Origin of the sequence: Sphingopyxis sp., assembly GCF_016704835.1 — a bacterium.
Classification (GTDB): domain Bacteria; phylum Pseudomonadota; class Alphaproteobacteria; order Sphingomonadales; family Sphingomonadaceae; genus Sphingopyxis.
This window is the reverse complement of the sequence record NZ_JADIZJ010000005.1, coordinates 284,484-380,447: the sequence shown is the minus strand read 5'-3', so window position 1 is coordinate 380,447 and position 95,964 is coordinate 284,484. Positions and strand designations below refer to the sequence as shown.

General features: G+C 63.6%; 94 protein-coding genes, 1 tRNA gene and 4 pseudogenes (1 of these 99 cut by a window edge). 49 read left to right on the top strand and 50 right to left on the bottom strand.

The window, feature by feature from the left end; genetic code table 11:
- A partial coding sequence (locus IPF76_RS11430) for a hypothetical protein (RefSeq protein ID WP_293843806.1) occupies positions 1-238 on the top strand: 238 nt, incomplete at its 5' end.
- Between the two features lie 59 nt (positions 239-297).
- On the opposite strand, the gene IPF76_RS11425 is transcribed toward IPF76_RS11430, so the two are convergent.
- The 11 genes and pseudogenes from IPF76_RS11425 to IPF76_RS11375 form a co-directional block, all read right to left on the bottom strand.
- Entirely contained in the window at positions 298-972 is a 675-nt protein-coding gene (locus IPF76_RS11425; protein ID WP_293843804.1) for a TetR/AcrR family transcriptional regulator, read from the bottom strand.
- Positions 973-1,139: 167 nt separating this feature from the next.
- On the bottom strand, positions 1,140-1,448 hold the full coding sequence (locus tag IPF76_RS11420; RefSeq protein ID WP_293843802.1) for a hypothetical protein: 309 nt from the start codon (positions 1,446-1,448) through the stop codon (positions 1,140-1,142).
- A 17-nt stretch (positions 1,449-1,465) separates the two neighbouring features.
- Positions 1,466-2,491: an AMP-binding protein gene (locus IPF76_RS11415; RefSeq protein WP_293843800.1), complete on the bottom strand. Its 1,026-nt coding sequence runs from the start codon at positions 2,489-2,491 to the stop codon at positions 1,466-1,468.
- A gap of 477 nt (positions 2,492-2,968) precedes the next feature.
- The gene (locus IPF76_RS11410) at positions 2,969-3,580 is read right to left on the bottom strand and encodes a hypothetical protein (RefSeq protein WP_293843798.1); all 612 of its coding nucleotides are present in this window, start codon (positions 3,578-3,580) and stop codon (positions 2,969-2,971) included.
- Positions 3,581-3,596: 16 nt separating this feature from the next.
- Positions 3,597-4,907, bottom strand: coding sequence for a tyrosine-type recombinase/integrase (locus tag IPF76_RS11405; RefSeq protein WP_293843797.1), 1,311 nt, complete (start codon positions 4,905-4,907; stop codon positions 3,597-3,599).
- 45 nt (positions 4,908-4,952) lie between these two features.
- On the bottom strand, positions 4,953-5,666 hold the full coding sequence (locus tag IPF76_RS11400) for a tRNA (guanine(46)-N(7))-methyltransferase TrmB (RefSeq protein WP_293843795.1): 714 nt from the start codon (positions 5,664-5,666) through the stop codon (positions 4,953-4,955).
- 48 nt (positions 5,667-5,714) lie between these two features.
- Positions 5,715-6,806, bottom strand: a complete 1,092-nt coding sequence (locus IPF76_RS11395; protein WP_293843793.1) for a hypothetical protein — start codon at positions 6,804-6,806, stop codon at positions 5,715-5,717.
- Positions 6,807-6,876: 70 nt separating this feature from the next.
- Complete coding sequence (gene metK / locus IPF76_RS11390) at positions 6,877-8,100, bottom strand: methionine adenosyltransferase (protein WP_293843791.1); 1,224 nt, start codon at positions 8,098-8,100, stop codon at positions 6,877-6,879.
- 51 nt (positions 8,101-8,151) lie between these two features.
- The gene (lnt, locus tag IPF76_RS11385) at positions 8,152-9,753 is read right to left on the bottom strand and encodes an apolipoprotein N-acyltransferase (RefSeq protein ID WP_293843849.1); all 1,602 of its coding nucleotides are present in this window, start codon (positions 9,751-9,753) and stop codon (positions 8,152-8,154) included.
- Positions 9,754-9,840: 87 nt separating this feature from the next.
- Entirely contained in the window at positions 9,841-10,248 is a 408-nt protein-coding gene (locus IPF76_RS11380; RefSeq protein ID WP_293843789.1) for a DUF2141 domain-containing protein, read from the bottom strand.
- Positions 10,196-10,944: pseudogene (locus IPF76_RS11375) on the bottom strand (sterol desaturase family protein). The gene IPF76_RS11380 and the pseudogene IPF76_RS11375 overlap by 53 nt, the downstream one beginning before the upstream one ends.
- A gap of 45 nt (positions 10,945-10,989) precedes the next feature.
- Between IPF76_RS11375 and crtY the strand changes: the two are divergent.
- From crtY to IPF76_RS11345, 6 genes are all read left to right on the top strand, one after another.
- Entirely contained in the window at positions 10,990-12,147 is a 1,158-nt protein-coding gene (crtY, locus tag IPF76_RS11370) for a lycopene beta-cyclase CrtY (RefSeq protein WP_293843787.1), read from the top strand.
- Positions 12,144-13,628, top strand: a complete 1,485-nt coding sequence (locus tag IPF76_RS11365) for a phytoene desaturase (protein WP_293843786.1) — start codon at positions 12,144-12,146, stop codon at positions 13,626-13,628. The genes crtY and IPF76_RS11365 overlap by 4 nt, the downstream gene beginning before the upstream one ends.
- A gap of 97 nt (positions 13,629-13,725) precedes the next feature.
- Positions 13,726-14,307 carry a TIGR00730 family Rossman fold protein gene (locus tag IPF76_RS11360; RefSeq protein WP_293843784.1) on the top strand — a complete coding sequence of 194 codons (582 nt, stop codon included), beginning with the start codon at positions 13,726-13,728 and terminating at the stop codon, positions 14,305-14,307.
- Entirely contained in the window at positions 14,307-15,281 is a 975-nt protein-coding gene (locus IPF76_RS11355) for a phytoene/squalene synthase family protein (RefSeq protein ID WP_293843782.1), read from the top strand. The genes IPF76_RS11360 and IPF76_RS11355 overlap by 1 nt, the downstream gene beginning before the upstream one ends.
- Entirely contained in the window at positions 15,278-15,847 is a 570-nt protein-coding gene (pnuC, locus tag IPF76_RS11350) for a nicotinamide riboside transporter PnuC (protein WP_293843780.1), read from the top strand. The genes IPF76_RS11355 and pnuC overlap by 4 nt, the downstream gene beginning before the upstream one ends.
- Positions 15,844-16,362: an ATP-binding protein gene (locus tag IPF76_RS11345; RefSeq protein WP_293843778.1), complete on the top strand. Its 519-nt coding sequence runs from the start codon at positions 15,844-15,846 to the stop codon at positions 16,360-16,362. Before pnuC ends, IPF76_RS11345 begins: the two co-directional genes overlap by 4 nt.
- Positions 16,363-16,494: 132 nt before the next feature.
- Here the strand turns inward: IPF76_RS11345 and IPF76_RS11340 are convergent, their stop codons facing one another.
- The gene (locus tag IPF76_RS11340) at positions 16,495-18,027 is read right to left on the bottom strand and encodes a class I adenylate-forming enzyme family protein (protein WP_293843776.1); all 1,533 of its coding nucleotides are present in this window, start codon (positions 18,025-18,027) and stop codon (positions 16,495-16,497) included.
- A gap of 80 nt (positions 18,028-18,107) precedes the next feature.
- Between IPF76_RS11340 and IPF76_RS11335 the strand changes: the two genes are divergently transcribed.
- The 6 genes from IPF76_RS11335 (at position 18,108) to IPF76_RS11310 (ending at position 21,870) form a co-directional block, all read left to right on the top strand.
- Positions 18,108-18,242 carry a hypothetical protein gene (locus IPF76_RS11335; protein WP_293843773.1) on the top strand — a complete coding sequence of 45 codons (135 nt, stop codon included), beginning with the start codon at positions 18,108-18,110 and terminating at the stop codon, positions 18,240-18,242.
- On the top strand, positions 18,239-18,421 hold the full coding sequence (locus IPF76_RS11330; RefSeq protein WP_293843770.1) for a hypothetical protein: 183 nt from the start codon (positions 18,239-18,241) through the stop codon (positions 18,419-18,421). The genes IPF76_RS11335 and IPF76_RS11330 overlap by 4 nt, the downstream gene beginning before the upstream one ends.
- A 101-nt stretch (positions 18,422-18,522) precedes the next feature.
- The gene (locus tag IPF76_RS11325; protein WP_293843767.1) at positions 18,523-18,840 is read left to right on the top strand and encodes a winged helix-turn-helix domain-containing protein; all 318 of its coding nucleotides are present in this window, start codon (positions 18,523-18,525) and stop codon (positions 18,838-18,840) included.
- A 67-nt stretch (positions 18,841-18,907) separates the two neighbouring features.
- Positions 18,908-20,440 carry an acyl-CoA synthetase gene (locus IPF76_RS11320; protein WP_293843764.1) on the top strand — a complete coding sequence of 511 codons (1,533 nt, stop codon included), beginning with the start codon at positions 18,908-18,910 and terminating at the stop codon, positions 20,438-20,440.
- A gap of 4 nt (positions 20,441-20,444) precedes the next feature.
- Positions 20,445-21,053, top strand: a complete 609-nt coding sequence (locus IPF76_RS11315) for a 2-hydroxychromene-2-carboxylate isomerase (RefSeq protein ID WP_293843761.1) — start codon at positions 20,445-20,447, stop codon at positions 21,051-21,053.
- Positions 21,054-21,066: 13 nt separating this feature from the next.
- Positions 21,067-21,870, top strand: a complete 804-nt coding sequence (locus IPF76_RS11310; protein WP_293843758.1) for a crotonase/enoyl-CoA hydratase family protein — start codon at positions 21,067-21,069, stop codon at positions 21,868-21,870.
- Positions 21,871-21,967: 97 nt separating this feature from the next.
- Here the strand turns inward: IPF76_RS11310 and IPF76_RS11305 are convergent, their stop codons facing one another.
- The 5 genes and pseudogenes from IPF76_RS11305 to crcB all read right to left on the bottom strand — a co-directional run bounded on the left by IPF76_RS11305 (position 21,968) and on the right by crcB (position 25,125).
- Positions 21,968-22,657 (bottom strand): ATP12 family protein, encoded by a 690-nt coding sequence (locus IPF76_RS11305; RefSeq protein WP_293843755.1) that lies wholly within the window; start codon positions 22,655-22,657, stop codon positions 21,968-21,970.
- A gap of 7 nt (positions 22,658-22,664) precedes the next feature.
- Complete coding sequence (locus tag IPF76_RS11300) at positions 22,665-22,901, bottom strand: hypothetical protein (RefSeq protein WP_293843752.1); 237 nt, start codon at positions 22,899-22,901, stop codon at positions 22,665-22,667.
- On the bottom strand, positions 22,898-23,518 hold the full coding sequence (locus tag IPF76_RS11295; protein WP_293843749.1) for an FMN-binding negative transcriptional regulator: 621 nt from the start codon (positions 23,516-23,518) through the stop codon (positions 22,898-22,900). Before IPF76_RS11295 ends, IPF76_RS11300 begins: the two co-directional genes overlap by 4 nt.
- Positions 23,518-24,748: pseudogene (locus IPF76_RS11290) on the bottom strand (RluA family pseudouridine synthase). Before IPF76_RS11290 ends, IPF76_RS11295 begins: the two are co-directional and overlap by 1 nt.
- Positions 24,745-25,125: a fluoride efflux transporter CrcB gene (crcB, locus tag IPF76_RS11285; protein WP_293843746.1), complete on the bottom strand. Its 381-nt coding sequence runs from the start codon at positions 25,123-25,125 to the stop codon at positions 24,745-24,747. Before crcB ends, IPF76_RS11290 begins: the two are co-directional and overlap by 4 nt.
- 72 nt (positions 25,126-25,197) lie before the next feature.
- Between crcB and IPF76_RS11280 the strand changes: the two genes are divergently transcribed.
- Entirely contained in the window at positions 25,198-25,446 is a 249-nt protein-coding gene (locus IPF76_RS11280; RefSeq protein ID WP_293843743.1) for a hypothetical protein, read from the top strand.
- An 88-nt stretch (positions 25,447-25,534) separates the two neighbouring features.
- Positions 25,535-25,610, top strand: a tRNA-Val gene (locus IPF76_RS11275).
- Between the two features lie 11 nt (positions 25,611-25,621).
- On the opposite strand, the gene IPF76_RS11270 is transcribed toward IPF76_RS11275, so the two are convergent.
- The 3 genes and pseudogenes from IPF76_RS11270 to acnA form a co-directional block, all read right to left on the bottom strand.
- Complete coding sequence (locus IPF76_RS11270; RefSeq protein WP_293843740.1) at positions 25,622-25,891, bottom strand: hypothetical protein; 270 nt, start codon at positions 25,889-25,891, stop codon at positions 25,622-25,624.
- A 46-nt stretch (positions 25,892-25,937) separates the two neighbouring features.
- On the bottom strand, positions 25,938-26,099 hold the full coding sequence (locus IPF76_RS11265; protein ID WP_293843737.1) for a ribosomal protein L7/L12: 162 nt from the start codon (positions 26,097-26,099) through the stop codon (positions 25,938-25,940).
- A 155-nt stretch (positions 26,100-26,254) separates the two neighbouring features.
- Positions 26,255-28,901 (bottom strand): annotated as a pseudogene (gene acnA / locus IPF76_RS11260) (aconitate hydratase AcnA); the annotation flags it as partial.
- Between the two features lie 252 nt (positions 28,902-29,153).
- On the opposite strand from acnA, the gene IPF76_RS11255 reads away from it, so the two are divergent.
- Complete coding sequence (locus tag IPF76_RS11255) at positions 29,154-29,318, top strand: hypothetical protein (RefSeq protein WP_293843734.1); 165 nt, start codon at positions 29,154-29,156, stop codon at positions 29,316-29,318.
- Between the two features lie 76 nt (positions 29,319-29,394).
- The gene (locus tag IPF76_RS11250) at positions 29,395-29,865 is read left to right on the top strand and encodes a RidA family protein (protein WP_293843731.1); all 471 of its coding nucleotides are present in this window, start codon (positions 29,395-29,397) and stop codon (positions 29,863-29,865) included.
- Between the two features lie 148 nt (positions 29,866-30,013).
- On the opposite strand, the gene IPF76_RS11245 is transcribed toward IPF76_RS11250, so the two are convergent.
- The 4 genes from IPF76_RS11245 to IPF76_RS11230 form a co-directional block, all read right to left on the bottom strand.
- The gene (locus IPF76_RS11245; RefSeq protein ID WP_293843728.1) at positions 30,014-30,172 is read right to left on the bottom strand and encodes a Flp family type IVb pilin; all 159 of its coding nucleotides are present in this window, start codon (positions 30,170-30,172) and stop codon (positions 30,014-30,016) included.
- 528 nt (positions 30,173-30,700) lie between these two features.
- Positions 30,701-31,882: a GGDEF domain-containing protein gene (locus IPF76_RS11240; RefSeq protein WP_293843725.1), complete on the bottom strand. Its 1,182-nt coding sequence runs from the start codon at positions 31,880-31,882 to the stop codon at positions 30,701-30,703.
- Between the two features lie 97 nt (positions 31,883-31,979).
- Complete coding sequence (locus tag IPF76_RS11235; RefSeq protein ID WP_293843722.1) at positions 31,980-32,996, bottom strand: LacI family DNA-binding transcriptional regulator; 1,017 nt, start codon at positions 32,994-32,996, stop codon at positions 31,980-31,982.
- A gap of 79 nt (positions 32,997-33,075) precedes the next feature.
- On the bottom strand, positions 33,076-34,695 hold the full coding sequence (locus tag IPF76_RS11230; protein WP_293843719.1) for a CHASE domain-containing protein: 1,620 nt from the start codon (positions 34,693-34,695) through the stop codon (positions 33,076-33,078).
- A gap of 173 nt (positions 34,696-34,868) precedes the next feature.
- Here IPF76_RS11230 and IPF76_RS11225 point away from each other — a divergent pair, with 173 nt between their 5' ends.
- A complete protein-coding gene (locus IPF76_RS11225) occupies positions 34,869-35,519 on the top strand; it encodes a glutathione S-transferase family protein (RefSeq protein WP_293843716.1) in 651 nt (216 codons plus the stop codon).
- Between the two features lie 174 nt (positions 35,520-35,693).
- Here IPF76_RS11225 and IPF76_RS11215 read toward each other — a convergent pair whose 3' ends face one another.
- Positions 35,694-36,671: a magnesium and cobalt transport protein CorA gene (locus IPF76_RS11215; RefSeq protein ID WP_293843710.1), complete on the bottom strand. Its 978-nt coding sequence runs from the start codon at positions 36,669-36,671 to the stop codon at positions 35,694-35,696.
- Positions 36,672-37,049: 378 nt separating this feature from the next.
- Between IPF76_RS11215 and IPF76_RS11210 the strand changes: the two genes are divergently transcribed.
- From IPF76_RS11210 to IPF76_RS11200, 3 genes are all read left to right on the top strand, one after another.
- Entirely contained in the window at positions 37,050-37,499 is a 450-nt protein-coding gene (locus tag IPF76_RS11210) for a reverse transcriptase-like protein (RefSeq protein ID WP_366499543.1), read from the top strand.
- A gap of 93 nt (positions 37,500-37,592) precedes the next feature.
- Entirely contained in the window at positions 37,593-38,069 is a 477-nt protein-coding gene (locus IPF76_RS11205; RefSeq protein ID WP_293843707.1) for a hypothetical protein, read from the top strand.
- Between the two features lie 224 nt (positions 38,070-38,293).
- The gene (locus tag IPF76_RS11200) at positions 38,294-39,334 is read left to right on the top strand and encodes a rod shape-determining protein (protein ID WP_293843704.1); all 1,041 of its coding nucleotides are present in this window, start codon (positions 38,294-38,296) and stop codon (positions 39,332-39,334) included.
- 65 nt (positions 39,335-39,399) lie between these two features.
- Here IPF76_RS11200 and IPF76_RS11195 read toward each other — a convergent pair whose 3' ends face one another.
- Positions 39,400-40,431 (bottom strand): adenosine deaminase, encoded by a 1,032-nt coding sequence (locus IPF76_RS11195; RefSeq protein WP_293843701.1) that lies wholly within the window; start codon positions 40,429-40,431, stop codon positions 39,400-39,402.
- The gene (locus IPF76_RS11190) at positions 40,424-40,999 is read right to left on the bottom strand and encodes a phosphoribosyltransferase family protein (RefSeq protein WP_293843698.1); all 576 of its coding nucleotides are present in this window, start codon (positions 40,997-40,999) and stop codon (positions 40,424-40,426) included. Before IPF76_RS11190 ends, IPF76_RS11195 begins: the two co-directional genes overlap by 8 nt.
- Positions 41,000-41,117: 118 nt before the next feature.
- On the opposite strand from IPF76_RS11190, the gene IPF76_RS11185 reads away from it, so the two are divergent.
- The 12 genes from IPF76_RS11185 (at position 41,118) to phhA (ending at position 54,536) form a co-directional block, all read left to right on the top strand.
- Complete coding sequence (locus IPF76_RS11185) at positions 41,118-41,834, top strand: peptidylprolyl isomerase (protein WP_293843695.1); 717 nt, start codon at positions 41,118-41,120, stop codon at positions 41,832-41,834.
- Positions 41,835-41,896: 62 nt separating this feature from the next.
- On the top strand, positions 41,897-42,688 hold the full coding sequence (locus tag IPF76_RS11180) for an outer membrane protein assembly factor BamD (RefSeq protein WP_293843692.1): 792 nt from the start codon (positions 41,897-41,899) through the stop codon (positions 42,686-42,688).
- Positions 42,689-42,735: 47 nt separating this feature from the next.
- Entirely contained in the window at positions 42,736-44,403 is a 1,668-nt protein-coding gene (gene recN, locus IPF76_RS11175) for a DNA repair protein RecN (protein ID WP_293843689.1), read from the top strand.
- Positions 44,400-45,059, top strand: a complete 660-nt coding sequence (locus tag IPF76_RS11170; protein WP_293843686.1) for a hypothetical protein — start codon at positions 44,400-44,402, stop codon at positions 45,057-45,059. The genes recN and IPF76_RS11170 overlap by 4 nt, the downstream gene beginning before the upstream one ends.
- A gap of 4 nt (positions 45,060-45,063) precedes the next feature.
- Entirely contained in the window at positions 45,064-45,750 is a 687-nt protein-coding gene (locus IPF76_RS11165; protein WP_293843683.1) for a GNAT family N-acetyltransferase, read from the top strand.
- Positions 45,750-46,145 carry an antibiotic biosynthesis monooxygenase gene (locus IPF76_RS11160; RefSeq protein WP_293843843.1) on the top strand — a complete coding sequence of 132 codons (396 nt, stop codon included), beginning with the start codon at positions 45,750-45,752 and terminating at the stop codon, positions 46,143-46,145. The genes IPF76_RS11165 and IPF76_RS11160 overlap by 1 nt, the downstream gene beginning before the upstream one ends.
- Positions 46,142-48,271 carry an NAD-dependent DNA ligase LigA gene (gene ligA / locus IPF76_RS11155; protein WP_293843680.1) on the top strand — a complete coding sequence of 710 codons (2,130 nt, stop codon included), beginning with the start codon at positions 46,142-46,144 and terminating at the stop codon, positions 48,269-48,271. The genes IPF76_RS11160 and ligA overlap by 4 nt, the downstream gene beginning before the upstream one ends.
- 184 nt (positions 48,272-48,455) lie before the next feature.
- Positions 48,456-49,622, top strand: a complete 1,167-nt coding sequence (locus IPF76_RS11150; protein WP_293843677.1) for a sterol desaturase family protein — start codon at positions 48,456-48,458, stop codon at positions 49,620-49,622.
- Between the two features lie 141 nt (positions 49,623-49,763).
- Complete coding sequence (locus IPF76_RS11145; protein WP_293843674.1) at positions 49,764-50,156, top strand: hypothetical protein; 393 nt, start codon at positions 49,764-49,766, stop codon at positions 50,154-50,156.
- Between the two features lie 71 nt (positions 50,157-50,227).
- Entirely contained in the window at positions 50,228-52,258 is a 2,031-nt protein-coding gene (locus tag IPF76_RS11140) for a TonB-dependent receptor (protein WP_293843671.1), read from the top strand.
- Positions 52,259-52,273: 15 nt separating this feature from the next.
- A complete protein-coding gene (locus IPF76_RS11135; RefSeq protein ID WP_293843668.1) occupies positions 52,274-53,626 on the top strand; it encodes a PepSY domain-containing protein in 1,353 nt (450 codons plus the stop codon).
- Between the two features lie 40 nt (positions 53,627-53,666).
- A complete protein-coding gene (gene phhA / locus IPF76_RS11130) occupies positions 53,667-54,536 on the top strand; it encodes a phenylalanine 4-monooxygenase (RefSeq protein WP_293843665.1) in 870 nt (289 codons plus the stop codon).
- A 108-nt stretch (positions 54,537-54,644) separates the two neighbouring features.
- Here phhA and IPF76_RS11125 read toward each other — a convergent pair whose 3' ends face one another.
- The 4 genes from IPF76_RS11125 to IPF76_RS11110 form a co-directional block, all read right to left on the bottom strand.
- On the bottom strand, positions 54,645-55,616 hold the full coding sequence (locus IPF76_RS11125; protein ID WP_293843662.1) for a 50S ribosomal protein L11 methyltransferase: 972 nt from the start codon (positions 55,614-55,616) through the stop codon (positions 54,645-54,647).
- 3 nt (positions 55,617-55,619) lie between these two features.
- Complete coding sequence (locus IPF76_RS11120) at positions 55,620-56,312, bottom strand: SDR family oxidoreductase (RefSeq protein WP_293843659.1); 693 nt, start codon at positions 56,310-56,312, stop codon at positions 55,620-55,622.
- Positions 56,313-56,473: 161 nt separating this feature from the next.
- Positions 56,474-57,826 carry a methyl-accepting chemotaxis protein gene (locus IPF76_RS11115; protein WP_293843656.1) on the bottom strand — a complete coding sequence of 451 codons (1,353 nt, stop codon included), beginning with the start codon at positions 57,824-57,826 and terminating at the stop codon, positions 56,474-56,476.
- A 126-nt stretch (positions 57,827-57,952) separates the two neighbouring features.
- Positions 57,953-58,426 (bottom strand): Lrp/AsnC family transcriptional regulator, encoded by a 474-nt coding sequence (locus IPF76_RS11110; protein WP_293843653.1) that lies wholly within the window; start codon positions 58,424-58,426, stop codon positions 57,953-57,955.
- 158 nt (positions 58,427-58,584) lie between these two features.
- Here IPF76_RS11110 and ald point away from each other — a divergent pair, with 158 nt between their 5' ends.
- The 4 genes from ald (at position 58,585) to IPF76_RS11090 (ending at position 62,205) form a co-directional block, all read left to right on the top strand.
- Positions 58,585-59,700 (top strand): alanine dehydrogenase, encoded by a 1,116-nt coding sequence (ald, locus tag IPF76_RS11105; RefSeq protein WP_293843650.1) that lies wholly within the window; start codon positions 58,585-58,587, stop codon positions 59,698-59,700.
- Positions 59,701-59,722: 22 nt separating this feature from the next.
- Positions 59,723-59,965, top strand: coding sequence for a hypothetical protein (locus IPF76_RS11100; RefSeq protein WP_293843647.1), 243 nt, complete (start codon positions 59,723-59,725; stop codon positions 59,963-59,965).
- Positions 59,966-60,743: 778 nt separating this feature from the next.
- Positions 60,744-61,250: an rRNA maturation RNase YbeY gene (ybeY, locus tag IPF76_RS11095; RefSeq protein ID WP_293843644.1), complete on the top strand. Its 507-nt coding sequence runs from the start codon at positions 60,744-60,746 to the stop codon at positions 61,248-61,250.
- Positions 61,251-61,269: 19 nt separating this feature from the next.
- The gene (locus IPF76_RS11090) at positions 61,270-62,205 is read left to right on the top strand and encodes a hemolysin family protein (RefSeq protein WP_293843641.1); all 936 of its coding nucleotides are present in this window, start codon (positions 61,270-61,272) and stop codon (positions 62,203-62,205) included.
- Here IPF76_RS11090 and IPF76_RS11085 read toward each other — a convergent pair.
- Complete coding sequence (locus tag IPF76_RS11085) at positions 62,202-62,918, bottom strand: hypothetical protein (RefSeq protein WP_293843638.1); 717 nt, start codon at positions 62,916-62,918, stop codon at positions 62,202-62,204. The genes IPF76_RS11090 and IPF76_RS11085 overlap by 4 nt on opposite strands.
- Before the next feature lie 158 nt (positions 62,919-63,076).
- Between IPF76_RS11085 and IPF76_RS11080 the strand changes: the two genes are divergently transcribed.
- The 4 genes from IPF76_RS11080 to IPF76_RS11065 are packed head-to-tail and all read left to right on the top strand — an operon-like array spanning position 63,077 to position 68,073.
- The gene (locus IPF76_RS11080; RefSeq protein ID WP_293843635.1) at positions 63,077-64,138 is read left to right on the top strand and encodes a hypothetical protein; all 1,062 of its coding nucleotides are present in this window, start codon (positions 63,077-63,079) and stop codon (positions 64,136-64,138) included.
- Positions 64,139-64,182: 44 nt separating this feature from the next.
- Positions 64,183-65,340, top strand: a complete 1,158-nt coding sequence (locus IPF76_RS11075) for a glycosyltransferase family 1 protein (protein ID WP_293843632.1) — start codon at positions 64,183-64,185, stop codon at positions 65,338-65,340.
- A 19-nt stretch (positions 65,341-65,359) separates the two neighbouring features.
- Positions 65,360-66,673: a replication-associated recombination protein A gene (locus IPF76_RS11070; RefSeq protein WP_293843840.1), complete on the top strand. Its 1,314-nt coding sequence runs from the start codon at positions 65,360-65,362 to the stop codon at positions 66,671-66,673.
- Positions 66,670-68,073 carry a serine hydrolase gene (locus IPF76_RS11065; RefSeq protein ID WP_293843630.1) on the top strand — a complete coding sequence of 468 codons (1,404 nt, stop codon included), beginning with the start codon at positions 66,670-66,672 and terminating at the stop codon, positions 68,071-68,073. Before IPF76_RS11070 ends, IPF76_RS11065 begins: the two co-directional genes overlap by 4 nt.
- Here the strand turns inward: IPF76_RS11065 and IPF76_RS11060 are convergent.
- Positions 68,055-68,471: a GFA family protein gene (locus IPF76_RS11060; RefSeq protein ID WP_293843627.1), complete on the bottom strand. Its 417-nt coding sequence runs from the start codon at positions 68,469-68,471 to the stop codon at positions 68,055-68,057. The genes IPF76_RS11065 and IPF76_RS11060 overlap by 19 nt on opposite strands.
- 198 nt (positions 68,472-68,669) lie before the next feature.
- Between IPF76_RS11060 and IPF76_RS11055 the strand changes: the two genes are divergently transcribed.
- Positions 68,670-70,373, top strand: a complete 1,704-nt coding sequence (locus IPF76_RS11055; protein ID WP_293843624.1) for a hypothetical protein — start codon at positions 68,670-68,672, stop codon at positions 70,371-70,373.
- Here the strand turns inward: IPF76_RS11055 and IPF76_RS11050 are convergent.
- The 7 genes from IPF76_RS11050 to IPF76_RS11020 all read right to left on the bottom strand — a co-directional run bounded on the left by IPF76_RS11050 (position 70,363) and on the right by IPF76_RS11020 (position 77,892).
- On the bottom strand, positions 70,363-71,487 hold the full coding sequence (locus IPF76_RS11050) for a glycosyltransferase (protein WP_293843621.1): 1,125 nt from the start codon (positions 71,485-71,487) through the stop codon (positions 70,363-70,365). The genes IPF76_RS11055 and IPF76_RS11050 overlap by 11 nt on opposite strands.
- A gap of 21 nt (positions 71,488-71,508) precedes the next feature.
- Entirely contained in the window at positions 71,509-72,171 is a 663-nt protein-coding gene (locus tag IPF76_RS11045) for a class I SAM-dependent methyltransferase (protein WP_293843618.1), read from the bottom strand.
- Between the two features lies 1 nt (position 72,172).
- Entirely contained in the window at positions 72,173-72,550 is a 378-nt protein-coding gene (locus IPF76_RS11040; protein WP_293843615.1) for a GtrA family protein, read from the bottom strand.
- A 69-nt stretch (positions 72,551-72,619) separates the two neighbouring features.
- A complete protein-coding gene (locus tag IPF76_RS11035; protein WP_293843613.1) occupies positions 72,620-73,618 on the bottom strand; it encodes a glycosyltransferase family 2 protein in 999 nt (332 codons plus the stop codon).
- Between the two features lie 96 nt (positions 73,619-73,714).
- On the bottom strand, positions 73,715-76,012 hold the full coding sequence (gene ptsP, locus IPF76_RS11030; protein WP_293843610.1) for a phosphoenolpyruvate--protein phosphotransferase: 2,298 nt from the start codon (positions 76,010-76,012) through the stop codon (positions 73,715-73,717).
- 90 nt (positions 76,013-76,102) lie between these two features.
- Positions 76,103-76,855 carry a hypothetical protein gene (locus tag IPF76_RS11025; RefSeq protein WP_293843607.1) on the bottom strand — a complete coding sequence of 251 codons (753 nt, stop codon included), beginning with the start codon at positions 76,853-76,855 and terminating at the stop codon, positions 76,103-76,105.
- Positions 76,856-76,887: 32 nt separating this feature from the next.
- Positions 76,888-77,892, bottom strand: a complete 1,005-nt coding sequence (locus IPF76_RS11020) for a nitronate monooxygenase (protein WP_293843604.1) — start codon at positions 77,890-77,892, stop codon at positions 76,888-76,890.
- A gap of 190 nt (positions 77,893-78,082) precedes the next feature.
- On the opposite strand from IPF76_RS11020, the gene IPF76_RS11015 reads away from it, so the two are divergent.
- Entirely contained in the window at positions 78,083-78,253 is a 171-nt protein-coding gene (locus tag IPF76_RS11015; RefSeq protein WP_293843601.1) for a YezD family protein, read from the top strand.
- Positions 78,254-78,358: 105 nt separating this feature from the next.
- Entirely contained in the window at positions 78,359-80,899 is a 2,541-nt protein-coding gene (locus IPF76_RS11010) for a TonB-dependent receptor (RefSeq protein ID WP_293843598.1), read from the top strand.
- A 70-nt stretch (positions 80,900-80,969) separates the two neighbouring features.
- On the opposite strand, the gene IPF76_RS11005 is transcribed toward IPF76_RS11010, so the two are convergent.
- The gene (locus IPF76_RS11005; RefSeq protein ID WP_293843595.1) at positions 80,970-81,116 is read right to left on the bottom strand and encodes a hypothetical protein; all 147 of its coding nucleotides are present in this window, start codon (positions 81,114-81,116) and stop codon (positions 80,970-80,972) included.
- Positions 81,117-81,483: 367 nt separating this feature from the next.
- On the opposite strand from IPF76_RS11005, the gene katG reads away from it, so the two are divergent.
- Entirely contained in the window at positions 81,484-83,676 is a 2,193-nt protein-coding gene (katG, locus tag IPF76_RS11000) for a catalase/peroxidase HPI (protein WP_293843592.1), read from the top strand.
- Positions 83,677-84,168: 492 nt separating this feature from the next.
- On the opposite strand, the gene IPF76_RS10995 is transcribed toward katG, so the two are convergent.
- The 3 genes from IPF76_RS10995 to IPF76_RS10985 form a co-directional block, all read right to left on the bottom strand.
- Positions 84,169-84,657 carry a GAF domain-containing protein gene (locus IPF76_RS10995; protein ID WP_293843589.1) on the bottom strand — a complete coding sequence of 163 codons (489 nt, stop codon included), beginning with the start codon at positions 84,655-84,657 and terminating at the stop codon, positions 84,169-84,171.
- Positions 84,658-84,666: 9 nt separating this feature from the next.
- Positions 84,667-85,785 carry a hypothetical protein gene (locus IPF76_RS10990; RefSeq protein ID WP_293843587.1) on the bottom strand — a complete coding sequence of 373 codons (1,119 nt, stop codon included), beginning with the start codon at positions 85,783-85,785 and terminating at the stop codon, positions 84,667-84,669.
- 219 nt (positions 85,786-86,004) lie between these two features.
- Positions 86,005-86,319 carry a helix-turn-helix domain-containing protein gene (locus IPF76_RS10985; RefSeq protein WP_000349485.1) on the bottom strand — a complete coding sequence of 105 codons (315 nt, stop codon included), beginning with the start codon at positions 86,317-86,319 and terminating at the stop codon, positions 86,005-86,007.
- 111 nt (positions 86,320-86,430) lie between these two features.
- Here IPF76_RS10985 and IPF76_RS10980 point away from each other — a divergent pair, with 111 nt between their 5' ends.
- Together IPF76_RS10980 and IPF76_RS10975 are read left to right on the top strand one after the other, a co-directional pair.
- Positions 86,431-87,465 carry a permease gene (locus IPF76_RS10980; protein WP_000098298.1) on the top strand — a complete coding sequence of 345 codons (1,035 nt, stop codon included), beginning with the start codon at positions 86,431-86,433 and terminating at the stop codon, positions 87,463-87,465.
- A 12-nt stretch (positions 87,466-87,477) separates the two neighbouring features.
- Positions 87,478-88,755, top strand: a pseudogene (locus tag IPF76_RS10975) (ISL3 family transposase).
- 35 nt (positions 88,756-88,790) lie between these two features.
- On the opposite strand, the gene IPF76_RS10970 reads toward IPF76_RS10975, so the two are convergent.
- Entirely contained in the window at positions 88,791-90,911 is a 2,121-nt protein-coding gene (locus IPF76_RS10970; protein WP_293843436.1) for a prolyl oligopeptidase family serine peptidase, read from the bottom strand.
- A gap of 316 nt (positions 90,912-91,227) precedes the next feature.
- On the opposite strand from IPF76_RS10970, the gene IPF76_RS10965 reads away from it, so the two are divergent.
- Both IPF76_RS10965 and IPF76_RS10960 read left to right on the top strand, forming a co-directional pair.
- Positions 91,228-91,536, top strand: a complete 309-nt coding sequence (locus tag IPF76_RS10965; RefSeq protein WP_293843433.1) for a hypothetical protein — start codon at positions 91,228-91,230, stop codon at positions 91,534-91,536.
- Between the two features lie 18 nt (positions 91,537-91,554).
- Entirely contained in the window at positions 91,555-92,553 is a 999-nt protein-coding gene (locus IPF76_RS10960) for a radical SAM protein (protein WP_293843430.1), read from the top strand.
- Here the strand turns inward: IPF76_RS10960 and IPF76_RS10955 are convergent.
- From IPF76_RS10955 to rplQ, 5 genes are all read right to left on the bottom strand, one after another.
- Positions 92,536-93,660, bottom strand: a complete 1,125-nt coding sequence (locus tag IPF76_RS10955; RefSeq protein ID WP_293843427.1) for a saccharopine dehydrogenase NADP-binding domain-containing protein — start codon at positions 93,658-93,660, stop codon at positions 92,536-92,538. The genes IPF76_RS10960 and IPF76_RS10955 overlap by 18 nt on opposite strands.
- Positions 93,653-94,291: a DUF4166 domain-containing protein gene (locus IPF76_RS10950; protein ID WP_293843424.1), complete on the bottom strand. Its 639-nt coding sequence runs from the start codon at positions 94,289-94,291 to the stop codon at positions 93,653-93,655. Before IPF76_RS10950 ends, IPF76_RS10955 begins: the two co-directional genes overlap by 8 nt.
- Positions 94,292-94,388: 97 nt before the next feature.
- Complete coding sequence (locus IPF76_RS10945; RefSeq protein WP_293843421.1) at positions 94,389-94,964, bottom strand: MarR family transcriptional regulator; 576 nt, start codon at positions 94,962-94,964, stop codon at positions 94,389-94,391.
- A gap of 60 nt (positions 94,965-95,024) precedes the next feature.
- Positions 95,025-95,381: a helix-turn-helix transcriptional regulator gene (locus IPF76_RS10940; RefSeq protein ID WP_293843418.1), complete on the bottom strand. Its 357-nt coding sequence runs from the start codon at positions 95,379-95,381 to the stop codon at positions 95,025-95,027.
- Between the two features lie 193 nt (positions 95,382-95,574).
- On the bottom strand, positions 95,575-95,964 hold the 3' portion of the coding sequence (gene rplQ, locus IPF76_RS10935; protein ID WP_293843415.1) for a 50S ribosomal protein L17. The gene runs 33 nt beyond the window's last position; 390 of the gene's 423 nt are visible here — the last part of the coding sequence; the start codon falls outside the window, past its right edge; the stop codon is at positions 95,575-95,577.

Sequence of the window (95,964 nt, the reverse complement as noted above, 5' to 3'; positions counted from 1 at the left end):
CGGCTTTCTTCTTTGCAGCCTATTACGACCAGGGCCCGACGCGGCCCCGATCATTCGCATCGCCGCGCAAGTGGAACTAAGCCGATCCAAAGAATCGGAACCACTGGCAGTCACGCGCATCGTCCTTGATAGGTCAGCAAGTGCAAATAGCGTTTCGAGTATCGTCGAAGCCTTTGATCGCGCGAGCCTTGAAATGGCCGACGAAATCGCGAGTTGGACGGCTGCGGCGATCAACTAGCGTGAAGCCAATGGAAACTTAGTCGGGACAACGGCCCAGCCCAAGATGAAGCGGGAATGTTATGGGTGGCTCCCCTTCAGGGAGGGGCGGCAGCCGTACACAAATAGATCGACAGCTTGCCTCATTCGGGCTGAAGAGGTTTCATTGTGACTGGTCACTCCCACTCCAAGAGCGGCCCGACGAAAAGGTGACAAAATGACGCTGGAGATAAACTGCTCCGCAGCAAAATTCGCGTCTGACACCCTGATTTCCCCCTCCTCGGCTTTGCGCAAGACCTCTGCCACCAATCTCGTCGTGCGTCCTACGCCGAATTCGTAAAGGTTTCGCGCTAAAGCGGGAAAACGTGCAGCCTCAGCCATTACAACGCGTTCCAACGCGACGTGAATGTCGGTAAGCATCCAGGATAGCAGTTCATCGGACAGCTCTTCAAGCTCGAGCCGAACGTCGCCATGTTCGGGAACGTGCTGTTCGAGGAAGGAGAGCCGATCCTCGATTTCCATGAGTATTGCCGCTTCGAAAAGCAGCTTTTTGTTCCCGTAACGGGCGTACAACGTGCGCTTGGAGATGCCTGCTTTTGCAGCAATCCGTTCAGCCGTTGAACGACCGAATCCGTCGGCAAAGAAGACATCGCGGGCGACACGGAGAATTTTCCTCGAAAGTGCTTGCGAGGCTTGTCGAGTGGGCCTCCCTGTTCGTCCGGAAGCTGGTTCTTTGGTTTTTTGGGTCGACGCCATGCCTCATCTTGGCCATACCTTGACCGCGCTGCAAGCGTAGAGCGCTTTGCCTTGGACAGCCCGACCGAGATTGCCCGGGCTTATGCAAGACTCACGAGGCCCGCTGAAATTATCCCGCCTGAAAGGATCGCTGCCATTCGCACGGAATGGACGCAGTGTGATCTCATCTAGGCGAGTTGGTTACGATACGCTTCGCGTAAGGCCTTTTTGTCGATCTTTCCCGTTGCAGTGAGCGGTACTGTCGCGAACAGGATGTCGTCCGGCAGCCACCAACGAACAACCTTCGTCTCCAGATGCGCGCGAATTGCGTCGGCTGTGACGGCTTGACCTTCATGCGTTTCGATCACGAGAAGGGGGCGCTCTTCCCATTTTGGATGATATACGCCAACGACCGCCGGGACCCGGACGCCGGGGTACCCAACCGCCGCATTCTCGATATCAATCGAGCTGATCCATTCGCCCCCGGACTTGATCACATCTTTCTCGCGGTCGGTCAGCCGGAGAAAGCCGAAGCGATCGATCGTACCGATGTCCCCGGTGTCGTACCAGCCATCGCTCCCGGCGCCCTCAATATCGGGGAAATAGCGATCGACGACCACGGTCCGCGGACCTGGAGCGCACCCGCCTGCTCACCGTCCCAGGGGAGCGGCGTGCCATCGCCGTCGATAATGCGCAGTTCGATGCCAAATTGCATGCGACCCTGCTTCGTCAGCGGGAGGTCGTTCGCGAAATCCTCGCCTTCGGCCATCAGGAGCGGGGAGGGCGTCGAAATCACGCCGAGCGGATTGGTTTCGGTCATGCCCCAGAGCTGCAGCACAGTGACACCATATTTTGCTCGGAATGTCTCGGCCATCGCCCGGGGGACGGCTGAGCCCCCAATAACGAGGCGCTTGAGATTGCCGACCCCCGTCCCCGTGGTGTCGAGATGAGCGAGGTACATGGTCCAGATCGTGGGCACACCACCCGAAAAGGTGACGCCCTCTTCGTTGATCAGGTCGGCAAGACTGGCACCGTCCATCCTGTCACAAGGAAGCACTAGCTTGCAGCCGTTGATCGCTGCCGTGAAGGGAAGTCCCCATGCCGTTGCATGATACATGGACGAGCAGGGCATGATGACATCAAAAGCGCTGAACCCGAAGGCACTGCTTAGACCGGCCGCCATCCCGTGAAGAACGATTGAGCGGTGGCTGTATAGGACGCCCTTGGGGTCGCCCGTCGTCCCCGAAGTGTAGCAAAGAAATGCGGCTGCCTTTTCATCGAAGCTCATCCAGGTGAGGGCTCCGTCCTCGCTTGCCAGCAACGCTTCGTAGTTCAACGTGTCGGCAACATCTGGCGCGATCGTTCCGCGCTCCGCGAGAAGGACATAGCGCTCGATACCCGGAAGGAGAGGACGCAGCCGTGCGACGAGCTCGGCTAGATTGGGCTCGAAGAAGAGAATGCGGCTCCCTGCATGAGCGATAGTGAAGGCGATCTGCTTGTCGCTGAGACGCGGGTTGGCGGTGTGCAATACGGCGCCCATGCCCGGCGCCGCATAGAAGAGTTCGAGGTGGCGGTGGGAGTGTTCCAGGCGAGCGAGGAGACGCCGTCGCCCGTCGCAATCCCGAGGACGCCAAGGGCCTGCGCAGCCTGACGCGCACGCTGATCGCAGCGGTGCCAGTCATACCGCCAAACCGGCTCCACGACAGCCTTCGAGACGATCTCCCTCTTGCCGTGCGCGCGCGCTGCATATTCCAATATTCCGCCGATCAGCAGCGGCGCGTCCTGCATCAATCCCCGCAACATGCTGCATCCTTCTTCGCCCCACTGCGCCGTCGCGCGCACGGTTCCGCCTCTCGGTTCCGATCGCCGCGCTGGCTGTCAATGACCGTCATCATGCTGGCCCATGGGCAAACTCCACGGGCCGCGATTGCATTCAGCCAGCAATTCTCAATGATCATATTGCAGCGGCACGGCTTAGGTTCGATCGCCCCCGAGATGTTCTCGCCCGCGTTTCAAATTATTCACTCGCTGGTTTCAGCAACAGCGACAGGAACCGCCAATCGGACCAATCACCTTTTTTCCCCGCCGCTAAGGCGGCAATGTCGAGTTTCGCCTGCCTCACGATCGTAAGCCGAAGCGACGGAATGATATAGAGGCGTTGATCGCCCGCGCCGGCGGCGACGACCATATCCGCCGGTAGTTCGGCGGCATGACTGGTGATATCGGTGGACCGAGTAACAATATCGACAGCCGGCGTGCTACGGGGTAGCCACCAAGTGAGACCGTAGGCAGGATTGACCTGGCTACCCTGGAACATCTCGCCGAATGTCGCTTCGTCGACAAGTGGCCTGCCTTCGAGCTTTCCGCCCCCGCGGACGAACTCGCCGATCTTCGCCCACTCGGATGCGGCCAGCACTAGGCCCTGCGGCATGAGCGGTGCGCCATCGGGGCCGCTGCGCCAATCGCCGACCGTTACGCCTAGCGGCATTAGAATGCGACGCTCGATATAATGGCGAGGGTTGCCGTCCTCGCCTTTGGCGACGAGCTTTCGGCGCAAGAGCTGTTCGCAACGGAAATCGACAGATTCACTCTGCATATTTTGTTCGGCGCAATCGATCGTGGACAGCAAGTCTTTTTATAAGCGCTTACCATGCGCGATCACGCGCCATATTCGCCAAACGAATGATCGCCGCCAGATGATCGTTCCAACTCTTCATTGCTTCGCGCTTCTCGTCCTTCCAGTCGTGGCGCTGGTAGATACCGGCGACGCCCGCGCGGGAACCTCCGACGTGATTGAGCACAGCTTCGGTCACTTCAAATCGAACGCCTAGCCGTTGAAACCCGGTTGCAAGAGTTCGTCTCAAGTCATGCAGTCGCCAGTCCGGTAACGGTTCGCGGCCGTCTTGCGACATAAGCAGGTCGAGCTTGATCTTGCCTTTGCTATATCCGGTGAACCTTCCGCCCCTGGAGGTCGTGAACATCCTGCCGCTACGCGGCCAGATAGCCGACCCGGCAACCTCGTCGAGGATCGCAACTGCAAGTTCGTTGAGCGGAATTCGGTTGGGCTCGCCATTCTTTGCCCGTTCGCCGGGCAGGGTCCATAGGAGATCTTTACGGTTGAGTTCCTCCCAACGCAGCGACGAAACCTCCTCTCGTCGCTGACCGGTGACGATCAGAAGGCGGATGATGGGTCCGAAACAGGAATGCGTGTTTGGCGCCGCCATCCAGATGCGGCCAAGCTCCTCGTCTGAAAGCCAGCGATCGCGAGGTTTGACCGGGGGCGGGGTTTCCATGCCTTCCATCGGACTCCGATCGATATCTCCCCGGCTGACGGCCCAGCGCAAAAGGCGGCGCAAAACAGCGAAGACGTTACGGATATTTGCGATCTGCGCGCGCGGCATGCGGTCGAAGACGGCAACGATGTCGATTCGCGTAAGATTGGGAAGGGGCTTTGATCCCAAGACCGGCTTTACATGCAGCTCGAGGCTGCGCTTGACGAGGCGCCTCCAGCCTTCTCCAACGCAGGCCTCAGCGAAGCGATCAGAGTAATTATCGAAGGCTAGATCGACCGACTCGCCGTCGTTGCCGCTCTGCTTCGCCTGGATCGATCCCTGGGCGATCAGAATAGCCAGTCGCTCCGCTTCGGCTCTGGCGGTGGCTGGCGTCCATGGCGAGCCATGGCTGCCTATCGTGTAGCGACGCGTCTTAGATTCGCGACCGCCCATTCGGAATTGCAACACGTAAGACACGGCGCCAGCTTTGGTTCGCTTTGCGCCAAAACCCTTTATGCTATCATCCCAAAGAATGTCATGTTGCCCGCTCGAAATGAGAGCATCGACCGACCGTTTTGTGATCTTTCCGCTTGCCATAAATTGGTCTCCCAATACGGCGTTTCCAGCAATCACCCGGCAATCACCGTGGCGGAAATTGCCGCGTAATTGGGGAAAAGATAGCATAGGGAGTGGCTATAAAAAACTAGCCTTTTCAACCCTATAGCACTCCTATATACGCCTCCAGCGAAAATACCAGACTTCGTGTCCCAGCCTGCGCGCCTTGGCTTCATAGCGGGTTTCGGGCCAGCCGCCGGGGCGGACCTGGAAATCCTTCGAATCCTTGGCCAGCCATTCGAACTGGTGGCGGTGGCGCCGCATGACCATCAGCGCGTGTTGCAAATAGATTGGGTGGTCGGTGCCGAAGCGGAACTCGCCGCCGGGCTTCAGCTTCGCCGCGATCAGGTCGAGCGGGCCGTCGTTCATCATCCGCCGCTTCGCATGGCGCGCCTTTGGCCACGGGTCGGGGTGGAGCAGATAGGCAAAGCTCAGCGCGCCGTCGGGAATGCGCTGCAACACCTCCAGCGCGTCGCCATGGTGGATGCGGACGTTGCCGATCGGCAACGTCGCGCCATGATCCCCCGCAACATGGACAAGCGCCTGCGCGACCCCGTTGATGAACGGCTCGGCGCCGATAAAGCCATGGTCGGGCAGCATATCGGCGCGCCCCGCCATATGCTCGCCGCCGCCAAAACCGATTTCAAAATGTAACGGGCATTCGGATCCGAACACACGCTGCGCGGAAACTTCGCCAACTTCCGGCACCGCAATCTGCGGCAACAACGTATCGACCAGCTCCTGCTGCCCCGCGCGCAGGGGCTTGCCCTTGGAACGGCCGTAAAGGCGGTTGATCGTGGTCGGATCGCCAGGTTTGTGCGCAGTCATTGCGCGCGCGTTAGCGCCGCGACGACGCCGCCGCAAGGCAGCCCACGGTTAAAGCGCGTCGCTGTTGATGCTGATCGTCTTGTTCTTGCCCCAGGTCGGAACCGCCGTGACGCGGCGGTTGGCGGCGACGATCTCCATCACCCGCTGGGGAGAGGGCAGCCGGTCCTGCGCAGCAAACCCAATATTCTGCGTTGCCGTCAACGCAGTGATGGCAAAACGCAGTTCCGCCGGTTTGTCCTTTTCGGTCAGCGCGATCACCTTCGCGCCCGGGTCGGGCCCGACCCAGATTCCGTTGCCATTGTCGCCAACCGCCAGCAGGTAATTTTCGCTATCGGCGTTCTGACGATAAATTGTGGTATTGCCGCCCAGATCCGGGTCGCGGCACCAGCGCACCGCGGCTAGCGCCGCCACCGTCGCGGGCGTCTGTGTGGTTTTGCTTTGCGCCGCGGCCATGCTCAAAAGACCGGACATCATATCCGCACCGCCATTTTTAGGGGCGTCCTTCGCAGCGATAGGAAAGCTGAGCGGCGCAGGACAATCGCTGATCGGAACGGCTTCAGGTGCGACAGCTATTTCCCGCGGCCACTGGATTTGTGCCAACGCGGCGTCCATCCACTGCGAAAGCCCGGCAGGCGAGCGCGTCTGCGACGAGGCGCGCAGCTTTACATACCAGTCTCCCACCTGAAGCATCGCCACGCCCGTGCTGCGATAGGCGCCGCCCCTCGGTTCGTAGACCGCCTTCAACCCCGATGCGGTCGATTGGTTCGGCGGGGTAAAGGCTTGCGCGGCAATGGCGATCGCGGGGTGACCGAAGGTGTCGCGATTCTCGATTCCCCATTGTGCCTGCGCGAACCACACCGGCACCGCGCCGTTGGTTTTGCGGAACACATAGAATGACATGGATTCGGCGGCGTCGCCCACGACGTAAGACAGGCCCACGTCGAGCTCGTCAGCAGCATAAGCCATGCCCTGGACACGCGCTGCGCCGCCCAGGATCGCGGGGACGGCGATGCCGCTGTGCTTATGCCTCCACGCCTTGCCACCCTTGAGCGGAAGTGGTTGTTGTGCCGCTGCTGGCAAGCTCGCGATGGCCATAGCGCACAAGGTGGCCAAAAGGATTTTCAACCAATAGCTTGGCATGCGCAACCTCCCCGATCCGACGCGATTGCTGTCAGATCGGGGAGGTGATGGCAAGTGCAGTAGCGCGGTTTCAGGCGGCCAGCGCAGCTTTCAGCTTCTCGGTCAGATCGGTGCGTTCCCACGGGAAGGCGTCGCCGGTCGCGGTGCGGCCGAAATGGCCGTAGGCTGCGGTCTGCTTGTAGATTGGCTTGTTGAGGCCGAGGTGGGTGCGGATGCCCTTGGGCGTCAGGCGCACGAGCTGCGGAATCGCGGCCTCGATGCGGCTTTCCTCGACGGTGCCGGTGCCGTGCAGGTCGACATAGATCGACAGCGGTTCGGCGACGCCGATCGCGTAGCTGAGCTGGATCGTGCAGCGGCGCGCGAGCCCAGCGGCGACGATGTTCTTCGCCAGATAGCGCGTGACATAGGCGGCTGAGCGATCGACCTTGGTCGGGTCCTTGCCGCTGAACGCGCCGCCGCCGTGCGGTGCTGCGCCGCCATAGGTGTCGACGATGATCTTGCGGCCGGTCAGCCCGGCGTCGCCGTCGGGACCACCGATCTCGAAACACCCGGTTGGGTTGATATGATAGACGGTGTTGGCGGTCAGCAGCTCGGCGGGCAGCACGTCGGCGATTACGCCGAGCACATATTTGCGCAGCTCGGTATATTTCGCTTCGTCGCCTTCGCCATTGTGGAAGAAATAACCCGGCGCGTGCTGGGTCGACACGACGATCGCGGTCGCCTCGACCGGACGTTCGTTGGCGTAGCGCAGCGTGACCTGGCTCTTGGCATCGGGCTCGAGGAACGGCGCGATGCCGGCCTTGCGGTCGGCGGCCATGCGCTCGAGGATCTTGTGGCTGTAATCGAGCGTTGCTGGCATCAGGTCGGGGGTCTCGTCCGATGCGTAACCGAACATGATGCCCTGGTCGCCGGCGCCCTCGTCCTTGTTTTCGCCGGCATCGACGCCCTGCGCGATATGCGCCGACTGCGGATGCAGGTTATTCTCGAAACGGAAGGTCTGCCAGTGGAAACCCGACTGCTCATAGCCGATTTCGCGGACGGTCGCGCGCACCGCGGCCTCGACTTCCTCGGGCACCCCTGGCGCCCAATTGCCATCTTCGTCCATGATTCCTTTGCCGCGAATTTCACCCGCCAGCACAACAAGCTGCGTGGTGGTCAGCGTTTCGCAGGCGACGCGTGCTTCGGGATCCTTCGACAGGAACAGGTCGACGATCGAATCGCTGATCTGATCGGCCACCTTGTCGGGATGTCCTTCGGACACGCTTTCGGAGGTGAAAAGGAAACTGTTGCGCATGGGAGACCTTCTGTGAATCGGATATAAAGGAAGCTTTATGTGTCGGTGCTGTTAGCGGCCGCGGCGACGAAAGGCAATGGCCGCTGCGAGCAGCAGCAGCGCAAATCCGACCGGCAACATGTTGCCATGGCGCGCGAACAGCGTTGGCGCGTGCGCGGCCGGGATGACGGTATCGATCCGTCCCGCGACGTGCATCGGCAGCGATTCGCGCATACGCCCATCTGCGTCGATCACGGCACTGATCCCGGTCGGCGTCGCGCGCACCACGGACAGCCCTTCCTCGATCGCGCGCAGCCGCGCCTGCGCCAGATGCTGCGGCGGCCCCCAACTCCCGAACCAGGCGTCGTTCGACGGGTTGAAGATGAAATCGGGACGGTGCTCGCGGTCGACGACCTGGCCAGAGAAAATGATCTCGTAACAGATTTGCAGCCCCGCCCGGCCGAAACCACCAAGGTCAAGCGTGCGCGGTCCAGGGCCGGGCCAGAAATCGATGTCCCCGGGGGCAAGTCGCGACAGGCCGAGCGCCGACAGGATCGGACGCATCGGCAGATATTCGCCATAAGGCACCAGATGCGCCTTGTCGTACCGCGGGCCGAGGGTGCCGTCGGCATGGACGGTCATCACCGCATTGCGCGCGCCGACGACGTCGCCCGACTTGTCGAGCTCGAGCTTCAGCGCGCCGAGCAGCATCAGGTCTCCGGGGTTCATCAGCGCGGTCAACCGCGCGCGCGCCGCGGCGGGCGAGCGGTCGTAATAGGGCAGCGGATAGCCGGCCTCGAGATAATCGGGCACCGCCGCCTCGGGCCACAGGATCAGGCGCGGGGTTTCATCCTTTGGCGCGGTCAGCCGCGCGAGTTTTGCGAAATTGGCATCGGCTTTGGCACCGACCCATTTGTCGGCCTGACCGACATTGGGCTGGACGACGGTGATGGGGATGGTCGTCGATGGGGTTGCAGTCGGGGCGGGGGCATCAGGAAGGAAGACGGCGAGACTCCACCCCGCCACGATTAGGATACCGACACTCACTTGCTCTTTGAACTGTTGCCGTTCGGTGAGGGGCGCCGCGACCGAGGCGTCGCGCCATGACGACCGGATCGTTGCCCACGAACGAAGAATATAGCCCGCTACGAGCAGGATCAGCGACGACAGGCCATATGTACCGATCCATTTTGCAGGTTCGGCCATCCCGACGATGGTGGCGCTCAGCGGATTCCATGCAAAGCCGGTGAACACCCAGCTGCGCAGCCATTCGGTGAGCGTCCACAGCGCGGCAAAGGAGAGGATGAAGGACAGCGTCGCCCCCGAGAAGGCGGGGGCGACTGTCGTTTTGGCGGAGACGACGTATCGCTGTATCGCCCACGCGCTCCACGCCGCCAGCGCCGGATACAGCGCCAGATAAAGCGACAGCAGCAGCACCGCGATCCACCCGAGCCACGCGGGCATCGCCGCCTGATAGGTGAAGGCGGTCGCGATCCAGTTCAGCCCGACGACGAAATGCCCGACGCCGAACGCCCAGCCGATCCTGAACGTGCGCCAGCCCTTGGGACTGCGTGCCACGAGCGCCATCCAGCCCGCGAGCGCGAGTAGCGTCAGCGGCCAGAAATTCAGGGGCGCAAATCCGGTCGCCGAAATGGCGCCCAGCGTCAGGGCCATCAGCTTGGGCCAGCGGTCGGCAAAAGCGGCGATGCGGGGGGATAGCACGATCACGGGCGCTGCTTTAGCGGGGCGCTGCTGCGCCCACTAGAGCATATATTTCATCTTGATCGCCTGATGCGTCTCGCCGGTGACCACGAAGCTCGCCGATTTGAACTTCGGCGCGCCCATGCCGATTGCGGGATTGCGTGAAAAGCCGAAGCCTTCCTTGGGCATGAACAGCGCCATATCCATCTTGTTGTTGCTGTTTTCGTCGTGGACGACGGCGACGGCATAGGTGCCGTCGGCGGGGGCGGCGATGTTGAAATGCCCTGCGTTCACCGCCTTTACCGCCAGGCGCACCGAGGCCTTGTCCTTGCTGCAATCGGGAAAAGCCTTGGGATTGGCGGTCAGGCACACCAGCACCTGCCCCTTGGCGCTGCGCAGACCCGTTATGCTGACGTCAACCGTTGGCGGCGGTGCGCTCGCCGCGGTGAGCAGCAGCAAAGCGGCCAAGCCCGATATCGGTGCCGCAAATCTTGTCCCAGAAACGGAAATACAGGCCATAATTCCCCCGGTAAGCGGCATGATGCTGCTCGTGATGCGTTGCGGTTATCAGCCACCGCCCGACTGGTCCATGAACAAGCGCGCGCGGAAACATTTCCCACCCCATGTGGTTGCCGACCCCATGACCGTCATGATCGTCAGCACCAGCCCGAGCACCGCGACATGGATCGGGATCAGGAACACCAGCGCCGGGATGACAACCGCACCGGTGATCGCCTCAACCGGATGAAAACTCATCGCCGCCCACGCCGTCGGCGGGCGGCTGGCGTGATGCACCGCATGCGCGATCCGGAACGGCCGCGGCCGGTGCATCCAGCGGTGCGTCCAGTAAAACCATGTATCGTGCGCGAGCAGATAGGCGAGCAGGCTGGCCGGCAGATACCAGAGCGGCCAAGCATCGACGTCGGTGTAGATGCGCGTCCAGCCGTGCGTCTGCCACCCCCACGCGACCACGCCCGCGGGGATGCCGTAAATCGCGGCGCTGGCGAGGCTCCAGCCGATCTCGCGCCGCATCTGCGGCTCGAGCCCGCGATAAAGACCGGGATGTTTGAGCCGCGTCGCCAGCGCAAAGCCGCCGCTACTGAGCAGATAGCGGACCCCGACGATCGCGGTCATTGCCAAAGCGGAGAAAATCATCGCGGTCATGCGTCCGCCCTAGCCGCCCGCGCGCGCGGCGGCTAGGGCGGACGCATGACCGCGTCCGAACCCGATTATTGCGACATTGCCATTGTCGGCGGCGGGCTGGCGGGCGGGCTCGCGGTGCTGGCGCTCGCGGCCAAGCGTCCCGCGCTCGATGTGCGGCTGATCGAACCTGACGCGATCGGCGGCAATCATATCTGGTCTTTCTTCGACAGCGACATTGCGAAGCGTGACCGCTGGCTCGTTGCGCCGCTCGTCCGTTACCATTGGGACAGCTATGATGTCGCCTTTCCTGACCGCGAGCGCCGGGTGCGGATGGGGTACAAGAGCATCACCGGTGAGGCGCTGGCCGAAGCGGTCGCCGCCGCTCTGCCACCGGGGCGGATCATCGCCGACAGGGCGAAGCATGTCGCGCCCGATCATGTGCTGCTGGCGCGCGGCGGGCGGCTGTCGGCGAAGCATGTCATCGATGCTCGCGGCACCGGAAAAGCGTCGATGCTCGATTGCGGCTGGCAGAAATTCGTCGGGCAGGCGCTGACCGTCGAGGGCGGGCATGGCATCGACCGCCCCCTCGTAATGGACGCGACGATCGAGCAGCTCGACGGCTATCGCTTCGTATACCTGCTCCCCTTCGATGCCGAAACGGTCTTTATCGAGGACACTTATTATAGTGACACCCCCGACCTGGACGTTGCAGCCATACGCGACCGCATCGCCGCCTATGCGGCGCGGCGGCAATGGAATGTCACCGCGGTCACGCGCGAGGAAACCGGGGTGCTGCCCGTCGTCGTCGCGGGCGATTTCGACCGGCTGTGGCCGGTCATTGATCGCACCGCGCGCATAGGGGTGCGCGCCGGGGTGTTCCACGCGATGACCGGCTATTCGCTGCCCGATGCTGTGCGGACCGCGGCGGCGCTGCCTGCGCTGGTTGATCGCGGCGATCTTGGCGTGCGGCTCCGCGCCCGCGCCGCGGCGTCCTGGCGGCGCCAGCGTTTCTATCGCATGCTCGGTGCGATGCTGTTCCGCGCCGCCGATCCGGGTGAGCGTTATCGGATCTTCCAGCGCTTTTATGGCCTTGCACCAGGCCTGATCGCGCGCTTCTATGCCGGGCGCTCGAACACCGCCGACAAACTGCGCATCCTGGCGGGCAAGCCGCCCGTATCTGTACGCCGCGCGATTGCGGCGCTTGCGAAACTGGACTGGAAATGACGCGTAGCGCTATTGTTATCGGCGCCGGTTTTGGTGGCCTTGCACTTGCCATTCGGCTGCAATCGGCTGGGGTCGCGACGACGATCGTCGAGGCGCGCGACAAGGCGGGCGGGCGCGGCTATCACTGGCAGCGGCAGGGCTTCACCTTCGATGCCGGACCGACCGTGATCACCGATCCGCCGTGTCTTGCGGAATTGTGGGCGCTCAGCGGTCAGGATATGGCGACCGATGTGACGCTCGACCCGGTGATGCCGTTCTATCGGCTCAACTGGCCCGATGGCACCAATTTCGATTATTCGAACGACGAAGCAGCGCTCAACGCCGAAATCGCGAAGCTCAATCCCGCCGACGTCGCGGGGTATGAGAAGTTCCTGACCTATTCGAAAGGTGTGTATGAGGAGGGCTATGTCAAGCTCGGCTCGGCCGCCTTCCTCGACTTCGCGTCGATGATCAAGGCGGCGCCGGCGCTGATGAAATATCAGGCATGGCGCAGCGTCTATTCGATCGTGTCATCCTATGTGCAGGACGAGCGGCTGCGGCAGGCGCTGTCGTTCCACACGCTGTTGGTCGGCGGCAATCCGATGAACACCAGCTCGATCTACGCGCTGATCCACACGATCGAAAAAGAAGGCGGCGTGTGGTTCGCGCGCGGCGGCACGAACAAGCTGGTCGCGGGGATGGTGGCGCTGTTCGAGCGGCTGGGCGGAACGCTCCGCCTTGCCGACCCGGTGACCAAGATCGATACGCAGGGCGACCGCGCAATCGCGGTGCAGACCGCGAGCGGCTGGCGCGGCGAAGCCGACATGATCGCCTCGAACGGCGACATGATGCACAATTATGCCGCGCTGCTGGGCGATCATCCGCGCGGCAAAAAGGCGGCGAAATCGCTGGCGCGCAAACGCTGGTCACCGTCGCTGTTCGTTGTCCATTTCGGGGTGAAGGGCGAGTATCCGGACATCGCACACCACAGCATATTGTTCGGTCCGCGCTACAAGGGGCTGCTCGACGACATCTACAAGCATGGCGTCGTCCCCGAGGACTTTTCGCTGTACCTCCATCACCCGACCGCGACCGACAAGGCGATGGCGCCCGATGGCTATTCGACCTTCTACGTCCTCGCCCCGGTCGCGCATCTGGGCAAGGCGAAGGTCGATTGGGACGGCGAATTTGGCCAGCAATTCGCCGACGCGATCCTCGACGAGGTCGAGGCGCGGGTGCTGCCGGGTCTGAAGGCGAACCTGGCGACGAGCTTCCACTACACCCCTGCCGATTTCGGCCGCGACCTGTCGGCGCATCTCGGCAGCGCGTTCAGCCTGGAGCCGGTGCTGTGGCAAAGCGCCTGGTTCCGCGCGCACAACCGCGACGATGTGATTTCGAACCTGTATTTCGTCGGCGCGGGAACGCATCCGGGCGCGGGGATTCCGGGAGTGGTGGGAAGCGCCAAGGCCACCGCGAAGCTGATGCTGGAAGACGCAATTTAGTTTCCGTTCGCGTACGGTGCCGTCGAGACACCCCTCGGTCAGGAAATGACGCCGGGACCCTCGACTTCGCTCGACACGAACGGGTAAGGGGAAGCTTATGAAACGTCTTGCCGTCTATTGCGGGTCCGCGACCCCTGCCGATCCTATCTATATCGAAACCGCGCGCCGTGTCGGGCGCACGCTGGCCCAGCGCGGCATCGGCGTCGTTTATGGCGGCGGCCGGCTTGGGCTGATGGGCGCGGTCGCCGATAGCGCGCTCGAAGCCGGCGGCGAGGTGATCGGGGTGATCCCCGACGCGCTGGTCGGCACCGAGGTTGCGCACCGCGGCTGCACCGAATTGCACGTCGTCAGCGGCATGCACGAACGCAAACGCATGTTCACCGACCTCAGCGACGGCTTCCTTACCATCCCCGGCGGGGTCGGCACGATGGACGAATTGTGGGAAGCGATCAGTTGGGCGCAGCTTGGCTATCACGGCAAGCCGGTCGGCCTGCTCAACGCCGCAGGCTTCTACAACGACCTGATCGCGTTCAACCAGAATATGATCGACGTCGGTTTCATCCGCCCCGCGCACGCCGGGATCATGATCGTCGACGCCGGGCTCGACGATCTGCTCGACAAGATGGCGACCTATGAACCCCATGCGCCAATCTTTGCGATGAAGGCCGACGATCTGTAATGGATGTGGCGGGGGTCTATGACGCGCACGCCCTCCACGGTTTCGCGCACGACAGCATCGCGCGTGGTTCGAAAAGCTTTGCGCTTGCCAGCCAGTTGTTCGACCGCGAAACGCGCGAACGCGTTTGGCTGCTCTACGCCTGGTGCCGCGCCGCCGACGATCTGACCGACGGCCAGGACCATGGCGGTGCAATGTCGCAGGATCATGATGCGCAGGCTGCAGTTGCCCGCATCCGTACCCTCACCGACGCCGCCTTTGCCGAACGGCCGACCGCCGACCAGGCGTTCGATGCGCTCGGCTTTCTGCTCACCGAGGTGGCGATTCCGCGCGGCGTGATCGACGACATCATTGCCGGCTTCGCGCTCGACGCGGATGACTGGCGCCCGCGCAGCGAGGCCGATCTCTTGCGCTATTGCTATCATGTCGCGGGTGCTGTCGGGGTGGCGATGGCGTTGGTCATGGGGGTCGATCCCGCCGACGAGGCGACGCTCGACCGCGCGTCGGATCTCGGCATCGCCTTTCAGCTCGCCAATATCGCGCGCGACGTGGCGGAAGATGCCGCCGCCGACCGCTGTTATCTGCCGATGGAATGGATGGTCGAACTCGATATTCCGCCCGGCCAGCACATGCACCCCGCCTTTCGCGGTCGTCTGTCGGTGATGGCCAAATGGCTCGCTGAAATGGCCGAGGAATATGAGGCGTCGGCGCGCTGGGGCGCGCGCAAATTGCCGCCGCGCAGCCGCTGGGCAGTGCTCGCCGCGGCGGGCATCTACGGCGACATCGCGCGTGAGGTGCGCGCGCGCGGCGACCATGCGTGGGATCATCGCGCCAGTACAACGCGGCTCGCCAAACTCGGCTGGATCGCGCGCGCCGGCTGGTCGGTGCTGCGCCGTCCGCCGCAGCACCGGATCAGCCGTGACGGCCTGTGGACGCGCCCGCGCGGGAATGTCGCGCGGCTGGAGCCGTCCGCGTGACGCAGATCGAATGGCTGGCCGCTGCGCTTGTCCTGATCAACGTCGCGCTCGTCGCGCTGCGCAGCGTCTGGAACTATCCCTTCGCGCTCGTCGCGGTCAGCCTCTACGCCGTCGTTTTCTATGACGCGCGGCTGTACAGCGACATGGTTTTGCAGGGTTTTTTCCTGGCGCTTAATCTCTACGGCTGGGCCAGCTGGATGCGCGCTCGCGAAGACAGCGGCATCCCGGTCGGCTGGATGACCGATCGGATGCGGCGGCAATGGGTTATCATCACGATTCTTGCGTGGATCGGATGGAGCTTTGCGATGGATCGCTACACCGACGCGGTGGCGCCGTGGATCGACGGCGCGATCGCGATGCTCAGCATCACCGCGCAATGGCTGCTTGCACGGCGCCGCGTTGAAAGCTGGTATCTGTGGATCGTCGTCGACCTGATCGCGATCCCGCTCTTTGCCTGGCGCGGGCTGTACGCGACCAGCGCGGTCTATGTCGTGCTGCTCGGCCTGTCGATCGACGGGCTGATCCAGTGGCGCCGCGCCGCGGCAACGGGCAGGGTGGCACTATGACGCACCATATCTGTTTCCATGGCGCTGAAAGCACCGGCAAATCGACGCTGGCCCCGCGCCTCGCGCTGCGGCTCGGCGGACTCGTCGTCCCCGAATATGGCCGCACCTATGCCGAAGCGAATGGCACCGACCTCGATGACATCGACCTGTTGGCTATTTTTGACGGCCATATCGCCGCGACCCGGGAAGCACTGGCGCAAAATCCCGAGTGGCTGGTCTCCGATACCGATGCGCTGATGACACAGGCGTGGGCGATCATGCTGCTCGGTCGCCGCCTGCCCGAAATCGACCAGTGGAAAGACACAGCCGACCTCTATCTCGTCCCGGCGATGGATCTGGAGTGGCAGGAGGACGGCACTCGGCTGTTCGGCAGCGACCTGGCGCGGCGGCAGTTCATGGACGTTGCGATCGGCGAGCTCGAACGGCGCAAGCTCAAATGGGCATGGGTCCGCGGCGAAGGCGATGCGCGCCTGCAAAGCGCGTTCGACGCGATCGAGGCGGCGGGGCTGGTCTGATCAATCCTCCCTATGGCGCAGCTATGGGGCGGGGGACCGTTCGCAAAGCGAATGGTGGCCGCTACGTCGAACAATTGCCCCTCGGACAGCGCTTTGCGCTGCCAACTCCCCATCGCTACGCCACAAGGAGCGTCAGGCGGCGTAGGCGTCGCGCAATTCCCGCTTCAACACCTTGCCGATCGGGCTGCGCGGCAGTTCGTCCACGACGGCGATGCTGCTGATCCGCTGCGTCTTGCCGACCTTGGCGTTGCAATCGGCGCGCACGCTCTCGGCATCGGCGCCGGGCTTCAGCACGACGAACGCCACCGGCGTCTCGCCCCATTCCTCGCTCGGCATGCCGACGACGGCGGCTTCGATAACGCGTTCGTCGGCAAGCAATATGCCCTCGAGGTCGCTGGGGAAGATGTTGAAGCCGCCCGAGATGATCATGTCCTTTGCGCGGTCCATCAGCGTCAGGAAGCCGTCCTCGTCGATCCGCCCGATGTCGCCGTGGCGGTAAAACAGATTCCCGTCGCTGTCGTACCAGTGCATCGCCTTGGTCGCGTCTGGCCGGTTGTTGTAACCAGTCATCATCGCCGGGGATCGGCCGACGACTTCGCCGACCGAACCCTGCGGAAGTTCGTGGCCCTCTTCGTCGATCACTTTCGCGATATGCCCGGGCGCCGGCCGGCCGACGGTGTGGAGCTTGTCGGGGAACTGGTGCGCCTCGAGGATGAAGGCGGCGCCGCCCTCAGTCATGCCGTAAATTTCGACGAGCCCGCCGGGCCAGCGCTGGAGCACATCGGCCTTCAGCGCTGCGGCGAAGGGGGCCGAGGTGCAATATTTGACGACGAAGCTCGTCAGGTCGAAGTCGCCGAAATCCTCGAGCGCCATGATCCGCCGATATTGCACCGGCACCAGCATCGTGTTCGTCGCGCGCTCGCGCGCCGCGAGTTCGAGGAACCCGCGCGCGTCGAATTTCTTCATCAGCACGACCTGCCCGCCCGACCCGACGGTGGGCATGAAACTGGCCATCGTCGTGTTCGAATACAGCGGGGTCGACAGGATCGTCACGGCATTGGGGCCATAGGCGGGGGCGCCGCGGATGATATGCTGCCAGCGCATGGCATGGCTGTGGATGATACCTTTGGGCGTGCCGGTGGTGCCCGACGAATAGATGATGTTGAAACCGTCTTTGGGCCGGATCTCGACCGGTCTAGGCTTCGCGCCCGCTAGCGACAACCAGGCGTCGAGCGGGATGCCTGCGTCGCTGCCGTCCATCGCGATCATGTCGCTCGCGGTGATGACCCGTTCGGCGAGGCTCGCCCTCGCGGCGCCGTCGAGGAACAGGTGGCGGGCGCCGGTGTCGGCGATCATCGCCGCCATCTGCTCGCCAGTCGCGCTGTTGGTGACGAGCCCCGCAACGCCACCGGCGCGCAGCGTCCCTATAATGACGGCCATCTGCTCGACGCTGTTCAGCCCGGCAATTGCGGTGCGGTCGCCTTTCGCAAAGCCGTCCTGCTGCAAGCGCGCGGCGATTCGGTCGCTCAATTGGTCCAGTTCGGACCAGCTCAGCCGCCGCATGGCGTCGGCAGCCGCTACGGCATCGGGACGTTCCGCGGCATGCGCGCGGACAAGGTCGGGCAGGGTGGCGAAGTCGCTCTCGAGCATCTGGGCAGCGGTCATGCTGCGGAATTAGCACAGGCGCGGTGTCGCGCAATGCCGGGTGCTGCAGGTAGCTTGTCGAGCGGGGCGAGGGGACGTGGATGCAATCGAGCGCAAAGATTTCATCCGAAACGCCGCAAGCGGCCCATCGCACCGCGCCGCTGGTGGCGCTTTTCCATTTCGATACGGCGCGCGTCGAGCGGCTTGTGCCTCCCGCCGCCGGTTTGCCGCCGTGACTCGACCCTGTTTCGATTTGCTCGTCCGCAACCCCTTTCTCGGGTGGCAGGAGCCCGCCGAATTCATTCGCTCGGCGCGCTGCGTTGCGGGCAGTCGGCCGATGCTGGCGCTGTCGGATCGCGACAGTGTGGCGGAGCGGCTGTTGGCTTTGCGCGATGGGGCCGATGATGCCGCGTGATGGACAGGAAATTTGCCTGAAGTTCTGGCGCGCATCGCCAGCCTGCTGCGCCGCGCGCGAATGTTTATGGGGCAGGTTGGGCGGGCGAGCTCCGCACCGATTTGATTGACCGACGGGTCGAGCGCGCGGGGCGCTTGATCCGCCCGCCGCTACGCGAGTTCGATGTGCTCGCGAATCTGGCGCGCGTTTGCGATCGCCCGATGTCGCGCGCGACTTTGTTACCGGCGGTCTGGCGGCTCGATTTCGATCCCGGCACCAATGGTGTTGAAGTCGATATGTCGCGCCTGCGCGCGAAGGCAGATCGCGGTTTCGCCTGGCCGATGCTGCGGACGGTGAAGGGGCAAGGCCACGCGCTCCGGTTGCAGCCCGATCGAATATCGCTGACGCCCGAAAGAGCCCGTGTCCTTCCCCTCGCTTGACCAAAAGTTTCAGCTTGCTACTGATCTTGGACATAAGAAACCAACGATTCCCGGAGACGATGGCCCGATGCACCCTTCCGTTCATGCCCGCAGCAACCCCGACAAAGCTGCGATCATCGTCGCCGAAACGGGCGAGGCGATCAGCTATGGCGAGCTCGACGCGGCGTCGAATCGCGCCGCGCAGCTGTTTCGTGCGCATGGGCTGGGGCATGAGGATGTCGTCGCCTTCATGCTCGAAAACACCCCGCATTATTACGGCCTGACGTGGGGCGCGCAGCGCTCGGGGTTGCGCTATGTCTGCATCTCGTCGCGGCTGACGCAGGACGAGACTGATTACATCCTTGAAAATTCGGGGGCGAAGATGCTCGTCGTGTCGGCCAGCCTTGGGGCCGCGGCGCAGCAGCTGACCACGACGATCACCCGCTTTGCGATGGGCGGTGACATCGATGGCTGGGCGCGCTGGGAGGATGCCGCGGAGGCGATGCCCGCGACACCCGTCGCCGACGAGCGCGCCGGGGTCGATATGCTCTATTCGTCGGGGACGACCGGGCGGCCGAAAGGCGTACGCGTGCCGCTGCCCGAGGATCCCGCCATCGATGCGACGAACAGCCTCGTCATGCTCGCCTCGGCGGTGTTCCAGATCAATGCCGACAGCATCTATCTGTCGCCCGCGCCGCTATATCACGCCGCGCCGCTGCGTTGGTCGATGACGATCCATCGCCTTGGCGGCACCGTCGTGCTGATGAAGAAATTCGATCCCGAAGCGGCGCTGTCGCATATTGAAAAATATCGCGTGAACTCGAGCCAGTGGGTGCCGACGCATTTCGTGCGCATGCTCAAACTGCCCGAGGAAGTCCGCACCCGTTACGACACCTCGTCGCTGAAGGTTGCAATCCACGCCGCCGCGCCGTGCCCGGTGCCGGTCAAACAGGCGATGATCGACTGGTGGGGGCCGGTGCTGTTCGAATATTATGCGGGGTCGGAGGGCAATGGCATGACTTTTGTCTCCAGCCCCGACTGGCTGACCCACAAGGGCACCGTCGGTCGCCCTATTCTGGGCGCGGTGCATATCATGGGCGAGGATAATGAGACCGAGCTTGGTCCCAATCAAGAAGGCACAGTTTTCTTCGAAAGTGAAAATATCTTCGAATATCATGGTGATAGCGAGAAGACGGCATCGAGCCGCAACAGCAAGGGCTGGTCGACCCTCGGCGACGTGGGCAAACTTGACGACGAAGGTTTCCTCTACCTGACCGACCGCAAGAGCTTCATGATCATCACTGGCGGGGTGAACGTCTATCCGCAGGAGATCGAAAACCACCTCGTCACGCACCCGAAGGTCGCCGACGTCGCGGTGGTCGGTGGGCCGCACGACGAGATGGGCGAAGAGGTGATCGCGGTGATCCAGCCTGCCGATATGGCCGACGCGACCGACGAATTCCGGGGCGAGCTGATCGCCTATGCGCGTGAGAAACTGTCAGGGGTGAAGATCCCGCGGCGGATAGATTTCATGGAGGCACTGCCACGCCACGACACTGGGAAGCTCTACAAGCGCCTGCTTCGCGACCAATATTGGGAGAAGGCAAAGGCGGAGGCCTGATGCGGTGACCGCGCGCGTCGAATTCTTCTTCGACCTTTCCTCGCCCTGGACCTGCCTGGCGTTTCACAATCTGCCGGGCTTGCTCGGACGCACGGGCGCGGCGGCAGTCTATCGGCCGATCCTCGTTGGCGGGGTATTCAATGCGGTGAACCCTGCCGTCTATGCAATGCGTGAACAGGCGGACAACCGGCGATTGCAGCATAGCTGGAAAGTGCTGCAGGACTGGGCGCGGCTCGCGGGCGTGCCGATGAATTTCCCGTCACAATGGCATCCGGCCAAGAGCATCGCCGCGATGCGTTTCTGCTGCGCGCTCGAAGACGATCAGGTTGCGCTCGTGCGTTTTGCGGGCGCAGCCTTTGTAAGCTATTTTGACCGTCAGGAAAATCTCGACGACCCCGCAGTGCTCGCGGCAGTCGCCGATGCAGAAGGACTCGACGGCGCCACGCTCGCCGCGGCGGCGGGCAGCGAAGCGGTCAAGGCGCGGCTGCGTGTGAATACCGATGAAGTGATTGCGCGCGGCGGCTATGGTTCGCCGACGATCTTCGTCGACAAGAACGACATGTATTTCGGCAACGACCAGCTTCCGCTTGTCGAAGCCGCTTTGAAACGCTGAAAGGGACGCTCCCGTGAAAGACCGCATTTCCATCACCATGCTCAACGGCGGAATTGCCGACGTCCGGTTGATTCGCGCCGACAAGATGAACGCGCTCGACCCCGCGATGTGGGACGCGCTTTCCGAAGCCGTCGATACGCTCAAGACGATGCCGGGGCTGCGCGTCGTCGTGCTGTCAGGCGAGGGGCGCGCCTTTTGCGCCGGGCTGGATCTGTCGAGCCTGAGCAATGATCGCGATCCAGGGGCGAGCAGCGCGGGCGGCACGCTCGCCGATCGCACCAAAGGCATCGCGAACAACGCGCAATATGCCGCGTGGGGCTGGCGCGAAATTCCGGTGCCGGTGCTTGCCGCAGTGCATGGAGTGGCATTCGGGGCGGGCAGCCAGATCATGGCCGCCGCCGACATCCGCATCGTCCACCCCGATACGCGCATCGCGATCATGGAGATGCGCTGGGGGCTGGTTCCCGACGTCGCTGGCATGGCGCTGTGGCGCACGCAGGTCGCCGACGATGTGCTGCGCGAGATGATTTATACCAACCGCGAATTTAACGGGTCCGAGGCGAAATTGCTCGGCTTTGCGACGCATGTCTCCGACGATCCGCTGGCGAAAGCGATGGAAATGGCCGCGGTGATCGCCGACAAGAATCCGCATGCAATCCGCGGTGCCAAGCGACTGTGCAACATGCTCGCCGACGCGACCGACGCAGAGATTTTGCAGGCCGAAAGCGATGAGCAGGTGAAGGTCATCCGCACTCCGAACCAGATGGAAGCGGTGATGTCGGGGATGCAGAAGCGGCGGCCGAATTTTGTGGATTAAGCGGAAATCCTAATTCCGTTCGCATCGAGCGAAGTCGAGATTGCCATCGTCAAAGCGTGCGTTAAGCGTGCTCCGACTTCGCTCGCCACGACCGGGCTCAGAGATAGGTCAAAAACCGCACCGCATTGTCCCAGTCGCGCTTGTGCGCGGCGCGCTGCGCCTGCGCCTGTGCATCGGCGCCCCAGCGGCGTTCCTGGTATAATTGGTCGAGGCTGACCGCTTCCCACAAAAGTTCGGAACCGAACGCCTGATTAATGCAGGCGAGGCCCGCGACAAGCGAGCCACCGATCGTCACCAGCGGGGTCAGCGCTGTCATTCGCCACGATTCATACCCGAGCGTGGCATCGCGCAGCGCCTCGATCGTCGCGGTCGGCTGGTCGACCGGGAGTATTCCCTGGGTGATGACGAATTCAACCCCAAATTGCGCCTCGGCCCACGCCAGGATCGGGTTCCATGCCGCCACCTGCTCCGCCTGCAACGCCGCATCGCGGTCGTCGCGGTAACAGAGCAGATCGGTTGCGGCATAGGCGGCGATGGGTTCGGCAAACCCCGCGGGGTCCGCCGTCGCGAGGTCGATCGCGGCGTTGGCGAGCCCGGTCATCGGCATCGCGCGCGGATCGATCGTTTCGCCCTGAGCCTGCCATTCGGCGGCGATCGCTTTGGCCAGTGCCGCGCTCGACGCGACCAGCGGCGCACGGTGCGGCGTACGCATCGGCCGTCCGTCGAGCGCGATGCCCCAGCCACCGTCCTGAGGGACGATGGCGACGTCTTTCCAGAAGCGCTTCACCGGCTGATCACAGCTCTCTGGGCGAACGCCAGCGGCGCGCGAGCAACCGCGGCATCACAGCGAAATCGAACGCGCCGATCAGGACGAGCGCGACGCCGATCCAGCGGTCGGTCGGCTGCCCCGCGAGTTCCCAGCCCCCGCGGATCAGCACGAAGCCGATCAGCACCAGCATCGCGCCCGCGAGACGAATCGCGACAATGGCGAAATATCGTTTCTTGGCGAGGATATCGTCGTTGGGGGTCATGCTGTTTCCTTATCGCCACCCAAATGGCGCATCAACTGCGCGAGCGCGCCGTGGCCGCTTGCTTCGACCCCCCGCGCGACGCGGTCGCGTTCGGCGGCGGGTTTGTTCTGCGACAGCTTGATCGTCGGGCGCCACGCGGTGATCCGCAGTTCGAAGCCGGTAATGGCGCCGGTCATCTTGCTGAACAGCGCCGGGTTCATCTGGTCGCGGGTCCATGGCGGATTGGCGCCGACGCGCGCCTCATGGCTGGCCGACAGCGTGTCGAGCTGCGCGATCAACGCCGCATCGTCGAGCTTGCTGACGACGCCCTCCATTTCGATCGCGACATAGTTCCACGTCGGCACTTGGTCGGGGGTTTCATACCAGCTGGCGCTGACATAGGCGTCGGGACCCTGCACCACCGCAAGCGCAGTCGCGCCGTCAAGGTGCCGGGTCAGTGCATTGCCGCGCGCGAGGTGGAATTGCAGCGCGGCCCGATCGTCGCTCAGCACTACAGGCGCATGCGCGACGCGCGGTCCGTCGGGCGTGGCGGCGAAGATCGCAGCAAAGCCGATCTCGCGGACGAGCAACTCGGCCAGGTCGTCCTGCCGCGGCCGAAAGTCAGCGTTCGGATGCATCAGCCCGGTTTGGCGGGACGCGCCGGATGTTTCTTTGCGCTTGGCTTCTTGCCCGTCGTCTTCTTCGCCGCCGGTTTGCCGGGCTTGCCTGCTTTCGCCTTTTCCTTTGCCGATTTTCCGGCGAAGTCGGTCGGCTTACTGTCAGCGGTGCGTCCGCGCCGTTCACCGCGCCGCGCCTTGCGGATTTGCTTGCTGTGCGCTTTGGCCTGCGCCTTCAGCGCCGATTTAGGGCGGCGGACCTTTTTCGGCCGGATCGATCACGACCTCACCGAGCAGCAGGTCGAAGCCCAGCGCATCGAGGCTGGCCGCGAAATGGTCAGGCACTTCGGCCTGCACGTCGATGGCGCCGCCGTCGGGATGATCGATGCGCAGGCGGCGGCTGTGCAGGTGCATCTTGCGGCTGATCGTTCCGGTCAGGAACGCGCTCTTGCCGCCATATTTGCCGTCGCCGACGATCGGATGGCCGATCGCCGCCATGTGGACGCGCAGCTGGTGGGTGCGCCCGGTCAGCGGCTGGAGCTCGACCCACGCGGCGCTGTTTCCCGCGCGCTCGATGACGCGGTAGCGCGTTTTCGAAGGCAGGCCGTCGTCATGGACGTGCATCTTTTCGCCGCCCGAACCCGGTTGCTTGGCGAGCGGCAGGTCGATTTCGCCCTGCTGGATGTCGGGGACCCCGACAATCAGCGCCCAATAGGTCTTTTTTGCGCTGCGGTTCGAAAAGCTTTTGGCGAAATAGGCCGCGGCTTTGGGCGTCCGCGCGATCAGCAGCGCCCCCGACGTGTCCTTGTCGAGCCGATGGACGAGCTTGGGCCGGGTCGGTCCGTCGAACTTCAGCGCGTCAAGCAGGCCATCGACATGCGCGTCGGTCTTGGTACCGCCCTGCGTTGCCAGCCCCGGTGGTTTGTTGAGCACAATGGCGGCTGCGTCGCGGTGGATCATCATCCCCGTTGCGAGTTCGACGTCGGCATCGGTGAGCGGACGCCCCTTGCGCGCCGGGCGCGCCGCGGCTTCGACCGGCGGAGTCGGCATCACCAGCTTCTGTCCGGTCGCGATGCGATCCGACACATCGGCCTTTTTCCCGTCGAGCGTCAGCGCGCCCGATCGCGCCCAACGCGCGAGCAACGCGTGCGGCGTCCCTTCGCGGTGACGCTTGAACCAGCGGTCGAGCCGGATGCCGTCGTCTTCTTCGGCAATCGTGGCGCTGTCGAGAGTTGCCTTGGCGTCGCTCATGCCGGCATCTGCCGCATGACAAAAAGGCCAAGCCCGCACGCCGCGATCGCGCCGATCACCGACGCGAGGACATAGGCGGCCGCCTGAGCGGTTTGGCCGCGTTCGAAAAGCATCCAGAATTCCATGCTGAAAGAGGAAAAGGTGGTGAAGCCGCCGAGGATCCCGACGCCGACGAACAGTCGTGCCGCATCGCTGCTGCCCTCGCCGCGCGCAAGTGCACCGATGAGCAGCCCCATAGCCAGGCTGCCGACGATATTGACCGCCAGCGTCCACCAGGGGAAGCCGGGACCAAGCCGCGCGAGCATCGCCTGTCCCACCAGATGGCGGGCGCCGGCGCCGATCGCGCCGCCGATCATGACGGGAAGCACGCTGTTCATGTCGCTCGCCCTAGCCCGAAACGGCGGCGAGGCATAGCGGGTGTGTTCGTGACCCTAGGCGTCGGACGCTGTGTGCGTAGTCGCCGGGCGTTCGTGCGCCGCCCGCCAGTCGGCGGGGCGGGCGACGTTGCCTTGCCAGATGCCGCGTCGCTTCGCCTGCGCTTTGGCTTCCTCGACCATGTAGGCATCGCTGGTCGCCACCGCCCGGCGCTGCCGGACCATTTCGGCAGCCAGGTCAATGCCGTCGGGGAAGGGGCGGGTGCGGCCCGCGGCGAAGGTGCGGCACGCGGCAAGGGCACATGCGATGCGGTGGCGCGCTAATTTCGCGGCGCTGGACGAATAGCGACGGCTTGCCAGCGATGGCAGGTTGTGGCAGTGGCGCGCTTCCCTGCATATGGTGACATTTCGGGGGCGCTTAGCTCAGTTGGTAGAGCATCTCGTTTACACCGAGAGGGTCGGCGGTTCGAGCCCGTCAGCGCCCACCATAGGCGAGAGGTCAGGTTTCGGCAGAATGCCGCCGCGCGCGCCACACACTCCACAGGGTGAAGACCCCCATCAACGCCCACACGATGTTCAGCCCTGCTGAGGGCAGCGCGCCGTTATAGCCCGAGTTCAGCACGAACCCGCTGGCACCGATCACGTTCATCCATTGATAGAGATAGCCACGCGGCTCGATCCGTCCGAGCGACAGCAGGACGTAGCTGGCGAGGATGAGGACGGCGGCGAGCCAGCCGACCACCTCGATCGCGATCTGGAAAACGCTCATATGCCGTCCCTTCGGGTGGCCTGCACCCCGGACGGGGACAGGATGTTCAGCGCATCGTCTGTTCGAGTGCCTCGACCGCGTCCTTGGCTTCGGCGAGGCTGAAGCCGGTACGTTCGCGGACCCGTTTGATTGCGTCGATTTTGCGGTTCTGGCGGATCAGGGCGCGGATTTCTTCGTCATCGATCCGCTCGTCGCCGACGCGGACCATCGGGCGCGGCGCGGCTGCAGTAAGGGCGGGGGCCCGGCCCGGCCTGGGCGGGGGGGGGAGGGGCAGCCGGGCGCACAAAACCGGGGAAAAGGATCAGCAGCTTGGCCCGGCCGCGGGGGGCCCGCCCCCGGGGCCCCGGCGGCGAGGGAGGAGTGCAGGATGCCGCCGTTCATGAAATATTCGACCTCATTCGCGGTATCGATGCGGCAGAGCGTATCGAAGCTGAAGGACGAGCCGTCGGCGCGGATGACGTTGACTGTCACCGTCTGGCGTGGCTTCAAATCCGCTACGCCGGTGATCGTGAAGGTGTCGTCGCCGGTCAGGCCAAGCGTCTCGCGCGTGTCGCCGTCCTGGAACTGCAGCGGCAGCACGCCCATGCCGACGAGGTTCGAGCGGTGGATACGCTCGAAGCTCTCGACGATCACGGCGCGGACGCCGAGCAGGTTGGTGCCCTTGGCCGCCCAGTCGCGCGACGAGCCGGTGCCATATTCCTTGCCCGCGATGACCACCAGCGGGGTGCCATCGGCCTTGTGCTTCATCGCGGCGTCGAAGATCGGCATAACCTCGGCGCCGTAGCGCGACATGCCGCCTTCGATTCCGGGGACCATTTCGTTCTTGATGCGGATGTTGGCGAAGGTGCCGCGCATCATGACGTCGTGGTGGCCGCGGCGGGCGCCGTAGCTGTTGAAGTCGGCCTTGTTAACCTGATGTTCCATAAGCCATTTTCCGGCCGGAGAGTCTGCCTTGATGCTGCCAGCGGGGCTGATGTGGTCGGTCGTGATGCTGTCACCGAGGATCGCGAGGGGTTTGGCGTCGATGATGTCGGACACCGGCGCGGGGGTCATGCTCATCCCCTCGAAATAGGGCGGATTGGCGACATAGGTCGACCCGGCGCGCCACTGATAGGTGTCCGAACCCTCGACCTCGATCTTCTGCCAATGTTCGTCGCCGCGATAGACATGCTCGTATCGCGCCTCGAACATCTCGCGGTCGATGCACGCCGCCATCGTGTCGGCGACCTCCTGATTGGTCGGCCAGATGTCGGCAAGGAACACGTCCTTGCCCGACTGGTCCTGCCCGATCGGCGTGGTGGTGAAATCCTCGGTCACCGTGCCCTTGAGCGCATAGGCGACGACCAGCGGCGGCGAGGCGAGGAAGTTGGCGCGCACGTCGGGCGAGACGCGGCCTTCGAAGTTGCGGTTGCCCGAAATGACCGACGCGGCGACGATGTCGTTGCCATTGATCGCTTCCGAAATCGGCCCCGCGAGCGGGCCCGGAATTGCCGATGCAGGTGGTGCAGCCATAACCGACGAGGTTGAAGCCGACCGCATCGAGATCGGCGGTGAGGCCCGCGCGGTCGAAATAGTCGGTGACGACTTGGCTACCGGGAGCGAGCGAGGTCTTGACCCACGGCTTGGGCCGCAGCCCCAAGGCGTTCGCCTTGCGCGCGACGAGGCCCGCAGCGACCATGACCCCGGGGTTCGAGGTGTTTGTGCAGCTGGTGATCGCGGCGATGACGACGTCGCCGTCGCCGATGTCGTGAGAAGCGCCCGTTACCGGCACGCGCTTGATGCCGTCATGCTTGTACACCGACGCCAGGTCGGCGTTGAACACATCGTCGACCTCGGTGAGGATGACCTTGTCCTGCGGGCGCTTCGGTCCCGCGAGCGAGGGGACGACGCTGCCCATGTCGAGTTCGAGCGTGTCGGTGAACACCGGATCGGCCATGTCGGCCGACAGCCAAAGACCCTGCTCCTTGGCATAGGCTTCGACCAGCGCGATCTGGTCTTCGCTGCGCCCGGTCAGGCGCATATAGTCGAGCGTCTTGTCGTCGATGCCGAAGAAGCCGCAGGTCGCGCCATATTCGGGCGCCATGTTGGCGAGCGTCGCGCGGTCGGCGAGCGACAGCGAGGACAGGCCGGGGCCGAAATATTCGACGAAGCGCCCGACGACGCCCTTGGCGCGCAGCATCTGCGTCGCGGTGAGCACGAGGTCGGTCGCGGTGACGCCTTCCTTCAGCGCGCCGGTCAGCTTGAAGCCGACGACTTCGGGGATCAGCATCGACACCGGCTGGCCGAGCATCGCAGCCTCGGCCTCGATCCCGCCGACGCCCCAGCCGAGCACGCCGAGCCCGTTGATCATCGTCGTGTGGCTGTCGGTGCCGACGCAGGTGTCGGGATAGGCGACGGTGGTGCCGTCGGCGTCCTGGCTCGACCACACCGCCTGCGCGATATGCTCCAGATTCACCTGGTGACAGATGCCGGTGCCCGGGGGCACCGCCTTGAAGTTCGACAGCGACTTCGACCCCCATTTCAGGAAGTCGTAACGCTCGCCGTTACGATAATATTCGATTTCGACATTCTGCTCGAACGCCTTGGGGTGGCCGAATTCGTCGACCATGACGCTGTGGTCGATGACGAGGTGGACGGGGACGAGCGGGTTGATCTTGGTCGTGTCGCCGCCCAGCTTGGCGATCGCATCGCGCATGGCCGCCAGGTCGACGACGCAGGGCACTCCGGTGAAATCCTGGAGCAGCACGCGCGCCGGGCGATACTGAATCTCGCGGTTCGAATGGGGATCCTTCTGCCAGTCGACCAGCGCCTGAACATCGTCTGTCGACACGGTGAAGCCGCCATCCTCGAAACGCAGCAGATTTTCGAGGAGCACCTTCATCGAAAAGGGCAGCCGTGACACATCGCCCAGCTTAGCCGCGGCCTTGTCGAGCGAATAAAAGGCATAATCCTTGCCGCCGACGCTGAGCGTCGAACGGGTGCCGAGGGTGTCGTGTCCAGTGGTCGTCATCTTGCAGCAGTCCCCTGTTGGCGCGGCGGGGGAAGACCGTCCGCTGGCGTGGCGGGAGAGCGGGGCCAGCAGGAGTCGCGCGCGCGGTTTTTGTTGGGGACGCCTTACGCGGGGGGTGGGGAAATGCAAGGGGGTGGGGGTGGTTGCTTGGGGCGTGGAGGGTCCCGTACCGCCGAAGGCGCGACGATTTTCCCACACAAAGGCACAAAGACACAAAATTCTCCTGCACTGCTCAACGTACCGACCATCGTCATGGCCGACGAGGAAGCCGTGCGGCAGGCGTTGGTCGCCTTTGCCAAGCGCGGCGATTTTGCCGATTATATCCATCTGGTCGCCGCCAGGGTTGCCGAGGCCTTTGTCACATTCAATCAGCGGATGATCGGGACGCCGGGTATAGCGGTCGAGGTCGTCTGCTAACGCGCGCGAGCGCCGTTGCTTACCTGCCCGCCAGCTGTCACCTTCCAACCCTGGATTGGGAAAGAAGGGGAGCATCATGCCGTTAAAGCAAGTGGCGGGCGCCATCACCATTTTTGCAGCGGGGCTCCTGCCGGCGACGGCAATTGCGCGCGACCCCGCGAACGTCCTGATGCCCGAAAATACCGAGGCGCGGGCGTTTCAGGAGGCGGTCGGCTATGCGACTGCGGTGATCGCGGGCGACACCATTTACCTGTCGGGGGTGGTCGCGGGGCCGGCGAAGGGCGAGAGCGATCTGGCGCCCGGGTATGAGCGCGCCTTTGCGCATATCGCCGCGACGCTGGCGCGCGCGGGGGCGAGCTGGGACGATGTGGTCGACATCACCACCTTTCACACCGACCTCGCCGCGCACATCGACGGCTTTGCGGCGGTAAAGAACCGCCATGTGAAGGCGCCCTTTCCGGCGTGGACCGCGATCGGCGTGTCGCGATTGTACGAGCCGGCGGCGGTGGTCGAGATCAAGGTCGTGGCGCGGGCGGTGAAGAAGTAGCGAGAGGGCTTACCTCCGTGTCGTCACGCCGGACTTCATCCAGCGTCCACTCTAGCGTCGCCGCAGGAATCCCGGATCGGGTCGAACGAGCCACTTGTCTCGTTCGAGGATGACGACATGTATGCGGGGGCAGGGCGCTAGCGGGCCCCTAGTTCAGCGCGTCGTTGATTGTGTTGAAGACGTTGGCGAGGCTGAGGCCGAGCATCTGGAAGGCGATGAGGCAGGCCAGCGCGATCAGCGCGGCGATCAGTCCATATTCGATCGCGGTGGCACCGCGCTGGTCGGTGCGCAAATTGGTTTTGGTCATGCGTTGCTCCCGCTTATGTCTTGCGCGTCGGTCCCGGACGCGGTCTTAAGTGGTTGCACGGCAACAAGATATTGGCAGACGCGGTTAACGCGCCGGCAGGGACGGCGCGCGGAAAAATCTTGCTTCCTTCATAACCAAATAGGTTCAATGATGTCGTTTTTAATTCCAAAAAGATTCGGGAGATGGTTTTGGGCCGCGTGGCGGCGGGGGGCGCTCGGGAAGGGTGTGATTGATGGGGGCGGTGATAAATCCCTCCCCGCTGCGCCCCGGAACCTTCCAGTTGACGCTGCCTAGATGGCGGCGCCGGGGCAGTCGGGGGCGATCGCCGGTTTTGGCTGGTTCGGCGTTCGGGCTTTCGGCCTCGGCGCACGCCGACAAGGGGAGAAGCGTGGCGAGAGCGGCGGCGACGAACTTCATAGTTTCTCCCGTCTATTGACGGGCATGGCCGTGGGTCGCGGCGGGGTAGGCAATGTGAACCCGTTAACGCGCCAATGCCATCGCTGCGGCGAGCCGGATCACATCGGTGTGTCAGCCCCCGGCAGCGGTCATGCGTACTGATGCGGGGGTGAACGTGCGGACGCGATTACGGCCAGAGCGTTTGGCTTCGTAGAGCGCCTGGTCGGCCTCGTGCATCAGCGCCGACAGATTGGCGCCGGGGATGCCGATGGTCAGACCGATGCTGGTTGTCGGCACGAGCGTGGCCGGGATGCGGTCGGCGGCGGCGACAGCCAGCCCAGTTCGCACCGCTTCGGCAAACCGGCGGGCCGCCTCGATCCCCGTGCCGGGGACGAGCAGCGCAAATTCCTCTCCGCCGATGCGGCCGGCGATCATTTCGGCGGGGCCGATTGCGCGGACATGCGCGCCGAAGGCGGCGATGATCGCGTCGCCGACCGCGTGACCATGACCATCGTTGATCTGTTTAAAACTGTCGAGGTCGGCGATCATTAACGCCACCGGGCGGTCGTCGTCGTGGCATCGGCGCAGCGCCGATCCGGCCTTGGCCTCGAACCCGCGGCGGTTGAGCAGGCCCGAAAGCTTATCGTTATCGACCTGACGGCGCAGTTCGCTGATCTGGTCGATCGCCACCGCGACCATCAGGCTAATTGCCGCCGCGATCGACACCATCGCCTGGGTGAATTGCACGGTCGTCCAATAGACCGACTGCTGGAAACCGTCATAGCTGTCGAAACCGCCGCCGAGCGAGAGCAGGATGATCGGCCGCGCGATCAGGTTGAGCGCCGACAGCGCCGCGACCCAGAATAGCACCCGGTCGATCACATAGCGTTTCTTGATCGGCCACAGCGCGCGAACGACCATCGCCGCGATGATCCCGGCACCGATGCTGATCGCCAGGATGCGCCCGCCGATGCTCGGCCGGCCGAGCAGGAACCACAGGAAGAGAGCCATCGACATCGCGCTCATGATCCCCATCGCGCGCCACGGCACCGGCAAGCCATAGCGCCGGATGATCGCCGCCGCGAACAGGCAGCCAGTGGCGAGAAAGCCGATATTGGCGGGGATGCGGTGCAACTCGTAAGGCAGCGCGGGACCGACATCGAGGATCAGGAAGGCGATCGCCGAAGCTGTATAAGCGCCCGCTGCATAGGCGACGTAGCGGTCGCGGCGGTTCAGCCAGAGCAGGAAAAAGGCGACCGCGAACAACATGCCGATGCCCGGGTTGAGCAACTGGATAAAAAACTGACCCGACAAAATGTCTGCCTCTCTGCCCCCGAAGGTAGCAGCGATATGGATAACGACTTGTTACTTTTCTGTGAGTTAGGTCACAGTAGAACAAAGTCGCGAACTGTCACGTAGTTCCGCGCACCACGAGATGGACCGGAATCCGCGTGCCGCTACGGGTGCGTTCGTCATCCTCGAGCGCCATCGCGACGAGTGCCTCGCCTGCGGCGTCGAGATCGGGTTCGAGCGTCGTAAGCGCGGGATCGGCAAGGGTGCCGGCGCGGATGCCGTCGAAGCCGATCAGCGCGACATCCTCGGGAACGCGGCGCCCCGCATCCTTCAGCCCCTGAAGCACGCCGAGCGCAAGCATGTCGGATGCGGCGAAGATCGCGTCGGTGTCGGGGTTCGCTTCGAGCAGCGCCTGCACCGCGGCGACGCCCTGCGCGTGACGGTCGGCGGCGGGGGGGGGTTCGGCGACGATTGCCGTGAGCCCATGCGCGGCCAGCGTCGCGGTGAAGCCGTCGCGGCGTTCGTCGAACTGGCGCTGCGGCGATTGTTGCGGACCGACGAAGGCGATGCGGCGACGGCCGGTCTGAACGAAATGGTCGGCCGCCAGCTGGCCGCCGAGATCGTTTTCGCTGCGCATCCAGTGGAACGGGCTGCCGGGGCTGCCCCAGCAGACGAAATCGAGCCCCGACGCCTGCGCCTGCGCGAAATAGTCCCATGCGGCGCGGTTGCTGGTGGTGCCGATGATGATCATCGCGTCGGCGAGCCCACTCGCGACGAAATCGGCGCGGAAATTGTCGGGATTTTCCTGAAAGGAGACGAGCAGGTTGAAGCCGCGCGCCGAGGTCGCGGCGGCGATGCTCCCGAGCAGGGCGAAGTAGAAGGGGTTGATCGCGCTGCGATCCTCGCCGGGGCGGCAGATGGTGACGAGCGCGATCGTCTCGCTGCTCTTGAGGCGCAGCGACGAGGCGTGGCGGTCGACGACATAGCCGAGTTCGCGCGCCGCAGCAGAGACGCGCGCGCGCGTTTCAGCGTTGACCCCGGGGCTGTTCCGCAAGGCGCGCGAAACGGTCGATTGCGACACGCCGGCACGCTCAGCGACATCGAACGATGTCGGGCGCAGCATCTTTGCGGTCATGGCGGCCTCTCTCCCCTCGGCGCGTTCTCTCGCCGCGGGCGGCGGGCTTGTCAATGCGGGGCCGATGCGGGAGCGCGGATCAGGCGCCTGCCCCGCGATCGGGCCAGCGGATGGTGATCGCGAGACCATGATCGGCCGCGCTGCGGTGCCAACTGCCCTTGAGCTGCCGTTCGATCAGCGAGCGTATGAAGTGGGTGCCAAAGCTTTCGCTGTCGATCTGCGGCGTTTCGGGCAGGCCGCTTTCGGTCCAGCTTAGTTCGATGTCGCCGCCGTCGCGGCGCCAGCCGACCGCGAGGTCGCCGTGGCCGGCGAGCGCGCCATATTTGATGCTGTTGGTGACGAATTCGTGGATCGCGAGCGACAGCGCTTGCGCGCCTTCGTCGTCGAGGCGGACGTCGGGGCCGGTCACCGCGGTCATCTGCTCGGGCGAGCGCCCGGCGAGTTCGAGTTCGCGGCGGACGATCTTGCCGAGCTCGACGCTGTCGACCGCGCCGGTGACCAGCATCTGCTTGGCGTCGGACAGCGCGCGCATGCGGCCGTCAAAGCGCGTTTCAAAATCGTCGAGGCTGGACGATTCGCGCAGCGTGATCCGCGCGAGCGCGCCGATGCGCGCGAAGGCGTTTTTCATCCGGTGCGCCATTTCGCCGATCATCAGCTCGCGGTCCTCGGCATGGCGCGCCTTCTCCTCGGCCAACGCCTGGGCCGCGTCGATCCGCCGCCGCTGAACGCGGTGGAGTTGGGTGGCGAGCAATGCAACGGCGATCCCGAAGATCATGATGGCGAGCGGGCGCCCGAGCCGTTCGAGCAGGCGGCCAGAGGATATGCGCATCGTCCATTGCCGGTCGGCGACGCGCAGCACCTGTTCCTGCGCGTCCCAGCCCATCTTGCCCTTGCTGAAAACGAGCGGTGCCGAGGGGCCTTCGCCGGCATAAATTTCTAAACCGTCGATGGTGTCGAGCTGCGTTCCCAACACGGCCTTCATCATATCGTTGGTGCGGAAGGGTGCATAAACGAACGCCTCGATCGGACGGACGCCGTGGGCGGTCGCGACGGTGTCGGGATTGGTGCCGACCGGGGTGCGGGCATAGACGGGGACGTAGATCAGGAATCCCGGCTGCTTGACAGCCGCCGCCTTTTCCTGGGCCAGAAAGACGAGCCCGCTCGCCGCGGGCTGGCCCGTCTGCCAGGCGCGGCGCATCGCGGCGCGGCGGGTCGGATCGCTGTACATGTCGAAACCGAGCGCGGCGTCGCGGCGCGGCGTATAGGGTTCGACGAGAACTACGGCAAAGCCGATCGGCTGGTCGGTGGCGGGCCACACCTTGATGTCGCGGTCGTAATTTTCGCGGAGTTTTGCCTCGACCGCAGCCGGGGTGCCGGCGCGCATAGCGGCGGCGATGCCGACCCCCTCCATCCCCGGCGCCTGCACTTGCGGTTGCAGCGCGGCGAGATAGGCGCGGATGCCGGGGCCGCTGGCGGCGGCGTCCGACTGATAAAGCGCGCGCACACCCTTGAGCACCGCGACATGATCGTGCAGCCGCATATTGACCTGCGCCGCTACACGCGCCGCACGATCGGCTTCTTCCGATTGATTATACAGGAAACTTGCAGTCGCGGCGGCGAGCGTTGCCAAAAGAATGACCAGCCCGACAAACCGGACCAGCAGCGCCAACAGCCGATCTGCCCATGAATTGGGGCGCATTCATTCTTCCTGCCTGCTGGCTGCCGCGGCAGCGCCCCCCTCGCAGTTGTGGATGTTCCACGGGGCGCGGTCGTTGGCAAGAATATTTCGTGAGGCGGTGATATTGCGGCGAATGGGTTGCGGGGCGCAACCTTTTCCCTATGCTGCGACCTCAGGAAAAGGAGCGTGGCGGGATGATTATTTACGGGTCTTTGGTGTCGCCGTTCGTGCGCAAATTGCTAGCGTATCTCGGCGAAAAGGGGATTGATTTCGAGCTCAAGGGAGTCGGCATCGCCGATCCCGATCCGGGGTTTCGCGCCGCGTCGCCGCTGGGCAAGATGCCGGCGATGGAGGACGATGGTTTCACCCTCGCCGATTCGAGCGCGATCATCCATTATCTGGAAGCCAAATATCCCGAGCCCGCGCTGATCCCGACCGACCCGCAGGCGCGCGGGCGGGTCATCTGGTGGGATGAGTTCGGCGATACCGTGTTTGCGGCGTGCAGCGGGAAGATGTTCTTCAACCGCATCGTTGCGCCGAAATTCCTGGGGCGCGAGGGCGATCTGGCGGCGGCGGCGCTGGCGGAAAGCGAAGAACTGCCCAAGCTGCTCGCCTATCTGGAAAGCGCCATTCCGGCGTCGGGGTTCCTCGTCGGCGACCGGCTGACGCTCGCCGATCTGGCGGTCGCGTCGCCGCTGATGAACCTGCGCCACTGCGGATCAGGTGTCGATGCCGCCGCCTATCCCAAGATTGCCGCGTGGAGCGAGGCAATCTTGTCGCGGCCGAACATCGCGCCGTGGATTGCCAAGGAAGAGCGGATGATGGCAAAAGTGCTGGCGAGCTGACCGCGCCGATGGCGGCGCGTACCCGGCAGAGCGTCTGTATCCGCAAGGCGCGCTATGCGTCGGCCGCAGCAGCGCTCAACGCGGCGAAAGTCGCGGGGCTGGAGCTACGGCCCTATCGCTGCGACCGCTGCTGGCAATTTCATCTGACCAGCCGCACCAAGGGCAAGTGGCTGCCTACAGCCAGCCGATGCTCTTGAAGCGCCAGAAGACGAGCGCCGAGCCGCCGAAGATCAGGGTCAGCGCAAAGGGATAGCCGAGGCGCCAATCGAGTTCGGGCATGAAGTCGAAGTTCATGCCGTAGATACCCGCGATCGCGGTCGGCACCGCAAGGATTGCAGCCCAGGCGGCGAGCTGGCGGGTGATGACGCCCTGGCGTTGCTGTTCGAGCATGCCGTTGGTTTCGATCACCGACGCAGCGACATCGCGCAGGCCGGTGAGGCGGAATTCGGCGCGCTGGACATGATCCCACACGTCGCGAAAAAACGGGCGTACTGCAGGGTCGATGCACGGAAGATCATCCTCGCCTGCGAGGCGGCCGGCGACATCCTTCATCAATCCGGCGAGCCGCTGGAAGCGAATGACTTCGTGGCGCTGGGCATAAAGCAGGCGGATCGCGGCGGCGTCGAGCGGGGTGTCCATGACACTGTCCTCGACCATCAGCATGCGGTCCTCGATCGCGTCGATCAGCGGAAAATAGCCGTCGACGATGAAATCGAGGATCGCATAGAGGACATAGTCGGGGCCGTGCGCGAGTTTGGCGGGCAGCGTTTCGAGCCGCGCGCGTACGTCGCTGTGGGTTCGCGCCGAGCCGTGGCGGACGGTGACGATGAAATGGCGCCCGACAAAGATCGCGGTCTCGCCCGACTGGATCGTGCCGCCGCCGAGGTTGCCGGTGCTGGCGATGATAAACAGCTGGTCGCCGTAAACTTCGACCTTGGGCAGCTGTTTCGCCTTGGTCGCATCCTCGACCGCGAGGGGATGGAGGCCGAAGCGTTTGGCGATGCCTTCAAGTTCGCCGGCGCTCGGTTCAAACAGTCCGAGCCAGAAGAAATCGCCCTCGGCGCAATCGTCGGGCAGTTCTTCGTCGGGACCGATGTCGCGGACAAGTTTGCCGTCATGATAGACGCGGGCGGCCATGATCGGCATCGGCATTATTCTCCGTTCAGCGTGGCGCCGCTATAATGGCCGCCACGCCGAAGGGAAATCAATCGTCGCGGTTGGCGATGTTGGGGAACGCGGCCCAAGCGGCCGCATGCGCCCAGGCGGCTTTCCAGCCGGCGATTGCGGTGCCGTCGGCGCTTTGATCGCTGCGCATCGCGGCCCTGCCCTGTTGCAGTGCCTGCGCGCACGTCAGCGCTGGATTGGTGCGGCGCGCCAGCAGCGTTTTGAAGGTGATACGGATAACATTGGGATATTGTCAGCTGTCGGTTCACGCGATCGCGTGGTGGCGGGCGACGGCGGATGTCGATCTGGGCTTAGAAAGTGCAGTTTTGCGGGGTGTGATGGGGATCACTGGCGGGCGGATGGGTGATGACCCGGAACATCGCGGCCTCCGCGTCGGGCTTTTTGGTGCGCGGGCCGTTCGGATCGATTAATGTCGGCGCGATGAAACCGCGCCGGACCAAAATCTACTTCGATGGCGGCTGTCGCCCCAATCCCGGGGCGATGGAGATTGCTATCGTGGTCGGCGGGATCGCTGCGATCGACCGCGAGGCGGGGACGGGCAGCAGCATGGACGCCGAATGGCTGGCGCTGATCGCGGCGCTGCGGCTCGCGCAGGCGCGCGGACTGCCCGATTTTGTGTTGCTGGGTGATGCCGCGGGGGTGGTCGCGCAGGCCAATGGTGCGGTCACCGCGCGCAGGGGCGCGGCGGCGCATCTGGCGGCGTTCCGGGCGCTGATCGGCGATGGCCCAGCCCCGCGCATCCGGCATATCAGGCGCACCCAGAATCTGGCGGGCATCGCGCTGGCGCGTCGCTGAGGGTCATTTATTGCCGTTTCAGTTGCAGATCTTTACCAGTCCTTGCTAGGGTCAAGCGGCTATCGCTATGCAAAACAACGAAAGACCGGTGCGTTGAAACCGACCCATCCCTTACCCGTTCACCACAGCTGGCCGCTGTATGAGCGCGAACGCTTTTTCGAGCTGGGACGGCTGCACGGCGCCGATACGCTTGATGCGGTGACGAACAGTGCCGATGTGAAAGCGATCGACCGTTTTGGGCCGGCGCTGCCGGGCTGGTGGGAATGCGACCTGGCCGACGACAATCGGCTGAACTGGTCGAACGAGGTCTATGATATTTTCGCGCTGCCGCGCGGCGCCGCGGTGACGCGTGAAGAAACGGCCGCGCTGTACGGCGACGGGTCGCGCGCGGCGATGGAGAAATTGCGCGCCTACGCGATCAAGCATCGCCGCGGCTTTACGCTCGACGTCGAAATCAAGCCTGCCACCGCGGCGCCGCGGTGGATGCGCCTGATCGCCGCGCCGGTTTGTATCGACGATCGGATCGTCAAATTGCAGGGCCTGAAATTCCTCGTTTCGGGCAGCGCCTGACGCCTCAGACTGGCCGTGGACAAATGGGCGTCACGGGCGACGAAGCGTTGTCCTGCGGCGGCAGATGGCGGTTTTGGCTCGTCCGGACCTGAGAAACCAACGGTCTGCGCCTGCGGCGTTGACGCGATTTAACCATCGTTACAAGCCGAAATCCACGGGTGGTGCGGGCATGAGCGCGCGCGTCCCCGATTCTCCATCAGCATGGCCAGGGGCGTTCGGCGCGTATGAAATTTTTTAATCGGTTCGGTTCGGCCGCGCATGACATGGCCATCGATCTGGGGACCGTAAACACCGTCGTCTATGTCCGCGACAAGGGCATCGTCCTGAACGAACCGTCGGTCGTCGCGCTGGAAACGCGCGACGGGGTGCGGCGAGTCAAAGTCGTTGGCAATGAGGCCAAGCTGATGATGGGCAAGACGCCGAGCAACATTCAGGCGATCCGCCCGTTGCGCGACGGCGTGATCGCCGACATTGATGTCGCCGAACAGATGATCAAGCATTTCATCGACAAGGCGCTGGGCGGGCCGAGCCGGTTGCGCCAGCGCAGTAATGTCGTGATCTGTGTGCCGTCGGGATCGACGATGGTTGAGCGCCGCGCGATCCGCGATGCCGCATCGAACGCGGGCGCGGTGTCGGTGCAGCTGATCGAGGAATCGCTGGCCGCCGCGATCGGCGCCGGGTTGCAGGTCACCGCGCCGATGGGCGCGATGGTCGTCGATATCGGCGGCGGCACGACCGAGGTCGCGATCTTGTCGCTGGGCGGCATCGCCTACAGCAATTCGGTGCGGATCGGCGGCGACAAGATGGACGAAATGATCTCCTCGTTTATCCGCCGCAAACATAATCTGATGATCGGCGAAATGACCGCCGAGCGTGTCAAGCTGGCGATCGGCTGCGCGGTGGCGCCCGAGGGCGAGGGCATGATTATCGGGGTCAAGGGCCGCGATCTGGTCAATGGTCGGCCGTCGGAGGTGCAGGTTTCGGAGGCGGAGATTGCCGAGGCTTTGGCCGAACCCGTGGGGCAGATCGTCGCCGCGGTGCGCGCCGCACTGGAACAGACGCCGCCCGAGTTGTCGGCCGACATCATCGACGAGGGCATCACGCTGACCGGCGGCGGCGCTCTGCTCCGCCGGATGGACGTCGCGATCGCCGAGGCGACGGGCTTGTCGGTGCGGGTGGCGGAGAATGCGCTGATCTGTGTTGCGATGGGCGCGGGACTGGCGTTCGAAGACCGGTCGTATCACGGGGTGCTGATTGCGGCGTAGGGTATATTCGCAAGACACGGTTTCGTCCATGTTCGCCGGGATGACGAGGCTGGCACAGTCGAGCTTCAGGCGCGACTGTAGGCGTCGATTGCCGCGAGATGCTCCGACTTGGCGGCGTCGTCCAAAAACGACCCCGTGATGCTGTTGCGTGCCAGCGTGACGAGGTCGGCCTTTGACAGGTCCAGCGCGTCGGCGACGGCCTGGTAATTGGCGTTGACATAGCCGCCAAAATAGCTGGGATCGTCGCTGTTCACGGTGGCATGGAGCCCCGCTTCGAGCATGGTCTTGAGCGGATGCGCGGCGAGGTCGTCCACGACGCAGAGCTTGAGGTTCGACAGCGGGCAGACGGTGAGTGTCATGCCCGCGGCGGCGAGGCGGGCGACAAGGGCAAGATCCTCGAGGCTGCGGTTGCCATGGTCGATGCGGTCGACTTTGAGCAGATCGAGCGCTTCGTAGACATAGGCGGGCGGGCCTTCCTCGCCGGCGTGCGCAACGATTTTCAGGCCGAGGGCGCGGGCGCGGGCGAACACGCGTTCGAATTTGGCGGGGGGGTGGCCGACTTCGGAGCTGTCGAGGCCAACCCCGGCGATGCGGTCGAGATACGGCAGCGCTGCGTCGAGCGTTGCTTCGGCCGCAGTTTCGCTGAGGTGGCGGAGGAAGCAGAGGATGAGTTTTGAGGTGATGCCATAGCGAGCTTGCGCATCATCGAAAGCGCGGGAGATGCCGGTTATGACGGTCTCGAACGCCACCCCGCGCGCCGTATGCCCCTGCGGATCGAAGAAGATTTCGACGTGGCGCACCGCGTCGGCCTGGGCGCGGGAGAGGTAGGCGGCGGTGAGATCGTAAAAGTCCTGCTCGGTGTGGAGGACGCCCATCCCCTGATAATAGATGTCGAGGAAATCCTGAAGATTCGAGAAGGCGTAGGCCGCACGCACCTCTTCGACATTGGCGAACGGGATCGCGACGCCGTTGCGCTGTGCCAGCTCGAACATCAGTTCGGGCTCGAGCGAGCCTTCGATATGCAGGTGCAGCTCGGCCTTGGGCAGCGCGGTGATGAAGGCGGCGCGGTCCTCGGGCGAGGCGAATCCGTCATGCATCGCTTTTGCCCTCCTCGCGCAGAATGATCGCCGCCTCGGGCTTGTGGCGGCGGATTTCGTCAATCGTCAGCCCGTCGATCTCGTGCGGGAAGATCAGCCACTGGTCGGTTTCGTGGACGAAAAAATCGGGGCGCAGGTCGGTGACGTTGCGGCCGGGCTTGAACCACACGGTGGCGATGCGGATGTCGCGCGGCATGTTGTGGCGGCAGCGCGCCTTGAGTTCGGCGATAAAGGCGCGGATACTGCGCCCGCTGTCGAACACATCGTCGATGATCAGCAGCCGGTCCTCGGGGTCGAGCGTGTCGATCAGATAGCCGAGCGCGAACACCTTCACCTCGGGATCCTGACGATCGATGCCGTGGTAGGAGGAGGTGCGGATCGCGATATGGTCGCAATGCTGGCCGTGATAATCGAGCAATTCCTGCACCGCGATCCCGACCGGCGCCCCGCCGCGCCAGATGCCGACGAGGTGCGTCGGTTTGAAACCGCTGTCGATTACTTGCATCCCGAGCCGCAGCGAATCGGCAAGGAGGTCGTTGGCGCTGATGAAGATTTTGTCGGCGGTCATGCGTGCCGAGGTAATCGGGTGCGGAGGCGACCGCAAGGCGGGCAAAAAGCTGGCGGCTGACAATTGCGCGGCAGATTCCTGCTTTCGCCGTGGCAATGTTCGGATCATAAGCAAAGCCATGTTGACCGGCTTGATCCTCTCGCTCGCCCTCGCGGCCCAGACCGCTCCCGCCCCGCCGCCGGCCACTGCGGCGCCATCGCCGCCGCGGCCGACCTTTGCGCCGCCACCGCCGCCACCGCCCTTGCCGGTGCCGGTCGATGCCGTCGATACGCGGCCCTATGTCGCGCTGGTCACCGACGTCGGAACGATCGTCGTGCGGCTCGAAAACAAACGCGCCCCGGTCACCGCGGGCAATTTTCTGCGCTATGTCGATGCGAAGCGGATGGACGGGTTCAAATTTTATCGTTCGACCAAAAGCTGGGGGCCGGCGAACCAACTGATCCAGGCGGGCAATCGCGGCGACGCGCGCAAGAATTTTCTGCCAATCGCGCACGAGCCGACAAAGGTCAGCGGGCTGACCAATTGCAAGGGCGCGCTGTCGATGGCGCGGCTGAACCCCGGCGATGCGACGACAGATTTTTTTCTGCTGTTGTCGGACATCAAGGGGTTCGACAGCGACGCGGTGGGGGGTGACGGCGCGGGCTTTGCGGTGTTCGGCGAAATCATCACCGGCGCCGATGTCGCCGAGCGGATCTTCAACGCCCCGATTTCGCCGACCGCGGGCGACGGGGTGATGAAGGGCCAGATGCTCGAACCGCAGGTCACGATCAAGACCGCGCGCCGCGTCTCCGCGCCCGCGGATGCGCCGAAAGGGTGTGTGGTGAAGGCGCCGTAAAACTGCGCCGAACCACCCATCATTTATTTTGCGTTCATCGGCGCTGTGGCTATACCGCGCGCATGACTCACCGCACCCCTTCGCGCGCCGCCGTGCGCCTGCTCGCCGCTGCTCTTGTTATTACCCCGATGCTGGCGGCCTGCGCCGGTGGCGGGGTCAAGAAGGACACGCGCTATGTCGCGCGCGACGTCAACACGCTGTACCGCGCGGCGCAGGATCGGCTCGACCGCCAGCAATATGGCATCGCGGCGGCGCTGTTCGACGAGGTCGAGCGCCAGCATCCTTATTCGCCCTGGGCGCGCCGCGCGCAGCTGATGAGCTCGTTCAGTTACTATATGGACCGCGAATATACCCCGGCGATCGAAGCGGCGCAGCGGTTTCTGGCGATTCATCCGGGCAACAAGGACGCGCCCTATGCCTATTATCTGATCGGGCTCAGCTATTATGAGCAGATCAGCGACGTCACCCGCGACCAGAAGATCACCCAGCAGGCGTCGAACGCGCTCGGCGAGGTGATTCGCCGCTATCCCGACAGCCGCTATGCGTCGGACGCACGGCTCAAGATCGATCTGGTGCAGGACCATCTGGCGGGCAAGGAAATGGAAATCGGCCGTTTCTATCAGCGCAGTTCGAACTGGCTGGCGGCGTCGATCCGGTTCCGCGAAGTCGTCGACAAATATCAGACCACCAGCCACGCGCCCGAGGCACTATATCGCCTCACCGAATGTTATCTTTCGCTCGGAATTCCCGCCGAGGCGAAGAAGTCGGCAGCGGTACTGGGTGCCAATTATCCAGGCAACGAATGGTATGAGCGCGCGTACAAGCTGATGCAGAAGAACGCGCCGAGCGTCTGATCGCGCCGGGAATAGATTCTGCCTTTGTTCTGCGGTAAGGACGGCTCGTGCTAACCGCTTTGTCCATCGCCAATATCGTCCTCATCGAACGGCTCGACCTCGATTTCGCGGCCGGACTGGGCGTGCTCACGGGCGAGACCGGGGCGGGCAAGTCGATCCTGCTCGACGCGCTGGGCCTCGCGCTCGGCGCCCGCGCCGACAGCGCGCTGGTGCGGCAGGGGAGCGGGCAGGCGCAGGTGACCGCGAGTTTTGTCGCGCCCGCGGCGGGCACGCCGCTCGCTGCGCTGCTCGCCGCGAACGAGATTGCGCCGGAGCCGGGCGAGCTGCTGCTGGTGCGCCGCACGCTCAAAGCCGATGGCGGCAGCCGCGCCTTCCTGAACGATCAGCCCTGTTCGGCGGCGCTGTTGCGCGAGGTCGGAAGCCATCTGGTCGAGATTCACGGGCAGCACGACGATCGCGGGCTGCTCGCCCCTGCTGGACACCGCGCGTTGCTCGACGCCTTTGCGCGCGCCGACACCGGTGCGGTGTCGGCGGCGCATGCGGCGTGGCGCGCCGCCGAGGCTAAGCTGGCAGCGGCGCGGAGCGCGCTCGACGAAGCGACGCGCGACCGCGAGTGGCTGGAGCATTGCGTCGCCGAATTGCAGGTGCTCTGCCCCCAGCCGGGCGAGGACGCCGAACTCGCCGCAGCGCGCGCGGCGATGCAGAAGGGCGAAAAAATCGCTGGCGATCTGGGCGCGATCCTGGAATCGTTCGGGAGCAGCGACAGCGGCCCGGCGCTGCTGCGCGGCGCGGCGCGGCGGCTCGACCGGTTGGCGGGGGATCACCCGCTGCTCGCCGAAGCGCTCGCCGGGCTCGACCGTGCGATCATCGAGGCCGACGAAGCCGAAACGCGGCTGCGCGAAGCGGCGCGCGCGATGGAATATGACCCCGAGCGGCTCGATGCGACGGAAACGCGCCTGTTCGAACTGCGCGCGATGGCGCGCAAACATAATGTTCAACCCGACGAGCTGACCGAACTCACCAGCACGCTCGCGGCACGGCTCGATGCGATCGAGGGGGGCAGCGCGGGGCTCGCGAAGCTGGAGTCCGCGGTTGCCGAAACCGCCGCCGCCTACACCCATGCCGCGGGCGCGCTGTCCGATCTGCGCACCAAGGCCGCGGCGCGGCTCGACGCTGCAGTCGCGGGCGAGCTGGTGCCGCTGAAGCTCGACGCGGCGCGCTTCCGGACGCTGGTGGAGCGCTTGCCCGCCGAGCGCTGGGGGCCGGAGGGGATCGACCGCGTCGAATATCTGATCTCGACCAACCCCGGCGCGCCGTTCGCGCCGCTGGCCAAGATCGCATCGGGTGGCGAACTCTCGCGCTTCATCCTGGCGCTCAAGGTGGCACTCGCCGAAGAGGGCGGGGCGGACACGATCATCTTCGACGAAATCGACCGCGGCGTCGGCGGCGCGGTGGCTTCGGCAATCGGCGAGCGGCTGGCAAGACTGGCAGGCGCGGGTAAGCAATTGCTGGCGGTGACGCACAGCCCGCAGGTCGCGGCGAAGGGCGCGGCGCATTTTGTGATCGCCAAGTCGAGCGAGGGCCTGGTGACCCGCACCAGCGTCCACGCGCTCGACGAAGCGGGCCGCCGCGAGGAAATCGCCCGGATGCTGTCGGGCGCCGAGGTGACCGCCGAAGCGCGGGCGCAAGCGGAGAGGCTTTTGGAGACGATATGACCGACGGGGCAGACGTTTATCGCGATCAGGGCTATCTCGCACTGCCGGGCTTCGTCCCGACCGACGTTACGCACGCGTTCCTCGCGACGCTGAAGTCCGACCTGATTCGCGGCGGGGTATCGTTCGACGCGCTAAAGCGCGGGTCGGCGCTGCTCAAGTCCGAGGCGGTCGAGGTTTATGGCCAGCAATATCCGCCGATGGCCACGTTCCTGTGGGGAATGACCCCGGCGATCAGCGCGCTGGTCGGGCACGAGCTGCGCCCGACCTATTGCTATTTCCGCATGTACCGCGCCGGCGACATCTGCCGCATTCATTCGGATCGTTACGCTTGCGAACACAGTTTGTCCTTGCTGCTCGCGGCAAGCGACGACAAGGCTTGGCCGCTCGAGGTGGGTTCGCAGCATATCGAGACACCGCGTGAGCGCGCTGATGCCGATTTTGGCGACGAATCCTATGGGTCGGTGGCGATGCTGCCCGGCGATGCGGTGCTTTATCAGGGGATCCACCGCCTGCACGGGCGGATGATGCCGAACCCCAACCGCTGGTCGGCGCATCTGTTCCTGCATTGGGTCGATCCTGCCGGTCCCTATGCCGCGCAGGCGTTCGAGGGGATGCAGATCCCGGCGACCGAAGCGCTGGCGATGGACGGGCGCTGAGCCGATGACCGCGCATCCGCTCGACCGGCCGGTGTGGAGCATGCTCACCGGACGGCAGGCGCATCTGGGCGAAGGGGATCAGCGCGCGCTGCGGCTCGACCGCGGCTATGGCGTGTTCGGCGTCGCCGCCGACACCGGCGCCGAAGCGCAGGCGGCCCTCGCGGCGCTGATTCCGCCGGGCGAGGAATTATGGATTGTCGAGGGCGAGCGCTGGCCGGTGCCCGTCGGTGCGCGCGAGGTGAAGCGCGCGGTGCTGACGCAGATGGTCGCCGAGGGCGCCCCGCCGCCCGAGCGCGACGGCGAGCCCGCGATCATTGCGCTCGGCGCGGCGGATGCGGCGGAGATGGCGGCGCTGGCTGACCACGCCAGGCCCGGTCCGTGGGGGCTGACGACGCATCGCTACGGGCCGTTTTTCGGGATTCGCGACGACGCCGGGCGACTGCTCGCGATGGCGGGACAGCGGATGCTGATGCCCGGCATGGCCGAGGTCAGCGGGGTGTCGACGTGGCAGGATTGCCGCGGGCGCGGCTATGCGCGGGCGCTGATCGGCCATGTCATGCGCGCGATGGTGGCGCGCGGCGAGGTGCCGTTCCTGCACAGCTATGCCGACAATGCGGGCGCGATCGCGCTGTATGAATCGCTGGGGTTCCGTATCCGGCGCGAGGTGCACGTGCTGGTGATTGCGGCGTGATGACTCGCCGCGACCATCTCGCCGGGCTGGCGGTTATGGCGGCAGCGGTGCTGCCCGTATCGAAACTGCGCGCACTGGAGAACATGATGGAAGACGCCGACCCGCAATATGGCCTGATCGGCCAGATGATCGCGCAGCCCGGTCAGCGGGGGGCGCTTGCCGCGATCCTGTCCGAAGTCACCGGCGCAATGCCCGGCAATATCGCTTATCTGATCGGCGAGGACAGCGCGAACCTCGATGCGATCTGGATCGTCGAGCTGTGGGACGGCAAGGAATCGCACGCCGCGTCGCTCGGTCTGCCCGCGGTGCAGGCAGCGATCAAAAAGGCGCGCCCGCTGATCGCAGGATTTGGCACTCGCGCCGAATTCAAGCCGGTGGCAAAGGCCAGCGCATGACCGAGATTGAATCGCTGTCCGAAGCCGACGTCGCGAATGAATTGATGCGGCTGGCGAAGGCGATCGCGCATCACAACCGGCTGTATCATGCCGATGACAGTCCGGAGATCAGCGACGCCGATTATGACGCGCTCGTCCGCCGCAACACGGCGCTGGAAGAAGCCTTCCCGCACCTCGTCCGCGCCGACAGCCCGAACAAACTGGTGGGGGCCGCCGTCGAAGCGTCGCCGCTCGCCAAGGTCACGCATGCCCAGCGGATGATGAGCCTCGACAACGCGTTCGCCGATGACGATGTCGCCGAGTTCGTCGCCCGGGTGCGGCGGTTTTTGAACCTGTCCGAGGATGCTTCGGTCGCCCTGACCGCCGAGGACAAGATCGACGGGCTGTCCTGCTCGCTGCGCTTTGAACAGGGCGTGCTGGTGCAGGCGGCGACGCGCGGCGACGGGAGCGTTGGTGAGGACGTGACGCCGAATGTCCGCACCATTGCGGATATTCCGGAACGGCTATCCGGGAACGCACCCGACATCTTCGAAATTCGCGGCGAAATCTACATGGCCAAGGCAGATTTTGCTGCGCTTAATGCTGCGCAGCAAAAAGCCGATGCGAAGGTCTTTGCCAACCCGCGCAACGCCGCCGCCGGGTCACTGCGGCAGAAGGATGCAAGCATCACTGCGGCGCGGCCGCTGCGCTTTCTGGCACATGGCTGGGGCGAGGTCAGCGACGTGCCTGCGGCGAGCCAATATGACATGATGCGGTTGATCGAAAGCTGGGGCGTACCGGTGTCGCCGCTGCTCGGCCGCTTCGACAGCGTAGGCGACGTGCTGGAGCACTACCGCGACATCGAGGCGCGGCGCGCCGAGCTGCCCTATGACATCGATGGCGTTGTTTACAAGGTCGACCGGCTCGACTGGCAGGCGCGGCTGGGCTTTGTGGCGAAGGCGCCGCGCTGGGCGATCGCGCATAAATTTCCCGCCGAACGCGCACAGACAACATTGGAAGCGATCGACATCCAGGTCGGGCGGACGGGGAAGCTGACCCCGGTCGGGCGGTTGACGCCGGTGACGGTCGGCGGGGTCGTGGTGTCGAACGTGACATTGCACAACCGCGACGAGATCGGGCGGCTGGGCGTGCGCCCCGGCGACCGGGTGGTTGTCCAGCGCGCGGGCGACGTGATCCCGCAGGTGGTCGAGAACCTGACCCGCGATGAGGACCGCGATCCCTATGCCTTTCCCGACCATTGTCCGGTGTGCGGCAGCGAAGCCGTCGCCGAGGAGGGCGAGGTCGATGTGCGCTGCACCGGCGGGCTGATCTGCGCGGCGCAGAAGTTCGAGCGGCTCCGCCACTTTGTCAGCCGCGGCGCGCTCGACATCGAGGGGCTGGGTGAAAAGAGCATCGCCGAATTTCTCGAGCTCGGTTGGCTCGACAAAGGCCCGGCGGATATTTTTCGGCTGCATCGGCATCGCGATGAATTGCTGGCGCGCGAGGGGTGGAAGGAAAAGTCGGTCGACAATCTTTTCGCGGCGATCGAGGCGAAGCGACAGCCCGATGCGGCGCGGCTGCTGTTCGGGCTGGGCATCCGCCATATCGGGGCGGTGACCGCGCGCGACTTGCTGAAAGGCGTGGGCGACATTGCGCTGCTCCCGGCCAAGGCGGCCGAGATCAACGCTTATGTCGAGGCGCACCCGCGCGCCGAGGGCGAGTCTGACGGCAAATATGCGGCGCGCAGGATGGAGGCGATCAAGGCGATCCTTGACGTCCGCGCCGATGGCATCGGTCCGGCAGTGGCAGAAGCGCTGGGCGATTTTTTCCACGAACCGCACAATCGCGCGCTGTGGGATGACTTGTTCGCTGAGGTATCGCCGCCACCCTTTGTCGTCGAGACGCGCGACAGCGAAGTGTCGGGGATGACGGTGGTGTTCACCGGCAAGCTGGAGACGATGAGCCGCGACGAAGCGAAGGCGCAGGCGGAAGCTTTGGGCGCCAAGGCGGCGGGATCGGTGAGCGCGAAGACCGATCTGGTCGTCGCGGGGCCGGGGGCGGGGTCGAAACTGAAGCAGGCGGCGGCGCTGGGGATCCGGGTGATTGACGAGGCTGAGTGGGCGGCGATTGTGGTGGCGGCGGGGTAGGATGATCCTCCCCATGGCTACGCCACAGGGAGGATTGCCAGGACGGTGTGCGTCGTCCCAGACGGTTCGCTGTGATGACCTAAGTACCCTCGTCATCCCTGACTTGATCCGGGGACCATGACGACGGAGTTGCGATGGAAGCCGGATCGGGTCCGGCATGACGAATGAGGGGTTGGGGGACCATATGGCGAAACGCGATTATCTGAATCACCTGATGCGCGATCTGGAATCGCATACCGATGTGCGGCGGTTCGGCAGCGGATGGTTGTCGGGCTTTTTCGCCCTGCTGTTTGCGATCGTCGGGTTCGGGATGGTAATCGCGCTGCGCTTTCCGGGCTGGTTTGCAACGCCCGAGCTCGCGATCATCAAGAATTGGGGCGGGTTTCGCGGGCTGGTGCATCTCGTGCTGCTCGCAAGCTATGGCCTCGCATTGCTTAGCCTGCTGCTGCGTCCGCGCAAGGTGCTGGGCGCGACCGCGCTGATCATTGCGCTCGCCGCGACGCTGATCGGCGGCGCCAATGTCCAGCCAGCTGAGACGCGAAGTTGGGGAATTTTCTTCGGGCTCGACTTTTTCGTCGTCAATCTGCTGATCACCGGGTTCATGTTCGCGCCGCTTGAACGGTTGTTCCCACATCGCCGCGCGCAACGCCTGTTCCGCACCGAATGGCGCGAGGATTTATTTTATTATCTGGTCAGCACGATGTTCGTGCAGGTGCTTGGTTTCCTCGCGCTCGCGCCTTCGACGATCATCAACGACAATACGTCGAGCTGGCAGGCGTTTCGCGCCGGCGTTGCATCGCTGCCGTGGCTCGTCCAGTTCGCGATCGTGCTCGTCGCGTCGGACCTTGCGCAATATTGGTATCACCGGCTGTTCCACAAAGTGCCGTTCCTGTGGGGGTTTCACGCGATCCACCACAGCGCCCAATCGATGGACTGGCTGGCGGGGTCGCGGATGCATTTTGTCGAGATCATCCTGCTCCGCTCGATCACCTCGCTGCCGCTGTTCACCCTGGGATTCAGCCCGTCGGTGATGCAGGCCTATATCGGTTTTGTGTATGTCTGGTCGTCGCTGCTCCACGCCAACGTCGGGGGCAATTTCAACCGGCTGGGTCACTGGATTGCGACGCCGCGTTTTCACCATTGGCACCATGGGCTGGAACGCGAAGCGTTCGACATCAATTTTGCGATCCACTTTCCGTGGCTCGACAAGATTTTCGGGACATTTCACCTGCCGAAGGATCGCTGGCCGGAGAATTACGGCATTCCCGAGGATGTGCCGAAAAATTACTGGGGGCAGTTTCTCTATCCATGGACGCGTAAAGGGAAGAGCGAGGAGACGCCTGCGGAATGATATTTCGCCATTGCGAGCGAAGCGAAGCAATCCAGGGCGATTTGCGCGGACTCTGGATTGCCGCGTCGCTTCGCTCCCCGCAATGACGGGGTTTGGTATCCCCACTTGCCAGCGTCCCCGCGTCGCCATAAAGGCCGCCGCGTGAGCCTGCTCGCCGCCTTTCGCCGTCCCGGCATCCTGCTGCTGTTGCCGCTGCTCCTCGCGCTTGGCGCGCGGGTGCTGGTCGCGCCCGGGTGGATGATCGAGAGCGATGCCGGCGGATCGATCACCGTGCGCATCTGTTCGGACCCGACCGATCCCGGCAAGACGGTCACCATCGCGCTGGAAAAGACGGGCGGCCACGACGCGGGCGAGACGCAGCAGCATTGCCCGTGGGGCGCGCTCGCCAATGCGCCGATCGTGCCGGGTGAACCGCTGTTGCTGGCGGCGCCGATGGTTGCGGCGCCGACCCCGGTGGCAGTGCGGTCGCTGGGCTTTGCGCCCGGCATCGCCTCCCCGCTGCCGCCGAGTACCGGACCCCCTGCTTTCGCCTGAACCAGACGGACCCGCCGCCCGCGCAAGTGCGCGGGGCGGCGCTTTGCTGATTTCACGCGAAAGATCGATCTATGAAAACCCACGCCTATCGGGCGGCGCCACTATTGGCGCTCGTCCTTTCGTTTGTCCCTGCCGCGGCGCAGGCCGCCGAGGCCGAAGCCGATCCGACGATTATCGTCACCGCCCCCGAACTGACCAACGAGGCCGAAGCGCAAGTCGCCGAGACCGCCGGTGGCGCCGATGTCGTCAGCCATCAGGACTATGCCGATAAGTCGATTGTCTCCCTGCGCGACACGCTGGCTTTCTCGCCGGGCGTCTATCTCCAGCCGCGCTATGGGCAGGAGGTCCGCATTTCGATCCGCGGATCGGGGCTGTCGCGCGGCTTTCATATGCGCGGGCTGACGCTGCTGCAGGACGGGGTTCCGATCAACCTGGCCGACGACAACGGCGACTTCCAGGAGCTCGAACCGATCTTTTTCGATCATCTCGAAGTCTATCGCGGCGCCAATGCGCTGCGCTTCGGGTCGGGGACATTAGGCGGCGCGGTCAATGGCGTGACGCCGACCGGGCGCACGGCGGAAGGCTTTTACCTGCGCGGCGACGTCGGCAGTTTCGGCAGCTATCGCGGGCTCGTGTCGGCGGGTGTCGCGAGCGAGCGTGTCGATGCGTGGGCGGCGGTCAGCGCCGATACCTCGAACGGTGACCGCGACCATGTCAACCGTCGCAGCTTTCGCTTCCACGGCAATGTCGGACTGAAGCTGAGCGACGTCGTTTCGACGCGCTTCTATGCGAGCTACAACGACATCAAGCAGGAAATCCCCGGCGCGCTGACTTTCAACCAGGCGTTGACCACCCCGCGCATTGCCAGCGCGGCGGCGGTGGCGGGCGATCAGGCGCGCGACATCGTGTCGCTGCGGCTGCAGAACCGCACGAGCTTTGATTGGGGGGCGTTCAAGCTCGACGTCGGTGGGTTCGTCAATGCGAAGTCGCTTTATCACCCGATCTTTCAGGTGATCGATCAGGACTCGCTCGATCTCGGCGGATTCTTCCGCGCCGATTATGCCGCGGGGCCGATCGAGGTCACGCTGGGCGGCGAGCTGCGCCGCGGCAGCACCGACGCGCGCCAATATGTTAATATCGCCGGCCGGCGCGGCGCGCTGGTGTTCGATGCCGACCAGACCGCACGCACCGCCAATATCTACGGCGAGGTGCGGGTACGGCCGGTGGACCCGCTGACGCTGATCATCGGCGGGGTGTATGCCGATGGTTTCCGCAAGCGGCGGGTGAACGTCTCGACATCGCGCGACGGGCGGATCGATTTCGACGCCTTTTCGCCCAAGATCGGCCTGTTGTTCGAACCGAGCGATCATATGCAATTCTTCGCCAACTACAGCCGCTCGGTCGAATTTCCCGGCTTTGGCGAGGTCTTCCAGAATATCGGCACCCCGCCGGTCAGTCAGGTGGTCTCGACGATCCGCCCGCAGCGCGCGTGGACGGCCGAGGTCGGCACACGCGGCAAGACCGGGATCGTCAGCTGGGATCTCGCGCTCTACCGCTCGACGCTGAAGGGCGAATTGCTGCAATTTACTGCCAATGTCAGCATCCCGGCGGCGACCTTCAACGCCGACCGCACGCTGCACCAGGGGGTCGAGGCCGCGCTGGAAATCGCCCCGACCGAGTGGTTGCGACTACGGCAGGTCTATACGTACAGCGACTTCCATTTCCGGGGTGACAGCCAGTTCGGGAACAACCGCCTGCCGGTGGTGCCGAAACATGTTTACCGGGCCGAGGCGCGGATCGGCAGCGACGCGCTGCATATCGCGCCAAATGTCGAGTGGGTGCCCGACGGTCCTTACGCCGACTACCGCAATCTGGTGCAAACGCCGGGCTATGCTTTGCTCGGTGTGACCGGCGGGGCACGAATTGCGGAAGGGATCGACGCCTTTGTCGATGTCCGTAACATCACGGGCAAAAAGGCGATCGGCGACATCAGCGCGGTGATCACCGCCACGGCGCCATCGGTGGCCACGCCCGCGGCATCGGCGATCTATTATCCCGTCGAGCGCCGCGCGGTGTCCGCGGGCATTCGCGCGCGCTTTTAAGCGAAAGGACAGGGGATGACCGACACCAACCGGATTCCGCTCTATCGCACGATCTGGCGCTGGCATTTTTATGCCGCGCTGGTCGTCATCCCCTTCATCCTCATGCTATCGGTGACGGGGGCCGCCTATCTGTTCAAGCCGCAGCTCGACCGGTGGCAGGAACGCGGCTGGCGCGGCCTGCCGACTGCCGAGCGGGTCGATGCCGATGCGCAGGTGAAGGCGGCGCTGGCGGCCTTTCCCGGCGCGAATTTTCATTATTACCGGGTACCGCAGGCGCCGAGTGATGCGGCAATTGTTCACGTCGGCCTGCCTGCGGGCGGAATGCGCGATGTCGCGGTGTCGCCGCGGGGTGAGGTGATCGGCAGCGCCAATCCCGATGACCGCATTTCGGCGTGGCTGGCCAAAATCCACGGCAGCTTGCTGATCGGCAAACCGGGCGGGATCATCGTCGAGCTTGCGGCGAGCTGGGCGATCGTGATGATCCTAACCGGATTGTATCTGTGGTGGCCGCGCGGGTGCGGGCTGGCGGGGGTGGTGTGGCCGCGACTGGGGCTCGGCGGGCGGATGGTGCTACGCGACCTCCACGCCGTGACCGGATTTTGGGCGTCGGGGCTGGCGCTGGTGCTGCTGCTCACTGCCTTGCCGTGGACCGATGTCTGGGCACAAGGCTTTCGCGCCGTGCGCGCCGAGATGGGCTGGGTCCAGGGCGCCCAGGACTGGAAAAGCGGCGCTGCCGATCATCATGCGGCGCATGATCACAATGCGATGGCGAAGGCGATCCCGGCGCCGGTTGCGATCGGGGATGAACCGCGCGTCGCGCTCGACCGCATTGTCCTGCGCGCACAGACCGAAAATCTTCCCGCGCCGGTGATCATCCAGCCGCCGGGGGCGCCCAACCTGTTCGGACCGCCCAACGGCAACACATGGACGCTGACGACGCAGACGCAGAACCGGCCGCGGGTTCGCAATGTGAGTTACGATGTGGTTACCGGAATCGAGGTATCGCGCAGCGGCTTTTCCGACAAACATGTCATCGACCGCATCGTTGGCGTCGGCATCGCGTGGCACGAAGGCGCGCTGTTCGGAATCGTCAGCCAGCTGATTGGAGTGTTCACCGCACTGATGCTGATCACCCTCGCGGTATCGGGATTCCTGATGTGGCGGCGGCGCAAGCCCGACGACGGGCTCGGTGCGCCGCCGTCGCCGCGCGATCGGGCGAAGCTGAAGGGGGTCTCGGCAATTGTGCTGCTGCTCGCGGCGCTTCTGCCGTTGCTTGCGGCGTCGCTGATCTTGCTATGGATCGTCGATCGGCTCATCATCCCCCGCCTGCCACGCGCGGCGCGCTGGCTGGGACTAGTGCACACGTAAAAGGTTTCGGTTGAAACTAAATCATGCTAGATGCTTGCTCATGAAAGACGGCTTCACCCATGTTCACGCCACGCCACCGCCGGGGACCGCGGCCGACTGGACGATTGCGCAAAATTGGGCGGCGTTTACCGCCGACGAACATGCGATGTGGGACAAGCTGTTTGCGCGCCAGTCGGACATGCTGCCGGGCCGCGCCGCCGAGGCGTTTCTGCGCGGGATCGATGTGCTCAAGCTCGAAAAGCCGGGGATCCCTGATTATCGCGAGCTCAATGCGCGATTGATGGCAGCGACCGGGTGGCAGGTGGTCGCGGTGCCGGGGCTGGTACCCGATGATGTGTTTTTCGACCATTTGGCGAACCGGCGCTTCCCCGCAGGTAATTTCATCCGGACGCCCGAGCAGCTCGATTATCTGCAGGAACCCGACGTGTTTCACGACGTGTTCGGCCATGTCCCGATGCTCGCCGACCCGGTGTTCGCCAACTATATGGTCGCTTATGGCGAGGGCGGGCTGCGCAGTCTGAAGTTCGACGCGCTGAAGCAGCTGGCGCGGCTTTACTGGTACACGGTCGAATTCGGGCTGATCCGCGAGGCGAGCGGCCTGCGGATTTATGGCGCCGGGATTGTGTCCTCTTATGCCGAGAGTGTGTTCGCGCTCGATTCCGACAGCCCGAACCGCATCGGTTTCGACCTCGCGCGGGTGATGCGGACCGACTACCGGATCGACGATTTTCAGCAGAATTATTTCGTCATCGACAGTCTGGACCAGTTGCTGGGCACCACGATCAACACCGATTTCGCGCCGCTTTACGCGGCGAACGACGCGCTGCCGCCGATTGCGATCGCGGATATCTTGCCGGGTGATGAGGTGATTACGCGCGGTACGCAGGACTATGCGACGGCGAAAGTCTAGACCCGTTGTCGTCCTTGCGAGGAGCATGGCGACGAGGCAATCTCCAGCGATCGTCGTCAGATAGCGATAGCTGGTGATTGCTTCGCTTTGCTCGCCATTGCGGTGGGTTCACCAGCTCCCGAAACTCGCATCCGACGGGCTCGCCCGGTGGAAGGCGCGCTCCTTGCGGCGCCAGCCGTAGCGGCGGCGCTTGACCAACAGCAGGCATGGCCATTCGGCGCTGCCGCCGCGCGCGGCGAGGCGGAAACCCTGCGCGCGGTACGCCGCGAGCACCGCGTCCATCTGGCGCGCGATCAATCCGGCGAGAATGGCATGGCCGCCGGGCGCGATCGCGACGGCGATATCGGGGGCGAGGGTGATCAGCGGCCCGGCAAGGATATTGGCGATGACGAGGTCATAGGGCGCGCGGTGGCGGATCGCCGAATGGTCGGTCCCCGGCGCGACCGCGAGCGTCAGCGCGCCGCTGCCGCGGCCGAGCGGGACGCGGTTGATCGCGGCATTGTCGCGGGTGACGAAAATGCTCGCGGGGTCGATGTCCGATGCGATTGTCCGCGCGGCGGGCCATAGGGCCATCGCGGCGAAGGCGAGCAGCCCGGTGCCGGTACCGATGTCGGCGATGTTGCGGGGGGCCGTGCCCTTGCGCTTCAGCCGGTCGAGCATCGCAAGGCAGCCCGCCGTGGTGTCGTGACCGCCGGTGCCGAACGCCTGACTGGCATCGATGAGAAAGGCGGTGCTGCCGCGGGGGATGCGGTCGACATAACTGCTCGTGTGGACGAAGAAGCGGCCGGCCTGCACGGGTTCGAGTCCTTGCTGGCTCAGCGTCAGCCAATCTTCTTCGGGCAGCTCGTCGACCGCCGGTTTCCGACCCCTGGCGCTCGGGACGAGTGCCTGCAATAGTTTCAGCAGCGCTGCGCTCGGCCGTTCTTCGACATAGGCATCGAGCTGCCATGCGCCGGCATCCTCGTCGATCTCGCGCGTGACCACGACCGGGGCTTCGGGCGATGCGTCGAGTGCGGGAACGTCACCCGACAACGCCTCGGCCTCGGCGCGGGTGCAAGGGAGCGAGACGATCCAGCTCATCGCTTAGCGCACATAGCTGGCGCCATTCACATCGAGCACGGCCCCGGTCATCGACGCGGGGGCATCGAGCGCGCACCAGCGCGCCATTTCGGCGACTTCGCCCGGCATGGCGACACGGCCCAAGGGAATGTCAGCGAGCAATGTGTCGCCGCCGCGGCTCGCGAGATACTCGTCGGCCATGCCGGTCATCGTGAAGCCGGGGCAGATCGCGAAGGCGAGAATGCCATCCTTTGCATAGCCGCGCGCAATTGTCTTCGTCATCGCGACCATGCCCGCCTTCGACGCGGCATAGTGCCAGTGTGCGGGGCTGTCGCCGCGATGCGCGGCGCGACTGGCGATGTTGACGATGCGGCCTGCCGCCTGGCGCGCTTGCCAGTGCAGGACGGCGCGGCGGCAGAGGTCGGCGCTGGCGGTCAGATTGATCTGGAGCGTGCGGTTCCAGTTCGCGAGCCAGTCGGCGTCGGCGTTGTCGAGGGGGTTCGCCTCGAATACTCCGGCATTGTTCACCAGCACGTCGACGCGGCCGTCTAGGCGGTCGAGGCTCGTCTGCCACAGCCGCTCGGGGGTCGCTGGATTGGCGAGGTCGCCGTCGGCGCTGGACAGCGCGACCATTTTGATGGTGTCGGCGGTCAACGCCGTGGCGACCGCGGCGCCGATGCCGCGGCTGGCGCCGGTGATCAGGATGTGGGTGTGCATGGGGTGCGTCTCTAACGGTGAGCGCGCGTCAGTGCAAAAGACTGGTCAAAAAAACTCCAATCGCCCTGTGCTTGTCAAAGGGCTGTTATTTCGTTCGGTGCCGCAAAGGAAGGCCGGTGCTTTGACAGGCTCAGCACGAACGAATTCAAAGACGGGCCAAATCAAGCAACCCTGCGGCTGAATTCGCTCGCGGCCTGTTCCAGTTGCTGCAAGCGGCCACCCATCTTGCCGAATTCCTGGCTGAGCACGCTGATTTCGCTCGCTACCATGCCAGAATCGTTGCGGATGCTGGCGATCGTCGAGGACATCGAGTCGGCAGCGAGCGCGGTTTCGTCGACGGCGGCGGTGATCGAGGTGACCGTCTGTGCCTGCGCGTCCATCGCATCGCGGATGCGCTGCGCCGACTGCTGGACTTCGACGATCGTCGCCTTGATCGACTGGTTGGCGGTCACCGACCCGCGCGTGGCCTGCTGGATCGCGGTGATCTTGCCCGCGATATCGTCGGTGGCGCGCGCGGTTTCGTTTGCCAGGCTTTTCACCTCTTGCGCGACGACGGCAAAGCCGCGGCCCGATTCGCCGGCGCGCGCGGCCTCGATCGTGGCGTTGAGCGCGAGCAGGTTGGTCTGGCCGGCGATCTCGCGGATCAGGCCCAGGATCGATTCGATCGATTCGGCGTGGTGCGACAGCGTTTCGGACATCGCGACCGCTTCGCCAGCCTGTTCGGAGGCGCGGGTGGCGATGCTGGCCGACGCTTCGACCTCGCTGCGCGCATCCTCGATCGCGCGGATCAGGCCCGCGGCGGTCGAGGCGGCTTCGCGCATCGCCATCGCCGATTGTTCGGACGCAGCGGCGACTTCGCTGGTCTTGGCGATCATCCCCTTCGCTGCCTGGTCGGCCGAGGCCGCCTGCCTGGCGAGCTGCTCGCGCACCCCGTCGGTGTCCTGCACGAGCGAGGCGATCGAGCGGTCGAAATCACCTGCAAGCGTCTGGCGCTCGCTGGAAATCACCGCGCGGTCGAGCTTTTCGGCGTAGCGCTGCATGATGTCGAATTCGAGTAGCGCCAGCCGGTTGACCGCGCTGGTCAGCCGCGCCAGTCGCGCCGCATCGTCGATGCACGCCGCAACGACATAGTCGATCGTCAGTCGCTGGCTTTCGGCGATGCACGACATGACGGAAGCGAGCGGCAATTTGACGCGCCGCGCCATGTGCGCGTTCTGGCAGGCGATGGTCGCAACTTCCTGTCCGGCGGCGTCGGCATATTTGACGTCGGTATGCCGAGCGCTGCCGCGGATGTATGAAGCGAGCAGTTCGCCTTCGACCGCGCGCTCGACGCTGGGCAGCGCATTGAACGCGTCCCAATAGGCACGCGCAACGGCTTCTTCGCGGCCGGCGATGATCGCGTGGATTTCGGCGGCGTTGGCGGCGAGCAGGCCGTCGAGGTCGTAATAGGGGAAGCGTTCGGCCATCGAAATCGGGTCGATTTGCTGCTTATGAATCGGATTTTCCTTCACCATGATCCTGCTTCCCTGATCGATCCAACGCGGAGCGAGTCTGACGCTCGACATCGTCCGCCATACATATGACCGGGGTATGCGGCCCTTTGGTAAATTGCGCGTTAACCAGAGCAGGGTTTCTTAGGCCTAGTACGCGTCGCCCGAAGGCACCGGATAACCCTCGAACGCCTTGATCGTGCGCAGCGCAAAGGCGCTGTGCATCGCGGCAACGCCAGGCAGGCGCGACAGGCAGTGGCGATGCAACCGGTCGAAATCGGCAACGTTGCGCGCCGCAACGCGCAGCCGGTAATCGGAAGCGCCCGAGAGCAGCTGGCATTCGAGGATCTCGTCGAAGCTTTTAACCGCGCTTTCGAATGCGGTCAGCGCCTCTTCGCTCTGCGACGTCAGGCTGATGTCGACAAATACGTCGAGGCCGAGCCCGATGCGCTCGGGAGCCAGCCGCGCGGCATAACCGGTGATGATCCCCGCCGCCTCGAGCGCGCGGATGCGGCGATGGCACGCCGACGCCGACAGGCCAACCGCTTCGCCCAGCTCGGCGGCGGGTCGCGGACCATGCCGTTGAAGCATGTCGAGGAGCTTATGGTCGATTCGATCAATCATTGTGCGTCCTTGGGCAGTATTACGCTATTATTGTGCGTATTTATCGCGAATCCAGCAGCGATATGCAAGCACCTCGCGCCGCGTTTCTGCTATCAGGCGCAGCATGAACGACGCGGCGCCGGACAGCGCGACCGGCGGCGAACCCATGGAGAGCGACAATGATCATCGGCACCCCCAAGGAAATCAAGAACCACGAATATCGCGTCGGGCTGACCCCTGAAAGCGCGCGCGAACTGACCGTCCACGGTCACCGGGTGCTGGTGCAGACGGGTGCGGGCGAAGGCATTGGCGCGCACGACCGTTTCTATGTCGAGGCGGGCGCCGAGATCGTCCAGACGGCGGAAGAGATTTTCGCGACTTGCGACATGGTGGTCAAGGTCAAGGAGCCGCAACCCGGCGAGCGCGCGATGCTGCGCGAGGGCCAGATCCTCTACACCTATCTGCATCTTGCCCCCGATCCCGACCAGACGCGCGACCTGATGAAATCGGGCGCCGTCTGCATCGCCTATGAAACCGTCACCAGCCCGCACGGAGGCTTGCCGCTCTTGAAGCCGATGAGCCAGGTCGCGGGCCGTATGTCGATCCAGGCGGGCGCGACCGCGCTCGAAAAGGCGCATGGCGGCCGCGGCGTGCTGCTCGGCGGCGTCCCCGGCGTTGCGCCGGGCAAGGTGTGCGTGATCGGCGGCGGCGTCGTCGGTTTCAACGCGGCACAGATGGCGGCGGGGCTTGGCGCCGACGTCACCATCCTCGACCGCGATCCCGAAGTGCTTGAACGCGTCGGTACCTTCTTCGAATCGCGCGCCAAGACGCGATTCTCGAACCGCGCCAACCTCGCTGAATGCGTGGCCGAGGCTGATCTTGTCATCGGCGCGGTGCTGATCCCCGGCGCCGAGGCGCCCAAGCTCGTCACCCGCGACATGCTCGGCACGATGCAGGCCGGATCGGTGCTCGTCGACGTCGCGATCGATCAGGGCGGCTGTTTTGAAACCAGCCACGCAACGACCCACGCCGACCCGACCTATGTCGTCGATGGAATCGTTCATTATGCGGTCGCCAACATGCCCGGCGCGGTCGCGCGCACGAGCACTTATGCGCTCAACAACGTCACCCTGCCGCACGCGCTGCGTATCGCCGATCTGGGGTGGAAAGAAGCGCTCCGCCGCGATGTGCATCTTTCGCAGGGCTTGAACGTATGGAATGGTAAGGTAACATTCGAAGCCGTGGCACAAGCCATTGGAACCGATTATGTGCCTGTCGAACAGGCGCTCGCCTGACAACAAGGACATAGACGAGACGATGACCGACCAAGTGCCACCTCCCCCGCCGCAAAACGACGATCAGGAAGAAAACGAAGTGCTGCGCGCCGCACGCGAGCGGCAACAGCAGCGCGAGGCTGCTGAGGCGACCGAAAAGGCTGATCAGGAAGCCGCAAAGGGCAAGCGCGCCGGTTGGAAAACCGCCGCCGCGGCGGGCTTGGGCATCGGTTCGGCGGCGGTGATTGCGGCGTTGCTTTACGCGAACCGCGACAAGATCAAGTAGCACGTCGAAAGGGCCGCATTGGAGTAGGAAGGGGCCTTTCCCATTTCGTCATCCCGGCGAAGACCGGGGTCTCAACCTCTCGGATTTACGCACCGGCGAGATCCCGGCTTTCGCCGGGATGACGTGGTTGTGGGTGGCCGCATCTGGTCGAGGCTGCAGAGTACTCAGGATCTGGTCCACCCATCTTGATAGAGGCGCGTCGACATTTGACGTTAACTCAACGCCCGCGTCCAGCATTCTCCTATTGGGCATTAGTTTTCAGGCTGTATCTTATTGCGTCGGCAGTCACCCGTATGTTGGCGTCCATGAGATCGGGAACGGATACCGCAGGACGTTCGAGCCGCGCTACCGACAGCGATATATTTTGTGCCTCAGCGCAGCGATTGGTGTCTGCCCGAGACATTTGGTCGCCATTTGCAGACCGAACTGTTCGCCTGAGCTCATATTAGAGGAGATTCCCCCCTCTCGTAGCGTAGCGACGGCAAACGTCACCGATCTTTGAAGCGCGGCAGAAGGGCCGAGGCTCATCTATGGGTGGAATGGCGACGCGGACGTTAGAAGCTAGGGCTGCGATCATGCCAACATTGGTCGCGGAGCGTCCGCTTTCCAACCGGACTGAGGCGGAATGGGAAAAAACGCTGTCCTACATTTATTTGTCGCGGTAGCGGAGGGGCATGACCTGCAACGATGATCCCGCGGGGACGAACGCCGCCGCGAAAACGCGAATCGCGAGTGAAGTTGCGCAGTTTTCCGCCATTGCCCTTCCGCGAGACCGTTCGTGCTGAGTGTCGAAACCCATAGCGTAATCCCGTGGCCTGACGAACTCGATTGGGAGGTGCGCGCCGCGGAAGCGGTCGCTGCCGCGCTCGCGCTGACACCCTTTGCATCGCTCGCTCTGGCCGCGCCGCTGGTCGAGGTTGCGGTGCGGCTGACCAACGACGCCGAGGTGCAGACGCTCAACCGCGATTTTCGGGGCAAGGATAAGCCGACCAACGTCCTCTCTTTTCCCCAAGTGCAGGACGATTTGCTAGACGGGCTCACCAACAGCGACGACGGCGAAATCCTGCTCGGCGACATTGTGCTGGCGCGCGAAACTTGCGCGCGCGAAGCCGAAGAAAAGGCGATTTCAATTGCCGACCATGCGACGCACTTGATCGTCCATGGCACGCTGCATCTGGTCGGCTACGATCATGTGGACGACGCGAGCGCCGGGGCAATGGAGGCATTGGAAGTGAAAGCGCTTGCATCGCTGGGCATCGCCAATCCATATGCGGATCAGGATTAACGGAGGAAACGCGAGATATATGCCCGACGACCAGGGATCTTCGACCCGATCGGAAGAGGACAGTAGATCCGGCCTGTGGGCCGGGCTTCGGACATTGCTGTTCGGCGGCGACAAGGAACCGTCGCTCCGCGAGCAGATCGAAGACGTTATCGACGAGGCTGAGGAAGAGGGTCACGATCGGCGCGGCAGCAACATCGTTGGCGATATGTCGCCGATCGAGCGCAAGATGCTGCGCAACCTGCTCCATTTCGGCGAACAGACGGTCGACGATGTCGCCGTGCCGCGCGCCGACATCATCGCCATCCCCGAAAGCGCCAGCTTTACCGAAATCCTCGCGCAATTTGCAGAGGCGGGACATAGCCGCCTGCCGGTTTACCGCGAAAATCTCGACGAAGTGGTCGGGATGATCCACGTCAAGGATGTGTTTGCGGTGCTTGCTGAGGGGCGCCCGCCACCGCCGATGATCGACTTGCTGCGCCAGCCGCTATATGTACCCCAGTCGATGGGGGTGCTCGACCTGCTTGCCGAAATGCGCGCCAAGCGCACCCATCTGGCGATCGTCATCGACGAATATTCGGGTACCGAAGGGCTGCTGACGATCGAGGATCTGGTCGAGGAAATCGTTGGCGAGATCGAGGATGAGCATGACGACGAGCCGACCGCGCTGTTTGTTCCCGGCGACGACGGCTGTTGGAACGCCGATGCGCGGGCCGAGCTCGACGATATCGGCGAGGCAATCGACCCGCGGCTCGCCGAGATCGACGAAGATGTCGACACGCTCGGCGGCCTTGCCGCAGTGCTCGCAGGGCATGTCCCCGAGGTTGGAGAAATTCTGCTTCACCCCAGCGGATGGCGTATCGAAATAACCGAGGCCGACGAGCGCCGCGTCCATCGCCTGCGCCTGCATCCGCCGGTCGTCGTCAATCTGGAAGCGCCGTCCGAAACCGGCGACTAATCGTCGACGTTGACGACATTGTATTTCAGCGCTTCCTTGCGCGACAGGCAGCGGCGCGTCGAACGGTCGCTGCCTGTCGCGACGGCTTTCTGCCGGTACATGATGTCGGACAGCAAATCGCGTGAGACGTCGAGGCGGATGAGCAGGTCATTATCCTCGGTCGCCATGAGCGCGGCTTCGCGCTCGACATCGCTGATCAGTTCAGTCGTGGATTCGGTGCCGAGCGCGACGCTCGACTGAATCGCGTCCTTGTCGCCGGTCATCGTGAACATATGGACCATGAAATGGCCACCCGGATCGATTGTGCGGGCGCGGCCGCCCATGAATACAAAATTGCAGGCGCTGAAACATGTCCATCCCGCCGGGATGCGGGTGATCATCTGGCGCTGTTTGCTGAATTTGCGGATCAGCAGGCCCGCGGCATTGCCGGCGCGCGCATCACCGCCCGGCGAACGAATCCAGATCTCGCTGATCGACGGATTGTCGGTCAGCACTTTTTCGAGCCGCGCCGGCAGCTCGCTGTCGACGCGGCCTTCGGCGAGGAGCACCGTTTCGCCGCTGCGCTTGAACGGCGTCAGCACCATCGTTTTGTAATCGGACCAATTGGGTTTGTCGGGGCATGTCGGATTGTCCGGATCCATGCCCGGCGGTGTCGCGGCGGTGCATGCCAGAATCGCCGCGAGTGTGGTGACCGATTTGATCCAGCTGCGCATGCCACCCCTCCCAATTCGATCTTGATCCTAATCCACCGTCCGGATCAAAACAATATCGCTGGAAGGGGACGCGGCGGTATGATCGGCGTCACTGACCAAGCTTGTGGGGGCGACTATTCGAGCCTAACCTTTGAAGTACAGGGGTTGGGGGATATGGGATGCGGACGAAGTTGCGACATAAGACGATGCTCGTCGTCATCGGCGTCGCGTTGCTGTCCAGCAGCGCCGTTGCCGCCGCATGGCAGAGCCCACCGGGCGAGGGCGACAAAGCCTATGTCCCGCCGGCGGTCGCAGAACCGCCGTTGCCCGCGCTACCGGTACGACCGACGCTCGATACCGACAGCTATCCGGGCTGCCGCGAAGATTACCGCAAGATAGATGCCCCGTTTGATCAGGCCAAGGCAATCAACCGCTGCACCGTCGCGATCGACACCTATTATCGCCAAAAAATGCTGCCCTATCGCCAGGCGATGATTACCTATCAGGACGCCTTGTCGTCGCTCTATTCGACCCAGGTCGGCGCCAACAAACGCTATTCGGCGGACACCCAGTATCGCTTCTTCCAGACCGTGATGGCTGAACATGCGGCCTCCAATCCAGAAGGAGCAAACCTTGCCGCCTATCGCGGGATGGAGGCGCAATATCAGACCGATCGCGCTTATCTGGCCGACCGCTTCTGCTTCAACACCGGCTGCAACGGCTATCCGGCTCGCGCGGCGGTTGCCGCGGTCGCGGCGCCCGAAAACGCTGACAAGCCCGCGAAGAAAAAGGGCGACGAGGCGAAACGCGCCGACGGCGCCAACCCCGAAGCCAAATGCAAGCGCGCCCGCAAACGCGGCGGGGCGCTCGGCGGGTTGATCGGCGGCGTCGCGGGGAGTGCCGCGGGGCTGAAAGGCATCGGTACCGCGGTCTCGGGGCTGTTCGGCGCGGTGCTCGTCGCCGAGATTGCCTGCCAGCTGGACGAAAAGGAGCAGAAGGTCGCCGCCGAGGCGACCGTTGCAGTGACCAAAAAAGAAGAGGTCGGCGCCACCGCCAAATGGACCAGCCCGACGCGCGCAGGGGTCGCAGGGTCGTCGACGATCACCGCGCTCAACACCGAACCCAATGGCAGCAGATGCCTGTCGATCACCGATATCGCGATCGTCGAGGGCGAGGAAACGCGCGTCGCAAAGCGCATGTGCCGACAAAAGCCCGGCGAACCGTACAGCATCATGGCCTGACGGCGGCGTTGCGTTTGCCCGGCGAGAGGGTTAGCGCAGGCGCGATGGACGTCTCCGACCTGCGCATCGCCCTGTTCAGCGGCAATTACAACATGACCGTCGATGGCGCGAACAAGGCGCTGAACCGCCTTGTCGGATATCTGCTCGCGCATGGCGCCGCGGTGCGCGTTTATTCACCGACCATCGCAAATCCTGATTTCGAGCCGACCGGCGATCTGGTCAGCGTGCCGTCCTTTGCGATCCCCGGGCGCAGCGAATATCGCATCCCGGTGACCTTTTCTTCGCGGGTACGGCAGGACATTGCCGCCTTCGCGCCGAACGTCCTCCACATCTCCAGCCCCGATCGGGTTTCGCGGCAGGCGGCGGCGTGGGCGCGGCGGCGGCGGTTGCCGGTCGCGTGTTCGGTTCACACCCGCTTTGAGACCTATTTTCGCTATTACAACCTGTCGTTTCTCGAACCGGTGATCGTCGCGTGGCTGCGCAAGCTCTACCGCAAGTGCGATGCGCTGATCGCGCCGTCGGAAAGCTTTGCCCAGGTGCTGCGCGACCAGCGAATGAATTACGACATCGGCATTTGGACCCGCGGCGTCGAGCGGGGGGTATTCAATCCTGGGCGCCGCGACATGGACTGGCGCCGTGCGCTCGACGTCGCCGACGATGTCCCGATCATCGCGTTCCTCGGTCGACTCGTAATGGAAAAGGGGCTCGACGTGTTTGCCGACGCCATCGACGTGCTGGCGCGGCGCGGGGTGCCGCACAAGGTAGTCGTCATTGGTGAGGGACCGGCGGGCGAATGGTTTGAATCGCGCCTGCCGAACGCCAGTTTCATCGGGTTTCAAGGCGGCGAAGATCTTGCGCATGCGCTGGCGTCGTGCGACATTTTCTTCAATCCGTCGGTCACCGAGACCTTTGGCAATGTAACGCTTGAGGCGATGGCGTGCGGCCTGCCCGTCGTCGCGGCGCGGGCGACCGGCAGCGCTAGCATCGTTAAGCACAGCCGCACCGGCTATCTCGTGTCGCCCGGTTCGATCACCGGTTTTGCCGACCATTTGCAGCGCTATTGCCGCGACATCCCGCTCCGGACCGAACATGGCGCGGCGGCGGTGCTCGAAAGCGGCGCCTATCAATGGGATGCGATCAATCAGGCGGTCGCCGATACCTATCTGCGCCTGATCCGCCAAAAACAGCGGCGCGGGGGTTAGGGCAATCGTGGCCGGGGATCTGTTTGGCGGCGACGCACCGGCTCAGCGCGAAGGCGCGGCGACCGGCCCGGTGCCGCTCGCCGAGCGGCTCCGCCCGCGCACGCTGGCCGACGTCGTCGGGCAGGAGCATCTGACCGGACCCGAAGGCACGATCGGCCGCATGGTCGCGGCGGGGCAATTGTCGTCGATCATCCTGTGGGGGCCACCGGGGACTGGCAAGACGACGATCGCGCGGCTCCTCGCCGAAGCGGTGGGGATGCGTTTCTCGGCGTTGTCTGCGGTGTTCTCGGGGGTTGCGGATTTGCGGACGGCGTTTGCTGACGCCGAAAAAATGGCCGCGGCGGGCAAGCGGACCTTGTTGTTCGTCGACGAGATTCACCGCTTCAATCGCGCGCAACAGGACGGCTTCCTGCCCTATGTCGAACGCGGCACGGTGGTGCTGGTCGGCGCGACGACCGAGAATCCCAGCTTTGCCTTGAACGCCGCGCTGCTGTCGCGCGCGCAGGTTCTGGTGCTGAACCGGCTCGACGAGAATGCTCTGACGCAGCTCGTTGCGCGCGCCGAGGCCGACATAGGGCGCAGCCTGCCCGTCACTGCGGATGCCCGGGCGGCGCTGGTCACGAGCGCCGACGGCGACGGGCGCTTCCTGCTTAACCAGGTCGAGACGCTGTTTGCCGCCGCGATTCCCGGCCCGCTCGATCCCGCCGAGCTTGCACAATTCCTGCACCGCCGGATGCCGGTCTATGACAAGGACCGCGACGGTCATTACAATCTGATTTCGGCGCTGCACAAGGCGCTGCGCGGATCCGATCCGCAGGCGTCGCTCTATTATATGGCACGAATGCTCGTTGCGGGCGAGGAGCCGCTCTACGTACTGCGGCGGCTGGTGCGGTTCGCGATCGAGGACATCGGGCTCGCCGATCCGCAGGCGCTGGTGCAATGCCTCGCCGCAAGAGACGCCTATCAGTTTCTCGGCTCGCCCGAGGGAGAACTGGCTATCGTGCAGGCCTGCCTCTATCTCGCGACCGCGCCCAAATCGAACGCCGCCTATGCGGCGCAGAAGGCGGCCTTCGCATCCGCACGCGAGACCGGGTCGCTGGCGCCGCCGGCGAACATCCTCAACGCCCCAACCAAGCTGATGAAAGACCTGGGCTATGGTGCGGGCTATGCCTATGACCACGATGCACCCGACGGTTTTTCCGGCGCCGATTACTGGCCTGATGGCATGGGCGCACAAACCTACTACCAGCCAACCGATCGTGGGTTTGAAAAGCGGATCGCCGAACGCATGGCGTGGTGGGACGAACAGCGCAAGACAAGGAGCGGGGAATGATGCAGCCGCCCATGAAGCAGGTTGCGACCCTGTGCCGTTTGGCGCTGGCAATCGCGATTGGGACAACGGCGATACCTGCGCAGGCTGCCGATGCCAATCCTGACCTCAACCGTGCGTGGGCGGCGGGCTATCGCGCAGCGCTCACTTGCTCGTCGCTGTGGAACGGCGCGGGCAAGTCGCTCGACGCGATCGAGCGCGACGAACTGACCGGTATTTATCCGGAGATCGAGGCCGACGTCCGCGTTCTGAAGGCCGACGTCGACGAGGCGGCGAAACGCGTCAGCGTATCATATCGCGCCGATATGCCGCCGCGCATGGCGCAATGGACCGGGGGCGAAGGTTGCGTCACGTTGCCGATCAGCGCGTTGCCGATGCCGGTTCATGAATTTGCCGCGCGTGCGACCTTTGACGATCAGCCATGGCCGCTGGGCGACAAGGGCGCGGGCGGGCCGATCACGAGTGGGCCTAACAAATTCGAGCCGGTGACGGCAATTAACGGCTTCGGCGGCCGCACCAGCGCGCTGCTGATCGTCAAGGATGGTCGGATTTCGGTCGAACGCTATTGGGGCGGCCATGATGTGCATACCGCGCAGCGGACCTTCTCGGTCGCCAAATCGATGGCCGCGACGCTGATCGGTCACGCAGTGCATCGTGGCCAGATCGACGTCAACGCGCCCGCGATGATTGCCGAATGGCAGAGCCCGGGCGACCCGCGCGCTGCGATCACGACCGAGCAGCTGATGCGGATGGCAAGTGGGCTGACCAGCGACTCGGCGGGCAATCGCACCGACGCAATCTACATGGGCGGCGCCTCAGTGCGCCAGTGGACGGTGCAATGGCCGCTGCTGAACCCACCGGGCACCCGCTATCGCTATGCCAATAACGACACACTACTTGGCGTACTGTCGCTCAAGGCAGCGCTAGCGAAGGCGGAAGCTGCGCTCAGCCCCGCCGCCTTCTTCGACCAGATCGGTATGACACGCACCTTTGTCGAGCATGACAAGGACGGCGACTATATCCTGTCGAGCCAGGTGTGGACGACCGCGCGCGACTTGGCACGGCTGGGGCTGCTGTATCAAAACGACGGCCTCCTGGACGGCCAGCGGCTGTTGCCCGCCAACTGGCGCAGCTTCGTGACGACGCCGAGCGGACCGCAGCCGGCGGGGATGTTCGGCTATGGTGCGGGATTTTGGCTGCTCAATAAAACCGACGGCGTCCCCGCCGACGCATTCGGTGCCTTTGGCAATCGCGGCCAATATCTGGTGGTCATCCCGTCTCGCCAACTAGTGATCGTGCGGCAGGGTTATGACGACGACACGAACCGGCTCGACATAGTGGCGCTGGTCAGGGCGATCGTCGCTGCCGACGGTCCGCGCCGACCCTATTCGAAAGGCGGATAGCGCTCGAACGCCGGAAGGCTGTCCAGCTTATCCATCCATCCGATACGCTCGGCGATCTGGATCTGCACCTGCGCGGGAATAAGGTCGGGATCGTCGAGCGTCGCCGATTGGACATCGATCTGCCCCGGAAAAATCGCTTCGCTGGTATAGAAGAGCCCGGTGCCGCAATCGCCGCAGAAATGGCGTCGGCCATGTTCGGATGATGCGTAGATTTTCGGGGTGCCGGTGATTTCGATCTCGTCCTGCCCGACTAGCGCCCACCCGACCATCGGCGCCCCGGCGTGGCGGCGGCAATCGCTGCAATGGCACAGCGCATGATGCTGCACCGAGGTGGTCATCGAATAACGAATTGCGCCGCAATGGCATTGGCCGGTGGCGCGCGGACTCGAATCGTTCATGGCCGTTCTCCTGACTGCGATTGCAAGAACATATCATAAACATCTTCGATCGCGCAATTGCATCGTGCATCCTTGACCAGCAACAATAGCGCCTCGCGCGTCCAAGCGGACGGCGCCACCATCATCGTTCCCCTTCGGCGCCGCACAATCGCTTCCGAATTAACACCGAATTATCCATAAAGTGGCATGTCCCACGCGATGACGAACAAACAGCTATTGGGCATAGCGGTGCAGCGACCTGCGGTTTTCGCGATGGCGGCCTTCGTGCTCGCGGCATTGCAAGGAGCCGATGCCAATCTCAGCCTGTTTTTTCTGCAACGGCAGGATAGGTGGCTGCTGCTTGTTGGCGCGTTGTTGCTCGCGCTTTGCTTGTGGCGTCTTCCCACGCGTGAGCGAGCGTTTGCTGGAAGTTGGCGACTGGCGTTGGCAATCGGAACGCTGATGGCGGTTGTCGCCTTTGCTGGCCACTATCTGATCCTGTCGGGTCACGACCTCAGTCGTGACGAGCAAATGGCGACCTTCGACGCACAGGTATTCGCACAGGGGCAACTCGTCGCACCGCTGAGCGGCGTGTGGCGCCATCATGCCGACGCGCTCAATACGATGTTCATGTATCCGACCAGCGAAACTGCGGGATGGGTATCGGCCTATCTGCCGTTCAATGCTGTGTTGCGCGCTCTGTTTGGGCTGATCGGCGATGCCGCCATGACCGGGCCGGCGATGCTGATGTTGGGTGCGGTCGCACTATGGGGATGTGCCCGGCGCATCTGGCCGGCCGATCACGAGACGGCGGTTGTCGCGCTCTTGCTCTATCTTGGGTCGGGGCAGATATTGTTCAACGGCATGACCGCCTATGCCATGCCGGCGCATCTTGCGCTGAACCTCTGCTGGCTTTGGCTCTTCCTGCGTCGGACGATGTGGACGGATCTCGCGGCTTTGGCGGTCGGCTTCGTCGCGGTGGGGCTGCATCAACCAATCATGCATCCCATGTTTGCGGCACCCATCCTCTTCCTGCTGGTGCTCGAGCGCGACTGGCGCCGCGCCACCATCTATTTTCTGGGCTATGTCGCCATCGGCGCGTTCTGGGCGTGGTGGCCAAATGCCATGTGGGCGCTGGTTGAAGGCGATGCGGTAGCAACCAAAGAACAGGGGATCGACTATATCAGTCGGCTGATCCTGACGGTGATACAGGGAGACGGCCTGCGTCTCGCCAATATGGTCGCAAACATCCTGCGGTTTTTCGCCTGGCAGCACCTGCTGCTGTTGCCGCTCCTGCCGCTTGGACTTGCGATAGCGCGCAAGGACCGTCTGGCGGGCGCATTGGCAGGGGGTGTTTTGCTGACGACGATGGTGATGCTTATCATCCTGCCCTATCAGGGACACGGATTTGGTTATCGCTATCTGCACGGCCTGATCGGTAACTTCATCCTGCTTGCGGTTTTTGGGTGGATGTCGCTGGGCGAGGCGAAGGCGCGTTGGCGGACCTTGCTCGCGCGGACGACCGCGGCGGGGTTGGTCGTTGTTCTTCCACTGCAAGCGTGGATGGCGCACTCTCTTTATGCTCCCTATGCAAGGGCATCGGAACGCATCGCGGCGAGCGGCGCCGATTATGTGGTGGTGGGCGAAACAGATGCACCCTTTGCCGTCGATCTGATTATCAATTCACCAGCACTCGATGCGCGCCCGATTCGTTTGATGCGTGGCGCGGTTGACCCCGCGCTGGCGGAGGCACTTTGCGCGGCGCACGCTGCGCCGTTGGTCGCATTTGTCGGTAACGAGACGCTAGAGCCGATCCGTGCTTATTATGGCGCGACAGAGGCTGGCACCGCGCGTGACAAGGCTAATCAGGCAGTCGGCACCCAATTGCGCCAATGGCAATGCCGGACCACGATCATCGAATAGTCGGTTGCAAGCCGTCGAGCAAAGCGTCGGCCATCCGGCGCCAATTATAATTCTTTGCGGCATAATCCGCCATGGCGGCCGTATCGACGGGCGCAGCAGCCAGCCCATCGATTGCGGCCGCGCAGCGCGTCGCGGAGCCGTGAGGATCGGCAAGATCGATGTCAATCCCGGTCAGCCATTGATACGCTGCCGGGTCAGCTTTGGCGCTGCCGTCGCCGCAAATTACGGGAAGCCCGCAAGCCATCGCTTCCTGGACGACAAGCGGATAGCCCTCGCCGACGCTCGGCAGCAGCAGCATGTCGGACGCGCGATACAGATCGGCGATCAATCTCTGCGGTTGCTGGCCGAGCACATGCACGTTCATCAAGCCCCATTCGCAAGGATCGATCGGCCCTTGGCCTAGCAGGGCAAAATGTACGCCGGGGCGCTGCTGGGCCAAGAGTTTCAGTATCCGTAGGCCTTTTTTCTCGACGAAGCGGCCCACGAAGACGGCTAGCGGTGCGCTGGCCGGCAGATTCCATCGTGCGCGCGTGTCGTGCCGGGTCGATTGCTCGTGTGCGTTGAACACGGACTGGTCGACGCCGTTGAACACGAGCAGCGAGCTGCGGCGGGGCGGGGTACCCAAAAGGTCGTCACGCACCGTCGCACTAATGAAGGCGAGCCGGTCGGCAGCGCCCATCATCGTACGCGTGACGATAAAATTGGCGAGCAGTAAAATGGCATTCAATAGCGCGCTGGAAAACGGGATCACGCCGATATGCTGCACCATGACTGTCCGCTTTTTCGCGGCCTTCGCAAAGATCATGGCAAGGACCGAAGTCACATAGAGCGCGTCGTGAATAACTACGGTGTCGGCATTGCTGATCGCGCGCCGCAGCCGCATTATGGAGCGTGGGCCTGGGATAGGCATCGGCAGCCCGCTGAACTGTTCGGTCGGGTTGACGCAGCGCAAACCGACCAGCGTGGCCGGGCCTTCGGGCAATCCGTCGGCGTCGCTCGCGGCCCACGCAACCTGATGCCCCGCCGCAATGAATTCGCGGTTCAGGTGCGCCGCGACGCGCTCCAGCCCTCCGCCGTGCGAATCGAAAAAGTTGCTGACGGATAGGATGCGCATCAATGAACGGCTTTGACCGTGTCAGCCGGGTTCGAAGCGCATCGTTGTTTCGAGCCGGTTGGGAAAGGCGAGGCCGGCGAGACCGGAGCGATACTTCCTGCTGCTGGCCACAGCGCTGATCTGATAACCTGCCGCGCGCGCCAGCGCCTCCCAATCGCGGCGCGAGAGATAGTCTGCTTTGACCATACCGCCAAAGGGAATGTTGCCCCAAGCGTCGAGGGCTGTCAGTCGCAGGTCATCGACCAAACCGGTGGTCAGATGGTCCTTGATATAGACCGGACCGGCAACCGCGCGTCGGATTTCGCGCATCAGATCGACGCGCGCGCTGCGCGGCACATGGTGTAGCACGTTGTTGAGTGTGGCGGCGTCATAGGATCCGTCAGCGCAGGGAATGGTGCGCCCATCATATTGTCGCGTCGGCACCTTCAGCGTCGGGCAGAAGCGGTCAACCAAGTCTATCGCCTCGACCGATACGACCGGGAATAGGTCGGCAATGGCCTGCGCGATCACCCCGGTGCCGCCGCCGACATCGAGTAATCGCTGGTGACGATCCTGCCAAATTTCAAGGAGACTATCGAGCATTTCCGCCTGGTAGTGCGGCGCCTTCACGGCGAACACGGGAAGATGCTCGGCCAGGATCGTTTGCAATTGGCGCAGGTCGATGGTCATGGGTGCAGTGGCCATATCAGATCATCCGGGTTGCTTGCGGGCGGATCGCCCAGCGGCTCAGTACGAAATTGACGGCGATCATGCAGATGGTCGCAATCGGCGAGGCCCAGAACATCGCGAGACCGACAACGTCATGCCATATCCAGATCGCGATAAGGACGAGGGGAATGTTCGTAGACATCGCCAAGAGGTAACGCATGAAACGGCGTGCACCGAGAGCCTCGTCGAAGGTAAATAAGCTTTGCAGGACATAACCAACTGTTGTGACGAAGGAGAAGGATACCAAGATCGATCCAAAGTATGGAAAGCCCAGAATATCTCCTCCTATCACGATCAGATTGTGTAGGACTACACAGATCATCGAAACAAAGCCGTATGCAAAAAACGATCTCATAGCCGTGCCTTGCGAGACATTTGGGGGCAATAGCAGTGCGGAGTCATACTGTTGTTTGGTTCCAGACATCTAAGAATCTAGTCTTTCAGCCCCCGCATGCACGCTTGGTACCTGAAGATACCTTAAGAGCTTCGCTTCTTTGCGCCCGCGGGTCACGGTATCGAGGATGAGTCCGCAGAACAAATTGAGAAACGCAAGGATCATCGTCCCCGTCGCAAGAACGGCCATCGGCAATCGCGGAACCGTGCCGCTATGCATATATTCGAGGATTACCGGATAGCCGAACAGAAGCGATAGGCAGAACAGCGCGAGTGCGATCGAACTGAAGAGCGCAAAGGGCCGTTCCTGTTTGAGCAGCATGCCGATGGTCCTCAGGATGCGAAAGCCGTCGGATATCGTTTGCAGCTTGCTTTCCGACCCCTCGACGCGATCTTTGAATCGCGTTGGTTCCTCGCTGGTCGGCATACCAAGTTGCAGTGCGTGAATGGTCAACTCGGTTTCGATCTCGAAGCCCTGTGACATCGGCGGGAAGGATTTGACGAACCGCCGCGAAAAGACGCGATAGCCGCTCAGCATGTCGCTGAAGCCGCCGCCGAACATAGTCCGCACCAGCGCGGTCAGCATCCAGTTGCCGAAGCGGTGCGCGGGACGATAAGCGGTGCCGCTGACATCGGTTCGGGTGCCCACCATCATGTCGAGGCCGTCATCGACGAGCCGTTGAATCAATTTCGGGGCAGCCTGCGCGTCATAGGTCTCGTCGGCGTCGCACATGATATAAATGTCGGCATCGATATCGGCGAACATCCGGCGGACGACGAAGCCCTTGCCTTGCCGCGTTTCGCTGCGAACAATCGCTCCGGATGCTCGGGCGACGTTGGCGGAATTGTCGCTGCTGTTGTTGTCGTAAACATAGATTCTGGCTTCGGGCAGGATCTCGCGGAACCGCTCGACGACCGTGCCGATGACCAGGCCTTCGTTATAGCAAGGCAGGAGGACCGCAATGCTCGGCGTGGCGTCGTCGAGTTGGAAAGGGTTCGCAGCATCGAACTGCCCCACGCGCACGTACATAGATTTGGAAACCCCCGCGAAACCTGGTCAATTCCTTTCGGGAAGCTAGTCGAAACTAGTTAACAACTGTTTAGGGTCCGCTCCGAACCTGTTTGATCAATTGCCCAAATCCACCCGATGCACCTCGGCCCACGCCTGATACTGACCGCGTGGATTCGATGCCGGGTGCGCCAAAATCGCAGGCATGTCGGCGCGCAGTGCGGCAAGGTCGAGCGAGCGAATCATCGCCTTGACCGGGCCGACCCCCGCGGGGGTGATCGACAGGCGTTCGATGCCGACGCCGAGCAGCGCCATCGCTTCCAGCGGACGACCACCCATCTCGCCGCAAACGCCCAGCGCGACCTTGGATCCCGACACCGTGCGCACGACGCGCGCCAGATAGCGCATGACGATCGGCGACAACCAGTCATAGCGTTCGGCGAGGCGCGGATGCACGCGGTCGGCGGCGAACAGGAACTGCGTCAGATCGTTGGTCCCGACCGACAGGAAATCGAGGTGCGGTAGCATCAGGTCGAGCGTTTCAAGCAGCCCCGGCACTTCCAGCATCGCGCCATAACGGATCGCGACCGGCAGCTTCTTATTATGCTTGGCGAGCCATGCCCGCTGCCCGACGAACAGCTTGCGCGCGGCCTCATATTCCCACGGTTCGGACACCATCGGGAACATGACGTTGAGCGTACGTCCGGCGGCCGCCTCCATCAGCGCCCGCGCCTGAACCTTGAGCAGCCCCTCGCGCTCGAGTGCCAAGCGCAGCGCGCGCCAGCCCATCGCTGGATTTTCTTCCTGCGCGCTTTCGCCGACGTTCATATAGGGCAGCGCCTTATCGCCGCCGATATCGACGGTGCGGAAAATCACCGGTCGATCGCCCGCGGCGTCGAGCACGTCGCGGTAAAGGCGTTGCTGGCGATCACGCGACGGCAGCGTCGCCGACACCAGAAATTGAAATTCGGTACGGAACAAGCCGATGCCGCGCGCGCCGGTGAGGTCGAGCGCAGCAACATCTTCGCGCAAACCCGCGTTGATCATCAGTTCGATCTGCACGCCGTCCTTGGTGACGGCAGGCAGGTCGCGCAACGATGCGAGGTTGGCGCGGCGTTTCTGCGAAATTACCAGCTTGGCGTCGAACGCGTCCTGTACCGCCTGGGTCGGGCGAACATGCAGCGCGCCTGCGGCTGCATCGAGCAGCAGCAAATCACCTTCGCGGATCGAGGCGCGTACATCGTTGACCCGCCCGATCACCGGCACCCCCATCGCGCGCGCCACGATGATGACGTGTGCGGTGAGCGAGCCTTCCTCGAGCACGACGCCCTTCAGGCGGCGGCGGTCATACTCAAGCAGTTCGGCGGGACCGAGGTTGCGCGCAATCAGGATCGAATCCTGCCGCAAACCCATCTGCGCCGCGGTCCCCATCTGCCCCGACACGATGCGGATCAGCCGGTTCGACAGATCCTCCAGGTCGTGCATGCGGTCGCGCAGCAAGGCATCGTCGATCTGGCGCATCCGCATCCGGGTGCGCTGCTGAACGCGCTCGATCGCCGCCTCAGCGGTCAGACCGCTATCGATCGCTTCGTTGATGCGCCGCGACCAGCCTTCGTCATAGGCGAACATCTTGTAGGTCTCGATGACTTCATCATGTTCGCCACCAACGCCGAAGTCGGCCTGGCTCGCCATCCGGTCGATCTGTTCGCGCATCTTGTCGAACGCGGCATAGACGCGGTGACGCTCGGCCTCTGTGTCCTCGGCAACGGTATGTTCGATGGTGATGCGCGGCTGGTGGAACACCGCGACCCCGGCGCCCATGCCGTCGACCAGCTTCTGCCCGACCAATCGCTGCGCCGACTGGTCGGCGGCAGCGGCGTCGGTGCGCGCGGCGGTATCGACCAGATCGGCGTTGGTGATCAGTTCGGACAGCACCATTGCGACGGTCTGCAACGTCTCGATTTCGATGTCGGCATAGCGGCGCGGGTCGCTGTGCTGGACGCACAGCACGCCCACCGCGCGTTCGCGCCGGATGATTGGCACCCCGGCAAAGCTGTGGAACAATTCTTCGCCCGTTTCGGGGCGGTACGAAAAATCGGGATGCGCCGCGGCCTCGTCAAGGTTCAGCGTTTCGATCTGGTCGGCGATCATGCCGACCAGTCCTTCGCCGAGCCCGAGGCGGGTGACGTGAACCGCCTCCTGGTTCAGGCCGCGCGTCGCATAAAGTTCAAGCGCGCCGTCGCGCAGCAGGTAAATCGAGCAGACCTCGCTATCGAGGCATTCGCCGATGATGCCCACAACCTGATTGAGCTTGCCCTGCGCGTTGGCGCGCGACGCCATCACCTCGTGCAATCGGGTCAATATGGTCCGCGCTGACTGGGCGGCCGAAGAGGGGGGAGGCGGGGCGTTGGTCATTCGCCCCCTGCTAACAGATGGATGCGCCGAGCGCCATGACCCCCGCGCGCTGTTGCCGCCAAACCATTTTTCGCTCGCGCCAAGCCTGCGTCAGTTGATCCCGACCGGCGCGGTGGGCCCCTGCGCTGCACCTGGCGGCGAAGCCGTCGTCGTCGTCGGACCGAAGGGCGTAACTGGTGCAGGCGCGCTCATGACCGGCGGTGGCGGTGCATATTTGGCGTCCCATGCCGCGACGTCATACTGATATCGGGCATAGGCTTCGTAGAAATCGTGGAAGGGCTGGTCGAGCCGCGCCAGATGCGCGGGCGCCTGTTCGATCACCTGCGCGGTGGGGGTCGAGGACACCAGCTGGGCGATTTCGTTGGCGCGAGCACAGAAACCGCGCTGCGCGGGCGGCTGGGCAAAATAATTGAACAGCTGCGTCGACAGGCGATCGCGCGCCGCGGTGCCGTTGGTCTTGGTGTCCTTGCCCAGCTGGGTGATCACATTCTTTTCGGTCGAGCGAATGACCTTGCCATGCGCCTTGATGATATTGTTGTACGCCGACACGAGCGTCGTTTCTTCAAGTCCGCGGCAACCGATCGCGGCGACGTTCAACCCGATCTTCAACTGCCAAAATGCGCGGTCGCCCGTGATATTGCTGTTCGCGGTGACGAACCGGCCGTCAATGCCGCGTCCGGGCAGGATCTGGGTCACCGCGGCGTTGCCCGGCGGCAATGGCCGCGGCGGCACCACGATCACCACTGGCGGCGGCGGCGGTGGGGGCGGTGGCGGCGGCGCTTTGGTACAAGCGGCAACGCTCGCCAGCAGTCCGGCCACGATGATCTTGCGCGACAAATTCATGATCTTCTCCCCAGCCGCAATATCGTGCGGCATCAACCCCGAGCGTGCAATGCGGCGTCGGCCTGTTGCACCAAAGTTGCGATGATTTCGGCGACGCTCTCTTCTTCGGATACCATACCGACAGATTGCCCTGCCATTAACGAACCATTTTCAACATCGCCGTCGATCACGGCACGGCGCAGCGCGCCGGCCCAATAATGTTCGATTTCCAGCTGCGCTTCCATCATGTCGATCTCGCCCTGGTCGAGCTTGTTGGCGACTTCGCGCTGCTTGGCGGTGAACGCCTCGGTTCCGGAATTCTTGAGGGCGCGGACCGGAATGACGGGCAGGCGCGGGTCAATCTGGACGCTCGCGACCGCTTCGCGCGCCGAAGCGCGCATAAACGCCTTTTTGAAATTGGGATGCGCAATGCTTTCAGTGGCGCAGACGAAGCGCGTCCCGAGTTGGACGCCCGAAGCGCCCATTTCCAGATAAGCGGCGATCGCTTCGCCGCGTCCGATGCCCCCGGCGACGAACACCGGGACTTCGTCAGCCAGTGTCGGCAGGATTTCCTGCGCCAGCACGCTGGTTGATACAGGGCCGATGTGACCGCCGGCCTCCATCCCCTCGATCACCAGGGCATCGACGCCCGAGCGGACGAGCTTCTTGCCCATCGCCAGCGTCGGCGCGAAACAGATGACTTTGGCGCCGGATGCCTTGATCGCCTCCAGGCTGCCCTTCGGCGGCAGGCCACCCGCCAGCACGACGTGACCGACGCCATGCTTGGCACAAACATCGATCAGCTCGAACAATTGCGGGTGCATCGTGATCAGATTGACGCCGAACGGTTTTGTCGCCAGCGCCTTGGTCGCGGCGATCTCGGTATCGAGCAGCGCTGGCGTCATCGCGCCACACGCGATCACCCCGAAACCTCCGGCGTTGCTGATCGCGCTGACCAGATGGCGTTCAGAGACCCAGCTCATCGCGCCGCACAGGATGGCGTGGTCGCTGCCGAGCAGTTCCGTCCCGCGCGCCATCAATTCATTCATTTTGCTCATTGAAGCTGCCTTTGCCAGCACTGGGACTCGCGCGCAATCCCTGGCGGTAATGGGGCAATCGGCCCGTCGCATGCTGGAATCCGTTTGGCGCAGCAACCGAACCTTTCAGCGCAGAAAGCAAATCAGTCATTGTCAACTAAAACAGTTACCTTATCCTGCGAGGGCGAATCCATTAGGGAAAGGAACGACCATGAGCACTGCCGAGGAGGCCGCCAAAGCCGGTTCCGAACAGCTGCCCCGCGCCATTCAAACGGTGCTCGAGGCACTCGACAAGCTGAAGTTCGGAGCGATCCAGCTGACCGTCCACGAAGGGCGGCTGGTGCAGGTCGATGTGACCGAACGGCACCGTTACTCCAACTGATTTCAAACGCGCCCAAGTCAAACGCTCCCAAGAGGGACTCTCCCCTCGTCCTGCCGCAGACCGGTCCACCGGATGTGGCAATTTTCTTTGCAACAGGAAATTGTCATGACCGCAAAATACCCGTCCGTTCGCCGTCGCCGCTTGCAGGCATCCTCACTGACCCTTTCGTTCCTGCTCGCAATCGGCGCCGCGCCGGCGGCCGCGGAAGAATTGTCGGCGGCTAATGCGGAGGATGGCGTTGCCGTCGCCGCAACAGCCTCGACCGCTGCCGCGGACGCCACGGCGCAAGTCGACGACGAAGTCAGCCGCGGCGACATCATCATCGTCACCGCCCGCCGCCGCCAGGAGACGGCACAGGAAGTCCCCGTAGCGATCTCGGTGATCCGCGGTGATTCGATCGAGGCGACGGGCAACTTCAACGTCGTCAAGCTGCAGCAGCTCGCCCCGACGCTGCAGGTTTATACCTCGAACCCCCGCAACACCTCGGTCAACATCCGCGGGCTTGGCGTTCCGTTTGGCCTCACAAGCGACGGCTTCGAACAAGGCGTCGGCATCTATGTCGACGACGTCTATAATTCGCGCGTCGCCGCCGCGACCTTCGACTTCCTTGATGTCGAGCAGGTCGAGGTGCTGCGCGGGCCGCAGGGCACGCTGTATGGCAAGAACACCACCGCGGGCGCGATCAACGTCACCACCAACCAGCCGACCTTTGATTTCGAGGGACGGGCCGAGGTCAGCGTCGGCAACCTCAATTACCGACAGGCCAAGGCGGCAGTGTCCGGCCCGCTGTCGGAAACGATTGCGGCGCGGCTGGCCATCGCCGCGACCAGTCGGCGCGGGACGATCTTCAACGTCACGAGCGACCGCTGGATCAACGAACAGGACAATCTGGGCCTTCGCGGCCAGCTGCTGTTCAAGCCCAGCGATGACCTGAGCATCACGCTGTCGGGCGACTATAGCAAGCAGGACCCCGAGGGGTACGGCACATCGCTCGTCCGCGTCGGCCGGACGCAGCGCGCCCTCGCGCGCCAATATGACGGATTAGTTGCAGCCTATAATGCTGCCAACCCGACGCGGCCTTACACTGTTCCGAGCCGCAATATATTCGACCGTTTGACCGACATCGACGCCAGCCTCAACGCCGGCAACAAGATCGGCGGCGTTTCGGCGCGGGTGAAGTGGGACGTGGGGCCCGGCACCTTCACTTCGATCAGCGCCTGGCGCTTCTGGGACTGGAAGCCCGAGAACGACCGCGACTTCACCGGCCTGTCGATCGTCTCGAAATCGCAAAACCCGTCGCAGCAGGACCAGTATAGCCAGGAGTTTCGTTACGACTATGACGGCGACAATATCGATTTCGTCCTCGGTCTTTTCGGCTTCAAGCAGCGGATCGATACGCAGGGGACCGAACAGCAGGGTGCCGATGCCAGCCGCTGGAGCCTGACCGGCGCGCAGGCGGCGGATCCCGGCATCCTCAACGGCCTGACTGCCGCCAACACCCAATATCTCAAGAGCACCAGCGCGGCGCTGTTCGGCCAGCTGAGCTGGAAGGTCACCGACGCGCTGACCATCCAGCCGGGCGCGCGGGTCAATTATGACAAGAAATCGGGCTTTTATCAGCGCATCGTGACCAACGGCGCGGGCAATGCCATCTCCTGCACGCCGGCGCCCGCCGCAGGTTCGGTGCTGGCGGCGCAGTGCGGCGTCTATCAGCCGCAACAAAGTTCGCCCTCGGACAGTGCGTGGAACTTCACCTACGACTTCAACGTGAATTACAAGGTGGCGTCCGACGTCCTCGCCTATGCGACCTATGCCAAGAGCTTCAAGACGCTGGGCATCAACCAGAATGGCCTGCCGCTCAACGCCGACAACAGTGTCAATTTCGACGCCAGCACGGTGAAACCCGAGTCGATCGATCATTTCGAAGTGGGGCTGAAGACGCAGTTCTTCGACCGGCGGGCGACCTTCAACCTGTCGGCGTTCCGCACCGAGATCAAGAATTTCCAGGCGACCGTCAACGGCGGCCAGTTCGGCACCGTGCGCGGCTATCTGGCCAATGCGGAAAAGGTGACGTCGCAGGGCGTCGAGGCAGACCTCAAGGTTGTCGCGAGCGACCGCTTCACTGCATACGCCAACGGCGCCTATACCGACGCGAAATACAAGAAGTTCATCAACGCGCCGTGCCCGCCAGAACTCTCCGGAGGAACGCTCCAGCCGGCGAGTGCAGTCCCCGATTATTCGCAGCCTGGCGTCCCGGGTGCGCTCAGTCCGCGGCAGTGCGATATTTCTGGACAGCGGTTGCCCGGCGTGTCGAAATGGGCGTTTTCCTATGGTGCGGAGACCAACATTCCCGCGACGCTGCTGGCGAAAGACGGACAGGTGTATCTGGGCATCGACGGCAATTATCGCTCGCAGTGGAATTCAAACGCGTCGCCATCGATCTACACGAACGTCAAGGGATATGCGCTGACCAATTTCCGCGCCGGATTTCGCGGCGAGGGTTTCGACGTCTTTGGGTGGGTGCGCAACGCGTTTGACGTGAATTATATTGAACTGTTGCAGGTTGCCCCCGGCAACACCGGGCTCATCGCGGGGACCGCGGGCGATGCGCGCACCTGGGGCGGGACGGTAAAGTTCAGTTTCTAATTCAGCCCATTCGCCGGATGCAGAGAAGGGGGCGCTCCGCGAGGCGCCCCCTTCTCATGCCGCCTGCTCGTCAGCGCTGCTGGGGGTTGTCGCGGTCCTGACCGGAACGCTGACCGCCCTGCTGGCGATCCTGGCCGCCATCCTGCTGTTGCTGCTGCTGTTTGCGACGCTGTTCTTCGTCGCGCTGCTGCTGCTCATTGGGGTTTTGGTTAGCCACTTTCTGTCTCCGTTTCGTCACACCATTGGGTGGGTGACATCGAGCCAACCCGCTGTTTCACCATGGTGTTGCGCCGCGCCCCAACCGTTTCGCCGGGGCGTGGCGGCGGTGCGACCAACGTCATTTGATTGCGGCAACCTGCGCCGCTGTAATCGGTTCGTTCAATGACTGAATTCAGCTTATTCGGTTATGTCGATGGCGGGGGGCGGCCTATCCTTTCTATCTTAAGGCGAAAGGACGATCCAATCGACTCGCGACCGGCCCTTAATGGCGTGCTAGCGGTGATCCTCCGGTCGCCCGCGCGTCATGCGCCCGTCATCGTGCCGCGCCACCCCGATCCAACGAGAACCTCAAAAGGAGAGACTGCATGAACGACCAGACCCCCATCGGCAGCGGTTGCCCCGTCCACCAGCCCGGCGGCATGCGTGCCCTGCTCGGCCGCACCAACAAGGACTGGTGGCCCGAGATGCTGGCGACCGAGATCCTGAACCCCAATGGCCCGTCGAACCCGATGGGCGACGACTTCGATTATTCGAAGGCGTTCGCGCTGCTCGACTACGCAGCGCTTAAGGCCGATCTCACCGCGCTGATGACCGACAGCCAGCCGTGGTGGCCGGCCGACTATGGGCATTATGGTCCCTTCTTCATTCGAATGGCTTGGCACGCGGCGGGCACTTATCGCACCGCCGACGGCCGCGGCGGCGCCAACAGCGGGCAGCAGCGTTTCGCGCCGCTCGATAGCTGGCCCGACAACGGCAATCTCGACAAGGCGCGGCGCCTGCTGTGGCCGATTAAACAGAAATATGGCAACAAGATCAGCTGGGCCGACTTGTTCATCCTGACCGGTAACGTCGCCATCGAAAGCATGGGCGGTCCAGTGTTCGGCTTTGGCGGCGGCCGTGCCGACGTGTTCGAACCCGAGCGCGACATCTATTGGGGCAGCGAAGACAAGTGGGTGAACCAGGGGGTACAAACCCGCATTGCTCCCGAACATGGCATGAAAGAGCTGGAAGGCCCGCTCGCCGCGATCCAGATGGGCCTCATCTACGTCAATCCCGAAGGGCCGCAGGGCAATCCGCACGACGACGAAGGCATGGCGCGCGATATGAAGGAAACCTTCGCGCGCATGGCGATGAACGACGAGGAAACCGTCGCGCTCACCGCGGGCGGTCACACCTTCGGCAAGGCGCACGGCAACGGCGACGCCTCGCTGCTCGGTTCCGCGCCTGCGGGTGGCGATCTGGCCGCGCTGGGTTTTGGCTGGGTCAGCAGCCATGACAGCGGCGGCATTGGCGAGCATACCGTGACCAGCGGTATTGAAGGCGCGTGGACGAACACCCCGCGCGAGTGGACGGAGAATTATTTCCGCCTGCTTTTCGACTATGATTACGAGCTGGTGCAGTCGCCCGCGGGCGCAAACCAGTGGCAGCCGATCAACCAGAAAGAAGAGGATATGGCGCCGGCGGCCTGGGATCCGAATATCAAGGTCCCGACGATGATGACGACCGCGGACATGGCGCTGAAGCGCGATCCCGCCTATCGCGCGATCAGCGAGCGGTTCCGTGCCGACCACGAAGCGTTCAAGGACGCCTTTGCGCGGGCGTGGTTCAAGCTGACCCACCGCGATATGGGGCCGAAAGTCCGCTACCTCGGCCCGGAGGTTCCCGCCGAAGACCTGATCTGGCAGGATCCGATCCCCGCCGGAACGATACCGTCGGACGCAGACGTCGCTGCGGTGAAGGACAAGATCGCCAATAGCGGCCTAACCGTCAGCCAGCTGATCAAAACCGCCTGGGCCTCGGCCAGCACCTATCGCAAGTCCGACCATCGCGGCGGCGCCAACGGTGCGCGCGTTCGCCTTGCCCCGCAAAAGGATTGGGAGGTCAACGAGCCTGCAATGCTGGCGAAGGTGATCGAAACGCTCGACGGCCTGCGCGGTAGCCTGTCGATCGCAGATGCCATCGTGCTCGGCGGTGTTGTCGGCCTCGAAAAGGCGATCAAGGACGCGGGTTTCAACGTCGCGGTGCCGTTCGCCGGTGGCCGCGGCGATGCGACCGCGGAACAGACCGATGCCGACAGCTTTGCGGTGATGGAACCCGAAGCCGATGCGTTCCGCAACTATCTTGGCAAGAAGAAGCTCGCGGTGAAGACCGAGGAAATGATGCTCGATCGCGCGTCGCTGCTCGGCCTGTCGGTGCCCGAAATGACCGTGCTTGTCGGGGGCTTGCGCGTTCTCGGTGCCAATCATGGCGAGCGCGGGCACGGCCATTTCACCAAGCGGTCGGGTCAGCTGACCAACGACTTCTTTGTCAACCTGCTCGACATGACCAATGTCTGGAAGGCTGTCGATGGGTCGGAGGATCAGGAATATGTCGCCACCGATCGCAAGGGCGGCGGAGAAACCTGGCGCGCCACGCGTGCCGATCTGGTGTTCGGGTCGAATTCGGAGCTGCGCGCGGTGGCCGAAGTCTATGCCGAAACCGGCCATGAAGAGAAGTTCGTCAAGGATTTCGTCAAGGCCTGGACCAAGGTGATGAACGCCGACCGCTTCGACCTCTGATCTGGACCAGCCGAACAGACGATGGGTTGCGGACCCGCCCCCGGGGACATGGGCCTGGGGGCGGGTCTTTCTTTTCGGGGAACGAAGGGTTCATTCCGGCGACAATTCCTATTCATCATTTGTCACTCTCAACTTGTTTCAGGGACCATGGCCGGATTTGGTCAATGGCGGAGCGTTGGGCGAGAACGCGGGCCATGGATGCAGAAACAAGTTCAACATGACGAGGTTCAGAGAACCGCTTTTCATTTCACGCCTGGTTTTGATGCCCTTTAAGCGACAAAAGTTACGCACGTGCGCGTTCATTCTGTCTCCTTTGCCGCTTTAAGGCGGTGTGGCGGGGCCGTACGGCACTACCGCGGCGGCAAGGCAAACCCGATGGAGCCCCTCCACCAGCTTCGCTGGCCCCTCTCCCCGTTCAGGGAGGATCTCGTGCGTCCGCTTCGAACCCCAGGGCCGACATGGACATGGGGATATGGCATCGCCTGCACGATGTCAGCAAACCAGTGCCCCCGCAATCCGCGCCACCAGCGCCTCGGCTCCCGCCTCATCGGCCGCGGTAAACCGTGCCGGCAGCGGGCTGTCGAGGTCGAGGACGCCGACCAGCCGGTCGCCCGCGATCACCGGCACCACCAGTTCACTGCGGCTGTCGGCGTCGCACGCGATATGACCGGGAAAGGCGTGGACGTCCTCGGCGCGCTGGGTCGCGCGGAGGCGAGCAGCGGCTCCGCATACCCCCTTGTCGAGCGGAATGCGGATGCACGCCGCCTTGCCCTGGAATGGGCCGAGTACCAGCTCGGTCCCGTCGAAGCGGTAAAAACCCGCCCAGTTCAGATCGGGGATCGCCTGCCAGATCAGCGCCGCGACATTCGCCATATTCGCGATGCCGTCGTGCTCGCCCGCGACCAATGCCGCGGCGGCGTCGCCCGCCTCGGCCCAGAGGGCAGCAGTGTCGGTGGCGGTGAAGGCAAGGTTATAGGACATGGGTTTCCTTCAGACAGGACAGGATTTTACCGGGATCGACGACGGCTGTGCATCGGCGCGCCAACTGATCCGGACAATCACATATTGGGCGTCATGATCGGAAAGGCGAGGACCATTTTTGCCGTCGAACAATGTCGTGACCGCGAGCGGTTCGACACGAAGTGTGTCCGAACTGCGATAGCCGAGGAGGTCGTAGGCGTCGGACCAGGCCTGAATGTCGGTCATCGGCGCGGCGCGGGCGGTCATGCCCGGTCCTTTTGCGGCCAGCCGAAAGCCCGGATCGCGCGCGAAATGCCCGCGCTTGTCGCCCGTCCGATAATTATTGAAATCGCCTGCCGCGATCATCGCCCGACGCGTGATCGCACCGCGGCCGCGCAGCAGAATGTCATTTTCGCTCGTCTGGAGGAAATGCGCGATCTCGGCTCGTTGGATCGATACCCCGGATGATTCGCGCGAGTTGCGATGCGTATTGAAGATGTGGAGACTATCGGGCGCATCCGGGATGCCGAGAATGATATTCTGACCGCCCTTGTTCGACAGGCAATCATATCCGGCACAGCTGTCGGCGGCAAAGGGCGCGCTGACATGGTCTATCACCGGCAGGTCGGTGGCGATGTACAGACCGCTGTCGAGCCATTTTCCGATGCCTTCGCCTTTCCGCCATCGTGCGCCGTGGTGATAGTCCTGTGGCGGCGCTGCGGCAGGAAAATGCCTCAAATCGTCAAGCGCCGGACCGGGCAGGATCGAGTGAAACCTCCCGGCGACGGCGATCCGCGACGCTGCGGGTGTGAACGCCTTTTGCAAGATCAAGATGTCGGGCCCCAGTCCCGCCTCGCGTCGCCTGGCGAGCCAATCGGCAATCCGCCTCAGCTTTGCGTGGCGTCCGCTGCGGATCGGCCAGGGGAGCCCCTCGACATTCCAGAGCAGGACGCGAAGCTGCATCGCCTGGCGCCCGTCGGCACGCGTGTCGACCCGCGGCAGCTTGGTCCGGTCGTAGCAGCCGGCGCGATGTTCGACGCGCGCAGCACGCCCGTCGGGCAGAATCGCCCAGATTGCCGCCGCGGCCGCCAGCAGCAGGCCGCCGGCAATCCACGGCCAGCGCCTTATTCGATGGTCAGTCCGGTCCATTTCGCAGCAAAGGCATATTTGTCAGCCGCTTCGGCAATGATTTTGGGGTATCCGGAATTTCTGGTTGATAAAATGCCAAAGATGTAAAGAAGAAAATCTTTCTCAGCGGATTATCTGATTGATCCTCTTCAGCCTACTCTACTGCCAATTTTCTGTTTCCACCTTCGCCTGAGTCTTCATAGCGATGCTGACTAGGGAGGACAGCGAGCTGGGCAAGCGTCAAAGCGGTTCTGGTTCATGCGCAATCCGGACACCTGCACAACATTCCTCTTGTAAGAAACCGATCAAATTCTCTAGGTGCCCATACTCGGGTATACAGACAATCGTGCGGCTATGTTTCTCCTGCCGGATCAGCCCTACCTTGGCCATGCGCGCAAGGTGATGTGATAGCGTCGAAGCAGGAATACCCAGCCCCTTCTGGATATCTCCGACCGAAGCCCCATCATGGCCAGCTTTGACCAGAAAGCGGAACACGGACAGTCGGTGACTATTCCCTAGCTCAGCTAAGCTGGCTGCAACCTTTTCGTGATCCATAGCACGCCCCAATAATTCGATGTTTCTAGAATTATAGTTGACAGGTCGGATAAACGCAAGTAGGCTGCGTACATCATTTCGACAATACTAGAAATATAGGAGTAATATTGAATGTCATCTCAACTCCAAGACGCTCTAGGCATGTTCGCCTTTCTCGCTATCGAGCTATCGGTTTTATTCATTGGCATTAGCTTGCTGGTCGGAGTTCTTCAACGTCACATCCCACCATCCAAGGTGGAAGCGTTACTGACTTCCAGTGGGAAGCGAGGCTATTTTCTTGCTGCTGGTTTAGGAGCTATAACGCCCTTCTGTAGTTGCTCGACTATCCCCATGTTGAAAGGGTTGATTCGGGCACGGGCCGGTTTTGGGCCGATGATGGTGTTTCTTTTCTCATCTCCGTTGCTGAATCCTATCGTCGTCGGCCTGCTGGTTGCCACGTTTGGATGGACACTTACTGCTATCTATGTGCTCGCCGCTTTGGTGGTCGCGGTAGGTGCCGGATGGCTGCTTCACACGCTTGGCTTCGAGCGTTATGTGCGCCGGACGGCGACACAAGAGAGCAGTGGATGTAGTTCATCAGCAAGCCCGTGCAGTGCTACATCGACCGCATCGAGTTGCGGCACCAACAGCTGCGACACCACTCCGAAGACGGCTTCTTGCGGGGCTGATAGGAAGACAACAGTCTCTACGTCTAGCGAATGCTGTGACAGTCAACCCACTGTCACGGTTAAGAAAGAAGGGAAGTACAGTGGTGTGTGGCGGGAAGCTTGGTCGGACTTTATCGATGTGTTGCCTTACCTGCTCATCGGTATTGCGATTGGCAGCGTGATCTATGGTTTCATGCCCACTGACTTATTGGAGCAGTATGCAGGCCCAGATAATCCCTTTGCCATTCCAGTTGCCGCTGTCATCGGCGTGCCGTTGTATATTCGCGCTGAAGCCGTCATACCTCTGGCAGCGGCTCTGATGGCCAAAGGCGTGGGTGCCGGGACGGTGCTAGCGTTGATCATCGGCAGTGCCGGAGCCAGCCTGACTGAGCTCATTCTGTTGCGCTCTTTGTTCACGCTGAAGCTTTTAGCGGCGTTTTTAGCAGTCATTTTTGCTATGGCGATGATTGCCGGTTACGCCACCTACCTGTTTTTCTGATCAAGGCGGGAGATGATTAATTCGTTAAGCCTTCCTGGGTACCAGTTGGTGGATTCTGATGAGCAGAATGAAGACATACATTTTCGGCTTGAAGCACCTACACCAGTAGCCTGCGAGGGGGTGCGGCGTGCAGGGTGAGTTCGTGCGGTTCGGCAAGCGTGACGTTCCCTATCGTGATCTGCCCATCCACGGCAAGCGGGTCACTCTCTGGGTGGTCCGCCGCCGATACACCTGCCGGGCCTGCAAGACAACATTCAGGCCCCAGCTACCGGAGATGGTGGACGGATTCCGTATGACACTGCGGCTGCATGAGTACGTGGAGAAGGAATCCTTCAACCACCCCTACACCTTGTGGCGGCACAGACCGGCCTGGACGAGAAGACGGTGCGCGACATCTTCAACGCCCGCGCCGAGTTCCTGGGGCGCTGGCACCGCTTCGAGACGCCCCGCATCCTGGGCATTGACGAGCTATACCTGAACAAGCGCTACCGCTGCATTCTGACCAACATTGAGGAGCGAACCCTGCTCGACCTGCTGGCCACCCGCCGCCAGGACGTGGTGACCAACTACCTGATGAAGCTGAAAGACCGGCAGAAGGTCGAGATCGTCAGCATGGACATGTGGAACCCCTACCGGGCAGCGGTCAAGGCTGTGCTGCCCCAGGCCCGTATCGTGGTCGATAAGTTCCATGTGGTGCGCATGGCCAACGATGCCCTAGAGAGAGTGCGCAAGGGCCTCAGAAAGGAGCTGAAACCGTCCCAGAGCCGGACTCTCAAGGGAGACCGGAAAATCCTGCTGAAACGCGCTCACGAAGTCTCAGACCGGGAGCGCCTCATCATGGAGACCTGGACAGGCGCGTTCCCGCAACTGCTGGCCGCCTACGAGCACAAGGAGCGCTTCTACGGCATCTGGGACGCCACCACACGGCTCCAGGCAGAAGCCGCCCTGGACGAGTGGATAGCCACCATCCCGAAGGGCCAAAAGGAAGTCTGGAGCGATCTGGTCAGGGCAGTGGGAAACTGGCGCGAAGAGACCATGACCTACTTCGAGACGGACATGCCCGTCACCAACGCTTACACGGAGTCCATCAACCGACTGGCCAAGGACAAGAACCGTGAAGGGCGCGGTTACTCCTTCGAGGTGATGCGGGCACGAATGCTCTACACCACGAAGCACAAGAAGAAGGCACCGACTGCGAAGGTCTCTCCTTTCTACAAGAAAACCATCGGTTACGGACTGCCGGACTTCGCAGAGGAACTCAACTACGGAGTCGATCTATCAACCATCTGATAATGGTATCAGGTTGGTGGGGTAAAGGTGCCCCATCAACCATTAAATCCGTATACCCTGATTTTGTCGGTCGGTTTGCCGCTGCCGTGACCGGCGCGGGTTTCGACGCGGATCAGGTGCGGCTTCGCGCCCGCGTTCGCATGCTGGAGCTGCGCGGTATATTTGAAGCTGTGCCCCGGCACGACGCGGTCATCGGTATCGGCGGTGGTCACCAGGACTGCGGGATAAGCGGCGCCCGACTGGATATTATGATAGGGTGAGTAAGCGAGCAGGTTCTTGAAATCGGCCTCTTTCGACGGGTAGCCATAATCGTCGACCCAATAGCGTCCGGCGGTGAAGCGGTCGAAGCGCAGCATGTCCATTACCCCCACTGCAGGCAGCGCTGCGGCGAACAGGTCGGGGCGCTGGTTGGTGACCGCGCCGACGAGAAGCCCGCCGTTCGAGCCGCCCTCGATCGCGACCTGGCCCTTGCCGGCGATCCCCTGCGCGATCAGATATTCGCCTGCGCCGATGAAATCGTCGAAGACATTCTGTTTCCTGTCGAGTCGCCCGGCGTCGTGCCACGCCTTCCCATATTCGCCGCCGCCGCGCAGGTTGGCGATCGCCAGTACCCCGCCCTTGTCGACCCACGCCAGCCGCGTCGGCGAAAAGCCGGGGGTCATCGACACATTGAAGCCGCCATAGCCATAGAGCAATGTCGGCGATCCCTTGCTGCGGTCGAGGCCCTTTTTCATGACGAGGAACATCGGCACCTCGGTGCCATCCTTCGATTTGTAGAAGCGCTGCTCAACGCTGAAATCATCGGGTTTGAAGGTCAGCTTGGGCTCGGCGAAAATCTCGCTTTTTCCCGTCGCGGTGTCGAGCCGATAGATCGTCGTCGGGCGAGCATAGCTCGAGAAGGCATAAAAGGTTTCGGGATCGCTCGACTTGCCGCCAAAGCCCGATGCCGATCCGATGTCGGCGAGCTTGATGTCGGCGACTTTCTTGCCGTCAAGCGCGATCATCTCGGCCTGCGATTTCGCATCGCCAAGGTAGGACAGAATGATGCGATCGCCCACGCGCGATGCGCCGACGAGCGTGTTGGCGCTTTCGGCGACCAGTTCGGTCAGCTTGCCGGGCTTGCGAATGTCCATCGCCACCAGCCGCTCGCGCGGGGCGCCCTTGTTGGTGACAAAGGTGAACAGCGGCCCCTGGTTCGTCACATATTCCCAGTTGTTCGCGAAATCATCGACCAGCGTGATCGGTTTGCCGACCCTCTTGGCGATGGGGTAAAGTGTCAGCCCCAGCCGCGCGTCGGTGCCTTCGGACCCGACAACTAGCAGATATTGACCATCGTCGGTGACGATCGCGCTATTGTTAAGCTTGGGCTTGTCCGGCGTCGCATGGATCAGCACATCCTCGCTCTGCGGAGTGCCGAGCTGGTGAAAATAGACGCTGTGATTTTCGTTGAGCGACTGGAACGCCTCGCCATCCTTCGGCTCGGGAAAGCGCGAGTAATAGAAACCGCTGCCGTCCTTGGCCCAATCGAGCGCCGAAAATTTCACCCAGCGAACCTCGTCGGACAGATCCTGACCGGTCGCGACGTCCTTCACCCGCACGATCCGCCAGTCGGTGCCGCCGTCCTGCACCGAATAGAGCAGATGCTTGCCGTCCTCCGAAGGGTTCCATTCGGCGAGCGCGGTGGCGCCGTCCTTCGCCCACAAATTGGGGTCGATCAACACGCGGCCTTCGCCCTTCAGCCCTTCGCGGACATAGAGTACCGACTGCGGCTGGAGTCCGTCGTTGCGCGTATAGAAATAGCGCGTTCCCGCCTTGGTCGGCAGCCCGAAGCGCTCGTAATTATACAGTTCGGTCATCCGCTGTTTGAACGTTTCGCGACCGGGCAGGGTAGCAAGATAAGCGTCGGTGACCTTGTTCTGCGCCGCGACCCAGGCGGCGACCTTCGGATTGACGCGGACATCGTCCTCCAGCCACCGATAGGGATCGGCGACTTCGACCCCGAACTGCGGATCGACCGTGTTGCCGCGCGCTGTTTCGGGATAGGTCAGCGCCGGTGCGGGAGCCGATGCCGACGCGGAATCGGCCGCGTGGACCGCCGCCGGGGTCATGGAAAGAGCAACCAGCGCCAGCGGCGCGAACAGGGTTTTACGGTGCATGGCAAGGCGATCCTCATGATCCGGGGGAAATTATCGTGCGCAGATATGTAAGGATGGAAAAGCCGGGAGCAAGCGGATTTGTCCGGCGACCCGGCCCCTTGCCCTCCTCTGCGCATGCTTACACGCTCTCATCTACCAGACTATGTGCCGCGATGGATCACAAATAATAGTGCATCAGTTGTTTACGAATAAACACGCGTTTTACCACAGTATTTATTGTCATCTAACTTGTTATGATGAGAATGTTGATTTAACCGGGTCACCGCAGCCACGGGTCGCAATTGTTCGGGCTGCGCAACCGAAAGGGATATTCCCGATGAAAGCGACCCACGACTTAGCGACCAAATTTTCGTCCGCGCGTTTCGACAAAGGCCGCATGAAGGCTTTTGCCGAGCATGTCGCGAAGATTGAAGCGAGCGGCGACATCCAGATCATCGATATTCTCGACAACGGCATTCCCCCGTTCGAGGATCTGGCGAGCGTGCATTTCAAGGTACCGCGGACGAAGATCGGCACCATTTTGGGCGATTTGCTGGCGGCAGGCACCCTCAACCCCAGCGTCATCATCAACGGCATTCCGGCTGAACGCCTGGTCAATGTCCATGTCGCGGTGCGTGGGCACTGACCCTTGGTCGGTGCCATTGTGAGCAAGACGGTTCAGGTTCACCTGAACCGTCGTTGCAATCTCGCCTGCGCCCATTGTTATTCGGCTTCGGGGCCGCGTGAGACCGAACAATTATCGGCGGGCGCGCTGATCCGTTTTCTTGAGGAGGCCGCGAACGAAGGCTATGGCGTCGTCGCCTTTTCCGGCGGTGAGCCGTTTCTCTACGAAGATTTCGCCGCAGTGCTGGCGGCGGCGAAGGCACTGGGCCTGCGCCGCCTCGCGGTGACCAACGGCACCGTATTCAACGGGCCTCGCGCGGCGGCGTTGGCGCAGCTCGATCTCGTAGCCGTCAGTGTCGATGGCCGTGAGGCGGTGCACAACCGAATCCGCCGCTCGCCCACCGCCTTCGCGCGGATGCTGAAGGGCCTCGATGTCGTGCGCGGTGCCGGGCTGCCCTTCGGGATTGCGCATACCGTGACGCGGGATAGCTTGGCCGACCTGCCCTGGATGGCGCAGTTCGCGGTCGAACAGGGCGCGCGCATCCTTCAACTGCATCCGCTTGGCCTGGTCGGCGCGGCCGAAGAGGGGCTTGCCGGCGGTGGGCTCGACGGCGAAATCCTCGCGCGGACCTGGCTCACGGCGCTGGCATTGCAGGCCGACTATGGCGAGCGGTTGGCGATCCATGTCGATCTGTTCAACCGGGCGACGCTCGCCGCGCGGCCCGATCTGGTGGTGCCGGGCGAGGGCGATGATATGAGCAATCCGCGCCTTTCGGACATCCTCAACCCGCTGGTCGTGATGGCCAATGGCGAACTCAGCCCGATCTGCCACGCGATGGGACCGGCGCTCCGCCTCGGCCGCCTCGGCAGCGAACCGCTGCCGCAAATCGCTCGCCGCTTCCGGGCGACGAAGCTCGGCGACCTTCGCGCCCTGTGCCGCAGCCTGTGGCAGGAGGTGGTCGACGACGAAGAGGGCTGGCCGTATCTCAACTGGTACGAACTGCTCGAAACCCGAGCGCAGCTACAGCTTGTGCATTGAGCGGGCGCGGTCAATGTCCACGCCTGAGGTCGTGATTCCCAACGCCGCAAAATCGCTCTCGGACTCCGCCAGTGTCAGCATCCCGGCGCACACCCGTGCGCCCGGCGCAGGTGCGTGCCCGCTCTGAAATCGCCGCAGCATCGTCAGCGCCGCAAGCACCGGCACATACGGCCCGCGATTGCCGTCGGCGCGTAGCGTCCAGCGGCCGTTTGCTGGCCCGCCATATGCACCGCGCCCGTGAACGATCACGTCCATCGCCCCGACATCGCTGCCGAACGGCAGCAACAGCTTCGCCACCGCCAGCAACGGCCGTGACGCCGGGCGCAGGCTGTGCACCCACCTCCAGCGTATCGGCAAGGATAGCAGCGCCAGCCCCAGATGGAGCAGGCTCAACTCCATCCCCGCGAAAAACTCGGCGCTGCCCTGCGGGGCATAGCGCGCGACGAGCAGATCCTGCTCGGGCGTATCACATACACTCGCCCAGCGCTGGCCCACGCCCGGGACCGTCCAGCGCTGCGTCATTCCCCAGCCCGGCACGATGGTCCACGTCCCTCCGCGCCAAACGCGCACCGGGCGGCCGACATAGGACAGGATCGCCTGCACCACCGCCAGTCCGCGCGGCGCGCGGTTGCCGGGGAAGATGCCGATGCGGATAGTGTCGATGCTTGTCCACCCGGCGGTCAGCGCATCGATCACCGCATGCGACAGCGCCGGGATGGAGCTCGCGCCGCAGGTGACGCTGACCCCGGCTGCCTTCGCCGCCGCATCATGATTGCCGATCGCCGCGACGAATTCGCGCCCGTCGGCCAGGTCGAGATAGTGAACGCCCGCCGCGATCGCCGCCGCGATCACCGTCGGCGCCGACGCCTGAAACGGCCCTGCGGCATCGACAACGACATCAAACCCGGCAAGGTCAGCTCCCGTGACGCGTTCGCGATCAAGCACCCGCACCGCCAGCCCGCCCAACCGCGCGGCCAGCGCATCGAGCTTTGGCCGGTCGCGCGCGGCCAGTGTCAGCGCGATGCCGGACTCGCGCACCGCCCGTTCGGCGAGCCGGCTCCCGAACACCCCCGTCGCCCCGATCAGCAGGACGCGCAGGTCAGCCATCGCGAAAAAGCCCATGCTGGTTGACCAATGGGCCAAGCCGCGGGTGCGTGACCTTGAGGTCGAACGCAAAGCGGCCGCTGCCCAGATGCTGGTGCGTCACAACCGTTTTCCCCGGCGTCATCCAGCCGGGCAGTCGCAGCCGGACGCGGCCGAGACGCCAGAAATAATGCTCGGACGTGAAAATCAGCGCGCCACCCTCGGCGCGCACCGTCAGCGCCATGCCGAACCCGCCGCCAATATGCTCTTCGAGCCCCGTCGCGCCGGAAAAGCTCTTGGCGCTATGGATCACTTGCGGATGTCCCCGCGGTCGGCCGTAGAGTCGTGTCCAGCATTGCCCGCTGCTGAGCCGATCTTCGCTGACCGCCACCGCGGCGGGTGCAGGGCCGCTCGCCGCCAGCGGCAGCGGCGCGCCGATCAGGCGGCACATTTGCGCCAGCAGCCAGCCCGCACCCGACAACCGCGTCCACACGATCTCGCCGCTGTAGGTCGCGGTCGCTTGCCCCGTCAGTCGTTTGGAAAAACGCCGCCGCACATCCTCGGGCAGCGCGTCCCAAGCGGCATGCGGCACGAGCCGGCGAAAGCGGTCGTCGGTGAGCGCCATGTCTCCCGGGTATGGTTCGTGCCGGGTCACGGCCGCACCGTCATCCTCATCCCGCTCGACACAGTCGCCAGGGGACCGGGAATCGACGCCGCTTTTTTGTTGGACCCGTTCCCGCATCGTTCGTCTCCTATTCCGCGTTCTTGCCCTTGCCCGGGCGCCAGTTGATGAGCTTCGTCACCCCGGCACCCAGCTTGATCAGCCGCATCAGTGCGGGTTTGGGGACGTTCAGCATCTCGTCGTGCCAGCGGCTCATCGTCGTCACGAAATCGAGCATGTCGGACAGACGCGTCTTGGCATCTTCGCTCAGCTGCGGGTCGTGCGCGGCGCGCGCGACGCAGGCTTTCAGCGCCGCCTCGGCCGGATCGACCTCGCGCGCCTTGCGCCCCGCCGCGATCCGCGTCACCATTTCCCAGATGTCGGTCTCGGCGGCGAAATGGTCGCGCCGATCGCCGAGCAGCGGCACCCGCTGGATCAGTCGCCAGCCGAGCAGTTCCTTGATCGAGTTCGACACGTTCGAACGCGCCAGCCCCAACATCTCTGCGATCTCCTCGGCATGCAGCGGGCGGTCGGACACGAACAGCAGCGCATGGATTTGCGCCACCGATCGATTGACCCCCCATTGCCCGCCCAAATTGCCCCAATGGAGGATGAATTCGGTCGCCGCGGGAGACAGTTTCGACTCATATTCTACAATTTCTGTCATAACAGAAATATCAGGCACAGCGGACTGAATGTCAATGAAAAGGTTTGACGTGGATCGGTATCAGGGCCGAGTCAGGGTGCTCCAGAACCCGATCAGGATCCGGACCTTTTCGGTTGTCGTGCCGACGACGCGGGCAATGTGGGCGCGGCTTTCGGCAAGCACGTCGGGCGAAAATTCGCGACCGTTGCTGCCCAGCAATTCGGCGGTGGACACCCCCAGCAGCTTGCCAAGGGCCGCGATACTTCCATGGCGCGGGCGGGGGCGGTCATGTTCCCACGCCGATACAGCGGGTACGCTGACGTTGAATTTGGTCGCCAGTTGCATCTGGCTGCGCCGGTGCGTGACGCGGAGCTGGCGCAAGCGGGTGCCGAGGGATTTGGTCCCCGAACGCGCCTGTCCCATTGGGTCTATTGCCATTCGATCATCGGGCAGCGGACGGACGTTACTTTCACTCGCCATCCCGTGGTAAATACACGAGCGCTACGGTGAGGCGCCGCGCTTTTATGTGCGAGTACACCAGCCGTTGCGGCGGCAAATTGACCTGGCGCAGAAGAAAAGGGCGGCCATCCTGTCGGAGGCCGCCCTTGATCTTGTGTCGTTAGAGCGAGGCTCAGGCTTCCGCCATATCCTCGTCATACTGTTCGACCGGACCCGAATCCTGGCCCTTGGCGTCGACGTCGCGATCGACGAGTTCGATGATCGCCATCGGCGCCGCGTCGGAAGCGCGGATACCCGCCTTGATAACGCGCGCGTAACCGCCGTTGCGGTCCTTGTAACGCTCGGCCAGGGTGTCGAACAGCTTGACCAGCTGGGTGTCGTCCATGAGGCGGCTCATCGCGAGGCGACGATTGGCCAGACCACCGCGCTTGGCGAGCGTGATCAGCTTTTCGATATAGGGACGCAGTTCCTTCGCCTTGGCGACGGTCGTCGTGATCTGCTCATGCTTGATGAGCGCAGCCGACATGTTGCGGAACAGGGCCGTGCGGTGCGCACTGGTGCG

Bases quoted from the DNA above. Each gene is read 5' to 3' on its own strand.
- crtY (WP_293843787.1), top strand. From the start codon at position 10,990: ATGACCGCGTCCGAACCCGATTATTGCGACATTGCCATTGTCGGCGGC.
- IPF76_RS10990 (WP_293843587.1), bottom strand. From the start codon at position 85,785: ATGGACCGGACTGACCATCGAATAAGGCGCTGGCCGTGGATTGCCGGC.
- IPF76_RS11245 (WP_293843728.1), bottom strand. From the start codon at position 30,172: ATGACCAAAACCAATTTGCGCACCGACCAGCGCGGTGCCACCGCGATC.
- crcB (WP_293843746.1), bottom strand. From the start codon at position 25,125: ATGAACAGCGTGCTTCCCGTCATGATCGGCGGCGCGATCGGCGCCGGC.
- IPF76_RS11160 (WP_293843843.1), top strand. From the start codon at position 45,750: ATGACTCGCCGCGACCATCTCGCCGGGCTGGCGGTTATGGCGGCAGCG.
- IPF76_RS11340 (WP_293843776.1), bottom strand. From the start codon at position 18,027: ATGACCGCTGCCCAGATGCTCGAGAGCGACTTCGCCACCCTGCCCGAC.
- IPF76_RS11075 (WP_293843632.1), top strand. From the start codon at position 64,183: ATGGACGTCTCCGACCTGCGCATCGCCCTGTTCAGCGGCAATTACAAC.
- IPF76_RS10980 (WP_000098298.1), top strand. From the start codon at position 86,431: ATGTCATCTCAACTCCAAGACGCTCTAGGCATGTTCGCCTTTCTCGCT.
- IPF76_RS11395 (WP_293843793.1), bottom strand. From the start codon at position 6,806: ATGCCAAGCTATTGGTTGAAAATCCTTTTGGCCACCTTGTGCGCTATG.
- IPF76_RS11120 (WP_293843659.1), bottom strand. From the start codon at position 56,312: ATGCACACCCACATCCTGATCACCGGCGCCAGCCGCGGCATCGGCGCC.
- IPF76_RS11270 (WP_293843740.1), bottom strand. From the start codon at position 25,891: ATGAGCGTTTTCCAGATCGCGATCGAGGTGGTCGGCTGGCTCGCCGCC.
- IPF76_RS11080 (WP_293843635.1), top strand. From the start codon at position 63,077: ATGCGGACGAAGTTGCGACATAAGACGATGCTCGTCGTCATCGGCGTC.
- IPF76_RS11055 (WP_293843624.1), top strand. From the start codon at position 68,670: ATGACGAACAAACAGCTATTGGGCATAGCGGTGCAGCGACCTGCGGTT.
- IPF76_RS11255 (WP_293843734.1), top strand. From the start codon at position 29,154: ATGGCCGACGAGGAAGCCGTGCGGCAGGCGTTGGTCGCCTTTGCCAAG.
- IPF76_RS11295 (WP_293843749.1), bottom strand. From the start codon at position 23,518: ATGCATCCGAACGCTGACTTTCGGCCGCGGCAGGACGACCTGGCCGAG.
- IPF76_RS11035 (WP_293843613.1), bottom strand. From the start codon at position 73,618: ATGTACGTGCGCGTGGGGCAGTTCGATGCTGCGAACCCTTTCCAACTC.
- IPF76_RS11115 (WP_293843656.1), bottom strand. From the start codon at position 57,826: ATGGTGAAGGAAAATCCGATTCATAAGCAGCAAATCGACCCGATTTCG.
- IPF76_RS11010 (WP_293843598.1), top strand. From the start codon at position 78,359: ATGACCGCAAAATACCCGTCCGTTCGCCGTCGCCGCTTGCAGGCATCC.
- IPF76_RS11065 (WP_293843630.1), top strand. From the start codon at position 66,670: ATGATGCAGCCGCCCATGAAGCAGGTTGCGACCCTGTGCCGTTTGGCG.
- IPF76_RS11250 (WP_293843731.1), top strand. From the start codon at position 29,395: ATGCCGTTAAAGCAAGTGGCGGGCGCCATCACCATTTTTGCAGCGGGG.
- IPF76_RS11170 (WP_293843686.1), top strand. From the start codon at position 44,400: ATGACCGACGGGGCAGACGTTTATCGCGATCAGGGCTATCTCGCACTG.
- IPF76_RS11125 (WP_293843662.1), bottom strand. From the start codon at position 55,616: ATGAGCTGGATCGTCTCGCTCCCTTGCACCCGCGCCGAGGCCGAGGCG.
- metK (WP_293843791.1), bottom strand. From the start codon at position 8,100: ATGCGCAACAGTTTCCTTTTCACCTCCGAAAGCGTGTCCGAAGGACAT.
- IPF76_RS11230 (WP_293843719.1), bottom strand. From the start codon at position 34,695: ATGCGCCCCAATTCATGGGCAGATCGGCTGTTGGCGCTGCTGGTCCGG.
- lnt (WP_293843849.1), bottom strand. From the start codon at position 9,753: ATGGCCCTGACGCTGGGCGCCATTTCGGCGACCGGATTTGCGCCCCTG.
- IPF76_RS11400 (WP_293843795.1), bottom strand. From the start codon at position 5,666: ATGACTGCGCACAAACCTGGCGATCCGACCACGATCAACCGCCTTTAC.
- IPF76_RS11015 (WP_293843601.1), top strand. From the start codon at position 78,083: ATGAGCACTGCCGAGGAGGCCGCCAAAGCCGGTTCCGAACAGCTGCCC.
- IPF76_RS11200 (WP_293843704.1), top strand. From the start codon at position 38,294: ATGAAATTTTTTAATCGGTTCGGTTCGGCCGCGCATGACATGGCCATC.
- IPF76_RS11300 (WP_293843752.1), bottom strand. From the start codon at position 22,901: ATGACCCCCAACGACGATATCCTCGCCAAGAAACGATATTTCGCCATT.
- IPF76_RS11265 (WP_293843737.1), bottom strand. From the start codon at position 26,099: ATGGTCCGCGTCGGCGACGAGCGGATCGATGACGAAGAAATCCGCGCC.
- IPF76_RS11140 (WP_293843671.1), top strand. From the start codon at position 50,228: ATGAAAACCCACGCCTATCGGGCGGCGCCACTATTGGCGCTCGTCCTT.
- IPF76_RS11100 (WP_293843647.1), top strand. From the start codon at position 59,723: ATGACCGACCAAGTGCCACCTCCCCCGCCGCAAAACGACGATCAGGAA.
- IPF76_RS11050 (WP_293843621.1), bottom strand. From the start codon at position 71,487: ATGCGCATCCTATCCGTCAGCAACTTTTTCGATTCGCACGGCGGAGGG.
- IPF76_RS11040 (WP_293843615.1), bottom strand. From the start codon at position 72,550: ATGAGATCGTTTTTTGCATACGGCTTTGTTTCGATGATCTGTGTAGTC.
- IPF76_RS11135 (WP_293843668.1), top strand. From the start codon at position 52,274: ATGACCGACACCAACCGGATTCCGCTCTATCGCACGATCTGGCGCTGG.
- IPF76_RS11085 (WP_293843638.1), bottom strand. From the start codon at position 62,918: ATGCGCAGCTGGATCAAATCGGTCACCACACTCGCGGCGATTCTGGCA.
- IPF76_RS11090 (WP_293843641.1), top strand. From the start codon at position 61,270: ATGCCCGACGACCAGGGATCTTCGACCCGATCGGAAGAGGACAGTAGA.
- IPF76_RS10955 (WP_293843427.1), bottom strand. From the start codon at position 93,660: ATGGCTGACCTGCGCGTCCTGCTGATCGGGGCGACGGGGGTGTTCGGG.
- IPF76_RS11225 (WP_293843716.1), top strand. From the start codon at position 34,869: ATGATTATTTACGGGTCTTTGGTGTCGCCGTTCGTGCGCAAATTGCTA.
- IPF76_RS11025 (WP_293843607.1), bottom strand. From the start codon at position 76,855: ATGAATTTGTCGCGCAAGATCATCGTGGCCGGACTGCTGGCGAGCGTT.
- IPF76_RS11345 (WP_293843778.1), top strand. From the start codon at position 15,844: ATGACGCACCATATCTGTTTCCATGGCGCTGAAAGCACCGGCAAATCG.
- IPF76_RS11110 (WP_293843653.1), bottom strand. From the start codon at position 58,426: ATGATTGATCGAATCGACCATAAGCTCCTCGACATGCTTCAACGGCAT.
- IPF76_RS11355 (WP_293843782.1), top strand. From the start codon at position 14,307: ATGGATGTGGCGGGGGTCTATGACGCGCACGCCCTCCACGGTTTCGCG.
- IPF76_RS11235 (WP_293843722.1), bottom strand. From the start codon at position 32,996: ATGACCGCAAAGATGCTGCGCCCGACATCGTTCGATGTCGCTGAGCGT.
- IPF76_RS11425 (WP_293843804.1), bottom strand. From the start codon at position 972: ATGGCGTCGACCCAAAAAACCAAAGAACCAGCTTCCGGACGAACAGGG.
- phhA (WP_293843665.1), top strand. From the start codon at position 53,667: ATGAAAGACGGCTTCACCCATGTTCACGCCACGCCACCGCCGGGGACC.
- IPF76_RS11195 (WP_293843701.1), bottom strand. From the start codon at position 40,431: ATGCATGACGGATTCGCCTCGCCCGAGGACCGCGCCGCCTTCATCACC.
- IPF76_RS11180 (WP_293843692.1), top strand. From the start codon at position 41,897: ATGACTCACCGCACCCCTTCGCGCGCCGCCGTGCGCCTGCTCGCCGCT.
- IPF76_RS11320 (WP_293843764.1), top strand. From the start codon at position 18,908: ATGCACCCTTCCGTTCATGCCCGCAGCAACCCCGACAAAGCTGCGATC.
- IPF76_RS10940 (WP_293843418.1), bottom strand. From the start codon at position 95,381: ATGGCAATAGACCCAATGGGACAGGCGCGTTCGGGGACCAAATCCCTC.
- IPF76_RS11165 (WP_293843683.1), top strand. From the start codon at position 45,064: ATGACCGCGCATCCGCTCGACCGGCCGGTGTGGAGCATGCTCACCGGA.
- IPF76_RS11150 (WP_293843677.1), top strand. From the start codon at position 48,456: ATGGCGAAACGCGATTATCTGAATCACCTGATGCGCGATCTGGAATCG.
- IPF76_RS10985 (WP_000349485.1), bottom strand. From the start codon at position 86,319: ATGGATCACGAAAAGGTTGCAGCCAGCTTAGCTGAGCTAGGGAATAGT.
- IPF76_RS11185 (WP_293843695.1), top strand. From the start codon at position 41,118: ATGTTGACCGGCTTGATCCTCTCGCTCGCCCTCGCGGCCCAGACCGCT.
- IPF76_RS11335 (WP_293843773.1), top strand. From the start codon at position 18,108: ATGCAATCGAGCGCAAAGATTTCATCCGAAACGCCGCAAGCGGCCCAT.
- IPF76_RS11020 (WP_293843604.1), bottom strand. From the start codon at position 77,892: ATGAGCAAAATGAATGAATTGATGGCGCGCGGGACGGAACTGCTCGGC.
- IPF76_RS11405 (WP_293843797.1), bottom strand. From the start codon at position 4,907: ATGCTATCTTTTCCCCAATTACGCGGCAATTTCCGCCACGGTGATTGC.
- IPF76_RS11045 (WP_293843618.1), bottom strand. From the start codon at position 72,171: ATGGCCACTGCACCCATGACCATCGACCTGCGCCAATTGCAAACGATC.
- katG (WP_293843592.1), top strand. From the start codon at position 81,484: ATGAACGACCAGACCCCCATCGGCAGCGGTTGCCCCGTCCACCAGCCC.
- IPF76_RS10945 (WP_293843421.1), bottom strand. From the start codon at position 94,964: ATGACAGAAATTGTAGAATATGAGTCGAAACTGTCTCCCGCGGCGACC.
- ald (WP_293843650.1), top strand. From the start codon at position 58,585: ATGATCATCGGCACCCCCAAGGAAATCAAGAACCACGAATATCGCGTC.
- IPF76_RS11060 (WP_293843627.1), bottom strand. From the start codon at position 68,471: ATGAACGATTCGAGTCCGCGCGCCACCGGCCAATGCCATTGCGGCGCA.
- IPF76_RS11190 (WP_293843698.1), bottom strand. From the start codon at position 40,999: ATGACCGCCGACAAAATCTTCATCAGCGCCAACGACCTCCTTGCCGAT.
- IPF76_RS11360 (WP_293843784.1), top strand. From the start codon at position 13,726: ATGAAACGTCTTGCCGTCTATTGCGGGTCCGCGACCCCTGCCGATCCT.
- IPF76_RS10970 (WP_293843436.1), bottom strand. From the start codon at position 90,911: ATGCACCGTAAAACCCTGTTCGCGCCGCTGGCGCTGGTTGCTCTTTCC.
- ptsP (WP_293843610.1), bottom strand. From the start codon at position 76,012: ATGACCAACGCCCCGCCTCCCCCCTCTTCGGCCGCCCAGTCAGCGCGG.
- IPF76_RS11365 (WP_293843786.1), top strand. From the start codon at position 12,144: ATGACGCGTAGCGCTATTGTTATCGGCGCCGGTTTTGGTGGCCTTGCA.
- IPF76_RS11210 (WP_366499543.1), top strand. From the start codon at position 37,050: ATGACCCGGAACATCGCGGCCTCCGCGTCGGGCTTTTTGGTGCGCGGG.
- IPF76_RS11215 (WP_293843710.1), bottom strand. From the start codon at position 36,671: ATGCCGATGCCGATCATGGCCGCCCGCGTCTATCATGACGGCAAACTT.
- ligA (WP_293843680.1), top strand. From the start codon at position 46,142: ATGACCGAGATTGAATCGCTGTCCGAAGCCGACGTCGCGAATGAATTG.
- IPF76_RS10965 (WP_293843433.1), top strand. From the start codon at position 91,228: ATGAAAGCGACCCACGACTTAGCGACCAAATTTTCGTCCGCGCGTTTC.
- IPF76_RS11415 (WP_293843800.1), bottom strand. From the start codon at position 2,491: ATGGGCGCCGTATTGCACACCGCCAACCCGCGTCTCAGCGACAAGCAG.
- IPF76_RS10995 (WP_293843589.1), bottom strand. From the start codon at position 84,657: ATGTCCTATAACCTTGCCTTCACCGCCACCGACACTGCTGCCCTCTGG.